Raw genomic sequence first — 111,458 nt, forward strand, 5'->3', positions numbered from 1 at the left:
GTCACGATTCCGAGCGCGGTAAACGACGCGATGCTCCCGGTGACGATCGCAACCGGTCGAAACCGGTGGCCGGAACTACCCGCGAGCAGGGGTGGAATCATTGGGAGACAACACGGCGTCAGCGCGGTGAGCACTCCCGCGGCGAAGACCGCGACCAGTCCCGGCGTCTCGAGCATTATCGACTCTATTTTCGGGACTGCTCAAAAGAACGTGACGGATCGGAACGGACGACGCGTCCGTTCGGTTGTCGATCAGCTGTCCGCGTCGTCGACCGACTCGTTCCGGAGCGGCTGGTCGTACCGATCGACGTCGTCCGGAATGTCGTCCTCGCTGAGCTCTTCGGTACCCGTCGGGATACCGGCTAGCTCGAGTTTCTTCCGCATCGGGTTCATGTCGTAGCCGAGTTCTTCCTGAGTCCGATCGTAGTAGACGCCTTCCTCCGGCGGACCGGCAGTCGGGAAGTCCTCTTCTTTGCCCTCGAACTCGGGGCGGTCGTGGCCGTTCATGAAGCCGGCTATGTCCTGGACGTCGCGCCAGTCACTCACGGTGTGGGGCGAGCCGTACGGCATCGCCTCTCGGATGAACGCCGACGACGTGTAGAGGCGGGACATTCCCGCACCGTCGTTGAAGGATTCGGGACCCCATAGCGTCGTGGCGGTGCCCTCGATACCCTGTCCGTCCTCGCCGTGACAGGAGGCACAGTTCTCGAGGTACAGCTCAGCACCGCGGACGGGGTTGATCTCCTCGACCGGAACCTCCTCGTCACCTTCGGCCTTGTTCAGGTGCGACCAGTAGGGCTGGCCCTTCACCGGGACTCCCTCGCTCAGCCACTGCATGTACGCCTCCATGGCCTGCATCTCGCGGCTGTCGTATTCGGGCGTTCCCTCTTCGGAGGCCTGGGAGTTCATGCTGCGGTCGAAACAGCCCATCAGTCGCTGCCGGGTGTCGCGCATCCGGTCGCGCCGAGAGGTCCACTCGGGCAGGTCGGCGGTGGTTCCGACCAGCGGGATCATGTCGATGTCCTGACCGGGCAGTCCCTGGCTCATGCCGAGGTCGCTGCCGCCGTGACAACTGCCACACGACATCTCGACGCCGACGTTCTCGGGAATCTCACCAGTGGTGTTAGCCATGATGTCCCGCCCGTACATGATCATCTCCCGCTCGTTTTCGTTCTCGGGGAGCGTCGAGTTGTTCATCTCCTTGGGCGAGAACTGTATCTCCTCGCCGGCGGTCTCGTTTCGGAACGTCATGTTGTCCTTCGACTCCCCTTCCCGCAGATCACCGTCGAGTACGGTGCGGTCGGGCCACTGTTCCGGAGCCTGTATCGGCTCGCCGCCCTCGACTTCCGTTTCGGGGTCGGTTTCGTTGTCCCCTCCCGGGTCCGACGGAGCCGAACATCCGGCCAAAACCACCAGGAACAGGACCCCGGCTAACAGGATCAGTTTCCTGTTCACGGTGCGGAACACCGTCCATCCAGGCTGTCTCTGTTGATTACAGTAACTGGCATGGGTCACTATGACGGAAACTAATGGTTAAACATTTATGGTTGTGACCACCCACAGGGTGAGTAGATTCGAGAGTATGGCCGGACAAACCGACACACCATCGACAGGTCAGCCCGTCCCGTGACGCCGAAGAAAATCATTACGGTCGCATTACTGGTCACGGCGCTCGGAATCGGCTACTACTCGATGAACGCGGCGCCCGTCTTGAGTGATGAGTCACACACGTATCACGGCGACACGACATGGGGAACGGACGTCGAGGGGGCGATGGAAACCGCAGAATCGGAGGACAAACCGGTTCTCGTCTACTTCTGGACGACGTGGTGTACGTACTGTGAGGATTACAACGACAACGCCTACGTCGACCCGGACGTTCACGACCGTCTTGACGAGTTCGTTCTCCTGGCCGTGAACCTCGACGACGGGAGTCCGGAAGCCAAACAACTCCAGCAGCGGTACAACGCGAACTATCCGCCCCAGCACGCGGCGATCACTCCCGATGGCGAACTGCTGATGGAGATCAACGGCTACGCCGAGACGGACTCCTTTATCGCCTATCTCGAGGAAGCGCTGACGGAGTGGGAGAACCGATGATCGGGACCGCGCTGCTTTCCGGTGCGACGCTTACCGGCCTCGTAGCGACGCTGTTGCTGTTTCGGGGCTATCTCCGTCGAGATGACGCCTACGCGACCGCCGTCGTCCCGCTGATCGGGACGACGGGCGCGCTGCTAGTGGTCGCGCTCGGCTACCTCACCTACCAGTTCGTCGTCACCGACTACACGAACGCCTACGTTTGGAACAACACGGCCAACTACATTCCGCTGCTCTATCGCGTCACTGGCGTTTACGCGGGCAACGAGGGATCGATCCTGCTGTGGGCATCGCTGACCGCCGTCGTCGCCTTCTGGGCGGCTCGCCGTCGCGGTATCGGATCACCGGACGCCAAGCTCGTCCAAGGGCTCACGGTCGGGATCGCAACGTACTTCGCCGCGATGTTGCTCGTCGACAGTCCCTTCACCGACATCGCCGCGGAGTTTCCGGAGATGAACGAGGGGTACGTCCCCCTCGACGGAACGGGGCTCAATCCGCTCCTGATCGATCCGTACATGGCGATCCACCCGCCGATAATGTTCATCGGCTACGCGCTCATGACGATGCCGTTTGCCATCGGCGTCGCACACTTCGTCTCCACGATCCGCGGCGACGGTGGCATCTTCGGCGACTGGATCGGAAGCATCACGCGCTGGCTTCGCGCGTCCTGGCTCTTTCTTACCGCCGCGATCGTGCTCGGGTCGCTGTGGTCGTATCGGGTCCTCGGCTGGGGCGGCATCTGGGCCTGGGACCCCGTCGAGACCGCGGTGTTGATTCCGTGGATCTTCCTCACCGCCACGCTTCACGCCGTGATGAACTATCGGTCGCGTTCGACGTACGCGACGCTCGCCCCCGCGATGACGGCCACGACGCTCGCGCTCGTCGTCTACGCGACGGCGATCGTCAGAAGCGGCGTCTTCCGGAGCGTCCACTCGTTCGCCGACGACGGGATCGGCTTCGCGTTACTCCTCTTGCTCGCGGTCACGACGATCCTGGGTATCGGGCTCCCGCTGGGCTACTGGCTCCTGCGGGAACCGGACGCCTCGAGCGGCGAGTCCGGACCGTGGATCTCCCGGCCGAACCTGTTGCACCTGGCCGTCCTCGGTATCGGACTGCTCGGGTTCGTCTCCGTCTGGGGACTCACGTTCCCGGTGCTCAACACCTACATCACCGGCATGGAGGTCGAGGTCACGGACACCTACTACAATATGTGGAGTTACCCGATCCTGCTCGGCATCCTGCTGACACTGGGGTTCTACATGGATTACGACGTCGAGGGGCGTCGCAGGGCGTTGCTCTCGCTTTCGGCATTCACGGCCGCAACGCTGGTGGCGGCCCTGATCGCGCCGACCGAGGCGTGGATGCTTACGGACACCGGACCGAACGACGCCCTGTTCTACCGGCTGATCGGCGACGCGAGCGTGCTCTCTCTTCTCCCACCGGTCGCGTACGTCACGCTCACCGTCCTCAAGCGCGCGCTCGAGTTGATCCCCGGCTCCCCGAACCGCCACTACCAGTTCAAACAGGTCGGCATCGCGATGATCCACGTCGGATTCGCGATCCTCGTGGTCACCGTCGCGCTCTCGTATCTGTTCACCGCCCAGTCGTCGGTAATCGTCTCCGACGCCCGCCAGGAGGCGGAACTGAACGACGCACCGGTCCACGACGTCCCTGACTCCGCCTACGCCGTCCAGGTGGACGACTACCGCGAGTATCAGCGTCCGGCGGATCCCGACGTTCGCGACGTCGCCCTCTCGGTCGAGGAGGTAACGGCTCGAGGGGAGTCGATCCACGAGACGGCACAGCCCGTGTACGGGACCGTCACCGAGATTAATCAGGGGCCGGAGGCGACGATCGTCCAGCTCGACGACTCGCCGATCTGGCTCGGCGTCGTCGGCGAGGGTCAGGAGTCCGTCGACGTCTCGGAAGGCGACCAGGTCGTCGGGGTCGGCTTCGTCATGTGGGACTACCTGCCGGATATGTCCCGAACCGACGCGGTCGTCGTCGCCGAGCCCGGAAACGTCGGCCCCGTGACGAACCCGCCGGAAGCGGTCGACCAGACGCGCGTCGAGGGGAGCGCCGTCGGCTTGACCGTCTACGAGGGCGGCGACCCCATCGGCAGCGGGAGCGCCGGTCAGGAGCAGTACCGCCAGCAAGGCGACATGGAGGTCAGGGACGTCTTCGTCGACCGCGGACTGGCCCACGACACGTACGTCATCGCGGCGGTCGACGACGGCACCGCCTCGCTGACGATCCGACAGATCCCGCTGATGAATCTCATGCGCGCCAGTACCGTCGTCTTGCTCACCGGAATGCTGGTCGTCCTCCTGTTCGATCCGGCGTACGGGCTCGCTCGCGCGTGGTCGCGTCGTACCGACCAGCCGAATGCCGCCGAAGCCGAAACACCATCCGATGACTGATCTATGACAGACCGACACACTACGCTCGCAGTACTCGTATCGCTCGCTCTCGCGACACTCGTCTCAGTCGCGATCGTTCCCGGGGCCGTCGTCGCCCAGTCTCAAACCCAGTCGGGAACCGTGACCGTCGAGGACGGCTCCGCCGACGGGGCCAACGTCACCGTCGCGCCGCTGAACGGATCGTCACAGCTCGCCGCCGACCCCGTCGAGACGACGGTCGAAAACGGCTCGTTTAGCTACGATCTGATCGAGGGCGCCTCGACGTACTTCGTCCAGCTCGAGCACGGAAACCTGTCGCACTACCAGCTGATCACCGACGGCGAGGAGCCCGCGTTCGTACTGAACGAGACGGCCTCCCGAACGCTCGTCGCCGAGGACGGCCAGCCGGTCTCGAACGCGACGGTCAACGTCACCAGCGAGTTCGGCCCCGATGTCGGCCAGGTGACGACGAACGAGGACGGCTCCGTTACCCTCGACTCACTCCAGCCCGACCGGACCTACGCCCTCGAGATAGAGGCGAACGGGGCTCGCTACCGGGAGCTGATCTCGACCGGAAACGGGACGACCGACGAGACGACCGAACTCGCAGAGCCGACCGGAGATCGAGACGAGTTACGCCTCGGCGGCGGCCAGCCTGCGAACCACGTCATGCAGGTCGGCCCCACCGAGAGCGGGGACGGCCTATTCGTCGTCGAGACCGTCTCGCTCGAGAACGGCGCCGATCGGCCGTTCGTCGGCCCGGTCGACTTCGAGGTGCCGACCGACGCCGAGGTCGTCCTGGGGATGGTCCGGGACGAACGCGCCGACGTCGAAACCGAGAACGGAACGGCGACGGTCAACGCCTCGATCGAGGCCAACGAGACGGCCGAGGTCTCCGTCTTCTACCAGCTCGAGAACCGGGACCTCGAGAAGGCGGTCGGCTACGACGTCGAACAGTTCGCCCTCTCGTTCCAGGAGTACGACCTGAACCAGGTCGAGTCCTCCGAGAACCTCGTCGAGGCGGACGCGCCGATGCCGATGCTGACGAACGCCGACGCGCTCGCGGCGGACGAGCAGATCGCGGTCAGCATCGACGAGGACGGCGGGGCCGTCGCTAGCGACGAACTGGACGACGACTCGCAGGGCGGTGATCTACCGCTCGGCCTGCTGAGCGTCGCTTTCGTCGCGATCGTGGTGGGTGGCCTGGTAGCGTACCGGCGACTGTAACGACCCGACTTTCGAGCGCCGAGCAGCGGCGGGGCCGCGAGTCGATGGGCCGCGACGGCGTCACCCTTCGACCACGTACTCGAACGTTGCCACGCCGGTGAGAAACAGGAGTCCGTCGTAGACGAGCAGGAGCTGGAACCACTGCCACGACAGGTGGCCCTCGGTGAGCATGCGCGTGAGTTCGACGCCCGCGAGCAACACCGGGACGACCAGCGGCACGAGCAGGAGGGGCAACAGAAGTTCGCGAAGCCGTGCCCGAGCGGTGATCGTCGCGATGAGGACGCCGGTCGAGGTGAACCCGAACGCCGCCAGGAGAAAGACCACGAGCAGGACCGGAACCGTTTCCAGCGCGACGCTGAACCCGAGGAAAACGACGGTACAACACAGCGTCACGAACGCGACGCCGGTCGTGAACACGGTGTTGCTCACCACCTTGCCGACGTAGATCGCCGACCGATCGACGGGCACCAACAGAAGCCCGTCGAGTCCCGCGTACTCCACTTCTGTCGCCGCGCTCTGGCTGACGCCGAAGGTCCCCGCGAACACGAACGCGATCCAGAGCGCGCCGCTGCCGACCACCCCCACGTCGGTAAACGATCTGGCGAAACTGAACGCGAAGATGACGACGACCAGGAGCGCGAACACGACTGCCGTGTTGAGCACGTGTTTGGAGCGTAACTCGATGAGGAGATCTTTGCGCGTGACCTCGAGGACGACCCGTCCGTAGCCGGCGATACCGTCGCTCATCGCGAACCAGCCGGGTCGATAGCCCGATCGTACGCCGTCTCGAGCGCGTCCGTGTCCGGCCCATCGATGCGAACGTCGCGCGAAATCACGCCGTCGACGAGGACGAGGGCTCGATCGCAGTCGGCGGCGCCCCGCTGCAGGTCGTGGGTCGCGAGCACGACGGTACGATCATCGAACTGCTCTAAGATCGCCTGCAGATCCGCGGCCGAGCGCTGATCTAGCCCGGCGTAGGGCTCGTCAAGCAACAGGACGGTCGGATCATGAAGTACCGAACGGGCGATGGCGAGTCGCTTCGTCATGCCGTGAGAGAACGTCTCGACGCGCGTTGAGGCGCGTGTCCGGAGGTTCACCTGTCCGAGAACCGCCTCGACGCGATCGGTATCGACGCCGCGCAGGCGGGCGTGGAGCCGCAGGTTCTCGCGGGCGGTGAGCGTCCCGTAGACCATCGGTCGGTGGCCCACGACGCCGAGGGAGCGCCGAACGTCGGTCGCGTCGGGCGTCACCTCGGAGCCGCCGATGCGAATCTGCCCCTCGCTGGGAAAAGACAGCGACGACAGCATCTGCATCAGCGTCGTCTTGCCCGCTCCGTTGGGGCCGAACAGACCGACGTGTTCGCCGGGCTCGACGGCGAAACTCACGTTACGGACGGCAATGGTCGAGCCGAGTCGTTTCGTCACGCCGTCGACGGTGATCGACGCCATCGATCTCAGGCGTGTTCCTCCGGCGGTCCGCCCTCACCCTGTTCCTCGTCGTCGTGAGCCCTGACCGAGACCTCGCTGGCCTGGAGTGTCCCGTCTTCGACGGAGCCTTTCGCGACGACGATCCGGTTCTCGGCCATCGTCTCGGGCATCTCGCCATCGTAGACGACAGGAACAGTCGTGTTATTATCCGTAACGGTAAAGCGAAGCCCCTCGTTCGTCTGCTCGAGTTCGCCCACCTGTCCCTCGAGGTTGACCCACTCGCCGTCGTACCCGCCGCCCTCGACTGAGGTCGGCGTGACGAACTCCGCGGAGGCATTCATAACTGTCATTCCGAGGGCACCCAGCAGTAACGCGACGCCAATACCGACGAAAAGAAGCTTGTTCCTGCGTTTCACACACGAGTATGTGACGGAAGTACAGTTTAATCTTCTGTGTTTCCTTATTGATGCGTTCACTCCGCGTCGCGTGACCGAAACAGTGACTTTCCCCGCTCGATAAACTACGACGTGTCGCTGAGTGGCGTGTCGGCGACGGGTGCCGATCTCCTTCGACTCGTCGCTGTCCCGGTGTTCGCCTGGGCTGCGGTTCGCGACGTCAGGACCCGGCGCGTCTCGAGTACGATCTGGATCCCGCTCGCTCTGTTGGGAGTCGTCCTGCTCGTACTGGACGGCCGGACGGCCTGGCACGCCGGGGCGCCCGTCTGGACCTCCGAGTTTCTCCTCCCGGCAGCGATCAGCCTCGGGTTCGTCGTCCCGTTCGCGTACCTCTGTTGGTGGGTCGGCGGGTTCGGCGCCGCCGACGGGAAGGCGCTGCTGGTGCTCGCGCTGTTGTTTCCGACGGCACCCCAGTACGGGGTCGGATCCTGGGCGGTTCCGGTCGCGACGTCGCCCCTCGGGGCGTTTTCGTTTACGATCCTGACCAATGCCGTCCTCGTCGCGCTCGCGATCCCGTTCGCGCTCGCGGCCCGCAACGCCGCTGCCGGCCGGTTCACGCGACTCATGTTCGTCGGTCGGCCCGTCGACTGGGATCGGGTGCCGACGACCCACGGCAAACTGCTGTCGGCGCCCGACGAGGACGCGGGCGGCGGGCTCGACCTCGACGCCCTGCGGATGTACCTGCGGTGGCGCGGCCTGACGCTGGCGGCGGTTCGCGAGCGAGCCGACCGCGTTCGCGACCCCGCGACGCTTCCCGCGGCGCCGAACCCGCCGACCGACGGCGCCGTCGGCGCTCGACCCCGCACCGACGGCGACGGCGCGCTCGAGGGCACATCGCCCATGTCCTCGCCCGACCTCCGCGAGTACGACGACCCCTGGGGTGCGGAGGCGTTTCTCGAGGATATCGACGGGACGGCGTACGGAACGACGCCGACGGAGCTGCGAGCGGGGCTCGAGGCGCTCGCGACCCGGGATCGGGTCTGGGTCTCGCCGGGAATGCCCTTCCTCGTCCCGCTCGCTCTCGGACTCGTGATCGCGCTTGCCTACGGCGACGTGTTGCTCGGAACCCTACTGTAGGGTTCGTTCGTACGCCGGGACGAGGGCCGTCCAGAACACGACGAACGCCGCGCCGACTCCGACGACCAGCAGCCAGGGCCACTCGGCATCGATCGGGAATCCGCCGAGCAGCAAGGCGAGGGTCCCGACGAGCAACAGGATCGAGACGAGGACGCTCGCGAGTTCGATCGTCGCCGCGACGGGGTTGGCTCGCAGGCGCGCGCCGACGTCGGGAACTGTCATACCCGTGGCTCACGCGGCAGGACCAAAACCCTCACGGCGGCGCTGGCTCGTGCGGACGCCTGTCGGCCAGTTCCGGGGCGACCGCGAACGTCCCGCGGTCGCGTCGGAAAATCGGTACGTCGGCCCCTCTCAGGTCCGTGACTCGATGTCGTCGGCGATCTCGTCGAGTTCGTCGTCCTCGAGCGACGGCGGGTCGCCCGCGACGCCGTGGATCGGGCCGCCGCCGTCGCCCTCGAAGCGGGGGACGATGTGGCAGTGGACGTGCGGTACTTCCTGGCCGGCCGCCTCGCCGTTGTTGAACGCGACCGTCGAGGCGTCGGCGTCGACGGCGTCCTCGACGGCCGGAACGAGTCGATGGATCGTCGCGTAGAGGTCCGTCGCGACGTCCTCGGGGACGTCGTTGAGTCGTTCGTACTCCTCCCTCGGGATCACCAGCGTGTGCCCCGGCGCCAGCGGGTTGGCGTCGAGGAAGGCGACGGTGGTCTCGTCCTCGTAGACGATGCGGGCGGGGATTTCTCCCGCCACGATCTTGCTGAAGATCGTACTCATACGCCAGTGTGTGTCGGCTCGCCGTAAGAAGGTTACCCGCTGCGGGCCGGTCGGGCCTCAGAACCGCAGGTGCGAGGTCGAACTCGGGCCGTCATCGCCGTCGTCCTCGTCCGCCCGGCCCGTCCGACGGAAGGTCACGTCGTCGTCCGTGAGGTACACCTGGCCGTCCTCGACGGCAATCTCGACGTCGACCAGCGTCGTGTCCGCCGCCTCGCCGTTGTCGCAGTACCCCGAGCAGGTCTCGAACATCGAGCCGTGTTTCGGACAGACGATCTCGCCGTCGCGGATCACGGCGCCGATCCCTTCTCGGTGGAGTCGCTGCTCCTCGTGGGTACACCGGTTGACCCACGCCTCGACGGGCTCGCGGTCGTCGTCGCGACACGGAACGAGGATCACCTCCTCGTCGTCGCCGCGTCGATCGCGGACCGTGAACAACCACGACCCCTCCTCGAGAACCGTTTCGACGCTCGTCAGTCGGTGTCGAACCGCCATACCCCCGCTTGGGCTGGGAACGGCTTAGGCGTCCGGGCCGTCCGACGAGCACAACTCCTCGAGGACGGCCCCGATCTCGGCGAGGTACGCGTCGGGTTCGTACCCCATTCGGACGATCCAGACGTCCTGGTAGGAGGGGTGAAGGATCGGAACGAGCCAGGTGTCGAGGCGCTCGCAGCGGACGGGCTCGAGAACCGAATCGATGAACCCCTCGAGTCCCCGTCCCTCGGCCGCCAGCACCGATTTCGTCGCGTGCTTGCCAGTCGCGAGGACGACGTCGGGCTCGAGGGTTTCGACCTCCGTCACCAGGTGGGCCCGACAGGTCGCCCGCTCCTCGTCGGTGGGCTCGCGGTTGCTCGTCGGGTCCTCCTCGCTGGCGGGAAAACACTTCACGGCGTTGGTGTAGTAGGCGTCCTCATCGTGGCCGACTCGCTCGAGCATCCGACGGATGCGTCGGCCCGAGTGCCTGGAGGTGTAGGCCTTGCCCGTCCAGTTACCGCCCTTCCAGCGGTCGGCGTCGGGATTCCCGAGTCCGGGCGCCTCACCGACGACCAGCACGTCGGCGTCGAGCGGTCCCGTGCCCCAGGAGATGCAGTTGCGATCCTCCGCGAGGGCGGGGCAGCGACGGCAGTCGGGCTCGATGACGTTTCTCGAGTCGGGAAACGGCGGTTCGGCGCTCGATCCGGAGTCGTCGTTCGAAACTGGCACGGGAGCGTTCGGGGCTCGAGGGGGATAGGCGAGTCGGATCGTCGCGGGGCTGAAGAAAAGTTTACGTTCACCGAGCGGGTTACGGACGACTAATGGCCTCAGAACTGCTGATCGAATCGTTCTCGTTGCTACTGTACACCCTGGTCGGCGCCCTTCTCACGGCGGGCGGAATCGCCAGCGAGTACGCCAGCGCCCAGCACCTCGGTTCGGGCGAGGCGACGGTCGCGCTCTGGCTCGCCGCCATCGGCGCGATCATGCTGTACGCCGGCGTCTACGGCATCGGCTACCAGAAGCTCCTCGCGTCGATTCGCTCGGCGTAGGTCGGCCCGCTGGCGCACCCGACTCCTCCTCTCGAGGCGGCCGACCGAACGACCGTAGCGGCGCGACCGATCGTCGACATCGATTCCTCTTTACCGTCCCGGCTAGTTACGTCCGGTATGAGCAGGTTCGACGAGGTCGACGACCAGTACGACCCCCACGCCGTAGAGCAGCGGGTCTTCGACTACTGGGACGACGTCGACGCCTACGAACAGACGGTCGAGCACCGATCGGACGGCGAATCCTTCTTCTTCGTCGACGGCCCGCCGTACACGTCGGGGTCGGCCCACATGGGGACGACCTGGAACAAGTCCCTGAAGGACGTCTACCTCCGCTTCCTGCGGATGCAGGGGTACGACGTTACCGACCGTCCGGGCTACGACATGCACGGGCTGCCGATCGAGACCCGCGTCGAGGAACGGCTCGGCTTCGAGAACAAGAAGGACATCGAGGAGTTCGGCGAGGACGAGTTCATCCGGGAGTGCAAGGAGTACGCCGACGAACAGCTCGAGGGCCTCCAGTCCGACTTCCAGGACTTCGGCGTCTGGATGGACTGGGACGACCCCTACCGAACCGTCGAACCCGAGTACATGGAGGCCGCCTGGTGGGGTTTCTCGAAGGCCGCAGAGCGCGGCTTAGTCGAGAAGGGCCACCGATCGATCTCGCAGTGTCCCCGTTGCGAGACCGCGATCGCGAACAACGAGGTCGAGTACGAGGACGTCGCGGATCCCTCGATCTACGTCACGTTCGACCTGAAAGATCGGGAGGGATCGGTCGTCATCTGGACGACGACCCCGTGGACGATCCCGGCGAACACGTTCGTCGCGGTCGACCCGGAGCTGACCTACCAGGGGGTTCGCGCCGAGAAGGACGGCGAAGAGGACGTGCTGTACGTCGCCAAGGAGTGCGTCGAGGGCGTGCTGAAGGAGGGGCGCTACGACGACTACGAGGTCCTCGAGGAGCTCTCGGGCGAGGAGATGATCGGCTGGGAGTACGAGCATCCCCTCGCCGAGGAGGTCCCCGACCACGTCGACGTCGACGACGCCCTCCAGATCTACGACGCCGAGTACGTCGAGGCCGACCGCACCGGGCTCGTCCACTCCGCGCCGGGCCACGGTGAGGAGGACTTCGAGCGCGGCAGCGAACTCGGCCTGCCGATCTTCTGTCCGGTCGGTGGCGACGGCGTCTACACCGAGCAGGCCGGCACGTACGAGGGCCAGTTCGTCAAGGAGGCCGACGAGGAGATCATCGCCGACCTCGAGGACAACGGGGCGATGCTCTCCTCGGGAACGGTCCACCACAGCTACGGCCACTGCTGGCGCTGCGACACGGGGATCGTCCAGATCGTCACCGACCAGTGGTTCATCACGATCACCGACGTCAAAGACGAGCTGCTCGCGAACATCGAGGACAGCGAGTGGCACCCCCAGTGGGCCCGGGACAACCGGTTCCGGGACTTCGTCGAGGAGGCGCCCGACTGGAACGTCTCCCGCCAGCGCTACTGGGGGATCCCGCTGCCCGTCTGGACGCCCGAGGATCGCGACGACGACGAGGAGATGATCGTCATCAGCGACCGCGAGGAGCTCGTCGAGCGCGTCGACCAGGAGATCGAGTACGATTCCGTCGACCTCCACAAGGACACCGTCGACGAGTTGACGATCACCGAGGACGGGAGGACCTACACCCGCGTTCCGGACGTGTTCGACGTCTGGCTCGACTCCTCGGTGGCCTCCTGGGGCACCCTGAACTACCCCGCCGACGACAGCCGGTTCGACGAGCTCTGGCCCGCCGACCTCATCCTCGAGGCCCACGACCAGACGCGGGGCTGGTTCTGGTCCCAGCTCGGGATGGGTACCGCGGCGCTGGGCGAGAGCCCCTACCAGGAAGTGTTGATGCACGGCCACGCGCTGATGCCCGACGGCCGCGCGATGAGCAAGTCCAAGGACATCCTGATCGACCCCCACGAGGCGATCGACCGCCACGGCCGGGACGTGATGCGACTCTTCCTGCTGTCGAACAACCCCCAGGGCGACGACATGCGCTTCTCCTGGGACGGCATGCAGACGATGGAGGACAACCTCCGGACGCTGTGGAACGTCTTCCGGTTCCCGCTGCCGTACATGCGGTTGGACGAGTTCGATCCCCGGGAGACGGACCTCGAGGATGTAGACCAGGACCTCGAGCTGATCGACGAGTGGGTGCTGGCCCGGCTGCAGTCGACGAAAGCCGAGATGACCGACCACTTCGAGAACTACCGCCAGGACAAGGCCCTCGAGGCGCTCCTCGAGTTCGTCGTCGAGGACGTCTCCCGTTTCTACGTCCAGGCGGTCCGCGAACGGATGTGGGAGGAAGCGGACAGCGCCTCCAAGGAGGCGGCCTACGCGACGATCTACCGGGTCCTGCGGGAGACGGTCGCGCTGCTCGCGCCCTACGCGCCGTTCGTCAGCGACGAGATCTACGGCACCCTCACGGGCGAGGCCGAACACGACACCGTCCACATGTGCGACTGGCCCGCCCTCGAGGAGTACTGGGTCGACGACCAGCTCGAGGAGGACGTCGCCTTCCTCCGGGCGATCGAGGAGGCCGGCGCCAACGCCCGCCAGCAGGCCGGCCGCAAGCTGCGCTGGCCCGTCCCGCGGGTCGTCGTCGCCGCCGACGACGAGCGCGTCGCCGACGCGGTCGAGCGCCACGCCGACCTGCTCGCCGAGCGACTCAACGCCCGCGAGATCGAACTCGTCTCGGCCGAGAACCGCTGGGAGGAGCTTCGGTACAGCGCCGAGGCGGACATGAGCGAACTCGGTCCGGCCTTCGGCGACCGCGCCGGGCAGGTCATGAACGCGCTCAACGAGGCCCGCATCGACGACCCGGACCTCGAGGCCCTCGAGGACGCCGTCGCGGACGTACTCGAGGACGGCGAATCGATCGAGGAGTCGATGGTCACCTTCGTCACCGAGACCCCCGACGACATCGCCGGGACCGCCTTCTCGCTCGACGGCGACGACCGCGGGGTCGCCTACGTCGACGCCTCGCTGACCGACGACATCGAGAGCGAGGGGTACGCCCGCGAGGTCATTCGCCGGGTCCAGGAGATGCGCAAGGAGCTAGATCTGGACGTCGAGGAACGGATCGTCCTCGATCTCGAGATCGACGACGACCGCGTGGCCTCGCTGGTCGAGGAGCGCGAGGACCTGATCCGCGAGGAGGTCCGGGCCGACGAACTCCGAACCGTCGAGGACGGTCACCGCAAGGAGTGGGACGTCGACGGGGTCGCGATGGAGATCGCCGTCGAACCGGTTGCGGCGGCGGAAGCCTCGGACTGATCGGCGTCGGAGCACCGGTGTGAGAGGATAGCTACACCGCGTTTTTTGCGTCCGCGCTCGTCGTCGAAGCCGTTCGAGAAACGCTACAGCTCGGCCGCGATCGACGGCGCGACCGAGACCGCGCTGTACTGGCGCTCGATCGTGTCGGTGCCGTAGATCGCGTCGACGCCGGCCCTCGAGAGCTTCGTGACGGCGTCGCGGGCCAGCAGCGGGTGGACGCAGGTGACGAACACCCGGCCAACCCCCCGCTCGCCGAGGACGCCGACGGCCTCGCTCATCGTCGACCCCGTCGCGATGATGTCGTCGGTGACGACGACGTCCCGATCGGTCACGGCGACGTCGCTCGGGGAGATTTCGACCTCGGTACCCGAGAGTCGGGTCTTCTCGAAGTAGTCCGTCGCACCCGTTCCGTAGGCGTCCCGAACCGTCTCGGCGAGTTCGATCGCGCCCGCGTCGGGCGAGAGGAAGACGGGATCCTCGAGATCGGTCGGGAGCGGTTCGGCCAGCCGGTCGGCGGCGTCGACGGCCGTCGCGGTCGGCTCGAAGAACTCGCAGATCGACTCCTCGTGGGGGGTGACGGTGAGCACGCGATCCGTTCCGGTCGAGACGGCGCGGGCGACCGCCCGCGCGGAGATCGGGTGGCCCGCCTCGAAGGCCTTGTCCTGACGGCCGTAGCCCATGTACGGCAGGACGGTCACGACCTCGTCGGCGCCGGCCTCCCGGGCGGCGTCCTGAAGCTGGAGCACCTCGAGGTGGGCGTCGCTCGAGGTCGTCGAGGCGACCACGATCGCCCGTTCGACGTTGCGGTCGGCGACCTCGGGGGCGGCCGCGAGCAGTTCGCCGTCGGGGAAGCGGTCGTACTCGACGGCGGCGAGCGGTTCCTCGAGTTCGCGGGCGAGTGCCGCGCCGAGGGACTGGGAAGTGGATCCGCTGACGATCATACGTGTCGCCACAGCGCGGCGGGTAAACCCGTTTTCGTTCTCCGCGTCGCGTTCCGGCGGACCCCGGGGACTACGGGCGGGTCAGCCGTCGCTCGCCGCCGACGGTATCCAGCGCTGGGCCCGCACCGTCTCGAGGTCCGCGAGACCGCGCGGGCAACGGCCGGAGCCGGGACGGTCGACTGGCTGGCTGTTGCTCGCGCTGGCGGCGTTCGTCGCACTGAGAACGGTCTCGAGGGGCCGAAAACGGAGCGATCTGTCGCCGCCTAGTCCACGAACTCGATCGCGTCCCCGAGCTCGAGCGGGACCGACCCCTTCCGGTAGCCCTCGACGCGGCCGTCCGGGCGGGCGCGGTAGACGACCGCGGGGCGGTGTCGCAGGTCGGGTCGTTCGCCCCGCACTGCGGCCCAGGCGTCCTCGCGAAAGCTCGAGCAGTCGACGAACAACACGGCGCCGCCGCCGTGTTCGGCGAGCTGGCCGTCGGTTTTGGTCTCGGCGGTGTCGCGTACGGCGGCGACGGGGCCGGCTGCGACCCGGTTGCCCGGCGGCTGGGGACGGGTCACCTCGACGAGGCGGTTCGTCCCCTCGTCTTCCGCCCGGTAATCCAGCGAGTGACCGGTCGTCACCTCGATCTCGGGGGTGACCTCGTAACCCGCGTCGGTGAGGATCTTCGCGGCGACGAACTCGCCCATCGCGGCGCTCATCCGGACGCGGTCGACGTGGTCGCTGGTGCCGAGCTTGCCCGCCATGACGTGGCGGTACTCGTCCAGGACGCCGGTTTCGAGAAACTCCTCGAAGAACTGCGTCGACTCGCGGCGGCCGGCGTCGGGAAAGCCCGCGGCGTGTTCGCGGAAAAAGGCCCGCGTCGACTCGCGGCCGTCCTTGGACATGAAGACGGGCAGGAAGAACCACGAGAGGTACGGGTAGTCCTCGAGCCAGGGGTCGACCTCGTGAAGCGTCGCGAGCAGCTCCCGCTGGCTCCACCGGGCGACGTGGTAGGGAACGTTCTGCCAGCCGAACTTGTCGGTCTTCCACAGCGCCGAAGGTGTCTCGGTGTTGCCCATCCAGTAGGCTTCCTCGCCGTTGCGGGCGAAGAGCGCGAGGTCGCCGTTTTGCATCTCGAAACGGTGCGTTTCCCAGTCTGCGCCGATATCGAATCGCGGGGCGACGGCTCGAGCGCCGATGTTCGAGCGAAGCGGCCCCAGTATCTCCTGTCGGACTCGTTGCTCGCTCCAGCGCGCGGGCGAGTAACGAAAGCGAAGCGGCCGTGCCACGCCAGTAGGTTGTGCCCGGGGGGGTATATACTGTTCGCTGACGGGACGGCCGGGGTGTGACCACCGTTACATTGATAAGCGTCAGCTCCCTACAATGTGTGTACTTACCATGTCAATGGGTGCCTATGACGAGGACGAACACGAGCGGCGCGAGGCGCAGGCCTCGCGGGTGGACGCGGATTTCGACGACGAGCGGACGATCTACCACGGCAAGGTCGAGTACGACGCCGGCGAATCTGCCGAGGAGCTGCTGAACAAGTTCGAGGAGATCAAGTCCGATTAAGGGGTCGTCCCGCCGGGTTCTTTCTGGGACCGTCGCTGGAGCAGTACCGACAGCGTCGTGACCGCGATCACCGCGACCACGTGGCCGACCAGCGCGGCGATCAGGATCGGGTGGTCGGTCACGAACGGGACGAGCAGCAGCTGCACGGCTGCGAACGCCGCGTTGAGTCCGTCGGTTCGGGCGTACTCCCGGGTCGCCTCGGGCTCGAACTCGTAGACGATCGACCGCCAGAGTCCGGCGACGGTCGCCCACCAGCAGGTGCCGATCCGGTAGACGACGTCCCAGAGGATCAACAGGAGCAGGGCGACCGCGAGCGCCGGGGGCTCGGGGCCGAGGATCTCCGTCAGCAACGGTACGTCGCTGGTCCGGGGATCAGTGACGAACAGGTACGTGACCAGGAGGACGAACGCCGTCACCCCGAGGACGACCTCGATGCTCGAGCCGAACAGCACGCGCCGATACCCGTCGGGCGAGCGAAGCGCCCGAACCGAGCGGCTATACCGGAGCATGAGCCAGCTGCCGACCGCCGCGACGAGGACGGCGACGGTTCCCGGAACGACCGCCTCCCACAGCCCGTAGGCAGCTGCAACCGCGAGCAGCGCCGCTTCGAAGACCGCGAACTGGATCCCGATGGCGAGCCGGTCGGAGAGATCGAATCCCGGCAGCGCGCCGACGATGCTCTCGTAGACCCACGTCTCGCCGTACTCCGGGGTGCGGGTCATTCCTCGAGCGGGCGCCCCTCGTCGGGCAGTCCGCTCTCGAGGGTGTCCCCGTCGAGGGTTATCTCCTCGGCGAGCGCGCTGCGGACGGCATCCTCGAACGGCGTCGGATCGACGCCGACGAGCTCCCGCAGACGGTCGTCCTCGACGACCACCGGGTTGACCATCCCCTCGATCAGCCGGTGGGCGACCTGCGGGTCGACGTCGGTGACGAGATCGACCCAGTACGCCGACAGCGTCGGCGTCAGCACCGGAACCGGGACGATCACCGGCTCCCATCCCCTCGTGATCCGCGCGGTCGTTCGAAGCATCTCGCCGTAGGTGAGCACGTCCGGACCGCCGATCTCGTAGGTTTCTCCCGCGGTCTCGGGACGCTCGAGGACCGCGAGCAGGTACGCGATCACGTCGTCGATGGCGATCGGCTGACACTCGACGCGAACCCACTGCGGGGTCACCATCACCGGGAGCCGTTTCGCGAGCTGGCGGACGATCCGGAAGCTCGCGCTCTCGGCGCCGATGATGATCGCCGCCCGGAGCACCGTCACCTCGGCGCTGCCGGTCTGCAGCTCGGATTCGACGAGCCGGCGCGAGGCCAGGTGCTCCGAAAGCTGCTCGTCCTCGTCGCCCAATCCGCTGAGGTAGACGATCCGCTCGAGACCGGCGTCGGTCGCCGCTCGCTCGAAGTTCCGCGCGGCGCGGCGATCCTGCGAGATCAGGTCCTCGTCGCCGCCCCCCATCGTGTGGATCAGGTAGTAGGCGACGTCGATCCCCTCGAGGGCGTGCTCGAAGCTGCCCTCCTCGAGGACGTCGCCCTCCGCGACGGCGATCCCGTCGTCGGGCGGGTCGTAGTCCTCGGCGTCCCGAACGAGCACCGTCACGTCGTGGTCGGTCAGCGCGCACAGCCCGGCGACGAGGCGGCTCCCGACGAAACCGGTCGCACCGGTCACGAGCACGTTCATACCGGTGTGACGGACGCTCGATCCTTAATCGGTCGCGTTGCAGCCCCTTCGCCGCGGAGCTCACTCGAGGGCGTCCCAGCCCGGCGTCTCGGGTGCGCCCCGCTCCTCCTCGACCGTTCTGGCGGCCGACGGCGTTGGGGTCGTCCCGTCGGCGCTTGCCTCCCGTCGTTCCCACTCCTCGATCGCCGGACCTACCCAGGCGTCCTCGTCGTCGCTCGCGGTCGCGTCCCCGTCGTCGCTCGGGGTCACGTCCTCGAGCGACTCGAGCGCTCGTTCGTACCCCCGCTCGTAGTGGTTCTCGGAGATCGCGAGGGTGCCCGGACTCGAGGCGGCGGCGACGGCCAGACACTCCGCGCGGTCGGCGGGCCGCAACTCGCCCGCGGCGAGTCGATCGAGGAGGCCCTCGAGTTCGTCGGGACGGGGGTGACAGAACAGCTTCGCGCCGATCGCCTGCGGGCCGAACAGCAGGTCGTCGGCGTCGTCGTGGCTGCGCTCGAGCAGGCGCTCGCCGCCGAACGCCGACTCGACGCGCTCGCACTCGGTCTCGGCCCCCAGCGCGAGGTTTCGCTCGGGGTAGACGCCGCACTCGTCGGGAAAGCGATCGGTGCCGTGGATCCGACACTGCAGCGTCGTCGGGTCGAGAAAGACGCAGGTCGGCAGCCAGGTCGCGTCCTCGCGACCGAACGGGGCGACGGGCTTGGGCGGCTTCCGGAGCCCGACGAAGAAGGCGGGACGGCCCGCGACCGCGGCGACCCTGTGATCGCCGACCGCGACGCCCTCGTCCTCGCCGACCGCCCAGAACCGCGGCGTCAGCGCCGCGGCCGCCCCCCGCTCGAGGAAGGTCCGAACCTCGTCGCGGGTGAGCGCGGCGAAGTTGTAGCCGTCGTCGATCGGGGTGCGCTCGGCCCCGGAGCCGCTTTCGGGGATCGACCGACCGACGGCGCGGTCTCCCGCGTCCGTCTCGCCCTCGTCGAGCAGCGGTCGCCAGTCGAGACAGCAGCCGGCACAGCCCTCGCAGTGCACCTCCATGGTCGCCGGTACCGTGGGCGCGGCAATAACGGCTGTGCCGGGGGAACGACTTTCACCGCTCGGGGCCGATCCTCGCACATGGCGCGGGACACCTGCGAGGGCTGCGGGCGAACGGTGACGATCGCCGGCGGGATCGCCAACATCTGGTCGTTCGGCGATGCCGGCAACGCCGGAACCGCGATCGCTCTCGAGCTCGAGGACGGTTCGGATCACCTGCTGTGTTACCCCTGTATCGCGGCGCTGCCCGACGAGCCGACGGACGCGGACGTCGCGCGACTGGCCCGGGTCGACGAGGAGACGTCGCGGCTCGAATCGAACTGAGGCGGCGCCGGAGAACGGAGCGTCGAACCGAAAGCAAACGTGTGACACACCACCACGATCGCCGTCGAGGTTCGATCCGACGCTGCGAGCGGAAGGGGTGGGATTTGAACGCCACGAGGCACGATGGCCGCCGCGGGCCTGACGGCGCCGCGGTGCTCTACCGCTGAGCGACCCTTCCGCACTCGAAGTCGACGACGGGGTCCGTATTCGTAATCGACCCGCTACCGACCCCGTACCGGGCTCCTACGTCTCGATAGGCGGCGCCTTCTCGAGTTACGCCGGCCGGAACCGTCGCCGACGATCGCGGGACGCGGGACGGTTCGCAGCCTTTAGGGCGCGACCCGCCGTGGGTCGAACGGTGAACCCCGAGCGGATCTTCGAGGCCTTCCCCGCGCCGAGCTACCGCGGCGCTCAGGAGGCGGCGCTTCGCGACGTCCGGGACGCGTTCGCGGCCGACAACGACGTCGTGCTGGTGCGGGCGCCGACGGGCAGCGGGAAGTCCCTGCTCGCCCGCGCGGTCGCCGGCTGCGCGCGGACCGTCGGCGAGGCCGAGCCCAGCGAGGCCGCGGGCGCCTACTACACGACCCCGCAGGTCTCCCAGCTCGACGACGTCGCGGCCGACGACCTGCTCGCGGATCTCAACGTCATCCGCGGGAAGTCGAACTACACCTGCATCCTCCCCGAGGAGCGCGATACCCCGGTAAACCAGGCCCCCTGCGTTCGCGAGCGGGGGTACGACTGCTCGGTCAAACACCGGTGTCCGTACTTCTCCGACCGGGCGATCGCCTCGAACCGGTCGATTGCGGCGATGACGCTGGCCTACTTCATGCAGACGGCCGGCAGCGAGGTGTTTCGCAAGCGCGACGTCGTCGTGATCGACGAGGCTCACGGATTGGCGGAGTGGGCCGAGATGTACGCGACGATCCAGCTCGGCCCGCGAACGGTGCCGTTCTGGGACGAGCTACGCGTTCCCGAGATCGACGGCCTGGATCGAGCGGTCCGGTACGCCGAGAACCTCGAGCAGATCTGCACCCGCCGGAAGGACGAGCTGCTCGGCCAGGAGTCGCTCACGCCGCGGGAGGTCCGTCAGCGCGACCGCCTCCAGGAGTTGCTCGGCGAACTCGACTGGTTCGTCTCGGACTACCGGGACCCCGAGAGTCCGACGACGTGGCTGGTCGACCAGTCCGAACCGCGCTCCGACGGCAACGGAGGCGACGATTCCGACGGGAGCGGCGAGAAACTCGGCGGTCCACTGACGATCAAACCGATGAACCCCGAGCGTTACCTCCGCCACACCGTCTGGGACCGCGGCAACAAGTTCGCGCTGCTGTCGGCGACCATCCTGAACAAGGCCGCCTTCTGTCGGCAGGTCGGACTCGACCCCGCCGACGTCGCGCTGGTCGACGTCCCCCACAGCTTCCCCGTCGAGAACCGCCCGCTGTACGACGTCACGCAGGGGAAGATGACCTACGAGCACCGCTCGGAGACGACGCCGAAGCTCGCCCGGACGATCGTCCGGCTCATGCAGGAACACCCCGACGAGAAGGGGTTGATCCACACCCACTCCTACGCCATCCAGGAGCGACTGGCCGACCTCCTGGGTGATTTCGGCGTCGGGGATCGGATCCGCGTCCACGACCGCGACGACCGCGACGCCGCCCTCGAGGAGTGGAAAGCGAGCGACGACCCCGACGTGTTCCTCTCGGTGAAGATGGAGGAGGCGCTGGACCTGAAAGGCGAGCTGTGTCGCTGGCAGGTGCTCTGTAAGGCCCCGTTCCTCAACACCGGCGACTCGAGGGTCGCCCACCGCCTCGAGGAGGGCCAGTGGGCGTGGTACTACCGAACCGCCCTGCGGACGATCGTCCAGGCGTGCGGACGGGTCGTCCGGGCGCCCGACGACTACGGCGCGACCTACCTCGCCGACTCGAGCCTGCTCGACGTCTTCGACCGCGCCCGCTCGGACATGCCCGACTGGTTCGCGGCACAGGTCGATCGGATGGAGCGCCCGGAGCTGCCGGCGTTCGACCCGAGCGCGGCCGTCGACGGCTCGAGTTCGGGCGATCGTTCGCGGAGCGGTTCGGGTCGGAACTCGAGCGGTCACTCGAGGGGCGGTCGTGTCAGTTCCTCGCGCTCGCGGCGTTCGTCGGGCTCGAGTCCGCTGGCGGACGTCTGGGATACGGACGGGTAGTTAGCAATCGGATTCTCTTCGCGGATCTGGATTCAAGTGACCGAGCGTTACGTAGAGCGTGCGTATGGACCGTCCGGCGTTGTATCTGCAGCCTCAACCAACCACTGCCGGGTGGGACTGAAAAGGGCTGGCGCGTTGAGCGGACGCGAAGCGTCCGCGAGGTCGTCGGCGCGAAGTCGTTCGAAACGGCTTCGCCGTTTCGTGATGCCAAAAATCTTCGATTTTTGAGCACGCCGACTGCTCGAGGGACCACCGATCCCTCGCTGCTCGGGAGAGCTCCGCTCTCCCGTTGCTCGGGGAGCGAGGCGACGTAAGCACCGACCGAGCGGAGCGAGGGAGGCGCGCAGCGAGCCGTAGCCCTCGAGCGGACCAGGGGCTTTCGGGGAGATACTGACGAGTAGCAGGTTCTGCTCACACGAACACAGGGGATTGCCACGCCCTCCCCAACCGATTCGTTCGGTCGCGTCGCTCCCTCACTCATCCCTCGCACAGTATCATCGACCGTCCTCACTGACGTTCGGCCGGTCGACAGCGCGCGCCACCGCAGAAGGAAGGATCAAACCGAGCTGATACGTAGTTCTCCTGTGCTGATCACGAGAGAAACTGCTCGGACTGGATTCGATAGAGCCGTGGAATCCGGGATGACAGTCGCACGCGGCTATCACAACGCCGCCGTCGCGCCCCAGGCGATCATGGAGGTCACCATGAGGGCGACGAACAGCAGGGCGATGAGCTGGTTTCGGTCCATGTGTACGCGCAGTCAGTCCCGCGGTATGAATGTCACGCCCGGTTCACTCCTCGAACCGCGCGTCGACGACGACGTGGGCGACGCCCGCGCTGTGGCTCTTGACCCGTCGCTTTTCGAGCACCTCGAGCTCTCTCTCTGCCCGCTGGGCCGCCGTCTCGAGCCGTTCGATCGGTCGGTCCCACAGCCGCGACTCCGGGGTCGCCTCGTGGTAGTGGACGACCCCGCCGGGCACTAGCGCCTCGAGGGCGTGCGGGAGAAAGTCGCGGGCCTCGTCGGTTCTGGCGGTGCGAGCGTCGGCCGCGTCCTCGCTTCCCGCGCCGTCCGCGCGCCCGTAGTAGCCCATGACGACCCTGTCGACCTCGAGCTCGCCCGCCAGCTCCCGACAGTCGGCCGTGTAGGCGTCGATCCGATCGCCGACGTCGTTGAGCACGGCGTTCTCGAGCAGGTAGCGGAAGGCGGTCGGGTTCAGCTCGGTCGCGGTCACCCGCGCACCCGTGCGGGCCATCGGGAGCGCGAAGTAGCCGATCCCGGCGAACATGTCGAACACCCGCTCCCCGGGGTCGACGACCTCGCCCATCCGGACCCGTTCGGCCTGGTTGCCCGGCGAGAACATCACCTTCGCGGGATCGAGCCCGTACCGGGTGCCGTGCTCGACGTGAACCGTCTCGGTGTCGCGCTCGCCCGCGAGCAGGCGGGTCCGGGGTTCGCGGTAGGTGCCCGCCGTCCCCTCGTTGGCGATCCCCTCGTCGGCCAGCACGCTGTCGGCCTCGCCGTGGAGCTCGAGTAAGGCCTCGGCGACGTCGGTCTCGTCGGGGCACTCGTTCGGGAGCGTCACGAGGACGATCGAACCGATCACGGCCCAGGAGCCGGGCGCACCCTCGAGGGCGGCGTCGCTCCAGCCCCGTTCGGCGAGCAGGTCCTCGAGGTCTCGGCTCCGGAACGCGGGCTCGAGCTGGCGGACGACCTCGAGGACGCGGGTGTCGGTCGGGGGTTCGGTGATCGGGAGCGCGATCCGCTCGGGGCGGTCCTCGCGAGTTGCGTCGTCCCCTGCGGAAGCCGTTTCGCTCACAGCCCGGCTTCCCTCGAGCGCCTCGTCGACGCGCTCGCCGTGATCCGAGACCACGTCGCTGACCGCCTGGACGCGCCGCGAGTCGTCGTAGACGCCCTCGGCGCGAAGCGACTCGATAGCCGTCTCCGTCCGCTCGCTCTCGACGACGGCCGCCAGCGGCGCGTCGGCGCGCTCGAGGGCGTCCGTCGCCGCGGTCGTATCCGCGTCGGGATCGGACCCCTCAGGCATCGTCCTCGTAGGGGTCGTAGTAGCCGTCGTCGTCCTCGTCGCCGGTGTCGGGATCGGGATCGGGCAGGATGTGGACGCCCGCGCGGCTCTTCAGGACGGGGACGGTCTCGACGTCGGGATCGAAGTAGTCGGGACGGGCGACGGTCTTGGCCCGGAACGTCTCGGGATCGAGCACCTGAACCGCGTTCTCGTCCTCGACGGTGACGACCGTCGTCTCGACGGCTTCCTCGCGCTCGCCGAGCTTGCGGGCCTCCGGCGAGTCGCCCTCCTCGTAGTCGGCCTCGTAGCGCTCGCCCGTGGTCACCCGGGTTCCCTTGAGGTTTCCGTGAGCGCTGCGGACGAGGACCGGACCGTCGTCGTCGTCCGCGAGGTCGATGACGTCGCCCGGCCTGTACGGCGGGAGGCGGACGGCGAAGGTGACCCGGTAGACTTCGTTGCCGTCCTCGTCCTCGGTGACGAGCGTCTCGGCGTCGTTCACCGAGCCGCCGAACTCCTCGACGGTCTTGTTCGCGATCTTCTTGCCGATCTTGTTGGTCGAGACCTTGATGTCGAGGCCGTCGTCCGTCTCGCCGACCTCGGTAACGAAGGCGTTGCGGTCGCCCGTCGCCTCCATGTCGGCGACGACCTGATTCGCGATCTCTTCGGCGCGCTCGAGTTCCTCGCTCGTCGGCGTTCGCCCCTCGGCGCGGATCTGGACGATGCTGGCGTAGTAGTCGCCGGCGATCCGGCCGCACCGTTGACAGGTCTGGCGGGCGATCCTGACCGGGACCGTCACCTGCTCCTCGACGGGCGTCCCGCGCACGACCCCCGTGAAGTAGGCGTGGATCCGGATCGCGTTCTCGTCGACCTGTTCGGGCTCGACCTGCCAGGCGACGTCCTCGACGTCGACGTGGACCGCCAGGGCCTCGCCGACCTCCTCGAGGGCGATGTCGGTGTAGTCTTTCGCCCCGACGTCGACCCAGCGATTCCGCCGGTAGACGGCGCCACAGCGGGCGCAGACCCGCACCTCGATCCGCTCGGGCGCGTCGACGAAGTCGAAGTCGGCGAAGTAACAGCTATCGCAGAGTTCGACCTCGGCGCCGGGGCGGAGCGGATCGGTCGCCGCCTCGGGGTCGCCCGCCGATCGGTCGGGTACCGGATCTCCGCAGCGAGGACAGAACGCGCGCGACTCATTCATTGTCCCCGCTTGGAGAGTGAGGATGTTAAGCGGCCCGCTCTCCGCACGCTCACTTCCGCTCGGCGGACGCCAGTCGATCGCCGGCGGCGCTTCGTCGCAACCACTCGAGGACGACGGCGCCGCCGGCGATCCCCGCGCCCGACGTGAACCCGGGTACCGCCTCGTCCTCGTCGTCGGTGTCGTTGCCGAGCACCTCGTCGGCGTCTTCGGTTCCGTTGCTCCCCTCGCCGGACCCGCTGTCGTTTCCGGTCCCGACGCCGGCGGTTTCGGGATCTCGGGTTTCGAAGGTGTCGTTGCGGTTTTCGGGCCGAGAGACGTTGTCGCTCTCGCTCTCGTTGGCGCTGACGTCGTCGAACGCCGACTCCGACCGGATCGCCAGTAGCCCCCCGGCCGCGGCGTAGAGGGTGTCGTCGGCGAGCGCGAGCTCGTGGGGGTGGGCGTCGGTTCTGATCGACCACTCGAGCGTGCCGTCCTCGAGGGCGAGCGCGACGATTCCGGCCCCCCCGTTCGCGCTCCGAATGCCGACGTACAGGGTCTCGCCGTCCGCGACCGGCGGACCGTACACCGCCGACTCGAGCGCCGGCCGCCACCGCTCCTCGCCGCTCTCGCGATCGTAGCCGACGATGTCGTCCCGGGTCAGCGTGTAGATGCGATCGTCGGTCGCCAGCGTCGCGGCGTACCCGTCGCCGATCCAGCGAAGGTCGCCGGTTTCGGTCTCGTAGACGGCGACCTCGTCGACCCCGCCGACCTGGACCGCGACGACGTCGTCCGTCGCGAGGACGACTTGCTCTCGAAACCCGCCGTCGTCGGTGCTCCAGCGCACGTCGCCGTCGTCGCCTTCGATCGCGTACAGCGATCGCCCGTCGGTCGCGAAGACGGCGCCGTCGGCGGCGGCGACGGGCTGATCGACCAGCGTCCCGTCGTCGGGCTCGAACGCCCACAATCTGGCGCCCTCCGCGGCGTCGACCGCGTGGAGCGTGCCGTCGGAGACGACGAGCGCTCGTCCGTCGACGACGGTCGGCTCGGAAACCGCGTCGCTTTCGAACCCCTGCTGCCAGACGGGCTCCGCACCCTCGTTCTCGAGGGCGGTGAGATCCTCGCCGCCGACGTAGACTCGGTCGTCGACGGCCGTCGGGGTGCCGTCCGCGCCGACGTCGTCGCTCTCGGCGATCCGTTCCCCGTCGGCGGCGTCGAAGGCGTGAACCGCGCCGTCGGTCGTCCGGTAGACGACCCCGTTGCTCACCGCGACCGAACCGCCGGACTCGGTGTGCTCCCAGTCGACGACGGCGGGATCGTCCGGCCCGCTCTCTCCGGCCGCGTACCCGGTGTGACCGGGGTTCCCGCGACGGGAAGTCCACCCCCGATCGGTTGAACCGACCTGTCCCGCCGTGCCGTCGGCGGCCGTCCGCCGCGACGCGAGGGTTCCGACGACGGCGGCGAGCCCGCCCACTTTCAACACCCGGCGTCTGCCGTACCCCGTCATGTTCGAGGTCGGTATCGACGCTCCTCCCTTATAAACCCGATCGCATCGTTCTCTTTTCGACGTCGGGCGGAGTTCCACGGGAAACGAAGGGGTGTGACCGCGACCCGCGGGAACCGTCGGCGCGTCTCGACCGACGGCAGCGGTGACACTTATTTCGCCGGAGCCCTTCGATTCGCGTATGGACTGGCAGCCGGATTGGGGTCTCCGCGTGCGGATGTTCGTAACGATGTTCCTGTTGTTTGCGTTGTACATCGTCTTCGCCGGGGTGATCGCCGCCTACATGGGAAGTATCGCGGTCTTCGTCGTGCTCTTTGGCGGGATGTCGCTGGTGCAGTACTACTTCAGCGACACGCTCACCCTGAAGAGCATGGGCGCGAGGACGGTGTCGGCCGAGGAGTACCCGCAGCTCCACAGCTCGATCGAACGGCTCTCCCAGCAGGCCGACCTCCCGAAACCGAAGGTGGCCGTCGTCGACTCGAAGGTGCCGAACGCCTTCGCGACGGGACGCAACCAGAAAAACGCCGCCGTCTGTGTCACGACGGGACTGCTGAGCACCCTGAACCGGGAGGAGCTCGACGGCGTCCTCGCCCACGAGCTCGCCCACGTCAAGAACCGCGACATGATGGTGATGACGATCGCCTCCTTCCTCTCGACGATCGCCTTCATGATCGTCCGCTGGGGGGCCTTTTTCGGCGGCGGGCGCAACCGAAACCAGGGCGGAATCGTGGTCGCGATCCTGGTCTCGCTGGTGGTCTGGATCCTCAGCTACCTCCTCATCCGAGCGCTCTCGCGGTACCGCGAGTTCGCCGCCGACCGCGGCGCCGCCACGATCACCGGCAAACCGTCGGCGCTCGCCTCGGCGCTGATGAAGATCTCGGGCGAGGTCGACAAGGTACCTGACACGGACCTGCGCGAGGAGGCCGAGATGAACGCCTTCTTCATCATCCCGCTGAAATCCGGCGTCGTCGGGCGGCTGTTCAGCACCCACCCCTCGACCGAGCGCCGGATCGACCAGCTCCGCGACCTCGAGCGCGAGATGGAGGGCTTCTAAGGGGGTCCGCCCCACACTCCGGGTATGGGACTACTGGACGGGCTGCGCTCCATCCTCGGCACCCGCGCCGAGTCCGACGCGAAACGCGACGCCGACCCCGACGACCTCTTCGGGATGAGCACCGCCTACCTCACCATGGAGGCGGAGCTGGGTTACGAGTCCGTAGACGTCGGCGCGCTCTGTTTCTCCGGCGTCGACTCGAGCAGCTTCCGCGAGGCCGTCGACGAGGTCGAGGCGATCCTCGAGGCGGGCCGCGAGGACACCGGGACCGAGTTCGCGGTCTCGGCGGACGACCACGGCTACCACTGGGTCGTCCTCGAGGACTCGGATCCGGAGGACCTCATCACCAGCCTACACTTCGCCGCGGACACGTTCATCGAGCACGGCTACGGCTCGCGGCTGCTCGCGGCCGTCTTCGCCTACCGGAACGAGCGGGGGCCGGCCTACTGGATCTACTCGTTCCGCCGGGGGCGGTTCTACCCGTTCGCGCCCCGTCCCGGCCGGGAACGGGATTCGAACGCCGAGTTCAAACTCGAGTCGACGCTGGACGGCGAACTCGAGGTCGAGCGCGAGAAGGAGTACTGGTACCCGCTCTGGCCCGACGAGGGCGGGACCCACCCCTGGGAATGAGCCCGATGGCGACTCGATTCCCCCGCGGCTCCAAATATGTTTGGAGCCAACGGTATGACGTTCTCCGGCGTATCCGTGTGTACGGCGGGACGCCGCGTCAACTGCGCCATACACCCAGTTGTCGAATCCGCTGCACCCTGCGTCGGTCGTCCTGCCGCAGCCTCCACCCTACCCCCTCTTTCGCTTCCGTTTCCCGTCGACCGCGGAGTCGGCCGTGTCGAACCAGTTATGCGCCCGGCATCGGTACGCCCGACCCGTGAGCGACTGGACCCAGTTCAAGCGGGACCCGCAGCGATCGGGCGTTCGACGCGACCTCGAGGACCCCGCCCGCGTCGCGGAGTCGTGGACGGTCGAACTCGACGCCGTCGCGGGATCGCCGGTCCTCGGCCGCGACGCCGTCGTCGTCGGGACCGAACGCGGGAACCTGTACGCGTTCGACCGCGAGACGGCCCGTCGACGGTGGGTCTTCGAGACGGGCGGCGGGATCGACGCGACGCCGATCGTCACGGCCGAGCGCGTCTACGCCGCGACCGACGCCGGAACCGTCCGCGCGATCGATCCCGGAACGGGCGACCCGATCTGGCGGACCGACCTCCCCGCACCCCTCGAGTCGGCCCTCGCGTTCGCCGACGGGCGGCTCTACGCCGGCCACGCCGCGGGGCTCTCGGCGCTCGAGGGGGAGACGGGCGAACGCGTCTGGACCCACGAGACCGACGCCCCGGTCGTCGGCGCGCCCGCGGTCGCCCCCGATCGCCGTCGGGTGTACATCGGCACCGCCGACGAGCGAGTGCGCTGTCTCGAGGACGGCGACGGCGCGCCCGAGGAGGTTTGGACCGCGCCGACCGACGGGGTCGTCGCGGCGCCCCCGACGATCGCCGACGGGCGCGTCTACGTCGCCGACGACGCCGGCACGCTGCTCGCACTCGATACCGAGACCGGTCAGCCCTGGTTCAGTTACGACATCGGCACCGCGTTCACCACCTCGGCGACGGTCCTTCCCGAGGAGGGGACCACCTTCGTCGGCGCCGACGACGGCTACCTCCACGTCACCGACACCCGCTTCGGCCGGCGCAAGGTCCGCGGCTGGCTGTTCTCGAGGAAGGGAGTCGAACTCGACGGCGAGGTCCGCTCGAGCCCGGTCGTCGCGGGCGACACCGTCTGCGTCGCCGACGCGACGGGGTCGGTGTACGGCGTCTCGGCGACCGACTACGACCTGCGCTGGCACGTCGACGTCGGCGCCCCGGTCGCGGGAACGCCCGCGGTCGCCTCGAACCACCTGTACGTCCCCGCCGAGGGCCGACTGGTCCGACTCGCGTGGACGACCGACGGTTCGCGGTAGCCGCGCTCGAGCCGTTCCGCCCTGCCCCTCGCCGAGCCGCTCTCGCGGTACGCTCTCGTCCTCGCCTTCGCCCGTAAACTTCCACTTCGGCTCCCCGATCGACCCCGCGCCGCCCGGCACTTTCACTTTCACTCCCCTGTTAACGAGGCTTTATGGGGCGTCCGCCACAACGAGTGAGTAATGCCAGACGCAGACCTCGAATCCCTCCCCGGTGTCGGCCCGGCAACCGCAGACAAGCTCCACGAAGCGGGCTTTGACTCCTTCCAGAGCCTGGCCGTCGCATCGCCCTCCGAACTCTCGAACACGGCCGACGTCGGCGAATCGACGTCGGCAGACATCGTCCGCGCGGCCCGCGACGCCGCCGACGTCGGCGGCTTCGAGACCGGATCGGCGGTGCTCGAGCGACGAAACGAGATCGGCAAGCTGAGCTGGCACATCGACGAGGTCGACGACCTGCTCGGCGGCGGGATCGAGACCCAGTCGATCACCGAGGTGTACGGCGAGTTCGGCTCCGGGAAATCGCAGGTCACCCACCAGATGGCGGTCAACGTCCAGCTTCCGAAGGAAGTGGGCGGTCTCCACGGCCGCGCGATGTTCATCGACAGCGAGGACACGTTCCGCCCCGAGCGGATCGACGACATGGTTCGGGGCCTCCCGGACGAGGTCATCGAGGCCACCCTCGAGGACCGCGAGATCGAGGGAACCCCCGGCGACGAGGCGACGATGGACGACCTCGTCGACGACATCCTCGACAAGATCCACGTCGCGAAGGCGTTCAACTCCAACCACCAGATGCTGCTGGCGGAGAAAGCCAAGGAGCTCGCGGGCGAACACGAGGAGGCGGAGTACCCCGTTCGACTGCTCGCGGTCGACTCGCTGACCGCGCACTTCCGCGCCGAGTACGTCGGCCGCGGCGAACTCGCCGAGCGCCAGCAGAAGCTCAACAAGCACCTCCACGACATCGACAAGGTCGGGAACCTCTACAACACTGCCGTCATCGTCACCAACCAGGTCGCCTCGAACCCCGACTCGTTCTTCGGCGACCCGACCCAGCCGATCGGTGGCAACATCCTCGGCCACAAGTCCACCTTCCGGATCTACCTCCGGAAGTCCAAGGGCAACAAGCGGATCGTCCGCCTGGTCGACGCGCCGAACCTCGCCGACGGCGAGGCCGTCATGCGCGTCGAAGACGGCGGCCTAAAGCCGGAGTAACGACGCGGATACGCCGATCGCTCGTCTCCGGTGGTCGGTAGAAGAGAACGGCTGTCGTTCGTCCGACTCGAGTTGCACCCGCGAGCGACTTTTGTGGTCCAGATTCGTTCGGGGAGTGGTCAGCGACCGCAGGGGAACCCGACGAAAGAGAGCGGGTCCTAGTCCTCGGTCGAGGTCTTCTCCTTGTCGAGTTCGCCCCGGTAGATCTCCGCGCCGTCCTGGGCGACCTTCTCCGCGAGGACGGCGCACTTGACCCGCATCGGCGAGATGTCGACGCCGAGCATGTCGATCACGTCGTCGCGATCCATCTCGAGCAGATCGTCGACGGACTTGCCCTGCAGTTCGCCCGAGAGCATGCTCGCGGAGGCCTGGCTGATCGCACAGCCGTCCCCGGAGAAGGCGACGTACTCGATCGTCTCGTCGTCGTCCTCGAGCTTGACGTCCATTCGGATCTCGTCGCCGCACATCGGGTTCTCGCCGACGTGGGTGAAGGTCGGATCCTCGAGCTCCCCGTAGTTGCGGGGGTTCTTGTAGTGGTCGAGGATCTGCTGTCGGTACATATCGGAGCCCAGTCCCATCGTTGGGGACGCGTACGGTCGTGCGCTGTAAAAGGGTTCCGGGCCGAGAGCTGCCGCTACGGGGCTCGAGGCCGTCGAAAACCGGACCGGATGCGTACGCATCCGAACTGTCTGGTTAGTCGGCGAACGATCGCTCCTCGGTACCCCCCGTCGACCCCTGGTCGATCGGCGGGTTCAGGTAACAGACGTCGACGACGGTGCCGACGCCGACGATCGCAGCGCCCGCGAGCGCGTACGGCGCCGGAACGCCGAACGCGGCCGCGGCAACCAGCGCGATCACGAACGCGATCGGGATCGTCCCGAGCGCGAGGTCGTACCGGTCCGCCGCGGCGAGAACGTCGATCAGGGCGTCGAAGGGATCCCGTTCGGGACGTCCGAGCGTCTTCTCGTGCATCCGTTCTCACCTCGGCACGTAGCCGTACGCGTCCGATTCTAAAAACTTTTTTCGAGTTTCTTATTTCCCCCGCGGCCCGTCGACGTGCGGTGCCGAGGACGGGACTCGCCGTCCGTCAGGACGTCTTCGGACACGGGTTCTCGAGGGGGTACTCGACGTCGTCGGGGTAGGCGCTCTCGTCGGTGGGCTGGAGTTCGAGGGCGATACAGAACCGATCGAGTCCGACCTCGAGGCTCCCGAACAGGAGGAGTTCGACGATCTCCGCTTCGGTGAACGCCTCGCCCAGTTCCGCGAAGAAGTCGTCGGAGAGCCTGTGGGGGTCCGTCGAGAGCCGTTCGGCCAGCGAGACCGCGAGGTACTCCCGGCGGGAGAGCCCCTCGGGATCGATCTCGCCGAAGACGGCGTCCTCCTTGGGGGCGACGGCGTCGCGCACCTCGAGGGTCCGGACCGTCGCGCAGTAGGCGCACTGGTGGGCTTCGGCGACCTTGAGTCGCATCAGCTCCAGCAACTCGGTGTCGACGTTCGCTCCGCGCCCGAACGACTCGAACGCGGCCACGACGTGCTCGAAGATCTCCGGGCAGTGGGCCATCGCACCGAAGAACGCGCCGTCGCCGTACCAGCCCGTCTCTGCGTCCTCGAGTAGCTCCCTGGTTCGGTCGTCGTCGACCGCCGTCGGGTCGAGAGGCTCCGGCCGCGGTGACATAGCTCGGTGTTACTCGCGTGCCACGTTATATCTTGCCGTGGGAAGTCACCACTCCTCCGTCCGCCGAGCGACGCCAACGCTAAGGCGGTCGCCGCGGTGGCGTCTACCGATGACGTCCTCTCAGTCCGACGGTTCGGCCGACGAGGATTCGCTCGCGCCCGCCGAGATCACGGAGCGGTTCGCCGAACTCGAGCCCGGCGACGCGGTGCGGGTGAACGATCGCGAACTGACCTACGAGGTGGTCGAAACCGACGACTACGCCGTCGTCGCGGAGTCTCCCGACGGCCGCCGGGTGACGTTCTCCCAGAACCTTCAGTCGGGCGGCTGGACGGTCAACGAGCCCGTCTTCGCCGTCGAACGCCTCGAGGAGTAACGCTTCTCACGTCCGCTCGAGGAACAACCGGAACTCGAGGTCGTTCTTGTCGGCGCCGACGACGTCCGTCGCCTCCTTCCGGAACCTCCCCTCGAGCCCGGTCTCGTCGGTGATCGACGGCTCGCAGAGCCGATCCGCGAGCCGCTGGACGGCGCTTGCCCCCTCGCCCGGCGAACGGAGGACGACCCCGGCGAACTCCTCGAGCGGGAGCGCCGCGAGGCGTTCGACGACCGGTTCGAGCGACGGGTCGTCGCCGACGGCGACGCTCGCGAACCGCCGCGAACCGCGGGTCAGCGTCTCGACGCCGTCCTCGGCGCGACCGTTCCCGTCCGTTCGGTCGATCGCGGCGGTGCGGAGCCGCTCCGCGCGCTCGATCGCGCTCGATCGCCACTCCTCGATCGGCGCGTCGGGCTCGATCCGTACCGCGTAGGCGTCGCCGTCGCCGTCGAACTCGAGGAGTCCGTACGCGACCGCCAGCTCGAGCAGCCTCGAGGACGCGTCGACCGGCAGCTCTCGTCGAGCCTGCGCGGCGGTGAACCGGTCGGTCCCGTACCGGTCGACGGCCGCGGCGTAGAGCTCGAGGACGCCCTCGAGTCGCGGTAGCGCCCCCGTCATCAGTGACCCATCGAGTGTCCGACCGCCCACGGGTATCCCTCGGTGCTTCGCACCAGTCCGCCGGGACCGTGATCGTGGTCGTGGTCGTGACCCGCATCCTCGACCTGCGAGGCCATCGGGACGGCGCCGTCGATGCGGACGATCATGCTCGCGGTCTCGCCCGCGCAGGCCAGCGCCTGGCGTTTGACGTACAGCGGCTCGAGGACGCCCCGGTCGGCCGCGTCGACAACCGACCCGGTCTCGAGGTGCAGTCCCGCCCTGTGGTCGCCGTCGTGGTGGGCGGTTCGCAGCTCCAGCAGCGCGTCGGTCGGATCGATTCCGCTGGTTTCCGCCAGCGTCCTCGGGATCGTCTCGAGGGCGTCGGCGAACGCCTCGACGGCGAGCTGTTCGGGTCCGGCCCGTCCGGCCGCGAACGACCGCAGCTCGCGGGCCAGCGCCGCTTCGACGGCGCCGGCGCCGGGGACGACCGCCTCGTCCTCGACGGCGAGTTTGAGCGCGTAGAAGCAGGTGTCGAGGACGCGCTTCGTCTCGTCGGCGACGTGCTGGGTTCCGCCGCGGAAGACGACCGAGACCTGGCCGAGCTCCTCGAGCCCCGAAACGATCGCAACGTCGGTGGGGCCGAGCGAACGGCGTTCGACGGTCGCGGCCGTTCCGGTCGTCGCCCGCGTCAGGCTCTCGACGGGAACCGGTTTCCCGCCCGTGGCTCGCGCCAGTCGGTGGTGCTCGTCGCGCTGGGTTCGCTCGACCGCGAGGATACCTTCCTCGGCGAGGCGGTACCGAACGGGATCGTCGATCGCCTGCTGGCAGAAGACGACGTCGGCGCCGACTCCGACGACGGCGTCGACGTACTCCTCGTAGACGTCGCGCTCGTACTCTCTGAGCCCCTCGTAGTCCGCGTAGGACTCGAGGTCGACGCGGCCGACGCCCCGTGGGGTGTCGATCGAGAGCGCCTCGTCGATCAGGGCGACCGTCGCGTCCCGGTGGCGGTCCGGGAGCGCTCCCTCCGGGGAGACGACGTCCGTCGAGGACGTCTCCGTGTCGATCACGAGCCCGTCGATCACCGCCGAGTCGTAGAACGAGCCGCCTGGGATCGTCTTTCTGGTGAGTCGCTCGAAGCCGACGCGGCCGTCGCGCTCGATCGCCCGCACGGCCTCGACGGCCCGGTCGGCGAGGAAGTCGGTCCCCGACTCGTCCCACTTGCCCGTGACGACCGTGCGGGCGACGTCGCGCAACCGCTCGTCGTCGGCGACGTCGACGGGCACGGTCAGCTCCGGGAGGGTCTCGACGGCCCGAGAGACGGCGAGGTGATACCCCTCGGCGATCTTCGCCGGCGAAACGCCTCGCTCGAGCAGCGACTCGGCCTCGCCGAGCAGCCCGCCGGCGAGGACGACCGCCGTCGTCGTTCCGTCGCCGACCGCGGTGTTCTGCCCCTGCGCGACCTCCAGGACGAGCGTGGCCGCGGGATGGGTAAGCGTCATCCGCTCGAGGATGCTCGCGCCGTCGTTCGTGATCGCCACCTTCCCGTCGTCGGTGATCAGCATCTTGTCCAGACCGTTCGGCCCGAGCGTCGTTCGAACGATCCCCGCGAGCCGTTTCCCGGCCTCGAGGTTCTGGGCTCGGCTCGGGACGTCCTCGCGTTCACCCGCCGCGAGTCGGTCGTGTGCCGCGTTACTCCCCGACATGTCGTATCCGCCCGTGAGTACAGAACGGACCGTGATAAAGGAACCCGCACCCGTTCCAGATCGCCGCAACTACTCCGTCGCGCACCGACTCCGTCGTCCAACCCGGACCTGTCAGCGTCGCTGAATCAGCTATAACTGCGACCGCGTTACTAGTGAACTCGTATCATGCCGGAAACCGTCTTCGAGGTCGATACAGACTCGCCGCCGGACGAACAGCCCGATCCGATCGTCAACCGCTGGCACCCCGACGTGCCGCCGGTGTCGTCGATCGAACCCGGCGAGAAGGTTCGCGTCGAGTGTCTCGACTGGACCGGCGGCCAGGTCGAGAACGACGACAGCGCCAACGACATCCGCGACATGGAGCTGGACCCGAACCACCACCTGAGCGGTCCCTTCGAGGTGCAGGGAGCCGAGCCGGGCGATATGCTCGTCGTCGACATCCTCGATCTGGGCGCCTTTCCCGACCGCGAGTGGGGATTCAACGCGATCTTCGACCGGGAGAACGGCGGGGGCTTTCTGACCGACCACTTCCCGGAAGCCCGCAAGAGCATCTGGGAACTGGACGGCGTCATGGCCAGCACGCGCCACATCGAGGACGTCCGGTTCCCCGGCTGTGCCCACCCCGGCATCCTCGGGACGGCGCCGTCCCACGAACTGCTCGAGGAGTGGAACGAGCGCGAGCGCGCGCTCGTCGAACGCGGGCCCGACGATCCCACCGCGGTCAACCACGAGACCGGCGAGGCCGAACCGCCGCTGGCGCTCCCGCCCGAACCCAACGACGTCCTGCTGGGCGACATGGACGAGGATCAGGTCGAGGAGGCGGCCGAGGAGGCCGCACGGACGATCCCGCCCCGCGAGAACGCGGGCAACTGCGACATCAAGAACCTCGGCCGCGGTTCGCGGGTCTACCTCCCGGTCTTCGTCGAGGGCGCGAACTTCATCGTCGGCGACCTGCACTTCTCGCAGGGCGACGGTGAGATCACGTTCTGCGGCGCGATCGAGTTCCCCGGCTGGATCGATCTCAAGGTCGACGTGATCAAGGACGGGATGGAGAAGATGGGCACCGACTACGCCATGTTCAAGCCCGGCTACATGGATCCGGACTTCTCGAACTACGTCGTCTTCGAGGGCTACTCCGTCGACGAGGACGGCACGCAGCACTACAAGAACGCCAACGTCGGGATGCGCCGGGCCTGTCTCGACGCCATCGACTACATGACGAACTTCGGCTACTCCGCCGAGCAGGCCTACATGCTGTTGAGCACGGCGCCCGTCGAGAGCCGCATCGCGGGCATCGTCGACCTGCCGAACACCTGCGTCACGGTGTCGGTTCCCCAGGAGATCTTCGAGTTCGACGTCGACCCCGATCGGCTGGCCGACGGCGGCCCCGACGAGAGCCGCGGCGAGGTCGCGAAGACGTCGTAGCCCGCGCCGGTTCCGGGGACTCGAGGGCGGCGGGTCAGCACGCGACCTCGCGGACGGACGCTACCCCGACTCCCGCTCGAAGAGGCGGTCGGACAGGCGTCGAATATCGTCGACGACCTCGCTATCCTCGTCGAGCTTGTACGTCGCCCGGTCCTCGAGTTCGTCCGTCTCGACGACGATGCCGTACGCGACGAGATCCGCTACGTGATCCTCGACCGAATCTGTATCGACGCCCGCGATCCGGCCGATCTCGCTCGCGCTAAAGTGGGTGACGGGATCTTCCGCCTCGGTCAGCAACGCCCCGATGATCTTGGTCTTCGGGTGGGTCCCGAACACGTCGGTCAGCGGGACGTTCGTAGCGATCGCCTCGGGGTCGTCGGAGTTTTCGTCCATACCCGACCCGTCGGTAAGCCGAGGGGTAAAAGTTGAGCGAGCGATTGCCGCCCTGGGGTCGCCCTCGCATAGAATCGGCGGGTATCGGGCGCCTCCGTCGTTAGGCAGTAGTCGTCGAAATCGGGACGGAGAAGCGAACTCGGCTATCGTTACGCGAACAGCTGCCGCGCGTCGTCGAGGGCCGCGACCAGCTTGTCGACCTCCTCGCGGGTGTTGTAGACGTAGAACGAGGCTCGAGCCGACGCCGCGACGCCCAGCTTGTCGTGTAGCGGCTGGGTGCAGTGGTCGCCCGCCCGGATCGCGACCGTGTGGTCGTTCAGGATCGAGGTGAGGTCGTGGGCGTGGACGCCCTCGACGTTGAAGCTGACGAGGCCACCGCGATCGGCGCCGGGTTCGGGGCCGTAGATCTCGACGTCGCCCTCGCTTTCGAGCTGTTCGTAGGCGTAGCGGGCCAGTTCCTGCTCGTGATCGCGGATGCGCTCCATACCGATCTCCTCGAGCCAGTCGACGGCCGCGTGGAGGCCGACCGCCTCGGCGATGGGGGGCGTCCCGGGCTCGAACTTCCAGGGGAGTTCGCCCCAGGTCGAGTCCTCGAAGGTAACTTTCCGGATCATCCCGCCGCCGTAGAGGTACGGTTCCATCGCCTCGAGCAGCTCCCGCTTGCCGTAGAGGACGCCGATCCCGGTCGGGCCGGCCATCTTGTGGCCCGAGAAGGCGTAGAAGTCCGCGCCGATCTCCTTCACGTCGACGGGCTGGTTGGGCACCGCCTGGGCGCCATCGATAAAGGAGAGGGCGTCGTGCTCGTGGGCCAGCTCGGTCAGCTCGGCGACGGGGTTGATCGTGCCCAGCGTGTTCGAGACGTGAACCGCCGAGACGATGGCGGTGTCGTCGCCGATCAACTCGCGGGCGTGGTCCATGTCGAGGCGGCCGTCCTCGTCGACGCGGACGTACTCGACGCTGGCGCCGGTTCGCTTGGCGATCTGTTGCCAGGTAACCAGCGAGGCGTGGTGTTCCATCTCGGTGAGGACGACCTCGTCGCCGGGCTCGAGCTCGTTCAGCCCCCACGAGTAGGCGAGCAGGTTCTCGCTCTCGGTCGTGTTCTTCGTGAAGACGACCTCCTCGCGGCCGTCGGCGCCGATAAACTCGGCGACGCGGTCGTGGGCCACTTCGTAGGCCTCCGAGGCTTCCTGGCTCAGGTGGTGGATGCCCCGGTGGACGTTCGCGTTGGACTCGCGGTAGTAGTCGCTCATCGCGTCGACGACGGGATCCGGGGTCTGGGTCGTCGCCGCGTTGTCGAGGTAGACGACCTGCTGGCCGTCGAACTCCCGCTCGAGGATGGGGAACTCGTCGCGGATGGCCTCGACGTCGACGGCGAGGTTCTGGTGGCTCATTACGCGTAGGGAGGGTTCCCAGACAAAACACTCCTTCGGTCCGACGACAGCGCGTCCGCTCGGCGGTTCGGGTCTCGCAGGGAAAGGGTGGGTGGGTGGGTGGTGTGTCACGACAGGGAACGCCGAACGACTCGGGTGTGTGACTCTGGTGTGGTGGTGGTAGGGCCCTGTCGTACTTCCACGTAGGACCGCACCGTAAATACCGTTGACTCCAACACACTTTGGTATCGTCTCAATCAGACGTAACATGAAGGGGATGCAGGCTAGCTCAAGAAGCCTGGAGACGGACGCAGCCGCCTAGTACATCCGCAACAGCTGGGCGTGTTTCGTTTCCCCGACCTCGAGGACGTTCGCCTCGTCGATAAAGCCCTCCTCGAGGGCGAGTTCGACGGCCCGCGTCCCGACGATGTTGGCGACCGTTGCGCGTGCGAGGCTGTCGACGACCGCCGTCTCGTCGACGGCGTCGCCGCCGTAGAACTTCTCGGTTACGGTCAGAGTGATCTCGTCGCCCTCGAAGGTCTCGCCGAGGACGTCGGCGTCACAGACCGAGACGAGCAGGCCCTCCTGGGTCTCGCGTTCGTTGACGATCATGCCTCACTCGAGTTGCCACTCGTCGTCGTCCTCCGGCGCTCGGCCGGGATCGGTGACCTCGACGTCGTCGCGTTCGGGCGGTCGGCGACCGCCCGCCTGCTGGCCAGTCATCTCCTCGCGTTCCTCCATGACGCGCTGTTCGGCCCGCTCGCGCATCTCGTTCGCCTCCTCGGCGATCTCCTCGGCCTCGTCGTACTCGCCGAGCTCCTCCAGGATCTCGGCTTTCTCCTCGAGCACTCGGGAGTTGCGCATCCCCAGCCGGATCGCGTTGTCGATGCAGTGGAGGGCGTCCTCGGCCAGCCCCCGTTCGGAGAGGAAGAAGGCGCGGTTGTACCACCCCTCGGCGAACCGCTCGTCGATCTCGACGGCCCGCTCGGCGTGTTCGAGGGCCTGGGCGGTCTCGCCGAACTCCCAGAGCGCGTAGGCGAGGTTCGTCTCGGCGGTGGCGGCGTGCTCGCTGTCCTCCTCGAACGACAGCGCCTCGCGGTAGGCGCCGATCGCCTCGTCGTACTCCTCGAGTTCGGCGTGGGCGACGCCCTTGTTCGTCCAGGCTTCCTGCTCGAGGCGGTCGTCGTCGGCGAAGCGGGCGGCTCGCTCGAAGGCCTCGGTCGCCTGCTCGTAGCGGTTGATCTGCATGTAGTTCAGCCCGACGTCGAGCAGTTCGCTCGCGTCGACCTCGTCGCTGTCGATGCTGTGTCTGTCGAGGGTGTCGGTGACGACCCGCGAGTCGACGGGGTCGACCTTCGCGGGATCGACGCCGAGTTCGGGCGGGTCGAGATCGAACTCGTCGTAGTCGTCCCCGAACCCTTCCCCTTCGGAGAAGGGATGGTCGGAGTCGCCCTCTCGGTCAGTCATTGGTGGAAAGTGGGCGCGACGACTGTTAAGGGCTGCGACCTGGTGATATCTGCGTTCCGTACTCACAGCGTTGGCAGCAGAACGAACACCACGAAAGTCCCACCCGCGGTGGCTTGACCGATCAGCCGGCACGGCAGGGGCTTTCGTGGTGGTCTCGGTCAGTTCGGTCATGCCCCGGTTGCGTGCACGACCGGTCGCTGGGATTCCTCACCGCAACTCCCCTGAGAGCACCTTCGCCGCGACGAGAACGGGATCCCACGTCGTGTTAAATGGCGGTGCGTACGCCAGATCGTAGTTCTCGAGGTCCTCGACCGCCGCGCCCTCGTAGAGTGCGGCGACGACCGCGTGGCTGCGGTGGACCGCCCCCTCGCCGTACTCGCTGACGAGGCTCGCTCCGAGGACTCGCCCGGTGTCGCGGTCGGCGGTCAGCGTGACGGTGACGGTGCCGTCCTCGGGGTAGTAGCCCGCCCGTGAGTTCGCGTCGATCGTCTCCGTGACGGGGTCGAACCCAGCCTCGCGGGCCTCCTCGTGATCGAGAATTCCCGTCCGAGCAGCCTCGACGTCGAACGCCTTGATCGCCGCCGTCCCCGCGACCGCCCCGCCCGTCGTCGGCCGCCCGGCGACGGTCTGGCCGACCGCGCGGCCGTGGCGGTTCGCGGTCAGCGCTAAGGGGACGTACGCCGGCTCGCCGGTGACGGCGTGGGTCGCCTCCGCGCAGTCGCCCGCCGCGTAGACGTCGTCCGCGCTGGTCTCGCGGTAGGGGTCGGTCGCGATCGCGCCCGTCGGACCGAGTTCGATCCCCGCGTCCTCGGCCAGAGCCGTCCGCGGGCGAACCCCCGTCCCGAGCAGCGCCATCTCGACGTCGACCCGCTCGTCGGCGGCGACGACGGTCTCGACCGCGTCCTCGCCCTCGAGGGCCTCGACCTCGCTGCCGAGGTAGACCCGGACGTCCTGCTCCCGGAGGTGGTCGGCGACGGCCTCGCTGGTCGCCTCGCCGAACGCCGGCAGCAGGCGCTCGCCGCGCTGGAAGAGGTGGACCTCGAAGCCGTTGGCGGCCAGCGCTTCGGTCATCTCGATGCCGACGTAGCCGCCGCCGACGACCGCGACGGGGCCCGTACAGTCCTCGAGGTACTGACAGGCCGGTCCCCGATCCGGCTGCTGGAACGTTTCGTCCTCGCGCGCTCTGGCGACGTACTCCCGGAGCTCCTTCCCGTCGCTCATCGAGCCCAGCGTGTAGACGCCCTTGAGGTCGGTGCCCTCGACCGGGGGTTCGGTCGCCGCGGCGCCCGTCGCGAGCAGCAGGGAGTCGTACGACTGTGTGACGGTGCCGTCCTCGCTCTCGGCGGTGACCGTCCGGTCGTCGGGATCGATCGCGACGACCTCGTGGCCCGTCCGCAGGTCGATGTCCCGTTCCTCGCGGAACTGTTCGGGGGTCACGGAGACCAGCTCCTCGAGCGACTGGATCTCCCCCTTCACGTAGTAGGGGAGCCCGCAGGCGCCGTAGGAGACCCACTCCCCTTTCTCGAAGACGACGACCTCGAGGTCGGGGTCGTCGCGTTTGGCCTTGCTCGCCGCTGACATCCCGGCGGCGTCGCCGCCGACGACAACGAAGGTGTCGGACATGGGCCCCTGTTTCTCGCGCAGCCGCTTAAGCGAGGGTCACTCCCCGCGGGCCAGGGGTTCGGGCACCGTCACCGTTGAGTACGATCCCGTCCAAGGGACGCGTATGCGACTGTTCGTCAGCGTCGACCTCCCGGACGACCTCGCGGAACCGGTCGCCGCCCTCCAGGGCGAGTTCGCCGAGGCGAGCGGGCTGCGGTTTACCGACCCCGAGCAGGCCCACCTCACGCTGAAGTTCCTCGGCGAAGTTGCGGAGGACCGCGTGCCGACGCTCTCGAGGGAACTGCGGGCCGCGGTCGACGAGACCGGCGTCTCGCCCTTTACCGTTCGGTTCGACGGACTCGGCGTCTTCCCCGACCTCGAGTACATCAGCGTCGTCTGGTTCGGCACCGAAGCCGGCGGCGCGGAGCTCACCCGACTCCACGAGGCGATCGAACAGCGGACGACGGCGATGGGGTTCGACGAGGAGTCCCACGACTTCACCCCCCACGTCACGCTCGCGCGGATGGAACACGCCGGGGGCAAGGAGCTGGTCCAGAAGCTCGTCCGCGAGCGCGACCCGACGGTCGGCGAGATGCGCGTCGACGAGATCCGCCTCATCGAGAGCACCCTGACCGAGGACGGTCCCGAGTACGCGACCGTCGAGCGGTTCCCCCTCGAGTGAGCTGTGAGGGCGCTGCGCCCCGCGAGATGGACAACATTTTAAGCCACCGCGGGCTACGTCCGGCTACTATGGGTAAGAAATCGAAGGGCAAGAAGAAGCGACTTGCCAAACTCGAGAACCAGAACAGCCGCGTGCCGGTCTGGGTCATGATGAAGACCGACATGGAAGTGCAGCGAAACCCGAAGCGGCGCAACTGGCGGCGCAACGACACTGACGAGTAACAATGAGTGCAAGCGATTTCGAGGAGCGGGTCGTTACCGTCCCGCTGCGTGACGTCAAGAAGGGCGCCAACCACGAGGCCGCGGACCTGGCGATGCGGCTGGTTCGGGAACACCTCGCGAAACACTTCGCGGTCGACGAGGACGCCATCCGACTGGACCCCTCGATCAACGAGGAAGTCTGGTCGCAGGGTCGATCGAACCCGCCGCGGAAGCTCCGCGTCCGCGCGGCCCGCTTCGAGGAGGAGGGCGAGGCTGTCGTCGAGGCCGAGGTCGCCGAGTAAACTTGCAGCGTCTCGCCTTCGCCGGATCGGCCTACGTCGGCGTCTTCGCCCGCGCGACCGACGCCTGTGTCATCGTCCGCCCCGACGTCGACGACGACACCGTCGCCGACCTGACCGACGAGCTCGAGGTGCCCGCGGTCCAGACGACCGTCGGCGGCTCCTCGACGGTCGGCGCCCTCGCGACGGGCAACGAGAACGGCCTGCTCGTCAGCTCGCGGGTACTGGAGTACGAGCGCGAGCGACTCGAGGAGGAGGTCGATCTCCCCGTCGCCGAGCTGCCGGGTAACGTCAACGCCGCCGGGAACGTCGTCCTCGCGAACGACTACGGCGCCTACGTCCACCCCGATCTGACGCGGGAGGCGATCCAGGTCGTCGAGGACACCCTCGAGGTGCCCGTCGAGCGCGGCGACCTCGCGGGCGTGCGCACCGTCGGCACCGCCGCGGTCGCGACCAACAGCGGGGTGCTCTGTCACCCGAAGGCCACCGACGAGGAACTGGACGTTCTCGAGGACGCCTTAGACGTCCGGGCCGACGTCGGCACCGTCAACTACGGCGCGCCGCTGGTCGGCTCGGGCCTGCTCGCCAACGAGGCCGGCTACGTCGTCGGCGACGAGACGACCGGACCGGAGCTGGGCCGGATCGAGGACGCGCTGGGCTACCTCGAGTAACCGACCGTAGAACCGTCCGCTTCGTTTTTCTCTCTCCAGTAGCGTGCTCCGAGTCGACTACTGCTGGCGTTCGAACCGGTGGCGCACGACTTCGCTGTCGTCGTCCCACTCGAAGTCGTCGTGGGCGCGCTCGAGCAGGCGCTCGTAGGCCTCGAGGTCGTCCATCCCCTCCGCGCGGGCGTCCTCGTCGGTCAGATCGCCCAGCGTCCGCTCGGTGACGTCCGTCACCTCGAAGGTCGTCCCCTCGATCGCGAACGTGTCGCCTTCCTCGGCGTACCGGCTGCCGCGGTGGATCTGGGTCACCTCGCCCTCGAGGGCCTGCGCTTGCATTCGCTCGTTGGGTAGCAACGCCGCCGGATCGTGCTCGGACATGAGCCGACGTACGCGACCTCGGGTGAAACCGTTTGGCCCTCCGGAACCGTCGGCGGCGCGAAACGTTCGCCCGCCCCCTCGCCGTCCCTCCGTTCGACCCCCGGTCGCCGGCCTCGCCGGAAGGGAAGATTCTTCCGGCTGCCTGCCGCAAACAGTGCTATGGGACAACAGCAACTTCAGCAGCTCTCACAGGAACTTCAGGAGATCGAGGAACAGATCGAGACCCTTCAGGGGAACGTTCAGGACCTCCAGCAGGAGAAACACGACGTCGACGAGGCCATCGAGGCGCTCGACACCCTCGAGAGCGACTCCACGGTGCAGGTGCCCCTCGGCGGCGGCGCCTACCTGCGGGCGACGATCGAAGATATCGACGAAGTGATCGTCGACCTGGGCGCCGACTACGCCGCGGAGTTCGAGGAGGACGGCGCCGTCGACGCCCTCGAGAACCGCAAGGACCGCCTCGACGACCAGATCGAGGACGTCAACGAGGAGATCACGGAGCTCGAGGCCGAGAGCAGCGAGCTCGAACAGCAGGCCCAGCAGCTCCAGCAGCAGGCGATGCAACAGCAGATGCAACAGATGGGACAGGGGCAGGGCCCGGACGAGTAGCCTAGCGGGTCGCACCCATGTTCGACAACCTGAAGAAGAAACTCGGAAGCTTCCGGCAGGACGCCGAGGAGGCCGCCGAAGAGAACGTCGAGGAGGTCGAGACGAGCGAGGACGCCGCCGAACTCGAGGACGACGCCCGGGTCGACGCCGAGTCGGCCGACGCCGGCGGTGCGGTCGCCGATGAGTCGACGCCGGGGGAATCCCCGAGCGACGCGTCCGAACCGACCGACGCGGCGTCGGAGCCCCGCATCGAGGACGAGCCGACCGATACCGGGGCCCGGCCCGACGACGCGACCGCTACCGACGTCGAGAGCGTCGAAACGGGCGTCCCCGCCGAGATCGAGGACGCGGACACGGTCGCGGAGGACGCCGACGCTACCGCCGAGATCGCGGACGCCGATTCCGCCGCCGGGACGCGCGACGGAACCGCGACCGCGGCGCCCGAGGACGCCGATGCCGACAGCGGCGGTCTGAGCTTCGGCGACAAAGCTCGCTCGTTGGTCAAAGGCGAGTTCATGATCGCCGAGGAGGTCCTCGAGGAGTCGCTCGAGGAACTCGAGATGGCGCTGCTCACGAGCGACGTCGAGATGGAGGTCGCCCGGGAGATCATCGACAACATCCGCGACGAGTTGGTCAACGAGACCCGGTCGTTTACCTCCTCGACCGAGGAGGTCGTCGAGCAGGCGCTTCAGGACGCGATCAGGGACGTGATCAGCGTCGGACAGTTCGACTTCGACGAGCGGATCGCCGTCGAGGACAAACCCGCCGTCTTGCTGTTTACGGGCGTCAACGGCGTCGGCAAGACGACGACGATCGCGAAGATGAGCCGTTACCTCGAGGAGCGCGGGTACTCGACGGTGCTGGCAAACGGCGACACCTACCGCGCGGGCGCGAACCAGCAGATCCAGGAGCACGCCGACGCGCTCGGTCGGAAGTGCATCAGCCACGAGCAGGGCGGCGACCCCGCGGCCGTGCTCTACGACGCCGTCGAGTACGCCGAGGCCAACGACGTCGACGTCGTGCTGGCGGATACCGCCGGACGGCTCCACACCAACGAGGGGCTGATGGACCAACTCGAGAAGATCGATCGGGTCGTCGATCCGGACCTGACGCTGTTCGTCGACGAGGCCGTCGCCGGCCAGGACGCGGTCAACCGCGCCCGCGAGTTCGACGAGGCCGCGGAGATCGACGGCGCGATCCTCACGAAGGCCGACGCCGACTCCAACGGCGGCGCGGCGATCTCGATCGCCCACGTGACGGGCAAGCCGATCCTCTTCCTCGGGGTCGGACAGGGGTACGACGACCTCGAGCGGTTCGATCCCGACGAGGTGGTCGCTCGCCTCCTCGAGGAGGAGTAGCGACGCCGCTTCCGGTGTCGGATCGGAGCGAGCGGTCCGATTTCGACCGTCGCCGACGTGGTTTTTCTCGAGCGGTGCCGTCGGGACGCCCCTTCTTCCAGAAACCATTGCCGCCATCCCCGACTCGAGACGCCGTTGCGAAACGAGAAACGGCGCCCTCGAGCCCCAGCGTCGGCTACTCTCGTACGCGGTCCGGACGGGTAGTGGCAACTATTACCGCATCGGCCTAGCTCCGTCAGGGATCGCCTGTTCGCGGAGCCGTATATGTGTGGGATGGTATTACGCAACAAATGATGGTCCCTCGAGAGGCCCCCCTCGGCGCGTCGATTGCCGAGCCGGTACCCCGACGGTGGTACAGATGAACGAGACCGAACGGCACAAGCAGAACAAACACCCGCTCGACGTGATCGACGACGTTTACGAGTACGCCGCCGACGGGCTGACGTTCGAGCAGATCGAGGAACGGGCCGGCGACGGGGAGTGGGAGCGTCTGAAGTGGGCCGGGATGTACGCCCAGAAACAGGAGGGGTACTTCATGATCCGGACCAAGGTGCCGGGCGGTAACCTCACGCCCGAGCAGGCGGAGGTCATCGGCGAGTGCGCCGCCGACTACGCCGTCGCCCCCGAGGAGTACGGCGGTACGGAGCAGAACGAACTCTGGGGGGACGCCTACCTCGACATCACGACCCGACAGGACGTCCAGAAACACTGGATCCGCGTCGAGGACGTCCCCGAGCTGTGGGAGCGCTACGACGAGGTCGGCCTGACGACGGTTCAGGGCTGTGGCGACTCCGCGCGAAACGTGCTCGGCTGTCCCGCGGCCGGCCTCGACGACCACGAGTGCTTCGACGCCCAACCGGTCGTCGACGCCGTCTCCGACTTCTTCACCGGAAACCGCGAGTACGCCAACCTCCCGCGAAAGTTCAAGCTCACGATCACGGGCTGTGCCCACGACTGCGCGCAGTCTCAGATCAACGACGTCGGCCTCGTCCCCGCGAGGAAGGAACTGGGGGACGACCACCGCTACGGCTTCCACGCCCGGGTCGGCGGCGGCCTCTCGGACGGGCCGCGGATGGCCTCCGAACTCGACGTCTTCGTCCGCCCCGAGGACGCCGTCGAGTTCTGCCGCGCGGTCGCACAGACGTTCAAGGAGCTCGGCGATCGGAACAACCGCGGCGTCTGCCGAATGCGGTACCTCGTCGAGCAGCTGGGGGCCGAGAGATTCGAGGAGGCGGTCCGCGAGCGCTGTACGGTCGACCTGCCCGACGGCGGTCGGAGCCTGACCGTCGGCTACCGGGGCGATCACGTCGGCGTCCGCGACCAGAAACAAGACGGCCTGCAGTACGTCGGCTTCAACGTGATCGCGGGACGCATGGGCGGCGACGAGTTCGCCGCGGCGGCTCGCGCCGCCAGGGAGTACGGCACCGAAAACGCCTCCGTCCGACTCGCTACGGACCAGAACTTTCTCATCACGCACGTTCCCGAGGAGAACGTCGACGCCCTCCTCGAGGAGCCGTTCGCCCGGGAGTACCAGCCCGACCCAGGTCCGTTCTCTCGGGGCGCGGTCGGCTGTACGGGCAGCGAGTTCTGCAACTACGCGATCATCGAGACGAAAAAGCGCACCAAGCGCTGGGCCCGCGAGCTCGACGAGCGCGTCGACGTGCCCGACGATGTCGAGGCGATCAGGATGCACATGTCGGGCTGCTCCGCGTCGTGTGCCCAGCCCCAGATCGCCGACATCGGATTTCGGGGCGAGACGGTCAAAGTCGAGGGCGAGGACGGTACCAACGACGCGGACGACGACCTGGTCGAGGGGATGGACGTCGGGCTCGGCGGCTCGCTGGGGGCGGACAACGAGTTCCTCGACTGGATCGAACACGCCGTGCCGGCGGACGCCGTGATCCCGGCGCTCGAGCAGCTGTTCGACGCCTACGCCGACGGCCGCGAGGACGGCGAGCGGTTCTACGAGTGGTGCCGTCGCGTCGAGAACGACCGCCTGCGGACGATCGTGCGGGGAGCCGAGGCGCCGGTTGCCGGAGGTGTGGCACGTGGGGACTGACGGCGAGACCGAGCGAAGCGAGGCCTCGGACCGAGTGAGTAGCGCGGAGCGAAGCTCCGCGGACCGTTCGAGCGGACGAAGCCCGCGAGAAGACGGCGAAGCCGCGAACCGCGACGACCGCGTCCTCCCGGGCGTTCCGGAGTCCGAGGACGCAGACGACACCGTCATGGTCCCCGAGACGAGCGGCGCCGCGCCGCGCTCCCGCGAGGGCCTCGACCACGCCCGGGAAGGTGCAATCGAGACCGCCGCGGACGAGGACTGTGGTCCCGACACCTGTACGTGCGGCGAGAAGACCGCGAGCGATGCAGAGGGTCGGTCGGTGGCGACCGACGGCGCGGGCGTGAGCAACGTCGACGAGAACGGCAGCCTGGGCGACCTCGAGTTCACCGAGCCCGCCGAGAACGTCAGTCAGAACGTCGACGACGGCGAGCCCGACGTCCGCGTCGGCGTCCCCGAGGGCGTCGACCTCGAGACGCCCGAGTACTCCATTCGCTCGGAGATGAACGATATCGAGACGCCCGACGAGAAGACCTGGTTCATGGAACTGGACGAGGCGGTCATCGACGAGGGGCGGTGCATCCAGTGTGGCACCTGCGTCGCCGCCTGCCCCTCCGATTCGATCGGCGTCGGCGAGGACGACCTGCCGAAACTCGTCAAGATGTGCACGGGCTGTTCGCTGTGCTGGGACTTCTGTCCCCGCGGCGGGCTGCGCTACGAGCGCCAGTGGAAGATTACCGGGGGCGAGGACAACGTCAAGGGGGCCGGAGACCCGATCACGGAGTTTTCCGCGCGGGTCGACGAGGACTGGACCGACGGCGCCCAGGACGGCGGCGTCGTCACCGGGATGCTCGCGAGTCTGCTCGAGGCCGGCGAGATCGACGGCGCCCTGATCGCGACCGAGAGCGAGGACGAACCCTGGAAGGCCGAGAGCTTCCTCGCGACCACCGAGGAAGAACTCGTCGAGAACGCGGGGACGGTGTACAACCAGACGCTCGCGCTGGGCAACCTCGACCTGAAACGGTGGGAGCACAAGCTCCCGGACAAAAGCTGGGACGAACTGAGCCTCGCCCTGGTCGGCACGCCCTGCGAGATCGAGGGCATCCGCGCCCTGCAGGACTTCGACTGGGACTACCAGGCCCACGACGAGGGGATCGGCGCCGTCGAGTACACGATCGCGCTGATGTGTACGAAGAACTTCAACTACTACAGCCTCATGGGCGAACAGCTCGAGGACCAGCGCGGCATCTCGCCCGACGAGATCGGCAAGATGGACGTCCTCCACGGAAAGTTACTGGTCTACGACCACGACGGCGGGATGATCCTCGAGGAGGAGATCGGGAACTTCCACGACGCCGCGCTCAAGGGCTGCGACGAGTGTGCCGATTTCACCGGCTTCTGTGCCGACGTCACCGTCGGTTCGGTGGGGTCGTCCGACGAGTTCTCGAGCGTCATCCTCCGGACCGAGCGGGGCGTGCGGGCCTGGGAGCACACCGAGCCGAAACTCGACTACCACGACCTCGAAGACAAGTCGGCGGTCGGCAAGCTCCAGGGCTGGGACAAGAAGCAGGCCTTCGAGAGCCTCGAGCGCCCCTTCGATCCCGATGCGCCCCGCTTCATCGACTACACCGACCACACCGAGACCTACGGGACGGCGACGAACCCTCACGACGAGGGCCACTAGCGGGGGTCGAACACCACCGTTTTTGTATCGGTCGTGCGACGTGAAGCGTACGCGATGATTCAGCACGGGTATCGTAGTCGACAGCCGATCGCGATTCGGGGTTCGTTCGATGGGTTCTGAACCGAACGAGGCGGGTCCGACCGATCCCGCGGATCGCATCGTCGGCCTCGACGCGCTTCGCGGGTTCGCCCTGCTTGGCATCCTGCTGATCAACGTCTGGGTCTTCTCGATGCCCGAATCGACCCTGTCGAATCCGACGCTGTACGGCGACTTTACGGGCGCGAACTACTGGGCCTGGTTCGTCAGCCACGTCTTCGCCCAGCAGAAGTTCATCACCCTGTTCACGATCCTGTTCGGGGGCGGCGTCGTCCTGTTTACGCGCAACGCCGAACGGCGCGGGGATCCGGTCTCGGAGCTGTTCTTCCGGCGGTCCGGGTGGCTGGTCGCGTTCGGTCTCGCCCACGCGTACCTGCTGTGGTACGGCGACATCCTCGTCGCCTACGGAGTCTGCGCGTTCGGCGTCGTCGCCGTTCGGGATCTCCCGGCGCGGAAGCTCGCACTCGCGGGGCTCGGGCTGGTGGCGTTTCCCTCCGTCAGCGAGGTTCTGGCCGGGCTGACGATGGATCCGTCCGCGATCGCGAGTACCTGGCAGCCCCCCGAGTCGGCGCTCCTGTCCGAGGTCCGGACCTACCGAAGCGGGTGGCTCGAGCAGATGACCCACCGGGTCCCGACGTCCGTTCAGCGTCAGACCACGGGACTGATCGGGTACACAGCCTGGCGTGTGGGCGGGACCATGCTGTTCGGGATGGCGCTGTTCAAGTGGGGCGTCCTGACCAACGAGCGCTCGTCGCGGTTCTACCGCCGGCTGATCGGGGTCGGCGCCGTCGCCGGGCTCGCCGTTATCCTCGCGGGCGTCTGGTACATCGAGGCCAACGACTGGGGGATCGGGGCGGCGCTGTTCTGGCGACAGTTCAACTACTGGGGGAGCTTCCCCCTCGCGGGCGCGTACATCGGCGCGGTGATGCTGTACTGTCGGCGGCGTTCCGAGGGACTCGTCACCGGAGCCCTCGCGGCCGTCGGTCGAACCGCGTTCAGCAACTACATCCTGCAGACGGTCCTCGCCACGTCGATCTTCTACGGCCACGGACTCGGCCTGTTCGGGCAGCTGAACCGCCTCGAGCTGCTCGGCGTCGTCGCGGCGATCTGGGCGGTCCAGGTTCCGCTCTCGGTGCTCTGGCTGCGGTACTTCCGGTTCGGGCCGATGGAGTGGCTGTGGCGGACGCTCACCTACCGGTCCCGACAGCCGCTTCGCGTCGATCGGTCCGAGTGAGCGCGTTGCGCTTCGGCGAGCTTATTTTCCGCGGGTCGAACCCCCGCGTATGGAATCGGAGTCCCGCATTCGCGTCGCGACGCCCGCGGACGCGCCCGCCGTCCGCGAGATCTACGCGCCCTTCTGCGAGTCGACCGCGGTGACCTTCGAGGAGACGCCGCCCAGCGAGGCCGAGCTGGCCGACCGCATCGCCTCGACGCTCGAGGACCACCCCTGGCTCGTCTGCGAGCGGGCGGGCGAGGTGGTCGGCTACGCCTACGCCGGCCCGCTGCGAAAGCGCCGGGCCTACCGGTGGGTCGTCGAGCTGTCGGTCTACGTCGCCGAGGGCGCCCGCCGGACGGGGGTCGGCGAGGCGCTGTACGAGTCGCTGTTCGCCGTCCTCGAGCGCCAGGGGATCCGCGACGGCTACGCGGTGACGACGGTGCCGAACCCGTCGACCGTCGGCTTCCACGAGCGACTCGGTTTCGAGCGGCTGGTCGACTTTCCCGCGATCGGCTACGCCGAGGACGAGTGGCGAGACGTCGCCTGGTGGCGCCGATCGATCGGGGAGAAGGTCGCCGACCCCGACCCGCCCCGTTCGTTTCCGTCGGTGCGGGAAGACGACGACTTCGAGGCGCTGCTGGCGACCGGGAGCGAACGGCTCGAGGGGTGATCAGGCCTCGAGGGCGTCGGCCAGCTCGTCCAGTCCCTCGACGACGATATCGGGGTCGGGTCCGAACGGCTCATCGGGATCGCCCTTTCGATCGAGCCAGGCGCCGTCCATCCCGGCGTGGACCGCCCCCTGGACGTCGAACCACAGCGCCGAGACGTGGACGATCCCGTCGATCGGGGTTCCCGTCCGGCCCGCGGCGTGGCGGTAGAGCTCGGGGGCGGGCTTGAATGTCTCGAGCTCGTGGGCGCTGACGGTATCCTCGAGCAGGTCGCCGATCCCGGCGCCCTCGACCATCGATTCGAGCATCTCGGGGTTGCCGTTCGAGAGGACGTAGCAGTCGTAGCCCGCCGTCCGGAGTCGCTCGACGCTCTCCCGGACGTCGTCGAACACCCGCAGGTCGTGGTAGGCCGCGAGGATCTCCTCGCGGTCGTCGGCGTCGCAGTCGACCCCGTGGGCCGCGAGGGCGTACTCCAGGGCGTCGCGGTTGACCTCGTAGAACGTCTCGTAGGCGTCGAGGTGGTTCGCGACGAGCGTGTACTGCATCGAGCGCTCGCGCCAGGTCCGGGAGATCGGCGCGGGGTCGTCGACGGGAGCGTGGGTCTCGAGTGCGCTCTCGACGGCGTCGACGTCGACGAGCGTGCTGTAGGAGTCGAAGGTGACCGTTTCGACGGAGTCGGGCTCGAGCGTCATGCGTCCCCCGTTGGCGGCCAGCACCATTACTGCTCGGCTCCCCGTCGGAGGGCCTGCTCCCGTCGACTCGGCTCGAGAGCGCCCCCGCGAACCGTCGTCTCTTTTGCCCGGAAGCGCGCAGTACCGACCATGGAGCCCTCGACCTGGCGAACCTACCTCGTCACGCAGGCGTCGATCGCCGAGGATCGGTCGACCCCCGAGGTCGTCCGCGCGGCGATCGAGGGCGGCATCGACGCCGTCCAGCTCCGCGAGAAGGAGACGAGCGCGCGCTCGCGGTACGAGCTCGGCCTCGAGCTGCGCGAGCTGACCGCCGAGGCGGGCGTCGATCTGATCGTCAACGACCGCATCGACGTCGCCGAGGCGATCGACGCCGACGGCGTCCACGTCGGCCAGTCGGACCTCCCCGTCTCGGTCGCGCGCGACCTGCTCGGTCCCGAGGCGATCGTCGGCTGCTCGGCGTCGACCGTCGAGGAGGCTCGACGCGCCGAGGCCGACGGCGCCGATTACCTCGGCGTCGGCAGCGTCTACGGGACCACCTCGAAGGACGTTCCCGAAGCGGAGAACGGAATCGGTCCCGAACGGATCGCCGCGATCGTCGAAGCCGTCTCGATCCCGGTCGTCGGTATCGGCGGTATCACGGCCGACAACGCAGGTCCCGTCGTCGAGGCCGGCGCCGCCGGCGTCGCGGTCATCAGCGAGATCGCGGCGGCCGACGATCCCGCCGTCGCGACCGACGCCCTCGCGCGAACGGTCGAAACGGCGAAGGACCTCGAGCGCCGAGAGTGACGGAACCATGACGAGATCCGACACGACCCGGCCGACGCTCGCGGACTCCCTCGGGGAACTCGCCGAAACCGAGCCGCTAGTGCAGTCGCTGACCAACGAGGTGACGATCAACGACGTCGCGAACCTCACCCTTCACTGGGGCGGATTACCCGTGATGGCCGACTCCCCCGGCGACGCCGGCGAGATGGCCGAACTCGCGAGCGCAGTGCTGTTGAACATCGGCCAGATTCCCGACTCGAAGTTCGAGGCAATGGGCGAGGCGGCCGAGACGGCCAACGACCGTGGGATTCCGATCGTCCTCGATCCGGTCGGCGTCGGCTCGACGCCGACGCGGGAGGCGGTCGCCGAGGAACTGCTCACCGAGTACGAGTTCGCCGCGATCAAGGGAAACTACGGGGAGATCAGCGCGCTCGCAGGCGTCGAAGCCGAGGTTCGGGGCGTCGAGTCGGTCGGCGACTACGACGCTATCGAGGAGACGGCCCGCTCGCTCGCCGAGTCGACCGGCGCGGTCGTCGTCGCCTCCGGCGTCGAGGACGTCGTCGCGGACGGCGACGGCACGACCCGGATCGCGGCGGGCCACGAGCGACTTGGCGAGGTCGTCGGCACGGGTTGTATGCTCGGCGGGACGATCGCGACGTTCTGCGGCGCCCTCGAGGACGCCCGCAGGGCGGCGGTAGACGGCACGCTCGCGTTCGGGATCGCGGGGGAGCGAGCCGCCGAGCTCCCCCACGAAGGGCCGGCGAGCTACCGGACGAACTTCCACGACGCCGTCGCCGGGCTCTCCGCCGAAGCCGTCGCGGAGTACGACCTCGAGTCGCGGCTCGAGCCGATCGCGTGAGCGATCAACAGACCGGTTTCGGGTTCGCGCCCAGCTCCTCGAGCGAGGCGACGTACTCCTCGTAGGCGGCTTCGATCGCCCCGCTGGCGGCCTCGAGGGCGCGCTCGCGGTCGGTCTCGTCGGGACAGACCTCCTCGAGCAGATCGGTCGCGCGCTCGAGCTGGCCGTCTAGGTCGTCGCCGAACTCGCGGAACAGCCCCGCCGTCTGGGGGTCGGCGTCGCCGACGAAGTAGCCGACGATCTGGCTCTTCGAGCGCTGGCTCGCGAGGATCCGACCGATCAGCGCGCCGGTTCGCTCGACGGTGTCTTCGCGGTCGCGCAGGTACTCGTGGAGGTTCGGCACCGTCTCTGGCTCGTAGTCGTCGAGTTTCTCGTCGACGGTTTCGTAGTGGTCACGCTCCTCGGCGGCCGTCGCCTCGAAGGCCTCGCGGGCGTCGTCGTCGTCCTCGTCGTCGGCCCAGGCCTCGAAAGTTCGCCAGGCGGCGTGCTCGGCGTCGGCCGTCGCTCGCAGGACGGGTTCGGTGTCGATCTCGCCCCCGGTGTCGGCGTACAGCGACTTCGAGGAGCCGAGTCGGGAGAGTTCGGTTTCGTTTTCGGCGCGGACGGTCTCGAGGAATTCCTCGGCGTCTGTCATCGAACCACGGTTCGTTCGGAGACGGGTTATGCCTGCCGTTACCGACAGCCGCGACCCGCCTCGAGGGGAGCCGTCGCTCCCGGAATCGATCGAACGCGAGAAAATCCGCAGCGCGGGCCGACCGCGACGCGTCGGTTACTCGCCGGTCTCGACCGGGGCGTTCACGAGGTTGCCCCACTCGGTCCAGGAGCCGTCGTAGTTGACGGCGTCCTCGTAGCCCAGCAGTTCGTGCAGGGCGAACCAGGCGACCGACGAGCGCTCGCCGATCCGGCAGTAGGCGATGGTCGTCTCGTCGCCGTCGATTCCCTCCTCGGCGTAGAGCTCCTCGAGCTCGTCGCGGCTCTTGAAGGTGCCGTCCTCGTCGGTCACCGCGGACCACGAGATGTTCCTCGCGCCGGGGACGTGGCCGCCGCGCTGGGCGGTCTCTTGCATGCCCGCGGGGGCGAGGATCTCGCCGGTGAACTCCTCGGGCGAGCGGACGTCGACGAGCGGGACGTTGCGTTCGATCGCCTTCTCGACGTCGTCGCGGTAGGCGCGGATCGTCTCGCGCGGGCCGCCGGCCTCGTAGTCGGTCTCGGGGAACGACGGGACCTCCTCGGTCGTCGGGTAGCCGTTCTCGAGCCAGTACTCGCGGCCGCCGTCGAGCAGGTAGACGTCGTCGTGGCCGTAGTACTTGAACTGCCAGTAGGCGTAGGCGGCGAACCAGTTGGCGTTGTCACCGTAGAGGACGACCGTCGAGTCCTCGGTGATGCCGTGGCTGCCGAGCAACTCCTCGAACTCCTCTTTGTCGAGGATGTCCCGTCGGGTCTGGTTCTGGAGCTGCGTCTCCCAGTTGAACCCGATCGCACCGGGGGCGTGTTCCTCGTCGTACGATTCCGTGTCGACGTCGACCTCCACGAGCCGGAGTCCGGGGTCGTCGCTCTGGAACTCCTCGAGTCGATCCTCGACCCAGTCGGCCGTGACGAGTGCGTCGGTCGCGTAGTCGTTCGTTGCCATACCCGATCCGTGGCGTTCCGTCCACATAGGCCCGAGCTAACCGGTCAATTCGGTCGACGCTCGACTTTCGAGGATTATATTGCCTCTTTTCTCCCGTCCCCGAGCGCGGCGGCGAAGGCGATCCGTCGTTCGCCCGTCGAACTCGGCGGCGGCGGCGGCGTTCGATCGGACGGTGCTGCAAGTATTGCCACGATCTCGGTACGCCGGGGAGACGTGCCGGAATCGGAGTCTACTCGGGCGCCCCGCAACAGGTCGAAACCGATGGACGAATCCGTCGTCGTCTCGCCCGACTGGCTCGCGACCCGGCTCGAGGACCCCGACGTCGCGGTCGTCGACGTTCGAGACGCCTGGGAGTACGACGGGATCGGTCACGTGCCCGGCGCCGTGAACGTTCCCTTCGACAGCTACCGCGACGAAACGGGACCCGACCCCGGGACCCTCCCCGGACGGGAGGCGTTCGAGGAACTCCTCGGCGAGGCCGGCATCGAACCCGAGGACACGATCGTCGCCTACGACGACACCCACGGCGTCTTCGCGGCCCGGTTTCTCCTCACCGCGAGGGCGTACGGCCACGAGGACGCGCGCCTGCTCGACGGCGACTTCAGCGCCTGGAACCGCGAGCGCGAGACCGACGCCGAAACGCCGATCGTCGAGCCGACCGCGTACGCGGCCGACCCCTTCTCGTTCGACCGGAGTCCGCTGATCGACCGCGCGGGCGTCGAGGCCGCCCTCGAGGGCGACGCCGTCCTCGTCGACACCCGCGACCCCGAGGAGTACGCGGAGGCGCACCTCCCCGGAGCCGTTCGACTCGACTGGCGCGCGGCCGTCGACGACGAGACCCGCCGCCTGAAACCCGCCGCCGAGCTCGAGGCGCTGTTCGCCGACCGCGGGATCACCCGCGACCGGGAGATCGTCCTCTACTGCAACACCGCCAGGCGGATCAGCCACACCTACGCGGTCCTCGCGGCGCTCGGGTACGAGACCGTCTCCGTCTACGAGGGGAGCCTGACGGAGTGGCTCGCGGCCGACGGCGAGATCGAGACCGGGTCGACCGCGTAGCCGGCCTCAGACGGTCCCGCTCGAGGCGTCGGGCAGGGTGAGTCGAAACGTCGTCCCCTCTTCCGGATCGGGCTCGATCCAGATCTCGCCGCCGTGGCGCTCGACGACCCGCTGACAGAGCGCGAGTCCGATCCCGGTTCCGGCGTGGGCCTCGTGGCTGTGCAGCCGTTCGAAGACGTCGAACACCCGCTCGTGGTCGTCGGGTTCGATCCCGATACCGGCGTCGCTGACCGAGATCACCCACCTCCCGTCGCCCCGGGAGACGGACTCGCCCCCGTCGGGCGTCGAGCCGGATGCGGTCTCCCGGTCGGCCGTAATCCGTACCGTCGGCGGCTCGTCGCCGCTGTACTCGACGGCGTTCTCGAGCAGGTTCTGGAACACCTGCCGGAGCTGGTCGTCGTCGCCCTCGACCCGGGGGAGCGAGCCGATCGACACCGTCGCCTCGGTCTCCTCGAGCCTGAACTGCAGGTCGTCGACGACGTCCGCGAGGACGGTCTCGAGGTCGACGGGCTCGAAGGGATCGCCCCGGGTCTCGACCCGGGAGTACGCGAGCAGTCCGTCGATCATCTCGCGCATCCGGTCGGCGCCGTCGACGGCGTACGCGAGAAACTCTCGGGCCTCGGCGTCGAGGTCGTCGTCGTAGCGCCGTTCGAGCAGGGAGAGGTAGCTCGAGACCATCCGCAGCGGTTCCTGCAGATCGTGGGAGGCCGCGTAGGCGAACTGCTCGAGCTGCTCGTTCGAGGCCTCGAGGCGCTCTCGGTAGCGCCGTCGCTCGATCTTGTACCCGACCCAGTTCGCCAGCAGCCCGACGAAGGTGCGCTCCCAGTCGGAGAACCCGCCGGGACAGGGCTCACGGTCGTAGAAGCAGAACGTCCCGTACACCGAGCCGTCGACGAAGATCGGCGTGCCGAGGTAGCAGGCGACCGCGGCCGCCCCGTTCGCGACCCCGTCGGCCGGCTCGGGCGCGTCGGGGTCGGCCCCGACGTCCTCGATCGCGACCGTTCGTCCGGCGTCGACGACGCGCTTGCAGTTCGTCCGGTCGAGGGGCACCGTTCGCCCCGCCTCGAGGTCGGTCCCCTCGGCCGCGTCGACGGCCTCGAGGGTGTACTCGTTGGTCCGTTCCTGAACCGACGACAGCGCTCCGCACTCGGTGCCGAGCGTCTCGCGGACGATGCTCAGTAGCACCTCGATCTGCTCCGAGAGCGGTCGGTTCGCATCCGTGAGGGCCTCGTAGGCGTCCTGGAGCGCGCGCTCGCGCCGGCGGAGCTGGTCCTCCCGGCGGACCCGGTCGGTCACGTCCCGGAAGTGGACCGTCACGGCCGTCTCGTCGGGATAGACGCGCAGTTCGTACCAGGCTGCCAGCGAGTCGAAGTACTCCTCGAACCCGAGCGACTCCTGGGTCTCGAGGGCGTGTTCACAGCCCTCACGAACCGTCGCTCCGACCCCGTTCGGAACCGCCTCCTGTATCGCCGTTCCGCGGAGCTGCGCACCGCTCGCGTCCAGTACCCGCTCGGCGCCGGCGTTACAGAACGTGATCCGAAACTCCCCGTCGAGCGCGAGCACCGCGTCGGTGATCCGCTCGTAGGTTCGCGCCGCCCCGTCGCTGCCCGGGGTCGTCGACCCCGATCGTTCACCCATTTTGGATACGTAAGGGGCATCCGATAAATAAATCACTCGTCACCGACGTCGCGCCAGTCCGGCGCCGTCGAGTACGGCCTCGAGGATAGCTCGTCGAACGCCGCGTAGACGACCTCCGAGAGCGCGGGGTGGACGTGAACCGAATCCGCGACGTCGTCGACGGTGCCGCCGCCGTCCATCGCGACGACGACCTCCTGGATCAGCGTCGGCGCCTCCGGGCCGACGACGTGACAGCCCAGGATCTCCCCATCGGGCGCCGCGAGGACCTTGACGAACCCCTCGTCGGGGTCGAGGATCAGCCCGAGCGGCGCGGCGTCGTAGCTCACGCGGACCGACTCGTACTCCCGGCCGTCCTCCTCGAGTTCCCCCTCCGTTCGGCCGACGCTTGCGACCTGCGGTGAGGTGAAGACCGCGTGGGGCATCGCCCCGTAGTCGACGGTCCGCTCGACTGTCTCGAGCACGTTCGTCGCCACGATTCGGGCCTCGTAGTCGGCCGCGTGCTTGTAGGGTTCGTCGCCGAGAACGTCGCCGAGCGCCCAGATCCCGTCGACGCTCGTCTCGAGGCGCTCGTCGACCTCGACGTACCCGTCCGCGTCGGTCTCGACGCCGGCGTTCTCGAGGTCGAGCGCGTCGGTAGTGGGACGTCGGCCGGCCGCGACCAGAACGTCGTCGGCCTCGAGCTCGACCGCGTCGCCGTCCCCGCCGTCGTCCGACGGCTCCGCGATCACGCTCACCCGATCGCCGTCATCGCGGGCTTCGACGGCCTCGTAGCCCGTGTAGAGTTCGCAGTAGCGCTCGAGCCCGTCGGTCACCGCGGCGCTGACGTCGTCGTCCTCCCGCGGAACGAGCTGCCCGCTCCGGCCGACGATCGAGACGTCGGCGCCGAGCGCGCCGAAGAAGTAGCCCAGTTCGGCCGCGATGTACCCCCCGCCGATCACGACGAGCTCGTCGGGTCGCTCGTCGAGGTACAGGGCGTCGTCGCTGGTGAGAACGTCGACGCCCTCGAGGCCGTCGACCGGGGGCATCGTCGGGCGACCGCCGACCGCGACGACGATCGTCTCGCCGCGGATCCGTTCGCCGTCCCCGTCCGCGGGAGCGCCGTCCCCGTCCGCGACGGGGTCGATCGCTACGGTGCGCTCGTCGACGAACCGCCCCTCGCCGCGGTAGAGCGCGACGTTTTCGGCCTCCTCGAGCGACTCGGCCTGTCGCTTCGCTTTTCCGAAGACCGCGTCCTCGATCGACGACGTGATCTCTCCGTAGGCGACGTCCTCGAGGGATGCGTCGACGCCGAACCGTTCGGCGCGGCGGATCCCGTCGACGACGTCGGCCCGGTGGATGAGCGCCTTCGAGGGGACACAGCCACGCGTGATGCAGGCGCCCCCGAGCGGTCCGGGTTCGATCACGGCCGCCTCGAGGCCCTCCTCGGCTGCCGCGGTGGCTACCTGGCTTCCCGACCCGCCGCCGATGACGACGACGTCGAACTCGTCCATATCACATACACGACCACGCTACCCACCGTAAAACGGGAGGCTGCGTACGAAACGGGGCGCTCCGGCGCTACAGCCAGTCGTCGCCGGTGTCGTCCGACTGCCCGTCCGCGTAGGTTGCGACCGCGTCCGCGAGGTTCGCGATCGCTTCCTCCTCGGTGGGGCCCTGGCTCGAGACCCCGGTCTCCTCGTCGTCGGCGATGTAGAAGCCGTCCTCGGCGCGGACCGTGACGTCGGCGTCGGCCAGAGCGGGATACTCGTCGGCGTCGATGTGCGGGTTCGTCGGCATACCCGAACGTTGTCGGCGGGCGGCTGAAATACCCTCCGACGCCGCGGTTCGAACCGTCGGCCGTCCTCGAGGCGCGTCAGTACGCACTCGACGACAGCGCGCTGCCGCACGGTCCGGGATCGCCGAAACGGGGTTCGGTCGATCGGAAGCGCTGGCGGTCGAGAAAAAGCCTTTAACGCCATCGCCCCGTACACCGGGCAAATGGTACTCGACGATCTCGGCACTTCTCTGCGGGGCACGCTGGACAAACTCCGCGGGAAGTCACGCGTCAGCGAGGAGGACATCGGGGAGATCGTCAAGGAGATCCAGCGCTCCTTGCTCTCCGCCGACGTCGACGTCTCGCTCGTGATGGAGCTGTCGGACAGCATCGAACGGCGCGCGCTGGAGGAGGAACCTCCGGCGGGAACCCCGGCCCGGGACTTCGTCCTCCGGATCGTCTACGAGGAGCTCGTCGACCTGATCGGCGAGTCGACCGACCTCCCCCTCGAGGAGCAGACGATCCTGCTGGCTGGCCTGCAGGGGTCGGGGAAGACCACCTCCGCCGCGAAGATGGCCTGGTGGTTCTCGACGAAGGGGCTTCGCCCCGCCGTGATCCAGACGGACACCTTCCGGCCCGGCGCCTACGACCAGGCCAAGGAGATGACCGAGCGCGCGGAGGTCGACTTCTACGGCGATCCCGACGCCGACGACCCCGTCGAGATCGCCCGCGAGGGCCTCGAGGCGACCAGCGAGGCCGACGTCCACATCGTCGACACCGCGGGGCGACACGCCCTCGAGGACGACCTGATCGACGAGATCGAACAGATCGAGGGCGTCGTCGAGCCCGACACCTCGCTGCTCGTGCTCGACGCGGCGATCGGGCAGGGCGCGAAAGACCAGGCCCGCCAGTTCGACGAGTCGATCGGCATCGACGGCGTCGTCATCACCAAACTCGACGGGACCGCCAAAGGCGGAGGGGCACTGACGGCGGTCGACCAGACCGACTCCTCGATCGCCTTCCTGGGAACCGGCGAGGAGGTCCAGGACGTCGAGCGGTTCGAACCCGACGGCTTCATCTCGCGGCTGCTTGGCATGGGCGACCTCGGCCAGCTCGCCGAGCGCGTCGAGCGGGCGATGCAACAGACCGACATCGAGGACGACGAGGAGTGGGACCCCGAGGATATGCTGACGGGGCAGTTCACCCTCAACGACATGCAAAAACAGATGGAGGCCATGAACAACATGGGTCCCCTCGATCAAGTGATGGACATGATCCCCGGCTTCGGCGGCGGGATCAAGGACCAGCTCCCCGACGACGCCATGGACGTCACCCAGGAGCGCATGCGCACGTTCAGCGTCATCATGGACTCGATGACCGACACCGAAAAGGAGTACCCCAAGGCCATCGGCGCGAGCCAGATCGAGCGCATCGCCCGGGGTTCGGGCACCAGCGAGGAACAGGTCCGAGAGCTGCTCCAGCAGTACAAGATGATGGAACGCACGATCAAGCAGTTCCAGGGGATGGGCTCGGACAAGGAGATGCAACGGATGATGCAACAGATGCAACAGGGCGGCGGTGGCGGCGGAATGGGCGGTATGGGCCCGTTCTGAGCGCGTTCCGTTCCCGAGCGCACCGACCCCGCTACCGAGACGAGCGGGCGACCGTCGCCGGAATCGACTCGCCCGTCTCAGGGGTCGACCGGTCGGCCGTCCTCGGTCGGCGGCGCGACGCGGTCGACGTAGCTCTCGAGGTCCGGCTCCCGGACGCGGACGCGGACGGCGATCTCTCCGAGCTCGTCGGGCTCGCCCACCGAGAAGTTGACGCGGTTCTCGAAGGCCGCCTGTTTTTTCAGCGCGAAGCTGAACGCCTCGCCCTCGCGGTTCGCGAAGAACTCCCCGCGGGCGGTGTCGAGGATCTCCTGGCGGTGTAACAGCTCCGAGAGATGCTCGAGCGAGTGGGCCTCTCCCCTGATCTCGCCGAACTCCTCCTCGAGGTCGGCGTCGGGAAAGACGTTCGCAACGGCGTCGGCGACGCGGCTCGTTACCTCGGTGTCGTAGACCGGCGCGGTGATCTCGACGTCGACGCTGTAGATCTCGGTCATGGTCGTTCGGCCTCGGATTCCGGTTCGTCGATCGGCTCCGTTTGCTCGCGGACGAGTCGGCGGATCCGCTCGCGGAACGCCTCGAGCGATTCGGTGTTGTCGACGACGACGTCGGCACGGTCCATCGCGTCGTCCATCCCGAATCCGCGCTCGCGCTCGTCGCGCTTCTCGAGGGGCTCGCCGCCGTCGTTCGCGCCGGCGTCCCGCCCGCGCGCGTCGATGCGTTCGGCCCGCACGTCGAAGGGGGCTTCGATGCTGACGAGCGTAAACGCCTCGCCGAACCGCTCCTCGAAGGCGTCGACCTCGACGCCCGATCGGATCCCGTCGACCAGTACGGCGTCGTGATCCTCGAGACGGTCGTCGATCATCGGCAGCGAGCGCTCGGCGATCGCCGCCGGACCGTTCTCCTCGCGAAGCGCCTGGGCGACGCCGCCGTGGTCTTTCGCGGGATCTAACCCGCGGTCGGCCGTCTCCTGGCGGACGACGTCGCCCATCGTCACGACGGGGACTCCTTCCTCTCGCGCGACGGTGGCGGCCTCGCCCTTGCCGCTTCCGGGCAGTCCCACCGTTCCGATGACGTGCATCGATCGAACGTACCGTCGAGACGTGCATAAGGCCTGTGTTCGTCGCTCACTGCGTCGACCCGCGGGGTCGCGGCCCCTCGGTTGCTTCTCCCACAACCTCGTTATGTATCGCCATATCGAACCGAAACGAGCCGATTTCGGATCACAGACCGCTCGTAGCCCCCGAAACGACGCTCTCGATTCGACCGCTCGACTCGGCTCGACTACCGGCGGTGCTTTCGGTTCTGAAACGGCGCCCGCGATCACAATCTCTCGTTTGCCGCGGCTCCGTCTGTTCAGAACTCGAGCAAATCGAGAGCAATCGTCGAAACGGAACGTGGCTGTTATTTACTGACTCGAATTTGGCAACGGCTGCGTACTATGACAGCAATCGATAGACGGCGATTCACGATGGCGGCCGGCACCGGACTGATCGCGGCGATCGCGGGCTGTTCGGACGGCGGGACGGACGACGAATCCGAGAACGGAGGGGACGAGTCCGAAAACGGGATGGACGAAAACGGAATGGACGAATCCGAGAACGGAATGGACGACGAGACCGAGAACGAAACGGACAACGAGTCCGAGGACGGCGGACTCGGCGAGGACAACGAGACCGAGAACGAAACGGACAACGAATCCGAAGACGGCGGACTCGGCGAGGACAACGAGTCCGAGAACGGAATGGACAACGAGTCCGAGAACGGAATGGACAACGAGTCCGAGGACGGACTCGGTGACTGATAGCCCCGCCGACTACCCGGGAATCTCGCGTACTCCAGCCCGAACGCGGGTGGCTCGCGGCTCCCGCTCGAGCGGAGCGACGGGGTATCGGATCGTACGGTTGCGAAGCGCCTTGGCGACGTGATCGGACGGGACGAGAGCCCGCTTTCGAAGAACGGGTTTCGGTCCCCGATTGCGCCACCGGCGAATCCCAACCGCTTATACCGTTCGACGGACGACTCGTACTCGAGGGCACGTAGCTCAGTCCGGAAAGAGCGTCGGACTTCTAATCCGACGGTCGTGGGTTCGAATCCCATCGTGCCCGTGCAACGAGCCGCGGAGCGACGAGCAAACCGGCACGCGGGATTCGAATCAGGGAGCAGCCCGCTGCGACCGCGGTTCGAATCCCACCGTGCCCGCTGATTCTGCGACGGTCGTGTCCGTTTGACCGATCGGAGCCCGATCTTCGCACGCCGAGTGCGAGAACGCCGACGCGACCTGACCGTCCCTCGAGACGGCGCCTCGCCGTCAGTTGTCTCGACTGTGCAGGCCGCCGATACAACCCGCTCGAGTCGCTGTCACGAATATGGACGAACCGATCGCAGACGCGGACACGTTCGCCGAACAGGCCAGTCGACGCGCGGCGACCGAGCGGGAGGCCATCGAGTGGGCCGTCGACGAACTCGCGGCCGCGATCGACGAACGCGGAATCGATCTCGAGCCGCTGCTCGAGTACGGTCGGCGGAGCCGCGAGAGTCTGCCCGACCGTCACCGCCGGGCCTACGAGGCGATGGCCGCGGAGCTCGATGTCGATCCGGCAGTCTACGACGCGTACGTGTTCGCGTACTCCGAGCTTTGCGAGGAACTGGCCGACGGGAGGGGACGCTCCGAGAAGAACCCGAAAGGGTGTACGAACGTTCTCGTCACCCGACCGACGGTCGACTCGGAACCGTCAACAGACGCCGGATCGACGACCGGAGGGCCGCTCGTACTCAAGAACCGGGACATCGCCGGTCGGGGATCCCGTCCGAAGTCGATCGTCGAACAGCCGCCGATCGGCGACTACTACGGGTTCCTGACCGTCGACACCTGCGGAACGATCTCGATCTTCAAGGGGGTGAACGACCGGGGGCTGGTCGCGGCGAACACCTACATCGACAGCGAGCGAGACGACGTCGAACCCGAGGACCAGCTCCGGAACGGGACCGTCATCCGGATCGTGTTAGAGGAGTGCGCCACCGTCGAGGACGCCCGGTCGCTACTCGAGTCCGTACCGACCCGACGCCTGTGCGGACAGACGCTGTTTCTCGCGGACGAAACCGACGCCGTCCTGCTCGAGATCGACCCGGTCGCCGAGCGGATCGGCGTCGACGACGCGGCCGTCGTAACGCGAACGAATCACTTCGTACTCTCGGAGTCGACCGAGACGGAGAGTTCGATCGAGCGCCGGGACCGGGCCCTGTCGCTGCTCGAGGACGCCGACCAAATCGATCGGGACGATCTGTGGGAGCTCGCGCGGGATCACGAGAACGGCCCGGGAGACGACTCGATCTGCCGGCATCCGGAACCCGAGACGGACGAGCCACACGCGTTCGGTCAGCTGACGACCGCGAGCGCGGCCGTTCTCGAGGGCGGCTCGCCGACGATCGAGGTCGCGATGGGCAACCCCTGCAGGGCCGACCGCACGCGGTGTTCGTTCGGCGACGAGATCCCGACCGATCTTCGAACGGGGCGCCGGTGGCTCGATCGTCGATGACCCTCGCCGCTCGACGCGGAGCTCGCGTCGCTCAGGCTCGGACGCGTGCCCGTTCGAGGTCGGCCTCGAGTCGACGCGCCGCCTCGAGTCGGAGCCGCTTCGCTCGGCGTTTCGCGAGCCGCGAGTCGGGGAGTCGATCCGCGAACGGCTCGTAGGCCCCGGGGGAGAACCCGAGTTCCCGCAGGTAGCCGCTTACGCTCGGGCTCTCGAGTCCGTCGTGGACCGCTGCGTCGGTGACCGATTCGACGGTTCCGAAGTCGGGAAGCGTCAGCTTCCCGTCGGCGGCGTCGGTCGCGGACTCGGCGCCGTCGACGACGGTACCGCGGGCGTCGGCGTGTGCGACGATCGATCGCACCGTCTCGGCCAGCCGGAGCACCTCGCTCGGCAGGGCCGCGTCCGGCGAGCGCCACTCGACGGTCGGCATCGCCTTCCGCAACCGAACGGGGGTCCAGACCGCGTCGTAGGGATCGAACTCGTCGTCGAAGCGAGCCGGTTCGACGCCGCGGTCGAGGGCGCGCTCGCGGAACCCGTCGTAGGCGTCCTCGAGTCGCCGTTCCCAGTCGGCGACGCCGTCGACGTAGGGCCAGAGCTGGCCCTGTTCGGGGCAGGCCTCGTAGCACGAGCGCCGGTAGAGGTAGGGACGCGCACACTCGACGATGCGCTCCCCGCGGTAGTGCGACGAGCTGTTGAGGAGGACGAACGCGGGATCGATCGCCGTCAGGGCGTTGAGCTGAGCGGCGACGTTCGATTGCTCGAAGTGCATGTGCGTGCCGGCACAGATGCGGGCGTCGTCGAACGTCGGTCCCACGATCCGGCGCTGGAGATCGGTCCCGCGCTTTTCCCGGTACGGAACGTCCGCCGGCGAGGCGTACAACGGGGTCGCGAGCGGAACGAGTCGCTTGTCCCGGTCGCGTGCCGCGTCCACGACGCGTTCGATCTCTCCGAGGAACTCCTCGCGGAGCTCGGCCGTCGACGAACAGGGCGTTGTCTTGATTTCGAGCATCGGCTCGACGAACTCGGGATCGACCTGATCCGAGACGTCGAGCAGTGTTTCGGGTGGTACCAGATCGCCGCCGTCGTCGACGACCCAGTACTCCACCTCGAGGCTGGTTTTCATAGATGTCTCCGTTGAGCTGCGGTATCGTCCGACCGTCGGGCGGATCGCCGTCGGGTCGTCGCTGCAGTCGAACGCTATCGATCGAACCGCGAGCCGGCGTCCGATTCTTTCTCTCCGGATGACGGGGTATGCCGCTCTCGGGTGAAGCGCTTGAGCCTGCACGCGACGGGCCTTCGACTCTCGACGAACGCCGGTGCAGGCGTACGGACTCCATGCCGTCGATACTGGGGTCGTCCCGTCTCGTCGGTGCGAGGTTCGACAACCGAAGGCGGCAAAGAGTCGACCGCGACCGGGCGGCAGTGGCGACGAGCGAACCGGCGACGGCTCGACTCCGACGAGAGGTGTCGCTTCGGCGGACGATCGCACGACCGTGATGGTTGGATCGGGTCTTATCCAGTTGCAGCGCTTACGGACAACCGTGACCGCAGCCAGCCCGACCAGACGCCGCGTGCTCTCGCGTCTCTGTCTCGCGGCAGGGACGCTGCTCACCGCCGGATGCGTCGGATCGGGCGACGACGCGGACGACGAGGACGAAGCGCCGATCGTCGACGCCGCGCGCTCGCTCGAGAACGACACCGACCCCGAGACGTGGCGGGACGTCTCGGAGATCCGCCTCGACGCCTACGTCGGCGGCTGGGTCGGCGTCGAACCCGCCCACGTCGACCGCGTCGAGAACCCGACGCTGGTGCTGTTCGCGGATCGATCCTACGAGATCACGATCGAGAACCGCGACAACGTGAAACACAACCTGGCGATCTGGGACGCCGACGGCGAGCGCGTCGGGGAGCACGCGACGGACGTCGTCGTCAACACGGGGACGACCGAAACGCTCGCGTTCACGGCGACCGAAGAGATGGCGATCTACATCTGCGAACACCAGCCCCGGATCCAGCTCGGCGACCTCGAGATCGTCGCCGAGTGAGCCGGACCGCGGCTCGCGGTCGCTCACCGAACGATAGTCACCGGTACCGGCGCCCGCCGGGCGATGCGCTCGGCGACGCTGCCGAGCAGGACCCGGGAAACGCCCTCGCGGCCGTGGCTGCCGATGACGATGTGGTCGATGTCGTGTTCCTCGGCGAAGGAGACGACCTCGCGTTCGGGTTTGCCGACGGCGGTCTCGGTCCGGAACTCGACGTCTTCGGTATCGATCTCCGCCGTGGCGTCCGCGAGTTCGCTCGCGGCCTTCTCCTCGCGGTCCCGCAGCGCCTCCTGCAGGAGGTTGATTCCGGCCTCCGTGGAGCCGTCCGCGGCCTCGACGACCCGCAGCAGGACGATCTCCTCGTCGGCGTGAGCGTCGAACGCGTACTCTACCGCCTTTCGTGCCGGCGCCGAACCGTCGTATGCGACGAGTACCGTCATACGATCCCTACCCGATTCGACGTTATAAACGCGATGCACGAACCGTCTTCGCGGGTCCTCGTCCGACGTCCGAACTTCGCCTCGAGCGTGCGTGCGGGAGTCGCGAGGGCACCGCTTCGACTCGAGGCGGTTTAGTCGTCGAAGCCCTCCTCGAACCGGAAGGTGCCGTTTCGCTGGACGACCTCGCCGTCGATTTCGATGCGGGAGTCGCTCCAACCGTTTTCCGCTCGGGTCGCCGGAGGCGACCACTCGCGCAAAACCGTTGATGGAAAAGCCGCTCGCTCCCGTCGGTCGCTCGCGGTACTACGCTTCGAAGCCGTCCTCGAACCGGAAGGTGCCGTTCCGCTGGACGACCTCGCCGTCGATCTCGATGCGGGAGTCCTCGCTCATGTCGACGATCATGTCGACGTGGACGGCCGATTCGTTCGCCTCGTTGCCCTCCCCGACGGTGTCGTCGTAGGCTCGGCCGACCGCCATGTGGACCGTGTCGCCCATCTTCTCGTCGAACAGCATGTTGTAGGTAAACCGGTCGATGTCGCGGTTCATCCCGATCCCGAGCTCGCCCAGTCGGCGGGCGCCGTCGTCGGTCTCGAGGACGTTCGTCAACACGGCCTCGTTTTTCGCCGCCGAGTGCTCGACGACCTCGCCGTCCTCGAACTCGAGGAAGACGTCGGTGATCTCGCGACCCTGGTGGTACAGCGGCATGTCGAACAGTACCTCGCCCTCGACGCTGTCGGGGACGGGCGCGGTGAAGACCTCCCCGCCGGGGAGGTTGTGCTCGCCGTGGTCGTTGAGCGTCGGGTTGCCCGCGATCGACATCGTGACGTCGGTCGTCTCGCCGCTGACGATGCGGATCTCCTCGCCGTCGTCCATCAGCTCGACCATGTTTTCCTGGTGGTCGCGCTGGGCCTCCCAGTCCTTGTTGACGGCGTCCCAGACGAACCCCTCGTAGGCCTCGGTGCTCATCTCGGCGAGCTGGGCGTTCGCGGGCGCGGGGAACTGCGTGAGACACCACCGCGTCGAGAGCCGTTCCTCGAGGATCGGCTGGCGGGCCTGTCGGGAGGCCGCCTGCGTCTCGGGGTCGACGTCGCTCGTTTGCGTGACGTTGTCGCTGGCCCGGATCGCGACGTAGACGTCGGTGTTTTCGATGAGCGCGAGCTCGTGGTCGGGCGTCTCGAACTCGTCGTCGGAGGCGCGGAGGTAGGCCCGTCGCAGGCGCTTTCCGGTTCGCTGACTGGTCGCGACGGGGTTTGCGCCGCGGTCGCCGATCACCTCGTGGAGGGCGACGGCCAGGTCCTCGGCGACGGGGTGAGCGTCGACGACGACGTTGTCACCCTCCTGGAGGTCGACGGAGTGGTTCGCGATGATCTCGGCGTGTTCGCGGATGCGCGGGTCCATGTGACACAGATCTTGCCACGCCGGAATACCGTTTTCGAATCGAAATCCCGGCGCCGATCGGCCGTCCCGGGCCGTCGGGCGATCGCGCCGGAAATCGAGGGGTCCCACGGCCGACCCCGAGGGGACCGCGCCTCGAGAGCGGCGGCTATTTGGCGGATCGTCGGCTACCCGGACCCATGATCGATCTGCGCTCGGATACGGTGACGAAACCCGACGAGGAGATGCGGGAGGCCGCCGCCGCGGCCGCGGTCGGCGACGACGTCTACGGCGAGGACCCGACGGTCAACGACCTCGAGGCCCGCGCGGCCGAGCGGGTCGGCACGGAGGCTGCGCTGTACGTGCCGACCGGAACGATGGGCAACCAGATCGCCGCGCGAGTCCACACCGAGCGGGGCCAGGAGGTACTGGCCGATCGCAAGAGCCACGTCGTCAAGTACGAACTCGGCGGGCTCGCCCAGCTCGCGGGACTGCAGGTGCGGATGCTCGACGCCGACCCGCGGGGCGTGCCGACGCCCGAGCAGGTCGACGCGAGCTACGTCGCGGAGGACCTGCACCGTCCGGGAACCGGTTTGCTCTGCCTCGAGAACACTCACAACGCCCGCGGCGGGCTCGCGATCGCACCCGGGAAGATCGAAGCCGCGGTCGACGCCGCACACGACCGCGGGGTTCCGGTCCACGTCGACGGCGCGCGGATCTTCAACGCCGCGACGGCGCTCGACGTTCCCGTCACTAGGCTCACCGAGCCCGTCGACTCGGTCATGTTCTGTCTCTCGAAGGGGCTGGGCGCCCCGGTCGGCTCGATGCTCGCGGGCTCCGAGGAGTTTATCCAGCGGGCTCGCCGGGTCCGCAAGCTGTTCGGCGGCGGGATGCGTCAGGCCGGGATCGTCGCCGCGCCCGGGCTTTGCGCCCTCGAGAACGTCGACGGCCTCGAGACCGACCACGAGAACGCGCGCCTGCTGGCCGACGGGCTCGGCGAGATCGACGGCCTCGACGTGCAGGACCCGGAGACGAACATCGTCCTCGTGGACGTCTCGGGGCTCGGTTTGACCAGCGAGGACGTCCTCGAGCGACTGGGCGAGGACGTTCGGGCGTCGGCGTTCGGCGAGACCACGCTCCGATTCTGTACGCATCGCTGCGTTTCGCGGGACGACGTCGAGAAGGCGGTCGATCTGGTCGGCGAACGCCTCGAGTAACTTAGCGTCCCTCCATCCCGTCGCGGAACTCGAGGACCGTGCGCCGCAACAGGAGGTACGTAAAGAAGATCAGTCCGAGCAGGATCAGGACGATCGCGATGATAACCGGATCGTCGGGGAGGAAACCGAGCATACTCGAGCCGTACAGCGCGGGTCCGCAAAACCGTTTCGGCGTTTTATTTCTTATACACCAACGGTGTAGTATTCGGTGGCGACTCCCCGCATCTTCCGGCGACGGCCGCGTCTCTCACCCGCTGTCTCCCTCGTCGGCCTCGTCGATCGATCGCCTCCGACGATCCGCTCGCACTCACGCCCGGACGTCGATGGTCTCGAGGACGGTCCCGTCGGGCTGGCGGAGCTCGCCGACCAGCCCGTCGCCGTCGCGCTCGAGGACGGCGAATCCCGGTCGGTTACCGCGGGGCTGGGCGTGGCTGCCGGGATTTATGAGGACCGCGTCGCCGGCGTCGACGACGGTCGGTCGGTGGGTGTGACCCGAGACGACGACGTCGGCGTCCCGCGAGCGACCGAACATCGCCAGCCCGGTTGCCCCGCCCTCGCGGCGGTGGGTGACGGCGAACCGAGCCCCGCCCGCCTCGACGACGCGGGCCGTCGGCAGCCGCTCCCGGACCGCCGCGCCGTCGGCGTTGCCGTGGACGGCAAACAGCCGCGAGCACTCCGCTCGGAAGGCCTCGAGCGCCGCCACGCTCGTGAAGTCGCCGGCGTGGATCACGGTGTCGGCCGTCCGGGCCGCCTCGAGGGCCTCGCCGGTGAGTTCGTGGCCGTCGCCGCTGTGGGTGTCCGCAAAGATCGCGATCATGGTCGCCCTTCGGGAGTCCCCGTCAGGTTCCTTTCGGTGTCGGCGGCGCCGTTTCGGACCGCGCGCCCTCGGCGGGGTACCCGGATCTAGAACGGCTCACACTTTAACCCCGACCGTCCGTACTCCCAGTCGATGGCCAGTAGTACCTCCGTCGTCCTCGCCGCGCTGTTCGCGAACGGTGCGATCGCGGTGTTGAAGTTCGGCGGCTTTCTGTTGACCGGAAGTCCCGCGATGCTTTCGGAGACGTACCACTCGATCTCGGACACGGGCAACCAGGTCTTCCTGCTGATCGGCATCAAGTACGGCGCGCAGGAGGCCACCCGGAGCCACCCGTTCGGCCACGGGAAGGCCCAGTTCTTTTACAGCCTGCTCGTCAGCGTCATGCTGTTCGGGATCGCCGGCTGGGAGAGCGCCCGCCACGGCTACGACGCCCTGCGAGAGGGCGGCGTCCACCGGGCCGGCGGGGACGTCACGCTGCTCGGGGCGACGTTCGATCCGGTGTACGTCAACTACGCCGTCCTGCTCGGGGCGATCGCCTTCGAGACCTACGCGTTCTGGAAGGCCTATCAGGGGATCACCGCCCAGATGGACGAGTACGGCTGGGAGACGTTCCGCGAGGCGTTTCGCAAGACCAGCGACGTCACGACCCTGACCGCGCTCACCGAGGACACCATCGCCCTGGCGGGGGCGGGGATCGCCCTCCTCGGCGTCTACCTCACGCGGACCACCGGGAACCCGGTGTACGACGCCGGCGCCGCGCTCGTCATCGGACTGATGTTGATGGGGTTTGCGATCGCACTCGCCTGGGAGAACAAACGGCTCATTCTGGGCGAGAGCCTCCCCGAACCGGCCGAGGACGAACTTCGCGCGATCGTCGAGGGCGCCGACGGCGTCGCCGATCTCGTCGACTTTCGGACGGTCTACTTCGGCCCCGAGGACCTGCTCGTCACCGCCGACGTCTCGTTCGATTCCGAACTCGACTCGGATGCCATCGACGCCCGGATCACCGAGATCGAACGGGCGCTCCGGGACCACGACGATCAGGTGGGCAAGGTCTACATCGAGCCGGCGGCGTAGTCCGTCACTCCTCGCCGGCGTCGCCGCCGGCGTAGACCGCGACGATCGTCGTCCCCGGGGGGCGATCGCCCAGCGTCGCCGACACCGTCGTCTCCTCGAGGTCGACCGTCGACTCGAGGCGCGTCCAGCCGTCGCCGTCGTCGACGGCGATGGCGACGTCGGTCGGGCTCGCACCGGGAGGCAGCGCCGACGGATCGTACACGAGTTCGATCCGGAACGCCTCGACGGCCCGCAGCTCCTCGAGGCCGACGAGCTCGATCGAGTCCGCGAGCGCGGTCGCCGTCGGATCCCGGGCGCTGCGATCGAGGCCGAACGCGTCCGGGACGACGCCCGCGACGACCTCGGCGCGGGCGCCCGCGCGATCGAGAGTGTACTCCGCGACGTCGCCGGAATCGTAGCCGGGGATGGCCATACGCGAGGCCAGGCCCTCGAGGGGTATGTCGCTGTAGCGCGCGCACGCCGGCTGTGGGTGTCTTTCCCACGGGACGACCGCGGTCGGCGTCTCCGATTCCGACGTCGTCGCCGGGGTCCGAGACGAATCCTTTTATCGCAGCGGGAACCACGTCACTACCGTGTCCGAGACAGACGGGTACATGCGATTCTTCCCGTACGAGCGACCCTACGAGAACCAGCGCGAGGCGATGGACCGCATCTACAACGCGCTGGTTCGGGACCAGGACGTGCTCTTCGAGGGTGCCTGCGGGACCGGAAAGACCCTCTCGTCGCTGGTGCCCGCCCTCGAGGTCGCCCGCGAGCGGGACAAGACCGTCGTCATCACGACCAACGTCCACCAGCAGATGCGCCAGTTCGTCGAAGAGGCCCGGGCGATCACCCGCGAGGAGTCGCTCCGGGCGGTCGTGTTCAAGGGGAAGGGGTCGATGTGTCACATCGACGTCGGCTACGAGGAGTGCCAGACCCTGCGTGACAACACCCGCGCGGTCGTCGACGCCGAGCGCGACCGCGAACAGTTAGAGCGCCGCCAGCGGGAGCTGCTCGCCGAGAGCCAGGAGGGAAGCGACGGCTCCGCGGCCGACGCTCGCAGCGCGGTGATGGACGAACTCGAGAACATCGAGGACCGGCTGGAGGATCTCGAGGAGAAGAACGTCTGTGACTACTACCGGAACAACCTCACGCAAGATACCGACGACTTCTTCGCCTGGCTGTTCGACGACGTCCGCACGCCCGAGGAGATCTACGAGTACGCCGAGACGCGGGAGTTCTGTGGCTACGAACTCCTGAAGGAGGGGATCGAGGGCGTCGATCTGGTCGTCTGTAACTACCACCACCTGCTGGATTCGACGATCCGCGAGCAGTTCTTCCGCTGGCTCGGCCGCGACCCCGAGGACGTCATCGCCGTCTTCGACGAGGCCCACAACGTCGAGGACGCCGCCCGCGAGCACGCGACCCGGACCTGCTCGGAGCGCACCTTCGATTCGGCGCTGGACGAACTCGCCGACAGCGACGACCCCCGGGCCGAGGATGCGACCAACGTCCTCTCGGCGTTTCACCGCGCGCTGGTCGAGACCTACGAGGACTCGTTCGGTTTCGGCGACCGAGAAGGGATCGGCGAGAACTGGGCGGACGTCCCGATCGCCAACGAGGACCGCCGCGACGAGCTCACCCTCGAGTTCCTCCGGCGGTACTCGGGGCGGGGGATCGACGACGACCTCGAGGCGGCGATGGCGCTCGGCCAGGAGCTAGACGAGGAGTACGAGGAGGCCTACCGCGAGGGCGAGACGGCCACGCGAACGGAGTGTCAGACCCTGCAGGCGGCCGGCTTCGTCAGCGCCTGGATGGACGAGGGGACGAAGGAGGGGTTGTACCCCGTCGTCTCCGTTACGCGAGACGCCGGCACCGACGAGATCTACGGCCGCGCGGAGCTGTACACCTGTCTCCCCCGTCAGGTCACCGGACGACTGTTCGAGGAAGTCTCCGCGACGATCCTGATGAGCGCGACCCTGCAGCCCTTCGACGTCACCGAGGACGTACTGGGTCTCGAGGATCCGATTTCGATGGCCTACGGGCTCGAGTTCCCCGAGGACCACCGCCGCACGTACGCCGTCGAGACGCCGCCGCTGTTCTCCTCGGACCGGGACGACCCCGCCGTCCAGGAGATCGTTACCGACGCGCTCGACGACGCGGTCCGAATGACCGCCGGCAACACGCTGGCTTTTTTCCCGAACTACGGCGAGGCGAGCCGCTACGCGGAACGGCTCGAGCGCCGCGAGTCGGCGACGGTCTACCTCGACGAGCCGGGCGTCGCCGTCGAGGAACTCCGACGGGAGTTCGTCGCGGACGACGGCGGCGTCCTCTGTACCTCGCTGTGGGGCACCCTCGCGGAGGGGGTGAGTTTCGACGGCGACGACGCCCGGACGGTGGTGGTCGTCGGCGTCCCCTACCCTCACCTCGACGACCGGACCGAGGCGGTTCAGGAGGCCTACGACGCCGCCTTCGAGGGAACCGACACGGGCTGGCGGTACGCCGTCGAGATCCCGACGGTCCGCAAGACTCGCCAGGCGCTCGGTCGGGTGCTTCGCTCGCCCGAGGACATCGCGGTGCGCGCGCTGCTCGATCGGCGCTACTCGAGGGAGGCGAAGTCCGATCTGGGCAAGTACAGCGTCAACGGAACCTTCCCCCACGAGGAACGCGAGGAGCTGCTCGACATCGAGCCCTCGAAGCTCAAGTTCGCGATGCTGAACTTCTACGGCGATCACGGCGCCTACGAGGGGGATCCGCCGGCACCGTAGGCGACCGCGGGGACGTGGGTGCTATCGAACGGGAGCGGAGACCGCATCAGGCGTCGTCGATCGTAACGCTGGCGGCGCCGTTCGTGACGATGACGATGTGCTCGCCGTCGTCCTCGACGGTCACGTCGAACGTCTCGGCGTCGGCGATCGATCGCGTCTCGAGGGGGCCCTCGTCGGCGTGATCGAGCCGAAAGCTAACCGCGCTCGGACTCACCTCGGCGTCGTCGTCCGGCTCGGCGAGTTCCTCGACGGTGACCGACACGGAGAGCCGATCGCCCGAATCGGCGGCGAACGTCGCCGTCTGTTCGTCCCGGACCGTCTCGTCGACGGCGACGTCGTCGCCGAGCGACGGCAGATCGCTACACCCAGCCAGCGTCGCCATCGCCGCCGAACCCGCGAGCAGCGTTCGTCGGTGCATGGCTCCCGTCTCGTATCACCTCGCATGAGTTTTCTGGCCGGCGGCGGCCGTCGTCAATCGGCGCTCGCGGCCTCGAGGGGTCCCCAGGCGTCGTACCCGCCGGCCATGCTCGCGACGGCGTCGGCGTCGCCGTACTCCTCGATGAGCCTGGCCGCCTGGACCGAGGTCTGGCCGACGTAGCAGTAGACGACCACGTCGTCGGCCCACGCGCGGTCGGCGACGGTGTCCTCGAGCTCCTCGATCGTGACGTGTTCGGCGCCGGGGAGGTGGCCCTCCTCGTAGGCCTCGGCGTCGCGGACGTCGAGGAGGTCGAACTCCCCGTCGCCGTCGATGCGCTCGCGAACGGTCTCGGGGTCGAGTTCGGCGACCATTATCGCTTGCGGAGGTAGATGCGGTAGGTCGCGTCGCCGCTTCGCCAGACCCGCGCCTCGGCGTCGTCGCCGACGGCCCGGGGGACGTTCTCCGTACAGGGGACGTGGTCGGTCTCCTGGACGAGGAGTTCGCCCGACTCGAGGTCCTGCAGGCCCTTCTTGGCCTCGACCTGCGGGTACGGGCAGACCTCGCCCATCATGTCCTGGACGAGGTCGGCCTCCTCGAGGAGTTTGTCGGCTCGGTCGTCGCTCAGTTCGTCCGGTGCGTTCGTGACGTCGTCGATGGATGGCATTGTCGTGCGTTCGTGCTTCGAGTCGGTTAGCGAGCGATTCAGATCGCGCAGCCGACCTCGCGGTAGATCCAGCGGGTCATCACGTAGACGCCGGCGACGATGCCGACGGCCGCGATGAACGAGTGGACCGACAGCTCCGCGATGCCGGAGTAGATGTTGCCGATGTTACAGCCCGGGGCGAGCCGGGAGCCGGCGCCCATGAGCAGGCCGCCGCCGATCGCGTTCGGAAGGCGTCGGCGCTTCGGGACCCGGACCGAGAAATCCCCGCTCCAGGACGCCGCCAGAAACGCGCCGACGATGACGAACCCGATCATCACCATATCGGTCGTGACGTCGACGCCCTGGCCCTGAAAGAGCACCGAGCCCCAGTAGTCGTAGGACTCGGCGTCGACGCCGACCTGCGAGAGGAGGTAGCCGGTCCAGCGGGCCTCGGGACCGGTGACGCCGACGATCGAGGCCTGGGTGAACCAGAGCACGGCGGCACCGGTGATCCCGAGAGCGGCGGTACGGGGGTCCCACGGCCGCTTGCTCGCCGCGAGCGGATCGCGCCACGCGTCGACAATCCCGGCGACGTACTCGCGGGTTCCGCGGGCGATCCGTCGCAGGCCCGCAATCGGCGCGAGCAGCGCCGTCAGCTGAACCGAGGCGACATCGGACCGCCCCCCGAGGGTTCCGGTCTCGCTCGAGCGCCCGAGCACCGCGGCGTAGACGAGGACGGCGCCGCCGGCGACCGCCAGGGCGAGCAGTCCCGCCGGGATCGAGGAGAGGGTAAACAGGCTCACTCCCGACCCGAAGGTGAACGTCTCGAAGTAGGTGCTCTCGAGCGTCGGGAACGCGACCGCGAAGGCCGCGTAGCCGACGCCCATGAACAGCAGGGTCAGCCAGAACTGGAGGTAGCCCTCGCCGGCCCGGTAGAGGGTGCCGCTGGCACAGCCCCCGGCGTAGGTCATCCCCACGCCGAAGACGAAGCCGCCGACGAGTCCCGTTAGTCCCCACTCGGGCGTCCACAGCGCTCCGTAGTAGCCGAACTGGTAGGCGATTCCCCAGAAGACCATCGTCAGCAGCGTCGCGACGGCGACGCCCTTCGTGACCCGGGAGTCCTTGTACGCGAAGAAGTCCCGGAACGCGTTCACGAAGCAAAAGCGCCCCTTCTGAAGGAAGACGCCGAGCGCGAGGCCGACGACCGCGACGACGAGTATCGTTGCGACCACATCCGGGGTAGCGGTTCGTCGAACTTAACCCGCCGCCAGCCGGGAAAGGATACCTCGAGCCCGGACGATCCGGTCAGGCGGCGAAGCGTGCGGTCTCGAGGGGAAGCGACGACGACGCCCGACGTTCGTCGCGCGGTCGGCGACGGAGGACGCGACAATAATTGGGGGATTCCGGTGCTATTCCGAGAGGACGATTCGCCCCTCCGGCGAGCCGTCGGACTCGCTCCGGAACTCGAGTTCGCCGACGGTCCACTCGATCGCGTCGGTATCGCGGTCGGCGAGCCGCCTCGCGGTCGCCTCGTCGCCGCCTCGGGCCAGGGTTACGTGGGGGACGTAGTCGGTACCCTCGAGTCCGTCGACGACGCCGAACTCCTCGGCGAGGCGGGCGTGGACCGCCTCGAGGGCGGGACTGTCGACGGCGAGGTAGACGACGGGGGCCGCCCCCAGCGGCGGATCGGCGAAGTAGTCGATCCCGGCGACGCGGGCCTCGACCGGCGGGGTCCCCTCGAGGGCGCGGCGCGTACGGTGCTGGAGCTGCGCGGCGTGGTCGGGTTCGCCGAGGCGTTTGAGCAGGCAGGAGTGGTCCTCGCGCACGGTGTCGAATCCGACCAGATCGGGGTAGAGGGTGGTCGCGAGCTCGCGGACGCGCCCGGGGACGGGAACGGTGACGCTGTACACGTCCCCGCGAGTAGGGGTGGTCGCCGTATGAGTGTGGCGTTCGATCGGCTCTTCCGTCCGACGTACCGACGACGCTCGTCGCACGTCCCTCGCTCCGTTCGGGTCATCGGGAGCGATAGCGGAACGCGGGTCGCCGCCGTCGTCGGAAAGACCTATTTAGACGGCTCTACCAACGTCCCGTAATGGATGTGCGGGGGCTCCGAGCCCTAGTGGTGCTCGTGGTGGTCGGCTGCCTGTTCGTTCCGATACCCGCCTCGGCCGTGGTGGCGGCCGACGGCGACGCCGGAACCCAGCAGCGGACGCTCGAGCAGGTGGACGAGGAGGGACTGCAGTTCGAGGACGCCGAGGAGATCTATATCGACGTTACGGTCCACGAGAACGGATCGGCGTCGTTTCTGGTCGACTACCGCTTCCCGATAAACGGCGAGAACGCCTCGGCCGAGGAGTGGGAACGGCTCCGGGACGACATCGAGTCGAACCCCGAACCGTACGTCGAACGGGAGGCCCAGGGCTGGAACGACGTTCTCTCCGACGGCGAGAACGCGACGGACCGCGAGATGGAAATCTCGAACTTCTCGGTAAGTACGGACGAAAGCACCGCGCCGCGAGAGCTGGCCCACGTCCAGTACCGGTTCGAGTGGTCCTCGTTCGCCCACGTCGAACTCAACAGCATCGAGGTCGGGGACGCGCTGTCGGGGTTCACGCTGGTCGACGACACGACGCTACAGCTCTCCTGGCCCGAGAGCTACTCGGCCTACGAGATCGATCCCGAGTCCGACGATCGGGGGGAGGGGTCGGTCCTCTGGAACGGCGACGGCACCGAGTTCGCCGACGACCAACCCCGCGTCGTGCTGATCGAAGACACTGAATCCGCGGGCGAGTCGCCCGAGTCCGAAGGAGGACCGGAGATGCCCTGGCTCGCGGTGGGCGGTGCGCTCGGCGCGCTCGCGCTGGCCGCGGTCGCCGTATGGTGGTTCCGGCGCGACGCGGAGCCCGGCCCCGAGGCGTCCGGGACGGACGTCTCGACGGAATCGACCGCGCCCCGACAGACCGGCCCGCCGGCGGAGTTGCTCAGCAACGAGGAACGGGTGTTGCGCCTGATCGAGGACCGCGGGGGCCGGATCAAACAACAGGAGGTCGTCTCCGAACTCGACTGGACCGAGGCCAAGACCAGCCAGGTCGTCGGTGGACTTCGGGAGGACGACGAGATCGACGTCTTCCGCATCGGTCGGGAGAACGTCCTCGCCCTTCCCGAGGAGGACGTCGCCGAGGAGTAGCGCGACCCGTCGCAACACTTGCACGTCGGGTAGGGTTTAAGGGGTTTCGTTCTCTTAGAGAGTCCTAATGAGCGGTTCCGCCGATAGATCGGCCGCCCTTTTCGCTACCGCCGGAGCCGTTACGCCGCGACGACCGCGACGACCGGGCCTTTGAGCCCGTACTATACCCCACCCCTGTTCCGGATCGAACTCACTTCCCGAAATTGCTAATTCTTCGGCGTAGCGTGGTCTATGGAGTTAATTTCTGTAACTAAGAACGATGAATTTAAGTCCGTCCTCCCGCTCCACTCGAGTAGCTATGACACGCGTTGCACTCGCGTTCTCGGGGGGACTCGACACGACCGTCTGCGTCCCGCTGCTCGAGGAAGAGTACGGCTACGACGAGGTAATCGGCGTCACGGTCGACGTCGGCCAGCCGGAGTCGGAGTTCGACGAGGCCGAGGAGACCGCCGAGGCGCTCGGACTCGACCACTACGTCGTCGACGCGAAAGCCGAGTTCGCCGACCTCTGTTTCGACGGCGTCCGCGCGAACGCGACCTACCAGGGCTACCCGCTCGGGACCGCGCTCGCGCGCCCGGTGATCGCCAGCGCGATCCTCGAGGTCGCCGAGGAACAGGACTGTACCGGGATCGCCCACGGCTGTACGGGCAAGGGCAACGACCAGCTCCGTTTCGAGGCGATCTGGCGCGACTCCGACCTCGAGGTGATCGCCCCCGTGCGCGAACTCGGGCTCACGCGCGAGTGGGAGAACGAGTACGCCGCGGAGAAGGACCTGCCCGTCGAGGGCGGCGACGGCGGCAAGTGGTCGATCGACACCAACCTCTGGAGCCGCTCGGTCGAGGGCTCCGAGCTCGAGGACCCGAGCTACGTCCCCGGCGAGGAGATCTACGAGTGGACCGAGGCGCCCTCGGACGAGACCGAGGAGATCGAGATCGCCTTCGAGGAGGGCTATCCCGTCGCCGTCGACGGCGAGTCGTACGACCCCGTCGAGCTCATCCAACACCTCAACGAGCTCGCCGGCTCCTACGGGGTCGGTCGCACCGATTCGATGGAGGACCGCATGCTCGGGCTGAAGGTCCGCGAGAACTACGAGCATCCCGCGGCGACGACGCTGCTCAACGCCCACGAGGCCCTCGAGAGCCTCGTGCTCACCCAGGAGGAACGCGAGTTTAAACAGCAGATCGACCAGAAGTGGTCGAAGAAGGGCTACGAGGGACTGGTCGACGCGCCGCTGGTGAGCGCCCTCGAGGGCTTCATCGACGAGACCCAGCAACGCGTCACCGGGACGGTGACGATCCGCTTCGAGGGCGGACGGGCCCGCGCGGTCGGCCGCGACAGCAAGTACGCCGCCTACTCGGCGGAGCACGCCTCCTTTAACACCGAGACGGTCGGGAAGATCAGCCAGGAGGACGCCACAGGCGTCGCGAAGTACCACGGCTTCCAGCGCCGCCTGGCCAACGAGTCGATCGCCGCGCAGCGCGACGACGAGGAGGTCGAGCTGGCGACCGACGGAGGCGAGGAGTAAGATGAGCGGAGAGGAAGCTCCCGACGGCGAGGACGGGTCGGGCGTCGTCCGGCGGGACCGCTTCAGCGGCGGCCCCGCCCGGAGCTTCCTCTCCTCGCTTTCGGCCGACGAGCGGATCTTCGCGGCCGACCTCGAGGTCGACCGCGCCCACGTGCTCATGCTCGCCGAGCAGGGGATCCTCGCGGACGACACCGCGGGGAAGATCCTGACGGCGCTGGACGCGATCGAGGTCGACGGCCACGACTCCCTGCCCGACGGCGAGGACGTCCACGAGGCCATCGAGACGGCCGTCATCGAACAGATCGGCCCGGAAGGCGGGAAGATGCACACCGCCCGCTCGCGCAACGACGAGGTCGCGACCTGCATCCGCTACCGCCTGCGCGAGGACGTCCTCGAGGCCGTCGAGACGACCCTCGCACTGCGCGAGTCGCTGCTCGAGGTCGCCGACGAGGGTCGGGAGACGATCATGCCCGGCTACACGCACCTCCAGCCCGCCCAGCCGACGACCGTCGCTCACTGGGCGCTGTCCTACGAGGGCGCGGTCCGTCGCGACACCAAGCGTCTGCTCGACGCGTACGGACGGATCAACGAGTCGCCGCTGGGCGGGGCGGCGTTCGCGGGCACGACGTTCGACGTCGACCGCGAGCGCACGGCGGAACTGCTCGGCTTCGAGCGCGTGATCGAGAACTCGATGGACGCCTCCTCGAGCCGCGACTTCCTCCTCGAAACGACCCAGGTGCTGTCGACCCACGCGACGACGCTGTCGGGGCTCGCCGAGGACCTCGTGATCTTCGCGAACCGCGGGTTCGTCGACCTCGCCGACGACTACTCCTCGACGTCCTCGATCATGCCCCAGAAGAAAAATCCCGACACGCTCGAGCTCGTTCGCGCGGTCGCGGGCGACGCCGCGGGCGGGGTCCAGGGGCTGACGACGACGTTGAAGGGACTTCCCCGCGCGTACAACCGCGACCTCCAGCGGGCGACGACCCACGCCTGGGAGACCGTCGACGCCGTGGCGGAGGCGAGCGAGGTCGCCGCGGGTGCGGTCGCGACCGCCGACTGGAACGCCGACGTCCTCGCCGCGGAAGCCGGCGAGGGGTTCTCGACGGCGACCGGCGTCGCCGACCTGCTGGCGGCGAACGGACTGCCGTTTCGCACGGCTCACGAGATGGTCGCGAGCGCGGCGGAGAACGGGGGCGACTACGACGCCCTCGAGGCCGCTGCCTCGAACGTCCTCGGCGAACCCCTGGAGTCGTTCGTCGACCCCGCGGCCGTCGAGGACGCGCTGGACCCCGCGGCGAGCGTCGCGAGCCGGGACTCGCGGGGCGGTCCCGCCCCCGAGGCGGTCGCCGACCAGCTCGAGGACGCCCGCGAGGCGCTCGCGGCCGACGAGGCGACGCACGCGGCGACCGACGAGGCGCTCGAGCACGCCCACGCGGCGCTCCGCGAGGAGGTGAACGCCTATGTCTGAGCGTCGCTCGGCGTTCCTCGTCGGCCAGGTCCGATCGGCGACCCCGATCCCGCCGCCGTCCCCGCGAGGGGACGATATACAATCTGAATGATACGAGGGACAAAATCTGCCGGAAAGCGCGCGTCACACACCGTTAGCGTGTAGTGCAGCTATTGTAATTTTGTTGTTAGGTTCGAAGGTTTTAAGGGTTCGGCGGTCCCAGTGTGGAGTACAATGACAGAATGCGTCGAGTGTGGGGCGGAAGTGTCCCTGCACGACGATCTGGAAGTGGGAGAGATCGTTGACTGTACGACCTGCGGAGCCGAACTGGAAGTCGTCGACACCGAGCCGCCAGTCCTCGAGCGAGCCCCAGAGCTCGAAGAGGACTGGGGTGAGTGACCTTGAAAGTAGGAATACTCTACTCCCGGATCCGCAAGGACGAGAAGCTCCTCCTCTCGGAGCTTCGTGAGCGCGATCACGAGGTCGAAAAGATCGACGTCCGCAAGCAGACCTTCGACATCGGCGAGGCCCCCGAGGCGTTTGCGGACCTCGACGTCGTCGTCGACCGCTGTCTGGCCACCAGCCGCAGCCTCTACGCGACGCAGTTCTTCGAGGCCTACGGCATTCCGGTCGTCAACAGCAACGAGACGGCCGATATCTGCGCCGACAAGGTCAAGAACAGCCTCGCGCTCGAGAAGGCGGGGGTTCCCACGCCCGCGACGAAGGTCGCGTTCACCAAGGAGACCGCCCTCGAGGCGATCGAGGACTTCGGTTACCCCTGCGTACTCAAACCCGTCGTCGGCTCGTGGGGCCGCCTGATGGCCAAGATCGACTCCCGCGACGCCGCGGAGGCGATCTTAGAGCACAAGGCGACGCTGGGTCACTACGAGCACAAGGTGTTCTACGTCCAGGAGTTCGTCGAGAAGCCCGGTCGCGACATCCGCGTCGTCGCGATCGACGGCGAACCCGTCGCGGGAATGGTTCGGTCGTCGGACCACTGGATTACCAACGCCGCGAAAGGTGCCGAGACGGACGTCTTCGAGCCCGACGACGAGGCCGCCGAACTCGTCGAGAAGGCGAGTGACGCCGTCGGCGGCGGCCTGCTGGGCATCGACCTCATGGAAACTGCGGACGGGTACACCGTCCACGAGGTCAACCACACCGTCGAGTTCAAGGCGCTCAACGACGCCGTCGAGACCGACGTCGCGAGCACCGTCGTCGACTGGCTCGAGGAGAAAGCCGCCGAGAACGGCGCCGAGGAAGTCGAGGTGACGCCCTGATGGCGGTCGGCACCGACGCCAGCGCCGACGAATCCGCCGAGACCGTCACCGCGACGGTCGTCGGCGGCAGCGGCTTTACGGGTGGGGAGCTCCTGCGCCTGCTCGCGGGCCACCCCAACTTCGAACTCGCGGAAGTGACGAGCCGTTCGAAGGCCGGCAAGAGCGTCGGCTCGGTCCACCCGCCGCTGCGAGGGACCGACCTGCGCTTTACCGAGCCGGAGGACTTCGAGTCGGTCGACGTCCTGTTCGCCGCGACGCCACACGGCGTCTCGATGGGCCAGATCGACGACTTCTTCGAAATCGCCGACACGGTCGTCGACCTCTCGGCGGACTTTCGCCTCGACACCGAACAGCAGTACGAGGAGTGGTACGACGGCCACGACGCGCCGGAGTACCTCGAGAAGGCCGAGTACGCCCTGCCCGAGATCAACCGCGAGAACCTCGCGGGCGCGGAGCTGATCGCCGGCGGCGGCTGTAACGCCACCGCCACCATTCTGGGGCTGTACCCGCTGTTCGAACACGGAATCCTCGAGGGCGGCGAGCAGGTCGTCGTCGACGTGAAAGTCGGCTCCTCCGAAGGGGGCGCCGGCGGCGGCGAGGCCTCTTCGCATCCGGAACGGTCGGGCGTCGTTCGCCCCTACGCGCCGACCGGCCACCGCCACGAGGCCGAGATCGAGCAGTTCCTCGACACCTCGGTCGCCTTCACCTGCCACGCCGTGGACATGATCCGCGGCGCCAGCGCGACGGGTCACGTCTTCCCGTCGGGACCGGTCTCGAAGGGCGACCTCTGGCAGGCCTACCGCGGCTGCTACGAGGACGAGCCGTTCGTCCGCATGGCCGCGGGCGGCTCCGGCGTCTACCGCTACCCCGAGCCCAAGTCGGTGGCGGGGACGAACCTCGCGGAGGTCGGCTTCGAGCTCGATCCCTCGAACAAGCGCGTCGTCGTCTTCTCGGCGATCGACAACATGATGAAGGGCTCTGCGGGCCAGGCGGTCCACGCCGCCAACGTCGCGCTCGGCCTCGAGGAGACGGCCGGACTCGAGTTTACGGGGCTTCACCCCGTGGGGGCACCCTAGGATGACCACTGTGGTCAAGATCGGCGGCGCCCGCGCCGTCGAGCCCGAGGGTGCGCTCGCGGACGTCGCCTCCCTCGTCGAGGATGGAGAGGACGTCGTCCTCACTCACGGCGGTTCCACCGCGGTCGACGAGACCCTCGAGGACCTCGGCCAGGAACCCACCTACGTCGAGACGCCCGGCGGCGTCGTCGGGCGGTTCACCGACGAGGACACCATGGACGTCTTCAAGATGGTGATGCCCGGCAAGCTCAACACGGATCTCGTCGAGAGCCTGCAGAACGAGGGCGTCAACGCCGTCGGCCTCTCGGGAACGGACGGCAAACTTCTCGAGGGCAAACGCAAGTCCGCCGTCCGCGTCAAGGAGGACGGCAAGAAGAAGATCAAGCGCGGCGACCACTCGGGCAAGATCGAGTCGGTCAACGCCGACCTCCTCGAGACCGTGCTCGAGGGCGGCTACACGCCCGTCGTCTCCGTCCCGATGCTCGGGAAGGAGAAGTCTGGCGGGTACACCGCCGTCAACGCCGACGCCGACCGCGCCGCGGCGGCGATCGCTGGCGCGCTCGAGGCCGACCTGGTCGTGCTCACGGACGTCTCGGGGATCTACGAGGATCCCGACGATGACTCGACGCGGATCGACTCCGCGTCGACACCCGAGGAGTTCGCAGCCGTCGAGGAGGCCGCGGAAGGATTCATGACGAAGAAGGTGATGGCCGCGACGGAGGCCCTCGAGGGCGGCGCGTCCTCGGTGGTCGTCGCCACTGCAAACGCGGACGAGCCGATTACCAGCGCGCTCGCGGGTGAGGGGACGACCCTCGAGCCGGGCGCGCTCGCGGACGAAACCGAGGAGGTGGCGCAGTGAGCGACCACGATTTCGTCTCCGGCAGCAAGCCCATCGGCCTCGCGCGCGGCGAGGGACCGTCCCTCTACACCGCCGACGGGACGGAGTACCTCGACGCGGGCGCGAGCTTCGCGTGTACGCCGCTGGGTCACTCCCATCCCGCGGTCGTCGACGCGATCCAGGAGCAGGTCGGCGAGCTAACCTTCGTCGACTCCTCGTTTCCCGTCCAGTCCCGCGAGGACGCCTACGCGGCGTTCGTCGCGGCGACGCCCGACGGACTCGAGTCGGCCTGGTTCTGTAACTCCGGGACCGAGGCCAACGAGGCTGCGCTGAAGTTCGCCCGGTCTGCGACCGGCGAGTCGAAGATCATCGCGGCGACCCGCTCGTTCCACGGCCGGACGATGGGAGCGCTCGCGGCGACCTGGAAGGACAAGTACAAGGAGCCCTACGAGCCCCTGGCCGGCGACGTCGAGTTCGTTCCCTACGGCGATAGCGAGGCGCTCGCCGACGCGGTGGACGACGAGACCGCGGCCGTCATCCTCGAGCCGATCCAGGGCGAGGGCGGGATCAACGTCCCGCCGGCGGGCTACCTCGAGACGGCCCGCGAACTGACCGACGAAACCGGCGCGGCGCTGGTCTTCGACGAGGTCCAGACCGGGATGGGCCGAACGGGATCGATGTGGGCCTGCCAGAACGCGGGCGTCACGCCCGACGTGCTCACCACGGCGAAGGGCCTCGGGAACGGCCTGCCCGTCGGCGCCGTCGCGGTCCGAGACTGGATCGCCGACGGTGCGGCCTCGCACAACGCCACGTTCAGCGGCGGCCCCGTCGTCGCCGCTGCGGTCCACGCGACGATTTCGACGCTGGTCGAGGAGGAGTGGCCCGCCCACGCCGCCGAGGTCGGCGACTACCTCGTCGACAAACTCGAGGCCGCACTCGGCGACGCGGTCCGCGAGATCCGCGGCGAGGGCCTGCTCGTCGGCATCGAGTTGAAACGCGGCGCGAACCGCGTCGCTCGCGACCTGGCGATGAACCACCAGGTGCTGGCGCTGCCCGCGGGCCGGACCGTCCTGCGCCTGCTGCCGCCGCTCGTGATCGACGAGGGCGAAGCCGACCGACTCGTCGAGGCGCTGACCGAGACCGTCGCCCCCGAAGCCGCGTCAGAATCATGAGCGCGAGTGTGACCGATGCGACCGACGTTTCGGAGGAGGACGCCCGAAACCTGCTGGTCGATCTGGTCTCGATTCCCTCGCCGACCGGCGAGGAACGCGAGGCGGCCGAACGGCTCGTCGAGTTCTTCTCGGCGAACGGCCGCGAGGCCTGGATCGACGAGGTCGGCAACGTCCGCGCACCCGCGGACGACGCCGTTTTGCTGACCTCTCACGTCGACACCGTTCCCGGCGAGATCCCCGTCGAGGTCCGCCCCGCCGACGCCGAGGACCTCGAGGACGAGGTCGCCGAGGAGGAAGGCGAGGACGTCCTCTGGGGTCGGGGCAGCGTCGACGCCACCGGTCCGCTCGCGGCGATGGCCGTCGCCGCCGTCCGAACGGGAGTTTCCTTCGTCGGCGTCGTCGGCGAGGAGACGAACTCCCGGGGCGCCCGCCACCTGGCCGTCGACCGCGAGGAACCCGACGCCGTCGTCAACGGCGAACCCAGCGGCACCACCGGGATCACGCTGGGGTACCGGGGCTTTCTCTCCGGCACCTACGTCGCGACCAGCGAGTCGGGCCACACCTCCCGGCCCGAACCGAACGCGATCCAACATGCCACCGAGTGGTGGACCAACGTCGAGGCCGCCTTCGAAGACGACGAGTACACGCCCGTCTTCGAGCGGGTCACGGCGAAACCCGTCGACATCGACGGCGGGGTCAGCGAGGACGGGCTCTCGGTCGAGACGACCCTGCAGGCCCAGCTTCGGATTCCCCCGTCGCTGGACGCCGAGTCGGTCCGCGAGACCGCCGAGGCCGAACTCGAGATCGGCACCGTCTCCTGGGCCGAGCCGATCCCGCCGGTGATGGAGAGTCCGCGCACCGAGGTCGCCCGCGCGTTCCGCGCGGCGATCCGGAAGGAGGGGTGTGACCCGCGGCTGCTCCGGAAGACCGGCACCAGCGACATGAACCTCTATGCCGGCACGTGGGGCTGTCCGATGGTCACGTACGGCCCGGGCAACTCCGAGCTCGATCACGCGCCCGACGAGCGCCTCTCGCTTGCCGAGTTCGACCGCTCGGTCGAGGTGCTGACGCGAGTGGCGACGACCCTTCGCGGAGGCGACGACTGATGGCCGAGCCGCGACACTTCCTCGAGATCGACGACCTCTCTCGCGAGGAGCTGACCGCGGTCCTCGACCGCGCCGAGGCGTACAAACGCGCCGAGGCGAACGGCGAGGACCACGCCGACCTCGAGGGCCAGACCCTGGGGATGATCTTCCAGAAGCCAAGCACGCGAACCCGCGTCTCCTTCGAGACGGGAATGACCCAGCTGGGCGGCCACGCGATCTTTCTGGGCGCCGACGACATTCAACTCGGTCGGGGCGAGCCGCTAAAAGACACCTCCCGGACCCTCTCGCGGTACGTCGACGTCGTCATGGCCCGGCTGTTCAAACACGACAACGTCGAGGTGCTGGCCGAACACTCCTCGGTACCGATCGTCAACGGGCTCACCGACGACGCCCACCCCTGCCAGACGCTGGCGGACCTGCTGACGATCCACGAGGAGGCGGGCGGGTTCGAGGGTGTCTCGGCCGCGTGGGTCGGCGACGGCAACAACGTCGCCCAGTCCTTCGTCATCGGCGCGGCGCTCGCCGGCATCGACCTCACCGTCGCCACGCCCGACGGGTACGGGATCGACGACGCCGTCCTCGAGCGCGCCCGCGAACTCGGCGGCGACCCGACGACCACGACCGACCCCGCCGCGGCGGTCGACGGCGCGGACGTCGTCTACACCGACGTCTGGATCAGTATGGGCCAGGAGGACGAACGCGACGTCCGGACGGACGCCTTCGAGGGGTTCCAGGTCAACGCGGACCTGCTCGAGGACGCCCCCGACGCCTCGGTGATGCACTGTCTGCCCGCCCACCGCGGCGAGGAGATCACCGACAACGTCATCGAGAGCGACCGCTCGATCGTCTTCGACCAGGCCGAGAACCGACTCCACGCCCAGAAGGCGCTGTTGAGCTGGCTGCTCGAGTAGCGAGCGAATTTTCCTCGCTTACCGTTCGAGGAACCCGTACGCGATCCCGAGGACGATCCCGTAGACCGCGTGGCCCAGCAGGCTCCCGACGTCGACGTTCGGCAGCGGCGGCGCCATCGGGAAGCCGACGGCCGAGAGCCAGATCGGCATGACGACGACTGCGAGACCGACCCAGACGACGATTCCGTAGGCGAGACCGAGGACGGCGCTCCGAACCATCCCGTTCTGCCCCGTCGCCGTGAGCGCCGCCGCGAAGACGACGCCCAGCACCGCGCCGTGTGAGACGTGGAGGATCCAGCCGGCGAGACCGCCCTCGAGCCCGTACATCGCCGGGATCGCCATCTCGAGCACTTCCGGCATCTGCATCGCCATCATCGCGCCGAAGGCGATCGCGCCGACGATCCCGCCGACGACGCCGGCCTGCCAGGGTTCGAGTACGGTCCCGGTGCGTTCGCCCGTTCGAGTTTGTACTTTCGATGCCATATGGTACCAGTACACTCGGGGGTGCGTAGCGGTGTTCCGGTCTGGCACCGGTCGCGCACGGGCGCCGAACGCCGGAGCGACGCGAAGGTTCTTTGCGCGGGCTCGCCCAGTTCGTTCCGATGGCGGATCCGCTACGCATCGAGGCCGGAGATCTCGAGGCCGACGCGATCCTCGAGGCGATCGAGGAGGGTCGACACGTCGTGGTTACGACCACGACCCTCGGCGACGAACACGAGGTCACGCTGCGGTACGACGGATCGGTGTACTACTGCGACACCCCGACCCGATTGCACCGCCACGAGAGCGCGCGGGAGATGCGGACCTGTATTCGGAACATGGGGTACGGAACGGCACCCGTTGGCGACGACACGTGACGCTTTCACTTCCGGAGCCGTAGCGTCGCGTATGTCGACCGATCCCGAACACCGTCTCGACGAGCTACTGGAGACGCCGGATCCCGGATTCGGTACGGTGATGAGCTGCGTCTTCGGCATCGAACCCCACGAGACCCGAACCTACCTCGCGCTCCTCGATCGGCCCGGTAGCACGATCGACGAGCTGGAGGCGCCGCTCGAGCGCGATCGGAGCACGATCAACCGTTCGCTGACGACGCTGTACGAGCGCGGGATCGTCAGTCGGGACCGACGGCTCCTCGACGGCGGGGGGTACGTCTACCAGTACACCGCCGTTTCGCTGCCGGAGGTCAAGCGGATGCTTCACGACGCGCTCGACGCCTGGACGGCGACGGTTCACGGGGTCATCGACGACTTCGACGGCGAGTGATCGTTCCCGCCGCCCGCCGTGGCAGCGTTGGTTACAATCAGCCCACTTTTCTCCCTCGCCCGCCACGGTCCCGGTAATGAGTCTCAGCCTCTCCGCCGAGGATCCGACCGTCCCCGGGGACGCGACCGACGGCACCTGGCTCGAGTGTATCGACTGCGGCGAGACGTTCGCTCCCTTCGCGGACGTTCGGTACACCTGCGACGACTGCGAGGGCCTGCTCGAGGTTCGATACGCCGATTTCCCGACCTTCGACGACTTCGAGGGAGAGGGCGTCTGGCGCTACGCCGACGCCTTGCCCCTGGAGTCGGGCGTCTCGATCCGGGAGGGCGCGACGCCGCTGTACGAGGTGCCCCGCCTCGAGGACGAGATCGGCGTCGAGACGCTGCGGATCAAACACGAGGGGATGAATCCGACCGGCTCGTTCAAGGACCGCGGGATGACCGTCGGCGTCGCCGTCGCGCGGGAACTCGGCGTCGACCGACTGGCCTGTGCCTCGACGGGCAACACCAGCGCCGCGCTGGCGGCCTACGGCTCCCGCGGGGGAATGGAGACGCTCGTCTTGCTTCCCGCAGGCAAGGTCGCCGCGGGGAAGGTCGCCCAGGCGAGCCTCCACGGCGCCCGCATTCTGGAAGTCGACGGCAACTTCGACGCCTGCCTCGACATCGTTCAGGAACTCGCGATCCAGGGCGAGGCCTACCTGCTGAACTCGCTGAACCCGTTCAGACTCGAGGGTCAGAAGACGATCGGTCTCGAGATCCTCGAGGCCTTCCGCGAGGACTACGGCGCCGTCCCCGATCGGATCGTCCTCCCGGTCGGCAACGCGGGCAACACCGCGGCGCTGTACAAGGCGTTCCGCGAGCTCGTCCAGGCCGGCGAACTCGAGCCTGCGGCCGTCCCGAAGCTCACCGGGGTCCAGGCCGAGGGCGCCGCACCGATGGTCGAGGCCATCGAGAACGGCGCCGACGAGGTCCGGCGATGGGACGACGTCGAGACCCGCGCGACGGCGATCCGGATCGGCAACCCCGTTAACGCCCCCAAAGCCCTGCCGGGGATCCGCGAGACCGACGGTACCGCGATTTCGGTCTCCGACGAGGAGATCACCGACGCCCAGCGCGCGCTCGCGGGCGAAGGTATCGGGGTCGAGCCCGCCTCCGCGGCCTCCGTCGCCGGGCTCCGCAAGCTCCGCGCCGAGGGAATCGTCGGGAGCGACGAACGGGTCGCCTGTCTCACCACCGGCCACCTGCTCAAGGATCCCGACGCGGCCGCCGCGGCCGGCAACGACCCCGAACCGGTTCCGGCCGACACCGACGGCGTCCTCGAGCGCCTCGCTGACGGAAACTCGTCGGACCGATAGCGCCATCGACGCGCTCAACCGTCTCGAAGGGAGGTCTCGAGTCGGTGGGCCGAACGGCGACCCGATCCGACCACCACTTATTTCCATACCATCTTAGAAGATATCTTATATTTTAAGTAGCAAGAAGCGACATAGTCTCCCCTAACCGGTGATCATTACCAATGGTTGTAGACGATTCGACTGGAAGCTGTTCGGAATGCGGCGGACGACTGCGGGCGACGGAGACCGAGTTGATCTGCGAGAACTGCGGACTCGTCTCCGGAGAGGACGCGATCGACCGCGGCCCCGAGTGGCGTTCGTTCGACGACGGACCGGATCGCCGACGGACGGGCGCGCCGTTGACGCGCTCGCGACACGATCGGGGACTCTCGACCGAGATCGGCTACGGAAGCGGCTCCGGTCCCCGGTCTCGCCTGACCGGTCGAAAACGACGGCAGATCGCCCGTCTCAGGCGGGAACACAACCGAGCCCGGATCTCGACGAAGGCCGAGCGCAACCAGGTGTACGGGTTCACCGAGATCAAACGCGTCAACGGATTGCTGTCGCTTCCCGCCTCCGTTCGGGAGCAGTCGTGTACCCTCTTCGAGTCGGCCCAGTCCGAGGGGCTGTTACAGGGGCGATCGCTCGAGGGGTTCGCCGCGGCCGCGATCTACGCGACCTGTCGGACGAACTCGCTGGCCAGAACGATCGACGAGATCGTCGCCGTCGCCCGCGCCGACGCTGACGAACTCAAGGCCGCCTACGACGCCCTGAACCGCGAGCTCGAGCTCCCGACCGGCCCGATCGATCCGACCCAGTACCTGCCGCGGTACGCCTCGAAACTCGAACTCGAGCCCGCGATCGAGAACCGGGCTCGCGAACTCGTAACGGCGCTGCTGGAAGACGGTGCCATCGGCGGGCGGAACCCGAGCGGCGTCGCCGCGGCCTGTCTGTACGCGGCCGCCGGCGAACGGGAGGAGTGGCCCTCGATCACCCAGACCGCCGCGGCCGACGTCGCCGACGTCGCACCCGCGACGATTCGGTCGACGGCCGTCGCACTCGACGATCGGAAGCAGTAATCGTTAGGTCGTTCGGAGCGTGTCGGTGCTCGGCTCGTAGACCTCGCCCTTCTGTTTGAGCTTGTCGATCTCGTGTTCGGCCTTGGACTCGTCCATCCCGATCTCGTCGGCCCGCTCGAGGACGATGTCGACCGGCGCGCCCTCGTCGTACTCCTCCTCGATGTCGCTGATCAGCCCCTTGATGTTCTTGATCCGGTCGCGCTGGGACTTCGAGGTGCCGGCCTCGACGATGTCCGCGTCGAACTCGCCGGTTTCGGGATCGACGCCGATATCCTGCAGACACGAGCGGACGATCTCGACGACCTGCTCGGCGTCTCGCTGCTCGACCGTATCGGAGAGCCGCACGCGGGCACTTGCCTCAGAGAGGCGGACGAGTGCCTCGAGTTTCCGGGCCGTGACCGGAACCGGGGCGTCCTCGTCGGTCCCCTTCGCGCGCAGGTCGACGTAGAAATCGCGGATCGTCTCGCGGGCCTCCTCGGTCATCCGCGGGTGGCAGTTCTGTTTCGCGTAGGCGATGTACTTCCGGAGGAGTTCGGCGTCGATGACGGGGTCGACCTGCTCGGTCATCTCCTCGATCTCGCCCTCGCTGACGTCGAGGCTGGTCATCTCCTCGCGCTGGGTCGTCAGCTCGCCCGCGTAGTTGGTCGTGAGGATGTGCTCGGCGAGGTTCTTGTCCTTCTCCTCGTCGGGCTGGTCCGTAACCGTGAAGATGAGGTCGAACCGCGAGATGAGGGCCGGCTCGAGGTCGATCTGCTCGCCGATCGGCTCGTACTGGTCGAAGCGGCCGTACTTTGGGTTCGCGGCGCCGAGCAGCGAACACCGGGACTTGAGCGTCGCGTTGATGCCGGCCTTCGAGACCGAGATCTTCTGTTGCTCGAGGGCCTCGTGCATGGCCGAGCGGTCCTCGCTGCGCATCTTGTCGAGTTCGTCGACCGCCGCGATTCCCTGGTCGGCAAGCACGAGCGCACCGGCCTCGAGCGTCCACTGCTGTCCATCGCCGAAGTCATCCCTCACAGCCGCAGCGGTAAGACCAGCCGAGGACGACCCCTTCCCGGAGGTGTAGACTGATCGAGGTGCAATATTTTGTATATACCCTAGCATCTGAGACTTCCCGGTACCCGGGTCCCCGATCAGCAGCATATGCAGATCGCCCCGAATCCTCGAGCCGTCGGGCAACTGCTTCGTCACCCCCGAAAAGAGCTGGAGGATCATCGCGAGTTTCTCCTGCTCGTAGCCGTAGATCGAGGGGGCGATCGAGCCGACCATCTGCTCGTAGATGTCCTCGCTCGAGGAGAGCCGAACGATCTCTTCTTTGTCCTCGTCGGTGATGTCCATGTCCTCGAACTGCTCCTCGTCGATGTCGACGGACATGCCTTCCATGTAGAAGTCGAAGACGGGCGATTTGTCCTGGCCGTCGCCCTGTTGCTCGAGGCGGAGGACGCCGGTTGTGGAGACGTGGTCGCCGGGGGTCACCTCGCCGGTGATGTCGTCCTCGACGTGGACGTCGAGCGACTGGGGCGTCTCCCCGCCGCGCAGGCCCTCGGGACTCTCCTGGATGCGGAGCTTCTGGGAGTCGACGAACTCCGACTGGTCGAAGTTCACGCGGAACGGGCCCTGACGTTCACAGCCCTGGCACTCGTGGGGTTCCTGGAAGTCGCCGCTGGACTGGGGGACTCTGGTGAGGGTGCCACAGAGCTGGCACTCGAAGGCGGCCTCCTCGATCTTGGGGCGGACGTCGGTCGCCTTGCGGACGATCCCTCGAGCCTGCACGAGGGAGTTCATGTCGCGGGCGCGGATGTCCCGGATCTCGGGCGACTCCGTTTCGGGGAGGTTTCGGATCCGAACGTGGGCCTGGCCGAGGCTCACGTCGATTGGGAGGTCGTACAGTCGCAAGGCCTCCTCGGCGTAGCGCTGGAGCTGTTCGGGCTGGGCGAGGAAGTCGTCGGCTAAGTTCGGATCGTACCGGTAGAGATCCTGCCAGTCGACGTGGAGCGATCGCTGCTCGTTAGGGTACTGCTGCGCAAGCTGCTTGATCTCGTTGTCGTAGTAGTTGCGGAAGAACTGCTCGAACGAGTCGACGAGTTCAGAATTTCCCGCTTGCGCCATTGCACGTCCGTAGGGTCGCCACCGTGTATAAATGGTCGCAAAGCGGACCGAAACTGGTCGCGAGCCTGGGTTACCGATCCGCGGCCGAACCGATCGTCGAACCGTCCGCAGTCGGCAGATCGGCGTCCTCGTCCGGTTCCGCGTCGAGTTCGTCGACGGAGACGCCGAGCGTCGCAATCGAGCGCACGGCCTCCTCGACGGTGACGTCGACGTCGTAGACGTTGTCGATCGGAATGTGCATGATGTAGCCGTTGGTCGTGGGGTTCGGACCGAGCGGGACCATGACCGTCAGCATCTCGCCCTCCCCGACGACGCGTTCGACGCTCGCCGGCGTATCGGCCGTCAGAAATCCGAACACGTACGCGTCCTTGTGCGGAAACTCGACGAGCTTGACCTCCTTGAACTGATTCGTGTCGTCGTCGACCAGAATGTTGCTCGCCCGACGAACGCTCTCGTAGAGCGTGCTCACGCCGGGAATAGTCTCCATCGTCGCGTGGATTCGCTTCGAAACGTGTTTTCCGGGCGTGTGCTCGGCGGCGAACCCGACGAGCAGGAAGAACCCGATCAGCGAGAGCAGCATCGTCGACTGGATCACGACCCGCGGGGGTTCGTTGGGCCAGACGTACTGTACCCCGTCGACGACCGGCGAGAGAATTCCGACGACGAAATCGATCACGACCAGCAACACGAGCAGCGTCACGACGAGCGGGACCGTCAGAACGATCCCGTTGACGAGCCACCGCTTCGGTCGCTCCGAAACCGCATTCATACGGTTACGTGGCCGGCAATCGGTAGAAAACGTTCGGGTTGCGTTTGCGATTCGTCTCGAGTCTCGACCGATCGCGTCGCGTCGCGACTGACGGACTTGACCCGGACGCGCCGGTTGCCGGGATAGCCAGGAGGACGCTCCGAACCTCGCGGCCGGGGACGAACTCGGCGGGTAGCTCCGATGCTGTCTGCGAGGTCGAAGCCGCTGCGACGACGGGTGTGCCCTTCTCGTAGAAACAGGAAATCCGTGCCGTGAGGCTGATACTCCCGCGACCGAGACTCTTCACGGCCGTGAATCGGAGCTGTGCTTTTATCCGTTGGGAGCGTACGGACCGCATGACACCACGATCGGCGCCGCGTTCGGACCGCACCCGCCAGCGGGCCGTGACCGCCCGTCTCGAGGCGACGACCGAACGACTCGATGCCCTGGAGGGTCGCCAGCGACAGCTCGAGCGCACGGTCGCAGCGGTGGCTCGGGAGGCCGGACTGTCGGTCGGCTCCCCGTGCACCCGGTGTGATCGGAGCCACACGCTCGTAAAGTCCGGCCTCGTCTACTGTCCGGAGTGTGGGTACAGACGGACGCTTTGAGGTTCGGAACCCGGAGCGAACCGTCTCGAAAAACCTGTGCGCCGACCGACGAACCCGCCTAACGCGGTCGCTACGTCGGTCGAAAGACCCCGATCGCACGCCGATCGTACGATCGGTGAAAAAGCCGATGCGGTCGCCGTTCGGCGACCGACTATCGCCTGGTTAGACGCGCTCGACGTTCGTCGCGCGCGGACCCTTGGGGGCCTGCTCGATGTCGAACTCGATATCGGTACCCTCCGTCAGGTCCTCGCCGCCGACGTCCTCCATGTGGAAGAATACGTCCTCGTCAGCGTCCTCAGTCTCGATGAAACCGTAACCGCCCGTGTCGTTGAAGAAGTCAACCGTACCGTTTGCCATTACAACCAGACAGTATCCCGGCACACGAATAAGGGTTGGCATTCGTATTTCCAAACCCGAGTACTGTATACGAATGTCTACTACCGTCGGAAAAGCGAGCACTCTGTGCGTAGAACGTCGGTTCTGCGTGGGAAGAGCCCTCCGGCTCCCCGACTCTGGCTAGAACGAACGGAGAACCCACAGTTTTCGTTTCCGAACTGCGCCCGAATCTCGCGATTCGGGGTCGCGTCTCGAACGAGTCGTCCGGTTTCGGGCGCGATCCACCGTCCGTCCTCGTCCCTCTCCGGAACCGTGGTAGTTCCGCGAACCCCGGGAACCGAGCCGTCAGTGACGACCCGTAGCGGAGCGATCCGCTCCGCCGACCGGCGCCTTCGTGTTTCGGCGAGCCCTTTTTGCTCCGCTGTGGCGTAGCTCTCGTATGACTTCCCGAACGCCGGTGTTCTGTCAGGTGTGCAACGAGGCGATCGATTCCGAGCACTCCCTCGAGCACCACCTGGTCTACGAGCACAGACCTCGCGAGCTGGCCAGCCGGCTCGCTTCCGAGTGGGAGGCCGAGGAGCTCGGTTCCGAGGAGTAACGACGGGCTCCGAACTCGGTGAGTGTTCGCATCGCGACTCTGTCTCTCGGCGGTCTCGAGTCGCGTTCGTCGAGAACGCCGCTGCTCACGGATTTGCTCGCAGCAGTACTATGGGATCGCCCGGATTTGAACCGGGGTCACGGGCACCCAAGGCCCGAAGTATACCAAGCTAACCCACGATCCCGTATCTCCCATTCCGGACGAACCGCTTAAAGCGTTTCGTTCCGTACCGAACGGCTTTCCCCGCTTCGCTCGCTACGCTCGAGTATGGTTACAGGAATCGAGATTCTCCTCCTGGTGATCGTTCTCGTTGCCGTGCTGGGCGCGACGACGATCATCCAGACGGTTCGTCCCTTTATCGTCAACGCGGTCGTCGGACTGCTCGTGTTGTTTCTGGCCCAGGCCGGCTTCGGCGTCTCGGTCGCGATCACGCCGATCGCCCTCCTGATCGTCGCGCTCGGTGGACTACCCGGCTCGCTGCTGGTGTTGTTGCTCTCGCTGTTCGGCGTCGCCTTCGTCCCCTGACCGACGCTTCGATCGCAATTTTCGATCCGACCGCGTTCCCAGAAGGGCGCTACAGTTCCTCGTCCCGAAGCTCGATGTCGGCGATCAGGTCGTAGGGGTGGGCCTCCTTGCGGATCCCGTCGACGAGCGCGAACGCCTCGCCGGGCGAGAGGAAGTGCCGCGTGACGACCTGGCCCAGCGGTGTCGGCTCGAACCCGTCGATGAACCCGTACTCGAGCAGCTTCCCGATGGCGTGTTTGGTCGGCACCTCGCCGAGCATCCGATCGTTGAGGCGCTTGGCGGCCTTGCCGCCGACCACGACGTTCGCCAGCGTCTCCTCGACGGCGGCGTCCTCGTCGTAGTGGGTCATCACCGACTCCATCTCTCCCTTGAGGAGTTTGAAGGCGACCTCGTCCTCGGTCATCTCCATCGAGCCGTGGTACGAACAGTCGGGTTCGACCAGCACGTACACCTTCCCCTCGTCGTGGTAGTCCGGCCGACCCGCACGGCCGAGCATCTGGTGGAACTCCTGGACCGAGAGCCACTCGATTCCCATCGCCAGCGAGTCGAAGATCACCTGCGAGGCCGGGAAGTCCACGCCCGCCGCGAGGGCGGCGGTGGTCACGACGGCCGACAGCTCCTGGTCGCCGAACTGGCGCTCGACCTGTTTGCGTCGCCCGTAGTCGAGCCCGGCGTGATAGGGCGCCGCGGAGTACTCGAGCTTCCGGGAGATTTCGTGACACCGCCTGCGGGAGTTGGTGAAGATGATCGTCTGGCCCCGATACCCCTTCGAGGACTCGGTGTCGAACTCCCGTTTGACGAGTTTGTTCTCGATGCGGACCTTCTCCTGGCCGTCGGCGAAGGTGACGTGGCGCTCGATCGGGACGGGTCGCTCCTCGAACTCGATGAGCTTCGACTCGAGGACCTCGGCGAGCTGTTCGGTGTTGCCGACCGTCGCCGAGAGGTAGATCCACTGGGCTCCTCCGTACTCGTCCCGTCGGGCCGCGCGCTGCTCGCAGGTGTACTTGAGTCGGGAGATCAGCCCGTCGAGTCGGTGGCCTCGCTCCTCCTCTTTGAGAGTGTGGACCTCGTCGATGACGACGGTGCCGATGTCGCCGAGGTCCTTGCCCGTCCGCAACGCGTGGTCGATCCCCTCGTAGGTGCCGACGATGACGTCGGCGTCGGGATCGAACCGGTTCCCGTCGTCGGTGATCCGGCTCGCTCCCACCCGCAGCGAGACGTCGACGAGGTGGCCGTACTCGTCTTCGAAGTCCTCGTGTTTCTGGTTCGCGAGTGCGACGAGCGGAACCAGAAACAGCATCTTCCCCTTGCCGTTGAGCACGCGGTTGAGGCCGGCCATCTCGCCGACGAGGGTCTTCCCGGTCGCGGTCGCCGAGACGACGAGCTGGTCGTCGCCCTCGAAGAGGCCGTTCTCGACCGAGAGGCTCTGAACCGGCAGCAGGGTCTCGAACCGGTCCTCGAGCAGCCCCTGTAATCCCGGATGTAGATTCAGCGAGTCCACCCGGACGGGGTCGACCTCGTCGGTCGTCGCCGAGATGGTGTCGAACTGGGTGAGGTCGGGATCGAGCTGGCCCTGCAGCAGGTTGACGATCCGCTGGAGGTCCTGCACCTCGAGCATCAGTTCTTCGAGTCGTTCCTTCGCGGCGCCGGTGACCGCCCCGCCGCCGGAAAAGGAGAGCTGGCGCTCGAGTTCCTGGCGGGCGCAGTCCCGACAGATCCAGTCGGTGTTGTCCTTGACCGCGGTGTCGGTCGTCACCGGGGAGTACCGCCCCGCAGAGGCGCAGTAGCGGCAGGTCCGGACGGCCTTGGTCTTGTCCTCGAGCTGGTAGCCCGACAGCATCTCGGTGAGCTCGCGGCGCTTCTCGGGCGAGGTCTGCTCGGAGATGCGGATACGCTTCGCTCGACGGGCGAGCTCGACGAACTCGTCGGGCTGGCGGGGCTCCTCGTTCGAGCCGTCCTTCAGCCGGAACTTCGCGGGTCGAGGACCCGCGGAGGTCTCGGAGAGTCCGAGTTTCGCCCGGAACAGTCGCTTGCCGTCCCGCTGGACGACGACGAGGTAGTCGTCGCCCGTCTGGTGGCAGAATATCGTTTCGACGTCCTGGACCTGCTGCGACACGACGACGAGTACGGCGCGACGGTATTTCAGCGGTTCGGACTCGAGTGGTCCGTTCAGGCGTCGCCGTTGACGATGTCGCTAACGGCCTGGGGATCGAACAGCTGCTCGTCGACGCCGTAGACCTGCTCGGCCGCCCGCTGGGTGACGACGAGGTTCGTGATCGGTCCCTGGTAGAGCGGCCCGCCGCGGTAGACGTCGCCGTTCTGAACGGCCGTCAGCTCGCTGCCGGCGGCGTCGGCCTCCATATTGGCCACGACGGACTCCTGGAACTCCTCGGCGCTCGCGTCCTCGTTGCCGCGACAGAGGATGACGTCGGGGTCGACCTCGAGCAGCGTCTCGTAGTCGATCTGCCCGCGGGAGCTGTGGAAGTCCTCGACGTCGCTCTCGGCGAGGGCGTCGCGGACGCCCAGGTCGCGCCACTGCTTGAAGCTCGTCCCCTCGTTGATGACGTACGGGAGGAACGTGCCGTCGCCGTTGGGCCACAGGACCGCGACCGCCGGCCGCTCCTCTTCGGGCGGTACCACGTCCTCGAGGGTCGACTGGAACTCGTCGTGGAGCTCCGCAAAGGCCTCGTAGCGCTCCTCTTCCCGGAATACCTGCGAGACCTTCTCGAAGGCCTCGTACAGCGTGAGGTACTCGTAGTCGTGCCAGTCGTACTCCCGCGAGAAGATGCTGTTGCCGAAAAACGGCCCGACCCCCGCAACGTCCTCGATGTCGCTTTCCTCCCAGCCGTCGTACCGGTTCTGCAGGAAGTTCGGATCGATGGCGTGGACGTCGGCGTCGTGGTCGTAGAACTTCTCCTTGTCGACGCCGTCGCCGTCCTCGTACAGCGCGTCGATCGAGTCCCCGTCGACGGAGACGTCGGGGATCTCGTCGTAGTAGCGAGTGTGATACCGCGAGGGCATCCAGAGCGCTTCGGGGGGGTCCCGACCCAGCGCGACGCCCATGTCGGCCCAGCTACCGTTGTTGGCGACCCACGTCTCCGGGACGCCCTCGAATTCGACCTCGCCGACGGGCGGCATCGATACGCTGTACGACTCTCCGTCGCCCGAGCCGTCGCTTCCTCCGTCTCCCCCGCTGATACAGCCGGCCAGCGCGGTCCCGGCGGCGACCGCGCCGCCCGCTCGAACGACGGTCCGTCTCGTCCACTGCTGCGCGTCGGTCATCACGTTTTAGGCTAGCCTAAAAGTATATAGTTGTTACGACTATCGGGAGAGAAGTGGCGGTTTGCGGATCGAGACGCTCACCGATCGGAAAGCGCGCGCTTGGGGAGCACCTGCAGTTCGGGCTCGCGCGTTACCCTGGCCTCGACGCCGAAGACGTCGGCGAGGAGCTCCTCCGTGACGACCTCCTCGGGCGGCCCCCAGTCGTAGAGCTCGCCGTCGCGCATGGCGACCAGGTAGTCCGCGAAGCGGGCCGCCTGCGAGATGTCGTGGAGGACGACGGCGACGGTGACGCCCTTTCGCTCGTTGAGCTGGCGGATCGTCTCGAGGACGCGAAACTGGTGGTGGACGTCGAGAAACGTTGTCGGCTCGTCGAGCAACAACACGTCGGTCTCCTGGGCGAGGACCATGGCGATCCAGGCGAGTTGCTTCTGGCCGCCGCTGAGCTGGCCGAGTTCGGTCTCGCGGAGCGCTTCGATCCCCGCCAGCTCGACCGCGCGGTCGACCGCCTCGTGGTCCTCGACGTCGACGCCGTCGAAAAAGCCCCGGTGGGGGTAGCGGCCGTGGTAGACGAGGTCCTCGACGGTGATCGAGCCCAGCGAGTCGTTCTCCTGGGAGAGCACGCCCAGCTCCCGGGCCAGCTCCTTGGGGTCGAACGAGTTCAGGTCGTTCCCGTGGATCGTGATCGTTCCCGCGTCGGGCTCGAGGTGGTTCGAGAGCCCCTTCAGGAGCGTGCTCTTCCCGCTACCGTTCGGACCGACGAGCGCGGTGACGGCACCCTCCGGAACGTCGAGGCGCGCGCAGTCGACGACGGTCTCCTCGCTCGTCGGGTAGCTGAGTTCCAGCCCGTCGCCGACCAGGGCACTCTCGACGGCGACGCCGTCGCCGTCGGTGATTCGATGCCGTCCTCGGTCCGTATCGCGTTGCGTTCGTGCCATTAGAGTTCACCCATCGATCGCTGCTTGCGCATCAGGTAGAGGAAGTACGGACCGCCGATCAGGCCGGTGACGACGCCGACGGGCATCTGCACGCCCCCCAGTGCAAGCCGCGCGGCGACGTCGGCCGTGACCAGCAATGCGGGTCCGGCGAAGGCGCAGCCGATCATCAATCGCCGGTAGTCGCTTCCAACGGTGTTTCGCACGATGTGGGGGACGACGAGCCCGAAGAAGCTGACGACGCCCGCGATCGCGATGGCGACGCTCGCGGCCAGGATCGCGAGCGCGGACAGCAGGAACCGGACCCGTTCGACGCGCATACCGAGCGACCGGGCGGTGCTCTCGCCGAGCATCAACACGTTCAGCTGGCGCGAGCCGGCGAGCGCGAGCGCGATCGCGACGATCGCCGGCAGGATCGCGATCCGGACCTCCGCCCACCCGGTTCCGGTCAGCGATCCCGTGAGCCAGGCGATCGCGCTCTGGACGACGCCCAGGTCGTCGGCGAAGAAGAACAGCCCCTGCTGGAGGGACTGGAAGACCATATTGACGATGACGCCGGCGAGTACGAGTCGGACGGGACTGGTCCCGCCCTTCCAGGCGATCGTGTAGACGACCAGAAACGCGAGCGTGCCGCCCAGGGCGGCGATCAGCGGCAGGAACGGCGAGAGACCGCTGAAGACGACGAGCGTCGCCAGGACGGCGAATCCGGCCCCCGAGCTGACGCCCAGAACGAAGGGACTCGCCAGTTCGTTGCGCGTCACCGCCTGGAAGATCGCCCCGGAGACGGCCAGCGTCGCGCCCGCGATAACGCCGACGAACACCCGCGGCAGTCGGAGGCTCCAGACGACGACGCTCTCGGTGCTCACGTCCGGCGGTTCCGTTCCGAACAGGAACGACGACCAGGCCTCGAGGTTGAAGATCACCGCGGGGTTGAACACCGCCTCCCAGGCCCCGCGCAACGTCATCGAGTACTCCCCGAAGCTCACCTGTATCAGCCCGGCGACGACGGTCACGACCGTGCTCGCCAGACAGAAGAGCACGAGCGTGCCCGTCAGCCAGTTTTCCCGTTCCCGGGCCGACGGGTGTCCCCCGACCGACTTCGCTTCTCCCATCACCATTTAGGTGTGCCTAAAAGACATATAGGAGTTGTGATTACGAACCGACGCGACGGCGATCGGTTCGACCCTCGAGCGGGAGTCCGTCGGCGATCGTACTGTCGGGACCGCCTCGAGGGGCGGCCGTTCACCGAACGACTCGGCGTTGTTGCTTCTCGCGGAAACGTCTTCCGGCCGTCGTTCCGTCTTGCGGGCGCTCGGAGTCGACGCTCGATTCCGCCACCCGACCGAACGTGTCACTGCTCTTTCTTTAGGCTGACCTAAAACCAGTGGATTTACAACCTTTTAGGGTAGCCTAAATCGATACATGCGAGGAGATCCGAATCGAAATCAGCGGTATCGTGTGCGGAAATCAGTCGCGCGCGGAGGTGTCGCCCCGTGAGCTACCGCGGACGCGGCAACGAGGAGCTACTCGCCCAGCAGGCCGAACGCGAGTCCGCCGCGCGGACGTACCCTCGCCACCTCCCCTTCGCCATCCGCGAGGCCGAGGGCGTGACGGTGACGGACATGGACGGCGACGAGTACTACGACTGCCTCGCGGGGGCGGGAACGCTCGCGCTCGGGCACAACCACCCGCGGGTGATCGATGCGATGGAGCGGGTTCTCGAGGCTGATCGGCCGCTGCACACCCTCGACATCTCGACCCCCGCGAAGGAGCGGTTCGTCGACTCGCTGTTCGAGAGCCTCCCCGACGAGTTCGCCCGCTCCGCGAAGGTGCAGTTCTGCAGCCCCGCCGGGACGGACGCCGTCGAGGCGGCGCTGAAACTCGTCAAGACGGCGACGGGTAACCGGAGCGTCCTAGGGTTCCAGGGCGCCTACCACGGGATGACCAGCGGCGCGCTCAGCCTGATGGGCGACACCGACGCTAAGGATCCCGTTCCGGGGCTGATGAGCGACGTTCACCACCTCCCCTACCCCAACGACTACCGCTGTCCGTTCGGCATCGGCGGGGAGGAGGGGCACCGAACCGCCAGCCGGTACGTCGAGCGCCTCCTCGAGGACCCCGAAAGCGGGATCACCGAGCCCGCCGGCGTGATCCTCGAGCCCGTCCAGGGCGAGGCGGGGGCGGTGCCCGCGCCCGACGGCTGGCTCCGGGAGATCCGACGGATCACGCGCGAGCGCGAGATCCCGTTGATCGTCGACGAGATCCAGACGGGGCTCGGCCGCACGGGCGAACGCTACGCGTTCGAGCACGCCGACGTCGTTCCCGACGTCCTCACGCTCTCGAAGGCCGTCGGGGGCGGACTGCCCCTCGCGGTCGTCGTCTACGACGAGTCGCTCGACGTCTGGGAGCCCGGCGCCCACGCCGGCACCTTCCGGGGCAACCAGCTCGCGATGGCCGCCGGGGAGGCGACGATCGACTACGTCCTCGAGCACGACCTCGCGGACCACGCCGCCGACGTCGGCGCTCGCCTGCGCGATCGCCTCGAGGCGACCGCCGAGCGGTTCGACGCGGTCGGCGACGTGCGGGGTCGCGGCCTGATGCTCGGCGTCGAGTTCGTCGACCGGGACGACGAGTGGCGGGGTCCGGGCCCCCACGCTCCCGCCGGCGACCTGGCCGAAGCCGTACAGGCCGAGTGCTTCGACCGCGGTCTCGTCGTCGAACTCGGCGGTCGGAGAAGCGCCACCGCGCGATTCCTCCCGCCGCTGATCGTCTCCGCGTCGCAGGTCGACGAGATCGCGTCGATCTTCGACGAGGCGGTCGCGTCCGTTCTCGAGGGGCGGAAGCCAGCCCCGGAGGTGCGCGGATGAGCGACGACGGTCTGTTCCTCGGATCGTCGGCGGGCGACGCCGCCTACCGCGAGGCGATGGGGCTGGCGACCGACGCGGTGCTCGACGCGGTCGCCGCGGGCGACGATCCCTACTCGGGGGCCTCGCCGGAGTCGCTCGCCGAGCGCTTCGACGACCCGGTCGTTCCGGAGGACGGGAAGGGGCTCGAGGCGACGATCGAGGAGGTCGCCGATCGCGTCCTCGCTCACTCGGTCGACCCCTCGAGTCCGCGGTGTGCGGCCCATCTCCAGTGTCCCCCGTCGGTCCCCGGGCTGGCCGCCGAGGCGATGCTGTCGGCGACCAACCAGTCGCTGGACTCGTTCGACCAGGCGCCCGCCGCGACGGTCCTCGAGGAGCGGGTCGTCGACGCCCTCTGCGACCTGTTCGACCTCCCCGCGGGCGCGGACGGCGTCTTTACGAGCGGGGGGTCCCAGTCGAACTTCCAGGCCCTGCTGCTGGCCCGCGATCGGCGCTGCGCCCGCCGGTTCGATCGGGACGTTCAGGCCGAGGGGCTCCCCCCGGGTGCCGACTCGCTGCGAGTTCTCTGTTCGGAGGCGGCTCACTTCACGGCCAAACAGGCCGCCCACCACCTCGGCCTCGGCGAGGACGCCGTCGTCACCGTTCCGACCGACGACCGCCGCCGGATGGCTCCCGACGCGCTCGAGGAGACGCTGGACGACCTTGAGGACCGGGACGCCGAGCCGTTCGCCCTCGTCGGCACCGCGGGGACCACCGATTTCGGCAGCATCGACCCGCTCGAGGCGCTCGCCGATACGGCCGCCGAGCGCGGGCTCTGGTTCCACGTGGACGCGGCCTACGGCGGCGCCCTCGCCGTGAGCGACGAGTACGGCCATCTCCTCGAGGGAATCGAGCGGGCCGACTCCGTCGCCGTCGACTTCCACAAGCTGTTCTACCAGCCGATCAGCTGCGGGGCGCTGCTGGTCCGGGACGGCGACGCGTTCCGCTGGATGGCCCGCAACGCCGCCTACCTCAACCCCGAGGCCCACGACGACCGCGGGGTGCCGAACCTCGTCGCGAAGTCCGTCCAGACGACGCGGCGGTTCGACGCCCTGAAGCCCTACGTCGCGTTCCGCGCGCTCGGGCGGTCGGGGATGGCCGCCCTCGTCGAGGACACTCTCGAGCTGGCCGACGAGGCCGCGGCGCTGCTCGAGTCGGCCGCGGACTTCGAGCTGCTCGGCGACCCGACGCTGAACGCGGTCGTCTTCCGCTACCGCCCCCGCGAGGGGATGACCGACGCGGAGGCCGGACGGCTGAACGCCGCCGTCAGGCGGGAACTCCTCGCGGACGGACGCGCGGTCGTCGCCCGTACCGAGGTCGACGACGCGACCAGCCTGAAGCTCACCTTGCTGAACCCGACTGCGACCGTCGAAGACGTCGGAGCGATCCTCGAGGCCGTCCGCGAGTGCGGGTCCGCAGTCGCCGACGCCAGGGGGGTGGTCGCGTGAGCACCGGACTCGATCCCCGGGCGGCAGACGGGGCGACGGACGCGGACGTCGATCCCGCCGAGCGGGCCGACGACGCCACCGTCCACGCCTTCCTCAACTGCTACCTGCGCGAAACGGGCGCGTACGAGGTCTGCGAGGACGGCGTCGCCGGCGTCGATCCCGGGCCCGACGGGCTCCTCCGGGCGACGCTTCCCGAACAGGGGATCGAACTGCTGGCGCCGCTCGCGTACCGCTCGCCGACCGAGCGACACCTGTTCGAGACGCCCGTGCGGTACCGGCTCCCCGACGGGACGGCCCGATCGGTCGACGCGGCCACCCTCGCCGCGCTCGTCGTGAAGGACCTCTCGCTCGCCGGCGACGGCGACGCGGTTCCGGACGACCTGCTCGAGCGGGTCCTTCGAAGCAAGCGCAACGTCGCGTCGTTCGTCGCGGCACGTGCGGGCGACGAGGCGGGACTCTACGCCGAGGAGCTGTCCTTCCGGGACGCCGAGCAGGCGCTGGTCTTCGGACACCACCGCCACCCGACTCCGAAGAGTCGGCAGGGGATCGCGGTCCGCGACCGCGGAACCTACGCGCCGGAACTGCGGGGTTCGTTTCCGCTGCAGTACTTCCGGGCCGACCCCGCCCTCGTGACCGCCGACTCGGCGCTCGAGCGAAGCGCCGCGAGCTGGGTGAACGACGCCCTCCGGGACGACCCCGAGGTACCCGAGTCGTTCGTCGTCGAGCACGTCGAGAGCGAGGATGTCCTCCTGCCCGTCCACCCCTGGCAGGCCGATTACCTGCTCGACCAGCCCCGGGTTCGGGACCGCCTCGGGGACGGCCTCGAGCACCTCGGCGCGGTCGGCCGGGAGTTTCACCCGACGACGTCGGTCCGGACGCTGTACAGCGAGGCCGCGCCGTTCATGGTGAAGTCGTCGCTGCACGTGCGGATCACGAACTCCGTGCGGGCGAACAAGCGCCCCGAACTCGAACGGGGCGTCGCGGTCGCCGAACTCCTCGAGACCGAGTTCGGCGACGAACTCGACGCGGCGTTTCCCGCCTTCGACGTCGTCCGCGACCCCGCGTACCTCGCGTTGGACGTCGGCGACGACCGCGAGTCGGGACTCGAGACGATCCTTCGATCGAACCCGTTCTGCGGGGACGCGGCCGAGAACGCGACCCCGCTGGCGTCGCTGTGCCAGGACGGGATCGCGGGCCCCTCGCGGCTCGGCCGGCTCGTCGCGGGGATCGCCGAGCGGGAGGGACGGTCCACGGAGACGGTGAGCGAGGAGTGGTTCCGCCGCTACCTCGAGATCGGGATTCGTCCCGTGCTCTGGCTCTACCTCGTCCAGGGGGTCGGCCTCGAGGCTCACCAGCAGAACTCCGTCCTCACGCTCGACGACGAGGGGTACCCCGACGCGTTCCGCTACCGGGACAATCAGGGTTTTTACTTCCCCGAGTCGGTCTACCCCGCGGTCGACGACTACCTGCCCGGCGTCGGCGAGCGCGCCGACACCGTCTGTGCGGACGCCGTCGCCGACGAGCGACTTCGGTACTACGTGATCCTGAACAACGCCGTCGACCTGATCAACGCCTTCGGCTGCGCCGACCTCGTCGGGGAACGCCGGCTCCTGGCGCTGCTGCGCGAGGAACTCGAGCGCGCCCGCGAGCGCTACGACCGTCCGTCCTCGAACTTCCTCGACCCGCTGCTCGAGTCCCCCACGATCCCGTGCAAGGCGAACCTGCTGACCCGTTTCCGGGGGCTCGACGAACTGGAGAACGACCTCGAGAACCAGTCCGTCTACGCGGACGTGAGGAACCCGCTCGTCGCGGAACTCGACCCATGACAGAACCGAAAGCTACCGTCGCGGCCGACTACGACTATCAGGCCAACGACCGACGCATCGATCGGACGATCTCGCTGCGCCAGGCGACCCTCGAGCGCGACCTCGGTCGCCTCCACGCGTGGCTGGGCAGCGAACACGTGAAACCGTACTGGCAACTCGACCTGCCGCTGGCGGCGTTTCGGAACCGCCTCGCGGCCAAGCTCGAGGACGACCACCTCACGCCGTACGTCGGCTGTCTCGACCACGTCCCGATGAGCTACTGGGAGTGTTACCGGGCGGCCGAGGACGACGTCGCGAACCACTACGACGCCGACCCCGCGGACCGGGGCGTCCACCTGCTGATCGGTCCCGAGGAGTACCTCGGCCGGGGGTACGCCCGACCGCTGTTGCGGGCGGTCGTCGCCATGCAGTTTCGCCGCTCGAGGGCCGACCGGGTGATCGCCGAACCCGACGCCCGCAACGATCGCGCGATCGCGGTCTTCGAGGACTGCGGGTTCGAACCCCGCGGGGAGTTCCGCTTCGAGGAGGCCGAGAAGGACGCGCTGCTGGTGGTCTGCGAGCGCGAACGGTTCGAGTCGGCGGCGCTCGCCCTCGACGAGGGCGTCGCCGACGACGCCCTCGCTCGAGCCGGCACGGGAGGTGGAGCGGATGACTGACGACGGCGTCTACGACGTCGTCGGCGTCGGCCTCGGCCCGTTCAACCTCGGGCTCGCGGCGCTACTGGACGGCCTCGAGGAGGACGTCGACGCGGCCTTCCTCGAGCGCGACGCCGACTTTCGCTGGCACGAGGGAATGCTTCTCGAGGGCGCAACCCTGGAGGTTCCCTTCCTCGCGGACCTGGTGACGCTGGCGGATCCGACCAACCCCCACAGCTACCTCAACTACCTACGCGAGACCGGACGGATCTACGAGTTTTACTTCTACGAGCGGTTCCAGATCCCCCGCCGGGAGTACGACGACTACCTTCGCTGGGTCGCCGAGCGCCTCGGGAGCTGTCGGTTCAGCCGCGAGGTGACGGCGGTCCGGTGGGACGGCGACCGTGAGCAGTACGTCGTCGCCGCCGAACACCCCGAGACCGGCGAGCGCTTCGAGTACCGCGGCGAGCACCTCGCGCTGGGGACCGGCTCCCGGCCGCGGGTCCCCGAGGCCCTCGACTGCGGGGCCGACGAGGACGTGTTCCACACCGCCCGCTACCGCCACGAGCGAGACCGCGCGCTCGCGGCCGACTCGATCACCGTCGTCGGCTCCGGACAGAGCGCCGCGGAGGTGTTCCAGGACCTGCTCGAGCGCCAGCCCGAGAGCGAGTATCGACTGGACTGGTTGACTCGCTCCGAGGGGTTCTTCCCGATGGAGTACTCGAAACTGGGGCTCCAGCACTTCTCCCCGGAGTACGAGCGGTACGTCTACGATCTCCCCCAGGAAGTCAAGGACGACCTGATCCCGAACCAGGACCTGCTGTACAAGGGCGTCGATCCGGGAACGAGCGCCGAGATCTACGATCTGCTCTACCAGCGCTCGATCGGCGACCGCGAGCCCGACGTCGGACTCTTCGCGATGACCGAGGTTCGGGACATCGAGCCCCTCGGGGACGCCTACGTCCTCGACTGTCGCCAGTGGCAGGCCGAGGAGTCGTTCGTCCACGAGAGCGAGGTCGTGATCCTCGGGACCGGGTACGAGCGCCCGATCCCCGAGTTCCTCGAGCCCCTCGCGGATCGCATCGCGTGGGACGACCGCGGGCGGTTCGAGGTGACCGCGGACCACCGCCTCGAGATCGACGCCGCGGGCGACGTCTTCCTCCAGAACGCCGAGGTGCACACCCACGGCGTGGGCGTCCCGGACCTCGGGCTGGGCTGCGACCGGAACGCGGGGTTCGTCAACCGGCTGGTCGGCCGCGAGGCCTACCCCGAGGACACGGACACCGTCTTCCAGGACTTCTCGATAGAGCGATTCCTCGAGCGCGCGCCAGGCGCCTCCCGACCCGGGAGCGAACCGACCCCGACGCCGACGCAGGACGACTGACATGAATCCGAACGACACCATCCGACGGAACGCACTGGACGCGGAGGTATGGGAGACGGTCGAGCGCCGCCTCCTGACGAAGATGCTCGAGGAGTTCGCCTACGAGGAGATCCTCGATCCGCGGCCGGTCGAGGCCCGCGACGACCGCGCCACCTACCGGGTCGACTTCGACGACGCGGCGTACCGCTTCGAGGCGACCGAGCGACTGATGGACAGCCTCCACGTTCACGGGGAGACCGTCCAGCGCCGGGAGGGGAACGGGACGTGGGCCGCTCTCGACGACCCGCTTCGCCTGCTGCGAGACCTCGGCGAGGCGACCGATCTCGAGGGTCTCACCGAGGGGAACCTCGTCCGGGAGTACAAGCGCACGCTGCTGGCCGACGCCCACGTCGAGGCCCGACGGCGCGAGCGCGAGGAGTTCGACCCGCTCGCGCTCGATTACGCCCGCCTCGAGGGCGAAACGGACGGCCACCCCTGGATCACCTACAACAAGGGCCGGCTCGGCTGGGGGTACGACGACTACCGGCGGTACGCGCCCGAACTGAAAGAGCCCGTGACCCTCTCCTGGGTCGCCGTGCGCCGGGAGAAGGCGACGTTCGTCGGCACCGCGGACGTCGATCACGACTCGCTCGTCCGTAGCGAACTGGGCGATACCTACGGCGCGTTCCGTGATCGCCTCGCAGGCCGGGGGCTCGATCCCGACGCCTACTACCTCCTGCCGGTTCACGACTGGCAGTGGGACAACAGTATCGTCCCGCTGTTTCCCGACGACATCGCCGCCGACGACGTCGTCCCGCTGGGCGAGGGTCCCGACGAGTACCTCCCCCAGCAGTCGGTTCGCACGTTCGTCAACCTCGACGACGAGTCGAAACACCACGTCAAGGTGCCGATGCGGATCCTCAACACGCTCGTCTGGCGGGGCCTGCCCGGCGAACGCACCGAGCTCGCGCCGACGGTCACCGAGTACATCCGTGGAATCTACGAGGACGACGAGTTCCTGCAAGACCAGGGGCTCGTCCTCCCTGGCGAGATCGCCGGGATCAACTACGACCACGGCGACTTCACCGATATCGACGGCTCGCCGTACCAGTACCACGAGCTGCTGGGCGCCGTCTGGCGCGAGTCGATCTACACGTTCCTCGAAGACGACGAACGCGCCGTCACCCTCTCGGCGCTGTTTCAGGTCGACGGCGACGGCGAGCCCTTCCTCTCCCGGCTCGTCGAGCGCTCCGGGCTCACCCTCGACGAGTGGCTCGAGGAGTTCTTCGACACCGTGCTCCCGCCGCTGTTGCACTTCCTCTACCGCTACGGGACGGTGTTCTCCCCGCACGGCCAGAACACCATCCTGATCCTCGAGGACGGCGTGCCGACGCGACTGGCGGTCAAGGACTTCGTCGACGACGTCAACGTGAGCGACCGACCGTTGCCCGAACTCGAGGCCCTGCCCGACGAGGTCCACGACGTGCTCCGGAAAGAGCCCCCCGAGGGGCTCTGCCAGTTTATCTTCTCCGGGCTGTTCGTCTGCGTGTTGCGATACGTCGCGGACGTCCTCGAGGTCCACGAAGAGTACTCCGAGGAGCGGTTCTGGACCCACGCACGGGAGGCGATCCTCGACTACCAGGCGCGGTTCCCCGAACTCGAGGACCGCTTCGAGCTGTTCGACCTGCTCCGGCCGGAGTTCACGAAGCTGACCCTCAACCGCAACCGGATCTTCGACTCCGGCTACGACGACGCGCCGGGTCGGCCCCACGCCGCCGAGCACGGGACGGTCGCGAACGCGCTCCACGAGGTCGCCGACGGCCGTCCCGACTACGCGACGCCGGATCCCGCCGACGACTGACGGAGTCGGTCGGGCTCACAGCAGCCCGACCAGCGGGACGACGCCGAACCAGGCGATGAAACTCAGCGAGGCCGCCATCAACAGGTCGATGCGCTGGGCGCCCGCCGCCGGCTCGAGTCGCTCCCGGAGCAGCCAGACCAGCCCCAGCGCGTGGACGAGCGAGAGGTAGATCGCCGGACCGTAGCCGGGAACGACGTCGAGCAACCCCAGGAGAGCGCCCAGCAGCGCACCGAGGACGGCCGTCCCCGCGGCCACGGTCGCGGCCCCGCCGACGCCGAACCGGGCCGCGATCGTCCACTTGT

General features: G+C 67.9%; 113 protein-coding genes and 3 tRNA genes (1 of these 116 running past the window's edge). 59 read left to right on the forward strand and 57 right to left on the reverse strand.

From position 1 onward, the window contains the following. Nucleotides 1–251: 251 nt before the first annotated feature. Nucleotides 252–1,454 (reverse strand): c-type cytochrome, encoded by a 1,203-nt coding sequence (locus C492_RS05620; RefSeq protein WP_193364842.1) that lies wholly within the window; start codon nt 1,452–1,454, stop codon nt 252–254. Between the two features lie 171 nt (nt 1,455–1,625). Here C492_RS05620 and C492_RS05625 point away from each other — a divergent pair, with 171 nt between their 5' ends. Genes C492_RS05625 through C492_RS05635 form a run of 3 tightly spaced genes read left to right on the forward strand, consistent with a single transcriptional unit; the run spans nt 1,626 to nt 5,722 of the window. After that, on the forward strand, nt 1,626–2,099 hold the full coding sequence (locus C492_RS05625) for a thioredoxin family protein (protein WP_008421317.1): 474 nt from the start codon (nt 1,626–1,628) through the stop codon (nt 2,097–2,099). Beyond that, a complete protein-coding gene (gene ccsA / locus C492_RS05630) occupies nt 2,096–4,516 on the forward strand; it encodes a cytochrome c biogenesis protein CcsA (protein WP_049892770.1) in 2,421 nt (806 codons plus the stop codon). The genes C492_RS05625 and ccsA overlap by 4 nt, the downstream gene beginning before the upstream one ends. A gap of 3 nt (nt 4,517–4,519) precedes the next feature. Further along, nucleotides 4,520–5,722: a carboxypeptidase-like regulatory domain-containing protein gene (locus C492_RS05635; protein ID WP_008421321.1), complete on the forward strand. Its 1,203-nt coding sequence runs from the start codon at nt 4,520–4,522 to the stop codon at nt 5,720–5,722. 60 nt (nt 5,723–5,782) lie between these two features. Here C492_RS05635 and C492_RS05640 read toward each other — a convergent pair whose 3' ends face one another. Genes C492_RS05640 through C492_RS05650 form a run of 3 tightly spaced genes read right to left on the reverse strand, consistent with a single transcriptional unit; the run spans nt 5,783 to nt 7,490 of the window. Beyond that, a complete protein-coding gene (locus tag C492_RS05640; protein ID WP_008421322.1) occupies nt 5,783–6,469 on the reverse strand; it encodes a heme exporter protein CcmB in 687 nt (228 codons plus the stop codon). Next, nucleotides 6,466–7,170 carry an ABC transporter ATP-binding protein gene (locus C492_RS05645; protein ID WP_008421324.1) on the reverse strand — a complete coding sequence of 235 codons (705 nt, stop codon included), beginning with the start codon at nt 7,168–7,170 and terminating at the stop codon, nt 6,466–6,468. The genes C492_RS05640 and C492_RS05645 overlap by 4 nt, the downstream gene beginning before the upstream one ends. A gap of 5 nt (nt 7,171–7,175) precedes the next feature. Continuing rightward, complete coding sequence (locus C492_RS05650; protein WP_008421326.1) at nt 7,176–7,490, reverse strand: cytochrome c maturation protein CcmE domain-containing protein; 315 nt, start codon at nt 7,488–7,490, stop codon at nt 7,176–7,178. 186 nt (nt 7,491–7,676) lie between these two features. Between C492_RS05650 and C492_RS05655 the strand changes: the two genes are divergently transcribed. Then, the gene (locus C492_RS05655) at nt 7,677–8,681 is read left to right on the forward strand and encodes an A24 family peptidase C-terminal domain-containing protein (RefSeq protein WP_008421327.1); all 1,005 of its coding nucleotides are present in this window, start codon (nt 7,677–7,679) and stop codon (nt 8,679–8,681) included. Here C492_RS05655 and C492_RS05660 read toward each other — a convergent pair. From C492_RS05660 to C492_RS05675, 4 genes are all read right to left on the reverse strand, one after another. Beyond that, entirely contained in the window at nt 8,673–8,903 is a 231-nt protein-coding gene (locus C492_RS05660) for a hypothetical protein (protein WP_008421328.1), read from the reverse strand. The two genes, C492_RS05655 and C492_RS05660, sit on opposite strands and share 9 nt — an antisense overlap. Nucleotides 8,904–9,032: 129 nt before the next feature. Further along, complete coding sequence (locus C492_RS05665) at nt 9,033–9,452, reverse strand: HIT family protein (RefSeq protein ID WP_008421329.1); 420 nt, start codon at nt 9,450–9,452, stop codon at nt 9,033–9,035. 57 nt (nt 9,453–9,509) lie between these two features. Continuing rightward, on the reverse strand, nt 9,510–9,944 hold the full coding sequence (locus tag C492_RS05670) for a Rieske (2Fe-2S) protein (RefSeq protein WP_008421330.1): 435 nt from the start codon (nt 9,942–9,944) through the stop codon (nt 9,510–9,512). Nucleotides 9,945–9,968: 24 nt separating this feature from the next. Beyond that, a complete protein-coding gene (locus C492_RS05675) occupies nt 9,969–10,652 on the reverse strand; it encodes a uracil-DNA glycosylase (RefSeq protein WP_008421331.1) in 684 nt (227 codons plus the stop codon). 92 nt (nt 10,653–10,744) lie between these two features. Between C492_RS05675 and C492_RS05680 the strand changes: the two genes are divergently transcribed. Together C492_RS05680 and ileS are read left to right on the forward strand one after the other, a co-directional pair. Next, entirely contained in the window at nt 10,745–10,972 is a 228-nt protein-coding gene (locus C492_RS05680; protein ID WP_008421332.1) for a hypothetical protein, read from the forward strand. Between the two features lie 117 nt (nt 10,973–11,089). Further along, nucleotides 11,090–14,290: an isoleucine--tRNA ligase gene (ileS, locus tag C492_RS05685; protein WP_008421333.1), complete on the forward strand. Its 3,201-nt coding sequence runs from the start codon at nt 11,090–11,092 to the stop codon at nt 14,288–14,290. Nucleotides 14,291–14,373: 83 nt separating this feature from the next. Here the strand turns inward: ileS and C492_RS05690 are convergent, their stop codons facing one another. Together C492_RS05690 and C492_RS05695 are read right to left on the reverse strand one after the other, a co-directional pair. After that, nucleotides 14,374–15,231: a ribose-phosphate diphosphokinase gene (locus tag C492_RS05690; protein WP_008421334.1), complete on the reverse strand. Its 858-nt coding sequence runs from the start codon at nt 15,229–15,231 to the stop codon at nt 14,374–14,376. A gap of 263 nt (nt 15,232–15,494) precedes the next feature. Next, complete coding sequence (locus C492_RS05695) at nt 15,495–16,502, reverse strand: DUF5784 family protein (RefSeq protein WP_008421335.1); 1,008 nt, start codon at nt 16,500–16,502, stop codon at nt 15,495–15,497. Nucleotides 16,503–16,611: 109 nt separating this feature from the next. Here C492_RS05695 and C492_RS24465 point away from each other — a divergent pair, with 109 nt between their 5' ends. After that, a complete protein-coding gene (locus tag C492_RS24465) occupies nt 16,612–16,785 on the forward strand; it encodes a DUF5786 family protein (protein ID WP_008421336.1) in 174 nt (57 codons plus the stop codon). Here C492_RS24465 and C492_RS05700 read toward each other — a convergent pair. The 3 genes from C492_RS05700 to C492_RS05710 are packed head-to-tail and all read right to left on the reverse strand — an operon-like array spanning nt 16,782 to nt 19,492. Next, the gene (locus C492_RS05700) at nt 16,782–17,507 is read right to left on the reverse strand and encodes a DUF7530 family protein (protein ID WP_008421338.1); all 726 of its coding nucleotides are present in this window, start codon (nt 17,505–17,507) and stop codon (nt 16,782–16,784) included. The two genes, C492_RS24465 and C492_RS05700, sit on opposite strands and share 4 nt — an antisense overlap. After that, entirely contained in the window at nt 17,504–18,463 is a 960-nt protein-coding gene (locus C492_RS05705) for an NAD(P)H-binding protein (RefSeq protein ID WP_008421339.1), read from the reverse strand. The genes C492_RS05700 and C492_RS05705 overlap by 4 nt, the downstream gene beginning before the upstream one ends. A gap of 60 nt (nt 18,464–18,523) precedes the next feature. After that, complete coding sequence (locus tag C492_RS05710; protein ID WP_008421341.1) at nt 18,524–19,492, reverse strand: YkgJ family cysteine cluster protein; 969 nt, start codon at nt 19,490–19,492, stop codon at nt 18,524–18,526. 78 nt (nt 19,493–19,570) lie between these two features. Between C492_RS05710 and C492_RS05715 the strand changes: the two genes are divergently transcribed. Continuing rightward, nucleotides 19,571–19,813 (forward strand): DUF7561 family protein, encoded by a 243-nt coding sequence (locus C492_RS05715; RefSeq protein WP_008421342.1) that lies wholly within the window; start codon nt 19,571–19,573, stop codon nt 19,811–19,813. 89 nt (nt 19,814–19,902) lie between these two features. On the opposite strand, the gene C492_RS05720 is transcribed toward C492_RS05715, so the two are convergent. After that, nucleotides 19,903–19,991: transfer RNA gene (locus C492_RS05720), tRNA-OTHER, on the reverse strand. A 180-nt stretch (nt 19,992–20,171) separates the two neighbouring features. Between C492_RS05720 and C492_RS05725 the strand changes: the two genes are divergently transcribed. After that, nucleotides 20,172–22,001, forward strand: coding sequence for an ATP-dependent DNA helicase (locus tag C492_RS05725; protein ID WP_008421343.1), 1,830 nt, complete (start codon nt 20,172–20,174; stop codon nt 21,999–22,001). Between the two features lie 791 nt (nt 22,002–22,792). Here C492_RS05725 and C492_RS05730 read toward each other — a convergent pair. From C492_RS05730 to C492_RS05740, 3 genes are read right to left on the reverse strand one after another with little or no spacing between them, the layout of a single operon-like run. Further along, nucleotides 22,793–24,046: a class I SAM-dependent methyltransferase gene (locus C492_RS05730; RefSeq protein ID WP_008421344.1), complete on the reverse strand. Its 1,254-nt coding sequence runs from the start codon at nt 24,044–24,046 to the stop codon at nt 22,793–22,795. Continuing rightward, nucleotides 24,039–25,223: a 60S ribosomal export protein NMD3 gene (locus C492_RS05735; protein ID WP_008421345.1), complete on the reverse strand. Its 1,185-nt coding sequence runs from the start codon at nt 25,221–25,223 to the stop codon at nt 24,039–24,041. Before C492_RS05735 ends, C492_RS05730 begins: the two co-directional genes overlap by 8 nt. Before the next feature lie 49 nt (nt 25,224–25,272). After that, complete coding sequence (locus C492_RS05740; protein WP_008421346.1) at nt 25,273–26,706, reverse strand: outer membrane protein assembly factor BamB family protein; 1,434 nt, start codon at nt 26,704–26,706, stop codon at nt 25,273–25,275. A 178-nt stretch (nt 26,707–26,884) separates the two neighbouring features. Between C492_RS05740 and htpX the strand changes: the two genes are divergently transcribed. The 4 genes from htpX (at nt 26,885) to radA (ending at nt 30,938) form a co-directional block, all read left to right on the forward strand. Continuing rightward, nucleotides 26,885–27,757 carry a zinc metalloprotease HtpX gene (gene htpX, locus C492_RS05745; protein ID WP_008421347.1) on the forward strand — a complete coding sequence of 291 codons (873 nt, stop codon included), beginning with the start codon at nt 26,885–26,887 and terminating at the stop codon, nt 27,755–27,757. A gap of 24 nt (nt 27,758–27,781) precedes the next feature. After that, nucleotides 27,782–28,387 carry a PspA-associated protein PspAB gene (gene pspAB, locus C492_RS05750; protein ID WP_008421348.1) on the forward strand — a complete coding sequence of 202 codons (606 nt, stop codon included), beginning with the start codon at nt 27,782–27,784 and terminating at the stop codon, nt 28,385–28,387. Between the two features lie 256 nt (nt 28,388–28,643). Beyond that, entirely contained in the window at nt 28,644–29,726 is a 1,083-nt protein-coding gene (locus tag C492_RS05755) for an outer membrane protein assembly factor BamB family protein (RefSeq protein WP_008421349.1), read from the forward strand. A gap of 180 nt (nt 29,727–29,906) precedes the next feature. Further along, nucleotides 29,907–30,938, forward strand: coding sequence for a DNA repair and recombination protein RadA (gene radA / locus C492_RS05760; RefSeq protein WP_008421350.1), 1,032 nt, complete (start codon nt 29,907–29,909; stop codon nt 30,936–30,938). 158 nt (nt 30,939–31,096) lie between these two features. Here the strand turns inward: radA and sufU are convergent, their stop codons facing one another. The 3 genes from sufU to C492_RS05775 all read right to left on the reverse strand — a co-directional run bounded on the left by sufU (nt 31,097) and on the right by C492_RS05775 (nt 32,613). Further along, a complete protein-coding gene (gene sufU, locus C492_RS05765; protein WP_008421351.1) occupies nt 31,097–31,516 on the reverse strand; it encodes a Fe-S cluster assembly sulfur transfer protein SufU in 420 nt (139 codons plus the stop codon). A 115-nt stretch (nt 31,517–31,631) separates the two neighbouring features. Further along, nucleotides 31,632–31,910 (reverse strand): hypothetical protein, encoded by a 279-nt coding sequence (locus C492_RS05770; RefSeq protein WP_008421353.1) that lies wholly within the window; start codon nt 31,908–31,910, stop codon nt 31,632–31,634. 115 nt (nt 31,911–32,025) lie between these two features. Continuing rightward, nucleotides 32,026–32,613 (reverse strand): carboxymuconolactone decarboxylase family protein, encoded by a 588-nt coding sequence (locus tag C492_RS05775; protein ID WP_008421354.1) that lies wholly within the window; start codon nt 32,611–32,613, stop codon nt 32,026–32,028. Between the two features lie 109 nt (nt 32,614–32,722). Here C492_RS05775 and C492_RS05780 point away from each other — a divergent pair, with 109 nt between their 5' ends. Further along, complete coding sequence (locus C492_RS05780; RefSeq protein ID WP_008421355.1) at nt 32,723–32,986, forward strand: sortase family protein; 264 nt, start codon at nt 32,723–32,725, stop codon at nt 32,984–32,986. A gap of 6 nt (nt 32,987–32,992) precedes the next feature. On the opposite strand, the gene C492_RS05785 is transcribed toward C492_RS05780, so the two are convergent. Together C492_RS05785 and thsA are read right to left on the reverse strand one after the other, a co-directional pair. Then, complete coding sequence (locus tag C492_RS05785; RefSeq protein WP_008421356.1) at nt 32,993–33,601, reverse strand: hypothetical protein; 609 nt, start codon at nt 33,599–33,601, stop codon at nt 32,993–32,995. Next, nucleotides 33,601–35,283 (reverse strand): thermosome subunit alpha, encoded by a 1,683-nt coding sequence (thsA, locus tag C492_RS05790; protein WP_008421357.1) that lies wholly within the window; start codon nt 35,281–35,283, stop codon nt 33,601–33,603. Before thsA ends, C492_RS05785 begins: the two co-directional genes overlap by 1 nt. A gap of 165 nt (nt 35,284–35,448) precedes the next feature. On the opposite strand from thsA, the gene fmdA reads away from it, so the two are divergent. Continuing rightward, a complete protein-coding gene (gene fmdA, locus C492_RS05795; RefSeq protein WP_008421358.1) occupies nt 35,449–36,708 on the forward strand; it encodes a formamidase in 1,260 nt (419 codons plus the stop codon). A 60-nt stretch (nt 36,709–36,768) separates the two neighbouring features. Here fmdA and C492_RS05800 read toward each other — a convergent pair whose 3' ends face one another. The 5 genes from C492_RS05800 to C492_RS05820 form a co-directional block, all read right to left on the reverse strand. Next, nucleotides 36,769–37,101 carry a hypothetical protein gene (locus C492_RS05800; RefSeq protein WP_008421359.1) on the reverse strand — a complete coding sequence of 111 codons (333 nt, stop codon included), beginning with the start codon at nt 37,099–37,101 and terminating at the stop codon, nt 36,769–36,771. Between the two features lie 149 nt (nt 37,102–37,250). Beyond that, on the reverse strand, nt 37,251–38,492 hold the full coding sequence (locus tag C492_RS05805) for an aminotransferase class V-fold PLP-dependent enzyme (RefSeq protein WP_008421360.1): 1,242 nt from the start codon (nt 38,490–38,492) through the stop codon (nt 37,251–37,253). Between the two features lie 297 nt (nt 38,493–38,789). Next, nucleotides 38,790–39,083, reverse strand: coding sequence for a DUF424 domain-containing protein (locus tag C492_RS05810; protein ID WP_008421361.1), 294 nt, complete (start codon nt 39,081–39,083; stop codon nt 38,790–38,792). A 3-nt stretch (nt 39,084–39,086) separates the two neighbouring features. Continuing rightward, entirely contained in the window at nt 39,087–39,938 is an 852-nt protein-coding gene (locus C492_RS05815; protein WP_008421362.1) for a tetratricopeptide repeat protein, read from the reverse strand. A gap of 207 nt (nt 39,939–40,145) precedes the next feature. After that, a complete protein-coding gene (locus C492_RS05820; protein ID WP_008421363.1) occupies nt 40,146–41,561 on the reverse strand; it encodes an FAD-dependent oxidoreductase in 1,416 nt (471 codons plus the stop codon). Nucleotides 41,562–41,664: 103 nt separating this feature from the next. Between C492_RS05820 and thpR the strand changes: the two genes are divergently transcribed. The 4 genes from thpR to C492_RS05840 all read left to right on the forward strand — a co-directional run bounded on the left by thpR (nt 41,665) and on the right by C492_RS05840 (nt 43,392). Beyond that, nucleotides 41,665–42,222, forward strand: a complete 558-nt coding sequence (gene thpR / locus C492_RS05825; protein WP_008421364.1) for an RNA 2',3'-cyclic phosphodiesterase — start codon at nt 41,665–41,667, stop codon at nt 42,220–42,222. A gap of 68 nt (nt 42,223–42,290) precedes the next feature. Further along, nucleotides 42,291–42,443, forward strand: a complete 153-nt coding sequence (locus C492_RS05830) for a 50S ribosomal protein L39e (protein ID WP_008421366.1) — start codon at nt 42,291–42,293, stop codon at nt 42,441–42,443. A 2-nt stretch (nt 42,444–42,445) separates the two neighbouring features. Further along, nucleotides 42,446–42,724, forward strand: a complete 279-nt coding sequence (locus tag C492_RS05835) for a 50S ribosomal protein L31e (protein WP_008421367.1) — start codon at nt 42,446–42,448, stop codon at nt 42,722–42,724. Nucleotides 42,725–42,726: 2 nt separating this feature from the next. Next, nucleotides 42,727–43,392 (forward strand): translation initiation factor IF-6, encoded by a 666-nt coding sequence (locus C492_RS05840; protein WP_008421368.1) that lies wholly within the window; start codon nt 42,727–42,729, stop codon nt 43,390–43,392. Between the two features lie 57 nt (nt 43,393–43,449). Here the strand turns inward: C492_RS05840 and C492_RS05845 are convergent, their stop codons facing one another. Beyond that, on the reverse strand, nt 43,450–43,764 hold the full coding sequence (locus C492_RS05845) for an ASCH domain-containing protein (protein ID WP_008421369.1): 315 nt from the start codon (nt 43,762–43,764) through the stop codon (nt 43,450–43,452). Nucleotides 43,765–43,923: 159 nt separating this feature from the next. Here C492_RS05845 and pfdA point away from each other — a divergent pair, with 159 nt between their 5' ends. From pfdA to C492_RS05875, 6 genes are all read left to right on the forward strand, one after another. Then, entirely contained in the window at nt 43,924–44,373 is a 450-nt protein-coding gene (gene pfdA, locus C492_RS05850) for a prefoldin subunit alpha (RefSeq protein ID WP_008421370.1), read from the forward strand. 17 nt (nt 44,374–44,390) lie between these two features. After that, nucleotides 44,391–45,731, forward strand: a complete 1,341-nt coding sequence (gene ftsY / locus C492_RS05855; protein WP_008421371.1) for a signal recognition particle-docking protein FtsY — start codon at nt 44,391–44,393, stop codon at nt 45,729–45,731. A gap of 358 nt (nt 45,732–46,089) precedes the next feature. Then, on the forward strand, nt 46,090–47,790 hold the full coding sequence (locus C492_RS05860; RefSeq protein ID WP_008421372.1) for a nitrite/sulfite reductase: 1,701 nt from the start codon (nt 46,090–46,092) through the stop codon (nt 47,788–47,790). After that, entirely contained in the window at nt 47,780–49,471 is a 1,692-nt protein-coding gene (locus C492_RS05865; RefSeq protein ID WP_008421373.1) for a Coenzyme F420 hydrogenase/dehydrogenase, beta subunit C-terminal domain, read from the forward strand. Before C492_RS05860 ends, C492_RS05865 begins: the two co-directional genes overlap by 11 nt. Before the next feature lie 109 nt (nt 49,472–49,580). Then, complete coding sequence (locus C492_RS05870; RefSeq protein WP_008421374.1) at nt 49,581–50,801, forward strand: DUF418 domain-containing protein; 1,221 nt, start codon at nt 49,581–49,583, stop codon at nt 50,799–50,801. Between the two features lie 49 nt (nt 50,802–50,850). Then, a complete protein-coding gene (locus C492_RS05875) occupies nt 50,851–51,453 on the forward strand; it encodes a GNAT family N-acetyltransferase (protein ID WP_008421375.1) in 603 nt (200 codons plus the stop codon). Here the strand turns inward: C492_RS05875 and C492_RS05880 are convergent, their stop codons facing one another. Then, nucleotides 51,454–52,143, reverse strand: coding sequence for a haloacid dehalogenase type II (locus C492_RS05880; RefSeq protein WP_049892793.1), 690 nt, complete (start codon nt 52,141–52,143; stop codon nt 51,454–51,456). 129 nt (nt 52,144–52,272) lie between these two features. On the opposite strand from C492_RS05880, the gene thiE reads away from it, so the two are divergent. Beyond that, nucleotides 52,273–52,929, forward strand: coding sequence for a thiamine phosphate synthase (gene thiE / locus C492_RS05885; RefSeq protein WP_008421377.1), 657 nt, complete (start codon nt 52,273–52,275; stop codon nt 52,927–52,929). Between the two features lie 7 nt (nt 52,930–52,936). Next, nucleotides 52,937–53,767 carry a hydroxyethylthiazole kinase gene (gene thiM / locus C492_RS05890; protein WP_008421378.1) on the forward strand — a complete coding sequence of 277 codons (831 nt, stop codon included), beginning with the start codon at nt 52,937–52,939 and terminating at the stop codon, nt 53,765–53,767. A gap of 4 nt (nt 53,768–53,771) precedes the next feature. Here the strand turns inward: thiM and C492_RS05895 are convergent, their stop codons facing one another. Both C492_RS05895 and C492_RS05900 read right to left on the reverse strand, forming a co-directional pair. Further along, the gene (locus C492_RS05895; RefSeq protein WP_008421380.1) at nt 53,772–54,401 is read right to left on the reverse strand and encodes a hypothetical protein; all 630 of its coding nucleotides are present in this window, start codon (nt 54,399–54,401) and stop codon (nt 53,772–53,774) included. 135 nt (nt 54,402–54,536) lie between these two features. Continuing rightward, nucleotides 54,537–55,397 carry a sulfurtransferase gene (locus tag C492_RS05900; RefSeq protein WP_008421381.1) on the reverse strand — a complete coding sequence of 287 codons (861 nt, stop codon included), beginning with the start codon at nt 55,395–55,397 and terminating at the stop codon, nt 54,537–54,539. Nucleotides 55,398–55,658: 261 nt separating this feature from the next. On the opposite strand from C492_RS05900, the gene C492_RS05905 reads away from it, so the two are divergent. Next, the gene (locus C492_RS05905) at nt 55,659–56,456 is read left to right on the forward strand and encodes a sulfurtransferase (RefSeq protein ID WP_008421382.1); all 798 of its coding nucleotides are present in this window, start codon (nt 55,659–55,661) and stop codon (nt 56,454–56,456) included. Nucleotides 56,457–56,462: 6 nt separating this feature from the next. On the opposite strand, the gene C492_RS05910 is transcribed toward C492_RS05905, so the two are convergent. From C492_RS05910 to C492_RS05920, 3 genes are all read right to left on the reverse strand, one after another. Beyond that, entirely contained in the window at nt 56,463–58,094 is a 1,632-nt protein-coding gene (locus tag C492_RS05910; protein WP_008421383.1) for a sensor histidine kinase, read from the reverse strand. 32 nt (nt 58,095–58,126) lie between these two features. Beyond that, nucleotides 58,127–59,584 carry a dihydrolipoyl dehydrogenase gene (locus C492_RS05915; protein ID WP_008421384.1) on the reverse strand — a complete coding sequence of 486 codons (1,458 nt, stop codon included), beginning with the start codon at nt 59,582–59,584 and terminating at the stop codon, nt 58,127–58,129. A 67-nt stretch (nt 59,585–59,651) separates the two neighbouring features. Next, a complete protein-coding gene (locus tag C492_RS05920) occupies nt 59,652–59,870 on the reverse strand; it encodes a type II toxin-antitoxin system HicB family antitoxin (protein ID WP_008421385.1) in 219 nt (72 codons plus the stop codon). 201 nt (nt 59,871–60,071) lie between these two features. On the opposite strand from C492_RS05920, the gene C492_RS05925 reads away from it, so the two are divergent. Further along, nucleotides 60,072–61,460, forward strand: a complete 1,389-nt coding sequence (locus C492_RS05925) for a signal recognition particle protein Srp54 (RefSeq protein ID WP_008421386.1) — start codon at nt 60,072–60,074, stop codon at nt 61,458–61,460. Between the two features lie 77 nt (nt 61,461–61,537). On the opposite strand, the gene C492_RS05930 is transcribed toward C492_RS05925, so the two are convergent. Both C492_RS05930 and C492_RS05935 read right to left on the reverse strand, forming a co-directional pair. After that, nucleotides 61,538–61,951 (reverse strand): RNA-binding domain-containing protein, encoded by a 414-nt coding sequence (locus C492_RS05930; protein WP_008421387.1) that lies wholly within the window; start codon nt 61,949–61,951, stop codon nt 61,538–61,540. Beyond that, entirely contained in the window at nt 61,948–62,535 is a 588-nt protein-coding gene (locus C492_RS05935; protein ID WP_008421388.1) for an AAA family ATPase, read from the reverse strand. Before C492_RS05935 ends, C492_RS05930 begins: the two co-directional genes overlap by 4 nt. 360 nt (nt 62,536–62,895) lie before the next feature. Here C492_RS05935 and C492_RS05940 point away from each other — a divergent pair, with 360 nt between their 5' ends. The 3 genes from C492_RS05940 to C492_RS05950 all read left to right on the forward strand — a co-directional run bounded on the left by C492_RS05940 (nt 62,896) and on the right by C492_RS05950 (nt 64,993). Beyond that, nucleotides 62,896–63,258 carry a hypothetical protein gene (locus C492_RS05940; RefSeq protein WP_083898743.1) on the forward strand — a complete coding sequence of 121 codons (363 nt, stop codon included), beginning with the start codon at nt 62,896–62,898 and terminating at the stop codon, nt 63,256–63,258. 229 nt (nt 63,259–63,487) lie between these two features. After that, a tRNA-Arg gene (locus C492_RS05945) sits at nt 63,488–63,562 on the forward strand. Nucleotides 63,563–63,823: 261 nt separating this feature from the next. Then, the gene (locus C492_RS05950) at nt 63,824–64,993 is read left to right on the forward strand and encodes a C45 family autoproteolytic acyltransferase/hydolase (RefSeq protein ID WP_008421390.1); all 1,170 of its coding nucleotides are present in this window, start codon (nt 63,824–63,826) and stop codon (nt 64,991–64,993) included. Between the two features lie 31 nt (nt 64,994–65,024). Here C492_RS05950 and C492_RS05955 read toward each other — a convergent pair whose 3' ends face one another. Then, a complete protein-coding gene (locus C492_RS05955) occupies nt 65,025–66,110 on the reverse strand; it encodes a glutamate-cysteine ligase family protein (protein WP_008421391.1) in 1,086 nt (361 codons plus the stop codon). A gap of 418 nt (nt 66,111–66,528) precedes the next feature. Here C492_RS05955 and C492_RS05960 point away from each other — a divergent pair, with 418 nt between their 5' ends. Further along, nucleotides 66,529–67,032 (forward strand): cupredoxin domain-containing protein, encoded by a 504-nt coding sequence (locus tag C492_RS05960; RefSeq protein ID WP_049892778.1) that lies wholly within the window; start codon nt 66,529–66,531, stop codon nt 67,030–67,032. 23 nt (nt 67,033–67,055) lie between these two features. Here the strand turns inward: C492_RS05960 and C492_RS05965 are convergent, their stop codons facing one another. Both C492_RS05965 and C492_RS05970 read right to left on the reverse strand, forming a co-directional pair. Further along, nucleotides 67,056–67,469 (reverse strand): universal stress protein, encoded by a 414-nt coding sequence (locus tag C492_RS05965; RefSeq protein WP_008421393.1) that lies wholly within the window; start codon nt 67,467–67,469, stop codon nt 67,056–67,058. A gap of 303 nt (nt 67,470–67,772) precedes the next feature. Then, nucleotides 67,773–68,867, reverse strand: a complete 1,095-nt coding sequence (locus tag C492_RS05970; RefSeq protein WP_008421394.1) for an aminopeptidase — start codon at nt 68,865–68,867, stop codon at nt 67,773–67,775. A 176-nt stretch (nt 68,868–69,043) separates the two neighbouring features. Here C492_RS05970 and C492_RS05975 point away from each other — a divergent pair, with 176 nt between their 5' ends. Further along, complete coding sequence (locus C492_RS05975; protein ID WP_008421396.1) at nt 69,044–70,060, forward strand: threonine aldolase family protein; 1,017 nt, start codon at nt 69,044–69,046, stop codon at nt 70,058–70,060. Between the two features lies 1 nt (nt 70,061). On the opposite strand, the gene C492_RS25510 is transcribed toward C492_RS05975, so the two are convergent. Then, nucleotides 70,062–70,193: a DUF7859 family protein gene (locus C492_RS25510; RefSeq protein ID WP_008421398.1), complete on the reverse strand. Its 132-nt coding sequence runs from the start codon at nt 70,191–70,193 to the stop codon at nt 70,062–70,064. A gap of 174 nt (nt 70,194–70,367) precedes the next feature. Further along, complete coding sequence (locus C492_RS05980) at nt 70,368–70,877, reverse strand: metallophosphoesterase (protein WP_008421400.1); 510 nt, start codon at nt 70,875–70,877, stop codon at nt 70,368–70,370. 132 nt (nt 70,878–71,009) lie between these two features. Between C492_RS05980 and C492_RS05985 the strand changes: the two genes are divergently transcribed. Continuing rightward, entirely contained in the window at nt 71,010–71,954 is a 945-nt protein-coding gene (locus C492_RS05985; RefSeq protein ID WP_008421403.1) for a cation diffusion facilitator family transporter, read from the forward strand. 4 nt (nt 71,955–71,958) lie between these two features. Here the strand turns inward: C492_RS05985 and C492_RS05990 are convergent, their stop codons facing one another. After that, nucleotides 71,959–72,366 (reverse strand): hypothetical protein, encoded by a 408-nt coding sequence (locus C492_RS05990; protein ID WP_008421405.1) that lies wholly within the window; start codon nt 72,364–72,366, stop codon nt 71,959–71,961. Nucleotides 72,367–72,526: 160 nt separating this feature from the next. Here C492_RS05990 and C492_RS05995 point away from each other — a divergent pair, with 160 nt between their 5' ends. After that, nucleotides 72,527–74,701 (forward strand): ATP-dependent DNA helicase, encoded by a 2,175-nt coding sequence (locus C492_RS05995; RefSeq protein ID WP_049892782.1) that lies wholly within the window; start codon nt 72,527–72,529, stop codon nt 74,699–74,701. 46 nt (nt 74,702–74,747) lie between these two features. On the opposite strand, the gene C492_RS06000 is transcribed toward C492_RS05995, so the two are convergent. From C492_RS06000 to C492_RS06020, 5 genes are all read right to left on the reverse strand, one after another. Continuing rightward, nucleotides 74,748–75,119 (reverse strand): hypothetical protein, encoded by a 372-nt coding sequence (locus tag C492_RS06000; protein WP_008421410.1) that lies wholly within the window; start codon nt 75,117–75,119, stop codon nt 74,748–74,750. Nucleotides 75,120–75,172: 53 nt separating this feature from the next. Further along, entirely contained in the window at nt 75,173–75,490 is a 318-nt protein-coding gene (locus C492_RS06005; RefSeq protein ID WP_008421411.1) for a rhodanese-like domain-containing protein, read from the reverse strand. Beyond that, nucleotides 75,490–75,783 carry a sulfurtransferase TusA family protein gene (locus tag C492_RS06010; protein ID WP_008421414.1) on the reverse strand — a complete coding sequence of 98 codons (294 nt, stop codon included), beginning with the start codon at nt 75,781–75,783 and terminating at the stop codon, nt 75,490–75,492. Before C492_RS06010 ends, C492_RS06005 begins: the two co-directional genes overlap by 1 nt. A gap of 38 nt (nt 75,784–75,821) precedes the next feature. Then, nucleotides 75,822–76,994 carry a YeeE/YedE family protein gene (locus C492_RS06015; protein WP_008421415.1) on the reverse strand — a complete coding sequence of 391 codons (1,173 nt, stop codon included), beginning with the start codon at nt 76,992–76,994 and terminating at the stop codon, nt 75,822–75,824. Nucleotides 76,995–77,171: 177 nt separating this feature from the next. After that, nucleotides 77,172–77,672 carry a 2'-5' RNA ligase family protein gene (locus C492_RS06020; protein WP_008421417.1) on the reverse strand — a complete coding sequence of 167 codons (501 nt, stop codon included), beginning with the start codon at nt 77,670–77,672 and terminating at the stop codon, nt 77,172–77,174. Between the two features lie 182 nt (nt 77,673–77,854). On the opposite strand from C492_RS06020, the gene C492_RS06025 reads away from it, so the two are divergent. The 10 genes from C492_RS06025 (at nt 77,855) to argF (ending at nt 88,307) form a co-directional block, all read left to right on the forward strand. Next, nucleotides 77,855–78,949 (forward strand): helix-turn-helix transcriptional regulator, encoded by a 1,095-nt coding sequence (locus C492_RS06025; RefSeq protein ID WP_049892784.1) that lies wholly within the window; start codon nt 77,855–77,857, stop codon nt 78,947–78,949. 298 nt (nt 78,950–79,247) lie between these two features. Continuing rightward, the gene (locus tag C492_RS06030; RefSeq protein ID WP_008421420.1) at nt 79,248–80,474 is read left to right on the forward strand and encodes an argininosuccinate synthase; all 1,227 of its coding nucleotides are present in this window, start codon (nt 79,248–79,250) and stop codon (nt 80,472–80,474) included. Nucleotide 80,475: 1 nt separating this feature from the next. Next, the gene (gene argH, locus C492_RS06035; protein ID WP_008421421.1) at nt 80,476–81,945 is read left to right on the forward strand and encodes an argininosuccinate lyase; all 1,470 of its coding nucleotides are present in this window, start codon (nt 80,476–80,478) and stop codon (nt 81,943–81,945) included. 213 nt (nt 81,946–82,158) lie between these two features. Further along, on the forward strand, nt 82,159–82,323 hold the full coding sequence (lysW, locus tag C492_RS06040) for a lysine biosynthesis protein LysW (protein ID WP_005554620.1): 165 nt from the start codon (nt 82,159–82,161) through the stop codon (nt 82,321–82,323). After that, on the forward strand, nt 82,320–83,204 hold the full coding sequence (gene lysX / locus C492_RS06045) for a lysine biosynthesis protein LysX (protein ID WP_008421423.1): 885 nt from the start codon (nt 82,320–82,322) through the stop codon (nt 83,202–83,204). The genes lysW and lysX overlap by 4 nt, the downstream gene beginning before the upstream one ends. Beyond that, nucleotides 83,204–84,280, forward strand: coding sequence for an N-acetyl-gamma-glutamyl-phosphate reductase (gene argC, locus C492_RS06050; protein WP_008421425.1), 1,077 nt, complete (start codon nt 83,204–83,206; stop codon nt 84,278–84,280). Before lysX ends, argC begins: the two co-directional genes overlap by 1 nt. 1 nt (nt 84,281) lies before the next feature. Further along, a complete protein-coding gene (locus C492_RS06055; protein WP_008421427.1) occupies nt 84,282–85,139 on the forward strand; it encodes an acetylglutamate/acetylaminoadipate kinase in 858 nt (285 codons plus the stop codon). Further along, nucleotides 85,136–86,290, forward strand: coding sequence for an aspartate aminotransferase family protein (locus C492_RS06060; protein ID WP_008421429.1), 1,155 nt, complete (start codon nt 85,136–85,138; stop codon nt 86,288–86,290). The genes C492_RS06055 and C492_RS06060 overlap by 4 nt, the downstream gene beginning before the upstream one ends. Then, nucleotides 86,287–87,396 (forward strand): [LysW]-lysine hydrolase, encoded by a 1,110-nt coding sequence (locus C492_RS06065; protein ID WP_008421431.1) that lies wholly within the window; start codon nt 86,287–86,289, stop codon nt 87,394–87,396. The genes C492_RS06060 and C492_RS06065 overlap by 4 nt, the downstream gene beginning before the upstream one ends. Further along, the gene (gene argF / locus C492_RS06070; RefSeq protein ID WP_008421433.1) at nt 87,396–88,307 is read left to right on the forward strand and encodes an ornithine carbamoyltransferase; all 912 of its coding nucleotides are present in this window, start codon (nt 87,396–87,398) and stop codon (nt 88,305–88,307) included. The genes C492_RS06065 and argF overlap by 1 nt, the downstream gene beginning before the upstream one ends. An 18-nt stretch (nt 88,308–88,325) precedes the next feature. Here argF and C492_RS06075 read toward each other — a convergent pair whose 3' ends face one another. Further along, nucleotides 88,326–88,790: a hypothetical protein gene (locus C492_RS06075; protein WP_008421435.1), complete on the reverse strand. Its 465-nt coding sequence runs from the start codon at nt 88,788–88,790 to the stop codon at nt 88,326–88,328. Between the two features lie 119 nt (nt 88,791–88,909). On the opposite strand from C492_RS06075, the gene C492_RS06080 reads away from it, so the two are divergent. From C492_RS06080 to C492_RS06095, 4 genes are all read left to right on the forward strand, one after another. Further along, nucleotides 88,910–89,164 (forward strand): hypothetical protein, encoded by a 255-nt coding sequence (locus tag C492_RS06080; protein ID WP_008421437.1) that lies wholly within the window; start codon nt 88,910–88,912, stop codon nt 89,162–89,164. Between the two features lie 31 nt (nt 89,165–89,195). Further along, on the forward strand, nt 89,196–89,573 hold the full coding sequence (locus C492_RS06085) for a helix-turn-helix domain-containing protein (protein ID WP_008421439.1): 378 nt from the start codon (nt 89,196–89,198) through the stop codon (nt 89,571–89,573). A gap of 76 nt (nt 89,574–89,649) precedes the next feature. Continuing rightward, nucleotides 89,650–90,927, forward strand: coding sequence for a threonine synthase (thrC, locus tag C492_RS06090; protein ID WP_008421441.1), 1,278 nt, complete (start codon nt 89,650–89,652; stop codon nt 90,925–90,927). A 161-nt stretch (nt 90,928–91,088) separates the two neighbouring features. Continuing rightward, nucleotides 91,089–91,985 (forward strand): transcription initiation factor IIB, encoded by an 897-nt coding sequence (locus C492_RS06095; protein WP_008421443.1) that lies wholly within the window; start codon nt 91,089–91,091, stop codon nt 91,983–91,985. 3 nt (nt 91,986–91,988) lie between these two features. Here C492_RS06095 and C492_RS06100 read toward each other — a convergent pair whose 3' ends face one another. Then, a complete protein-coding gene (locus C492_RS06100; protein WP_008421445.1) occupies nt 91,989–94,091 on the reverse strand; it encodes a minichromosome maintenance protein MCM in 2,103 nt (700 codons plus the stop codon). Nucleotides 94,092–94,161: 70 nt separating this feature from the next. Continuing rightward, nucleotides 94,162–94,860, reverse strand: coding sequence for a DUF502 domain-containing protein (locus C492_RS06105; protein WP_008421448.1), 699 nt, complete (start codon nt 94,858–94,860; stop codon nt 94,162–94,164). A 335-nt stretch (nt 94,861–95,195) separates the two neighbouring features. On the opposite strand from C492_RS06105, the gene C492_RS06110 reads away from it, so the two are divergent. Then, nucleotides 95,196–95,447 carry a hypothetical protein gene (locus tag C492_RS06110; protein ID WP_193364843.1) on the forward strand — a complete coding sequence of 84 codons (252 nt, stop codon included), beginning with the start codon at nt 95,196–95,198 and terminating at the stop codon, nt 95,445–95,447. Nucleotides 95,448–95,609: 162 nt separating this feature from the next. Here C492_RS06110 and C492_RS06115 read toward each other — a convergent pair whose 3' ends face one another. After that, complete coding sequence (locus C492_RS06115; protein ID WP_008421452.1) at nt 95,610–95,804, reverse strand: cold-shock protein; 195 nt, start codon at nt 95,802–95,804, stop codon at nt 95,610–95,612. A gap of 418 nt (nt 95,805–96,222) precedes the next feature. Between C492_RS06115 and C492_RS24470 the strand changes: the two genes are divergently transcribed. Beyond that, nucleotides 96,223–96,381 carry a hypothetical protein gene (locus C492_RS24470; RefSeq protein ID WP_169333434.1) on the forward strand — a complete coding sequence of 53 codons (159 nt, stop codon included), beginning with the start codon at nt 96,223–96,225 and terminating at the stop codon, nt 96,379–96,381. Between the two features lie 111 nt (nt 96,382–96,492). Here the strand turns inward: C492_RS24470 and C492_RS06120 are convergent. Continuing rightward, nucleotides 96,493–96,565 (reverse strand) — tRNA-Pro (locus C492_RS06120). 83 nt (nt 96,566–96,648) lie between these two features. Here C492_RS06120 and C492_RS06125 point away from each other — a divergent pair. After that, on the forward strand, nt 96,649–96,906 hold the full coding sequence (locus C492_RS06125; RefSeq protein ID WP_008421456.1) for a pro-sigmaK processing inhibitor BofA family protein: 258 nt from the start codon (nt 96,649–96,651) through the stop codon (nt 96,904–96,906). Nucleotides 96,907–96,955: 49 nt separating this feature from the next. On the opposite strand, the gene C492_RS06130 is transcribed toward C492_RS06125, so the two are convergent. The 4 genes from C492_RS06130 to C492_RS06145 all read right to left on the reverse strand — a co-directional run bounded on the left by C492_RS06130 (nt 96,956) and on the right by C492_RS06145 (nt 102,232). After that, nucleotides 96,956–99,022: a DEAD/DEAH box helicase gene (locus C492_RS06130; RefSeq protein ID WP_008421458.1), complete on the reverse strand. Its 2,067-nt coding sequence runs from the start codon at nt 99,020–99,022 to the stop codon at nt 96,956–96,958. Between the two features lie 53 nt (nt 99,023–99,075). Continuing rightward, nucleotides 99,076–100,188, reverse strand: a complete 1,113-nt coding sequence (locus C492_RS06135; RefSeq protein ID WP_008421460.1) for an ABC transporter substrate-binding protein — start codon at nt 100,186–100,188, stop codon at nt 99,076–99,078. Nucleotides 100,189–100,265: 77 nt separating this feature from the next. Next, on the reverse strand, nt 100,266–101,123 hold the full coding sequence (locus C492_RS06140; protein ID WP_008421462.1) for an ABC transporter ATP-binding protein: 858 nt from the start codon (nt 101,121–101,123) through the stop codon (nt 100,266–100,268). Next, nucleotides 101,123–102,232, reverse strand: coding sequence for a FecCD family ABC transporter permease (locus C492_RS06145; RefSeq protein WP_008421464.1), 1,110 nt, complete (start codon nt 102,230–102,232; stop codon nt 101,123–101,125). Before C492_RS06145 ends, C492_RS06140 begins: the two co-directional genes overlap by 1 nt. 381 nt (nt 102,233–102,613) lie before the next feature. Between C492_RS06145 and C492_RS06150 the strand changes: the two genes are divergently transcribed. The 6 genes from C492_RS06150 to C492_RS06175 are packed head-to-tail and all read left to right on the forward strand — an operon-like array spanning nt 102,614 to nt 111,156. Beyond that, a complete protein-coding gene (locus tag C492_RS06150) occupies nt 102,614–103,987 on the forward strand; it encodes a diaminobutyrate--2-oxoglutarate transaminase (RefSeq protein WP_008421466.1) in 1,374 nt (457 codons plus the stop codon). Then, a complete protein-coding gene (locus C492_RS06155; protein ID WP_008421467.1) occupies nt 103,984–105,471 on the forward strand; it encodes a pyridoxal phosphate-dependent decarboxylase family protein in 1,488 nt (495 codons plus the stop codon). The genes C492_RS06150 and C492_RS06155 overlap by 4 nt, the downstream gene beginning before the upstream one ends. Continuing rightward, a complete protein-coding gene (locus tag C492_RS06160) occupies nt 105,468–107,297 on the forward strand; it encodes an IucA/IucC family protein (protein WP_049892787.1) in 1,830 nt (609 codons plus the stop codon). The genes C492_RS06155 and C492_RS06160 overlap by 4 nt, the downstream gene beginning before the upstream one ends. Beyond that, nucleotides 107,294–107,953, forward strand: coding sequence for a GNAT family N-acetyltransferase (locus C492_RS06165; protein ID WP_008421471.1), 660 nt, complete (start codon nt 107,294–107,296; stop codon nt 107,951–107,953). Before C492_RS06160 ends, C492_RS06165 begins: the two co-directional genes overlap by 4 nt. Beyond that, nucleotides 107,946–109,316, forward strand: a complete 1,371-nt coding sequence (locus tag C492_RS06170) for a lysine N(6)-hydroxylase/L-ornithine N(5)-oxygenase family protein (protein ID WP_008421473.1) — start codon at nt 107,946–107,948, stop codon at nt 109,314–109,316. Before C492_RS06165 ends, C492_RS06170 begins: the two co-directional genes overlap by 8 nt. 1 nt (nt 109,317) lies before the next feature. Continuing rightward, a complete protein-coding gene (locus C492_RS06175) occupies nt 109,318–111,156 on the forward strand; it encodes an IucA/IucC family protein (RefSeq protein ID WP_008421475.1) in 1,839 nt (612 codons plus the stop codon). 15 nt (nt 111,157–111,171) lie between these two features. Here C492_RS06175 and C492_RS06180 read toward each other — a convergent pair whose 3' ends face one another. Further along, nucleotides 111,172–111,458, reverse strand: partial view of an NAD(P)H-dependent oxidoreductase gene (locus C492_RS06180; RefSeq protein WP_008421477.1) — the end only. 1,231 nt of this gene lie beyond the right edge of the window; the window shows 287 of its 1,518 coding nt (coding positions 1,232–1,518); the start codon falls outside the window, past its right edge — the gene reads right to left on this strand; the stop codon is at nt 111,172–111,174.

The organism is Natronococcus jeotgali DSM 18795 (assembly GCF_000337695.1).
Lineage (GTDB): Archaea > Halobacteriota > Halobacteria > Halobacteriales > Natrialbaceae > Natronococcus > Natronococcus jeotgali.

Coding starts and splice junctions, on each gene's coding strand:
- C492_RS05985 (WP_008421403.1), top strand. CDS start 71,010: ATGGCCAGTAGTACCTCCGTCGTCCTCGCCGCGCTGTTCGCGAACGGT.
- C492_RS06165 (WP_008421471.1), top strand. CDS start 107,294: ATGACAGAACCGAAAGCTACCGTCGCGGCCGACTACGACTATCAGGCC.
- C492_RS05920 (WP_008421385.1), bottom strand. CDS start 59,870: ATGCCGACGAACCCGCACATCGACGCCGACGAGTATCCCGCTCTGGCC.
- C492_RS05780 (WP_008421355.1), top strand. CDS start 32,723: ATGACGTCCTCTCAGTCCGACGGTTCGGCCGACGAGGATTCGCTCGCG.
- C492_RS06175 (WP_008421475.1), top strand. CDS start 109,318: ATGAATCCGAACGACACCATCCGACGGAACGCACTGGACGCGGAGGTA.
- C492_RS06110 (WP_193364843.1), top strand. CDS start 95,196: ATGACACCACGATCGGCGCCGCGTTCGGACCGCACCCGCCAGCGGGCC.
- lysW (WP_005554620.1), top strand. CDS start 82,159: ATGACAGAATGCGTCGAGTGTGGGGCGGAAGTGTCCCTGCACGACGAT.
- C492_RS05860 (WP_008421372.1), top strand. CDS start 46,090: ATGAACGAGACCGAACGGCACAAGCAGAACAAACACCCGCTCGACGTG.
- C492_RS05730 (WP_008421344.1), bottom strand. CDS start 24,046: ATGCCTGAGGGGTCCGATCCCGACGCGGATACGACCGCGGCGACGGAC.
- C492_RS05930 (WP_008421387.1), bottom strand. CDS start 61,951: ATGACCGAGATCTACAGCGTCGACGTCGAGATCACCGCGCCGGTCTAC.
- sufU (WP_008421351.1), bottom strand. CDS start 31,516: ATGGGACTGGGCTCCGATATGTACCGACAGCAGATCCTCGACCACTAC.
- C492_RS05785 (WP_008421356.1), bottom strand. CDS start 33,601: ATGACGGGGGCGCTACCGCGACTCGAGGGCGTCCTCGAGCTCTACGCC.
- radA (WP_008421350.1), top strand. CDS start 29,907: ATGCCAGACGCAGACCTCGAATCCCTCCCCGGTGTCGGCCCGGCAACC.
- argH (WP_008421421.1), top strand. CDS start 80,476: ATGAGCGGAGAGGAAGCTCCCGACGGCGAGGACGGGTCGGGCGTCGTC.
- pfdA (WP_008421370.1), top strand. CDS start 43,924: ATGGGACAACAGCAACTTCAGCAGCTCTCACAGGAACTTCAGGAGATC.
- C492_RS05665 (WP_008421329.1), bottom strand. CDS start 9,452: ATGAGTACGATCTTCAGCAAGATCGTGGCGGGAGAAATCCCCGCCCGC.
- C492_RS05935 (WP_008421388.1), bottom strand. CDS start 62,535: ATGCACGTCATCGGAACGGTGGGACTGCCCGGAAGCGGCAAGGGCGAG.
- C492_RS06030 (WP_008421420.1), top strand. CDS start 79,248: ATGACACGCGTTGCACTCGCGTTCTCGGGGGGACTCGACACGACCGTC.
- C492_RS06115 (WP_008421452.1), bottom strand. CDS start 95,804: ATGGCAAACGGTACGGTTGACTTCTTCAACGACACGGGCGGTTACGGT.
- C492_RS24465 (WP_008421336.1), top strand. CDS start 16,612: ATGTCAATGGGTGCCTATGACGAGGACGAACACGAGCGGCGCGAGGCG.
- C492_RS05635 (WP_008421321.1), top strand. CDS start 4,520: ATGACAGACCGACACACTACGCTCGCAGTACTCGTATCGCTCGCTCTC.
- C492_RS06005 (WP_008421411.1), bottom strand. CDS start 75,490: ATGGTCGCCGAACTCGACCCCGAGACCGTTCGCGAGCGCATCGACGGC.
- thiE (WP_008421377.1), top strand. CDS start 52,273: ATGGAGCCCTCGACCTGGCGAACCTACCTCGTCACGCAGGCGTCGATC.
- C492_RS05815 (WP_008421362.1), bottom strand. CDS start 39,938: ATGACTGACCGAGAGGGCGACTCCGACCATCCCTTCTCCGAAGGGGAA.
- C492_RS06155 (WP_008421467.1), top strand. CDS start 103,984: ATGAGCGACGACGGTCTGTTCCTCGGATCGTCGGCGGGCGACGCCGCC.
- argC (WP_008421425.1), top strand. CDS start 83,204: ATGGCGGTCGGCACCGACGCCAGCGCCGACGAATCCGCCGAGACCGTC.
- C492_RS05870 (WP_008421374.1), top strand. CDS start 49,581: ATGGGTTCTGAACCGAACGAGGCGGGTCCGACCGATCCCGCGGATCGC.
- C492_RS05770 (WP_008421353.1), bottom strand. CDS start 31,910: ATGCACGAGAAGACGCTCGGACGTCCCGAACGGGATCCCTTCGACGCC.
- C492_RS25510 (WP_008421398.1), bottom strand. CDS start 70,193: ATGCTCGGTTTCCTCCCCGACGATCCGGTTATCATCGCGATCGTCCTG.
- C492_RS05845 (WP_008421369.1), bottom strand. CDS start 43,764: ATGTCCGAGCACGATCCGGCGGCGTTGCTACCCAACGAGCGAATGCAA.
- htpX (WP_008421347.1), top strand. CDS start 26,885: ATGGACTGGCAGCCGGATTGGGGTCTCCGCGTGCGGATGTTCGTAACG.
- C492_RS05820 (WP_008421363.1), bottom strand. CDS start 41,561: ATGTCCGACACCTTCGTTGTCGTCGGCGGCGACGCCGCCGGGATGTCA.
- thsA (WP_008421357.1), bottom strand. CDS start 35,283: ATGTCGGGGAGTAACGCGGCACACGACCGACTCGCGGCGGGTGAACGC.
- C492_RS05950 (WP_008421390.1), top strand. CDS start 63,824: ATGGACGAACCGATCGCAGACGCGGACACGTTCGCCGAACAGGCCAGT.
- C492_RS24470 (WP_169333434.1), top strand. CDS start 96,223: ATGACTTCCCGAACGCCGGTGTTCTGTCAGGTGTGCAACGAGGCGATC.
- C492_RS06025 (WP_049892784.1), top strand. CDS start 77,855: ATGGATGTGCGGGGGCTCCGAGCCCTAGTGGTGCTCGTGGTGGTCGGC.
- C492_RS06100 (WP_008421445.1), bottom strand. CDS start 94,091: ATGGCGCAAGCGGGAAATTCTGAACTCGTCGACTCGTTCGAGCAGTTC.
- C492_RS05990 (WP_008421405.1), bottom strand. CDS start 72,366: ATGGCCATCCCCGGCTACGATTCCGGCGACGTCGCGGAGTACACTCTC.
- C492_RS05965 (WP_008421393.1), bottom strand. CDS start 67,469: ATGACGGTACTCGTCGCATACGACGGTTCGGCGCCGGCACGAAAGGCG.
- C492_RS05835 (WP_008421367.1), top strand. CDS start 42,446: ATGAGTGCAAGCGATTTCGAGGAGCGGGTCGTTACCGTCCCGCTGCGT.
- C492_RS05970 (WP_008421394.1), bottom strand. CDS start 68,867: ATGGACCCGCGCATCCGCGAACACGCCGAGATCATCGCGAACCACTCC.
- C492_RS05740 (WP_008421346.1), bottom strand. CDS start 26,706: ATGACGGGGTACGGCAGACGCCGGGTGTTGAAAGTGGGCGGGCTCGCC.
- thrC (WP_008421441.1), top strand. CDS start 89,650: ATGAGTCTCAGCCTCTCCGCCGAGGATCCGACCGTCCCCGGGGACGCG.
- ccsA (WP_049892770.1), top strand. CDS start 2,096: ATGATCGGGACCGCGCTGCTTTCCGGTGCGACGCTTACCGGCCTCGTA.
- C492_RS06075 (WP_008421435.1), bottom strand. CDS start 88,790: ATGGCATCGAAAGTACAAACTCGAACGGGCGAACGCACCGGGACCGTA.
- C492_RS05645 (WP_008421324.1), bottom strand. CDS start 7,170: ATGGCGTCGATCACCGTCGACGGCGTGACGAAACGACTCGGCTCGACC.
- C492_RS05775 (WP_008421354.1), bottom strand. CDS start 32,613: ATGTCACCGCGGCCGGAGCCTCTCGACCCGACGGCGGTCGACGACGAC.
- ftsY (WP_008421371.1), top strand. CDS start 44,391: ATGTTCGACAACCTGAAGAAGAAACTCGGAAGCTTCCGGCAGGACGCC.
- C492_RS05830 (WP_008421366.1), top strand. CDS start 42,291: ATGGGTAAGAAATCGAAGGGCAAGAAGAAGCGACTTGCCAAACTCGAG.
- C492_RS06055 (WP_008421427.1), top strand. CDS start 84,282: ATGACCACTGTGGTCAAGATCGGCGGCGCCCGCGCCGTCGAGCCCGAG.
- thiM (WP_008421378.1), top strand. CDS start 52,937: ATGACGAGATCCGACACGACCCGGCCGACGCTCGCGGACTCCCTCGGG.
- C492_RS05800 (WP_008421359.1), bottom strand. CDS start 37,101: ATGGACGAAAACTCCGACGACCCCGAGGCGATCGCTACGAACGTCCCG.
- C492_RS05715 (WP_008421342.1), top strand. CDS start 19,571: ATGGCGCGGGACACCTGCGAGGGCTGCGGGCGAACGGTGACGATCGCC.
- C492_RS05705 (WP_008421339.1), bottom strand. CDS start 18,463: ATGAACGTGCTCGTGACCGGTGCGACCGGTTTCGTCGGGAGCCGCCTC.
- C492_RS06010 (WP_008421414.1), bottom strand. CDS start 75,783: ATGCCATCCATCGACGACGTCACGAACGCACCGGACGAACTGAGCGAC.
- C492_RS05650 (WP_008421326.1), bottom strand. CDS start 7,490: ATGAATGCCTCCGCGGAGTTCGTCACGCCGACCTCAGTCGAGGGCGGC.
- C492_RS05670 (WP_008421330.1), bottom strand. CDS start 9,944: ATGGCGGTTCGACACCGACTGACGAGCGTCGAAACGGTTCTCGAGGAG.
- C492_RS05640 (WP_008421322.1), bottom strand. CDS start 6,469: ATGAGCGACGGTATCGCCGGCTACGGACGGGTCGTCCTCGAGGTCACG.
- C492_RS05810 (WP_008421361.1), bottom strand. CDS start 39,083: ATGATCGTCAACGAACGCGAGACCCAGGAGGGCCTGCTCGTCTCGGTC.
- C492_RS06135 (WP_008421460.1), bottom strand. CDS start 100,188: ATGACCGACGCGCAGCAGTGGACGAGACGGACCGTCGTTCGAGCGGGC.
- C492_RS05905 (WP_008421382.1), top strand. CDS start 55,659: ATGGACGAATCCGTCGTCGTCTCGCCCGACTGGCTCGCGACCCGGCTC.
- C492_RS06170 (WP_008421473.1), top strand. CDS start 107,946: ATGACTGACGACGGCGTCTACGACGTCGTCGGCGTCGGCCTCGGCCCG.
- C492_RS05925 (WP_008421386.1), top strand. CDS start 60,072: ATGGTACTCGACGATCTCGGCACTTCTCTGCGGGGCACGCTGGACAAA.
- C492_RS06095 (WP_008421443.1), top strand. CDS start 91,089: ATGGTTGTAGACGATTCGACTGGAAGCTGTTCGGAATGCGGCGGACGA.
- C492_RS05895 (WP_008421380.1), bottom strand. CDS start 54,401: ATGACAGACGCCGAGGAATTCCTCGAGACCGTCCGCGCCGAAAACGAA.
- C492_RS05710 (WP_008421341.1), bottom strand. CDS start 19,492: ATGGAGGTGCACTGCGAGGGCTGTGCCGGCTGCTGTCTCGACTGGCGA.
- argF (WP_008421433.1), top strand. CDS start 87,396: ATGGCCGAGCCGCGACACTTCCTCGAGATCGACGACCTCTCTCGCGAG.
- C492_RS06105 (WP_008421448.1), bottom strand. CDS start 94,860: ATGAATGCGGTTTCGGAGCGACCGAAGCGGTGGCTCGTCAACGGGATC.
- C492_RS06125 (WP_008421456.1), top strand. CDS start 96,649: ATGGTTACAGGAATCGAGATTCTCCTCCTGGTGATCGTTCTCGTTGCC.
- C492_RS06080 (WP_008421437.1), top strand. CDS start 88,910: ATGGCGGATCCGCTACGCATCGAGGCCGGAGATCTCGAGGCCGACGCG.
- C492_RS05915 (WP_008421384.1), bottom strand. CDS start 59,584: ATGGACGAGTTCGACGTCGTCGTCATCGGCGGCGGGTCGGGAAGCCAG.
- C492_RS05700 (WP_008421338.1), bottom strand. CDS start 17,507: ATGACCCGCACCCCGGAGTACGGCGAGACGTGGGTCTACGAGAGCATC.
- C492_RS05975 (WP_008421396.1), top strand. CDS start 69,044: ATGATCGATCTGCGCTCGGATACGGTGACGAAACCCGACGAGGAGATG.
- C492_RS06085 (WP_008421439.1), top strand. CDS start 89,196: ATGTCGACCGATCCCGAACACCGTCTCGACGAGCTACTGGAGACGCCG.
- ileS (WP_008421333.1), top strand. CDS start 11,090: ATGAGCAGGTTCGACGAGGTCGACGACCAGTACGACCCCCACGCCGTA.
- C492_RS06145 (WP_008421464.1), bottom strand. CDS start 102,232: ATGGGAGAAGCGAAGTCGGTCGGGGGACACCCGTCGGCCCGGGAACGG.
- pspAB (WP_008421348.1), top strand. CDS start 27,782: ATGGGACTACTGGACGGGCTGCGCTCCATCCTCGGCACCCGCGCCGAG.
- C492_RS06065 (WP_008421431.1), top strand. CDS start 86,287: ATGAGCGCGAGTGTGACCGATGCGACCGACGTTTCGGAGGAGGACGCC.
- thpR (WP_008421364.1), top strand. CDS start 41,665: ATGCGACTGTTCGTCAGCGTCGACCTCCCGGACGACCTCGCGGAACCG.
- C492_RS05900 (WP_008421381.1), bottom strand. CDS start 55,397: ATGGCAACGAACGACTACGCGACCGACGCACTCGTCACGGCCGACTGG.
- C492_RS05690 (WP_008421334.1), bottom strand. CDS start 15,231: ATGATCGTCAGCGGATCCACTTCCCAGTCCCTCGGCGCGGCACTCGCC.
- fmdA (WP_008421358.1), top strand. CDS start 35,449: ATGCCGGAAACCGTCTTCGAGGTCGATACAGACTCGCCGCCGGACGAA.
- C492_RS05940 (WP_083898743.1), top strand. CDS start 62,896: ATGACAGCAATCGATAGACGGCGATTCACGATGGCGGCCGGCACCGGA.
- C492_RS05980 (WP_008421400.1), bottom strand. CDS start 70,877: ATGATCGCGATCTTTGCGGACACCCACAGCGGCGACGGCCACGAACTC.
- C492_RS05880 (WP_049892793.1), bottom strand. CDS start 52,143: ATGACGCTCGAGCCCGACTCCGTCGAAACGGTCACCTTCGACTCCTAC.
- C492_RS05805 (WP_008421360.1), bottom strand. CDS start 38,492: ATGAGCCACCAGAACCTCGCCGTCGACGTCGAGGCCATCCGCGACGAG.
- C492_RS05875 (WP_008421375.1), top strand. CDS start 50,851: ATGGAATCGGAGTCCCGCATTCGCGTCGCGACGCCCGCGGACGCGCCC.
- C492_RS05955 (WP_008421391.1), bottom strand. CDS start 66,110: ATGAAAACCAGCCTCGAGGTGGAGTACTGGGTCGTCGACGACGGCGGC.
- C492_RS05660 (WP_008421328.1), bottom strand. CDS start 8,903: ATGACAGTTCCCGACGTCGGCGCGCGCCTGCGAGCCAACCCCGTCGCG.
- C492_RS05910 (WP_008421383.1), bottom strand. CDS start 58,094: ATGGGTGAACGATCGGGGTCGACGACCCCGGGCAGCGACGGGGCGGCG.
- C492_RS05680 (WP_008421332.1), top strand. CDS start 10,745: ATGGCCTCAGAACTGCTGATCGAATCGTTCTCGTTGCTACTGTACACC.
- C492_RS06140 (WP_008421462.1), bottom strand. CDS start 101,123: ATGGCACGAACGCAACGCGATACGGACCGAGGACGGCATCGAATCACC.
- C492_RS05735 (WP_008421345.1), bottom strand. CDS start 25,223: ATGAATGAGTCGCGCGCGTTCTGTCCTCGCTGCGGAGATCCGGTACCC.
- C492_RS06000 (WP_008421410.1), bottom strand. CDS start 75,119: ATGCACCGACGAACGCTGCTCGCGGGTTCGGCGGCGATGGCGACGCTG.